We start from the raw sequence: 115343 nt of genomic DNA on the forward strand, positions 1-115343 counted from the left end.
TGCCGCCACTTCGGTTCTCGGTTCGCACTGTGGTTGGTGATGCTCCGCAAGGTTCGGACCAGCGGCCCGTACGCCCGCAGCAGGCCAGACGAGAAGCTGCCGCCGGGCGGCTCATCCATGAACGGCATGAACTTGTCCGGGAATCCCGGCATCGTGCAGCCGATGCAGATCCCGCCCACGTTGGGGCAGCCGCCGATGCCGTCCATCCAGCCTCGTTTGGTGACGTTGCAGTTGACCACCGGTCCCCAGCAGCCGATCTTCACCTGGCACTTCGGCGAGTTGTAGTCGAGAGCGAAGTCGGCCTGCTCGTAGTAGCCGGCGCGGTCGCAGCCCTCGTGGACGGTCTTGCCGAACAGCCACGTCGGACGCAGTTGCTCGTCCAGCGGGATGGTCGGCGCCAGCCCGGCGGCCTGGTGCAGCAACCACAGCAAGGTCTCCATGAAGTTGTCCGGTTGCACCGGGCAGCCGGGCACGTTGACGATCGGCAGCCCACCGGCGGAGCGAAAGTCCGCCCCGAGGTAGTCGGCCAGGCCCATGCACCCAGTCGGATTGCCGGCCATGGCGTGGATACCGCCGTAGGTCGCGCAGGTGCCCGCCGCCAGCACCGCCCACGCCTTGGGCGCGAGCCGGTCGAGCCACTCGTTGAGGGTGCGCGGCTCCCCGGTCTCGGGGTCGTTTCCCATGGACGTCCAGTAACCGTCGCCGTTGATCCGCTCGTTGGGGATGGAGCCCTCCACGACCAGGATGAACGGGCCAAGCTCGTCGCGGTCGGCCTGGTGGAACGCGGCCATGAAGTCCGCGCCGGTCTCGTAGGCCAGCACCTTGTTGTGCAGGTGCACCTTCGGTATTCCCGGGACCGTGCCCAGCACCACGTCCTCGATGCTGGGCAGCGTCGCGTTGGTCACCGACACGGTGTCGCCATCGCAGCTCATGCCCTCGGAGGTCCACAGGATGTGGACCTCGTCTATGTTCGACGGCGTCGACACAGCACTCATATGCCACTCCGGATCTCCGGTTTCCGCCAACCACTTCGCAACGTCGGCTCCCCCTGACGGCCGACCGTGGCGGCGAGGCCCGCCGCCACCGTAAGTCCATCTGCCCGGCGCAGCACCAGGATCATGCGTTACCCGCTGGTTCGGGTTCCGGCGTCGATCGCGTCGGCGACCAGGTTCCGCACGGTTCTCTCGGCTGATCCGACGGATTCGGCCACCCGTTCGGTGAGTCCCCACCGGCACGAGCAGTCCGCGGGTTCGCACCCGACGACCAGGACGCGGCCCAGCGGCACGCCGAAGCCCTTGCAGCAGGCGAGGACCGCATCCGGGTTCATGCCGTGGCTGTCCACGCCGGCGGCGGGCTCGATCGCCGCCAGGTCCGGTTCGATGACCGAGACGGTTCCGGGTTCCTCGCCGCGCGCCACCGCGTCGACGAGGATCAGCAGGTCGTACCGGTCCATGAGTTCGTACGCCAGGTGCATGCCGCGGATTCCGAAGTCCGCGACCCGAGCGCCCTCCGGTGGTTCGCTGGCCAGCCGGTCGGCGACCGCGACGCCGAAACCGTCGTCGCCGAGGAACACGTTTCCCACCCCTGCGATCAGGATCCGCGGCCCCGTCATCGACGGCCGTCCGGGTAGCGCATGGTGCCGTGCAACCGGGAGAGCTGCTCCGCGGAGAGCCGCTCCGCGCGATCGATGATCTCCGCGGCCTTGGGATCGGTTTCCCGGGCCTCGCGCTTCTCGTCGTCGGTGAGCGTCATCGTGCGCAGCATGAGGATTTCGTCGATCTCCGTGGCATCGAACAGATCTCCCGGGCTCTGCGGAGCGATCGCCGGGTAGTCGTAGAGGATGATCGGCGCGGACAACACCACGTCTCGTCGCCCCTGCTCCCCGACGAGCACCGGCCAGGTGTGCTCGTTGCGGCACGCTTGCGCGGCCTCGCGAACGCCTTCGGGTGGATCCAGCAGCGAGATGAAATGCCCGCCGCGCACCGCAAGCACGGTGTGCGCCGAAACCAGCGAGCTCCGCAGCATGCCTTCGCGCTGCGAACGGGGGTTCCGCTGCGTCCGGTTCTCGACCACGACCGCCAGGCGTTGCAAACCTCCCCCGATCGAAGTCGTGCGGATGCCGATCGTCCCGCGCAGGGGCAGCCAGCGTTCGCGCTCGTTCTCGCCGCCCGGCAGTTCGAACGGGATATCCGCTGCGACGTCGTGTCGATCGAGTTCGACCGTCGCAACGATCTCGCGCAGGCCGCCTTCGTCCCAATCGGGTTCAGCCTTGCGAGTGCGCAATTGCAGGCAGCGCACCAGCACTTCGAGTTCCGCGCCCGGCTGCGCGACGAGCAAGCACTCCGTGCGGGCGAACGATGGTTCGGATTCCTCGCCGTGCGGTGCCAGCACGCCGAACTGCCAGCGCATCCGGTTCTTCAATGCCGAAGCCCGGTAGGGGTACAGCAGATATCCTTCGAACAGAACGGCGTCGGCCACCGCGCGTGCGTCGTCTAGGCTCACTGGTCCACTCCGTCGGTCGGGAATTCGGAACTGGACCGGAGTGTCAACCGAGATGGGCGGCGAAGCACCTCCGGAGCACCACGACCGCGTCATGCGTCCCGTCGTCCAGCGCCTGCAGAGCTCGCCGTCGATCCGGCGCCACAGGCGAACTGGGCACCCGACTCCGTCTTGCACGTCCTGTTCATCGCCTACCTCGCGCGGGCTAACGGCTGGTTGCTGTCAAATCGCTCAGGGCTGGTCGGTGAGGTTCAGCGAGGCAAGCGTGTTCTCACGGTCGCGGATGAGGTCGGCGACCGTGGCCGGGCGGAACCAGTTCAGCAACTCGGCCAGAGCCTGCTGTTCATGCGGCGTCACCGAGATCTCATCCTTGACCAGGCTGGCGCAGAGATTGTTGAGCATGATCGCTTGCTCCCCGGCGAAGCCCAGGGTGCGGTTGCTTTCGAGATCGTGTGGTGACAGCCGGCCTGCGAAGCGCTCAAGCAGCTGCTGAGATTTAGTGTTGAGCCAGTTCAGGTCGGCGGTGGTGACCCTCGTGGTTGATCGGCAACCTGGAGCGAAGCCAATGTCTGATCGCGGTTGTTGATGTAGTCGTAATCGCTGGCGTCGGTTGGCACCATGCCGAGGAGCTGGGTGCAACGTGTCTTTCTCCGCAGGTGTCACTTCGGTGTGGCGGTTGACCAGCATCTTGCAGATCTCGTTGAGCAACGAGGTCGACTCGCCCGCTTCGCCCAGCGCCCGGTACGAGGGCAGCCGACGCTTCGGGAGCCGGTCGGTGAGTTGTTCCAGCAGCTCGCGTGCACCCTCGTTCAGCTTGGCGGCATCCATCGTCGTCCTGTCTCCGCTCCCTTGCTAGCGGCAGTCGTGATCACCCCGACGTGCACCGCGATGGCCTTTCGCTGCTGCGATGTCGTGCGCCCTCATGCAAATGTCGCAGCCGGCGGTTCGTCGGTGGGGGGTGGCGATTTCGCGCGAAATCGCCATTTTCCACGCCTGGCGGGTGGCGATTTCGCGCGAAATCGCCACCTGGCGCCCAACCGGGCATCGCGGGCCGCCTTCATCTGCACAGATCAAGTGTGGGGCGGCGGGGTGCTTCTGGCGTTCGGCTTCTGCTTCGGCCCGCTTGGTGAGGTACTGGCCGGTCGCCTCGCGGACCTTGCCCCGCGCATCCCGCCTCGTGCCACCAGGCTGTCCGCCGCCGTTGAGCACGCCGATATGGAGCGGGGTGCGCGCTCACATCGTGATCGATTTGATTTACCCCCTGACGCGCGGGCCGTTGCTCTGTGTGAGCTTGCTGTTCTCGTGATACGCAGCGTGCATGTCTACGGATATCGGCTGCGAAACGTTGCCGCTGACGGCTGCCCAGACGGGTGTGTGGTTCGCCCAGGAGTTCGATCCGGCCAACCCGATCTACCGGGCCGCGGAGGCGCTGGAGATCGACGGCCCGGTGGATGTCGCGCTGCTCGAGGTCGCATTGCGCCAGGCTGTTGACGAGGCGGAAGCACTGCGGGCCCGATTCGGTGACGACGGCCACGGGCGGATTTGGCAGGCGATCGAACCGTTGCCGGACTGGAAGCTGCCGGTGGTCGATCTGCGCGGGGCCGCCGATCCAGTTGCGGCGGCCGAGGCGTGGATGTGGGCCGATCTGGGCAGGCCGGCGGACCTCCGCCGCTCGCCGCTGTTCTCGTTCGCCTTGCTGCGGACGGGGCAGCAGCGGTTCACCGTCTACCTCGGACTGCACCACATCATCTTGGACGGCTTCGGCCTCTCGCTGTTCATCCAGCGGGTCGCGGAACTCTACACGGCGGCCGAGGAGAGGCGTCCCGCTCCGCCGTGCCCGTTCGGCTCCCTGGCGCAGATCCTGGCCGATGAGGCCGAATACGAGGCGTCCGAGCGGTACGCCCGCGATCAGCAGTACTGGACGGAACAACTGGCCGACTGGCCTGCGTCGCGCGGGTCGCAGCGACCGTCGTCGATCGTGCCGCACACCTTCCTCCGCGAGACCGGTTACGTGACCCCGGCGGACACCGAAGCCCTGCGGGCGCTGGCGCGGCAGGTGCGCACGAGCCTGCCATCGGTCGCGATGTCCGCCCTGGCGCTGTACGTGCATCGGTTGGCGGGAAACGACGAGGTCACGCTGGACCTGACGGTGAACGGCCGGGCGGGCAGCGTCGCGCGCGGCGTGCCGTCGATGGTGGCCAACGTGCTGCCGCTGCGGACCCGGATGACGCCGTCGACCACCGTGGCGGAGCTGGTGCGCACCACCGCGAACAGCGCGAAGAATCTGCTGCGTCACCAGCGCTACTCCTCGACGCACCTGGTGCGCGATTTGGGGATCGCCCATCACCGCGGCGGATACCTCGGCGACTGGGGCATCAACGTCATGACCCACGACGTCCAGCTCCGGTTCGGCCGCCACCCCGCAGTGCTGCGCAACCTCTCGAACGGCCCGGTGACCGGCCTCGGCGTCAACGTCTACGACAGGCCCGCCGATGGATCACTGCGGATCGACTTCAACTCGGATCCTGCCAAGTACGACGCGGCGACCACGGCGGCGCACCACCGCCGTTTCCTCGCGCTGTTGCACGCACTGGCGACCGCAGACCCCGAGCAGCAGGTGGGCACTATCGACATGCTGTCCGCGGATGAGCGCGAACTCGTTCTGAACACGTGGAACGACACCAGGCGGGAGACGCCGGCCACGACGTTGCCGGAACTGTTCGAGGCCCGAGTCCGCGCGGCGCCCGATGCCACCGCGCTGGTCTGCGGCTCGACGACGTTGTCCGCCGCCGAACTCAACACCCGAGCCAATCGCCTGGCGCACCTGTTGATCGCACGTGGCGCCGGTCCGGAAACGCGCATTGCGCTGGCGTTGCCACGCACTGCCGACTACATCGTCGCGGTGCTGGCGGTGCTCAAGGCCGGCGCGGTGTGCGTGCCGCTCGACGCGAGCCATCCACCCGCCCGCATCGAGGCGCTGCTCTCGGACACCCGGCCGCTCCACGTGCTCACCACCGCGACGACCAGCGCGACTCTTCCGGTCGAGCAGCCGCTCCTGGTGCTCGACGACGTCGGCATCGACCGGCATCCCGGCACCGATCCGACCGGCACCCACCGGCCGGACCACGCGGCGTACGTCTGCTTCACCTCCGGCTCGACGGGCAGGCCGAAGGGAGTGGTCGTCGAGCACCGCCACCTCGCCAACCTTTTCCACGACCACCAGCGCGAGCTGATCGCGTCGGCGGGGCGGCGACTGCGTGCGGCGTTGACCGCGTCGTTCTCGTTCGACACCGCATGGGAGGGCGTGCTGTTCCTGGCCGCGGGGCAGGAGGTCCACCTCGTCGAGGACGCGGTGCGCCTCGCCCCGGCCGCGCTCGTGCGCTACTTCTCCCGGCACCGGATCGACTTCGCCGACCTCACCCCGTCCTTCCTCCGGCTTCTGCTGGCCGAGGGCCTGCTGTCCGGTCCGGAGAAGTTCCCGTGGCTGCTGATGGTCGGCGGCGAAGCGGTCGATCCCGCGTTGTGGTCGACGCTGCGCGACTGCCCCGGTGTCGAGGCCTGGAACTACTACGGGCCTACGGAGTCCACAGTGGATGCTGTGTACTGCCGGATCGAGGGCGATCGGCCAGTCATCGGCCGTCCGGGGCACAATGTCCGCGCCTACGTCCTCGACTGGGCGATGCGACCCCAGCCGCCGCTAGTGCCCGGCGAGCTGTACCTGGCCGGCGACCAGGTCGCCCGCGAGTACCTCGACCAGGAGGCGCTGACCGCGCAGCGCTTCCTGCCCGATCCGTTCGGGCCGCCCGGCACGCGCATGTACCGCACCGGCGACGTGGCCCGGTGGACGGAGAACGGCGTGCTGGAGTACCTCGGCCGCACCGACGAGCAGGTCAAGATCCGTGGCGTCCGCATCGAGCCGCGCGAGATCGAGGCGGTGCTAACCGCGCATCCACGAGCCGCCGAGGCGGTGGTGACGACGACAACGTCCGCCGAGCCCGAGCTGATCGCTTACGTGGTTCCGGGTCCAGGGCCGGTCGACCCAGCGGAACTCCGGTCGTGGACGGCGAAACGACTGCCCACTTCGATGGTGCCCGCATCATTCGTCCTGCTCGACGAGCTGCCCCTGACGGTGCACGGCAAGCTCGACCACTCGGCCTTGCCTGCCGCCGAAATTCGCGCCGGTCGTGCCGCCCGCACACCTCGCGAAGAGCAGCTGTGCGCCCTGTTCGCCGAGGTGCTCGGCGTTGGCGAAGTCACCATTGACGACGATTTCTTCGAGCTGGGCGGGCAATCGCTGCTCGCTGCCGAACTCGTCACCCGCCTCCGCGCTGACCTGGGTGCCGAGGTGCCCCTGGGCGTCGTCTACGAGGCTCCGACCGTGGCCGACCTGGTGCGCGTGCTGGAGCGGGAAACGTCGTCGAACGCCTTCGAGGCGCTGCTTCCGCTGCGTGCCAGCGGTTCGCGACCGCCGCTGTTCTGCGTGCATCCGGTGGGCGGCCTGAGCTGGTGCTACGCCGGCCTGCCGCGCCACCTGCCCGAGGACGTGCCGGTCTACGGCCTGCAGTCCAGCGGATTGACCGGGAACGACGAGCTGCCCTCGTCGTTTCGCGAGATGATCGACGGCTACGTGCGCCAGATCCGCTCGGTGCAACAGGCCGGGCCCTACCATCTGCTGGGCTGGTCGCTCGGCGGCGCATTGGCGCACGCGATCGCCACCCGCCTGCAGGCCGACGGCGAGCGCGTGGCGCTGCTCGCCCTGCTCGATGCCAGGCCGGTCGACCCGCAGGCACAGCGAGCCGCGCCCAAGCGCGAGGACGTCCGGTCGATGTTGCTTCAGGCGGCGGGCCTGCCACCTGAAGCCGAGGTGCACCCTGCGTTGGGGGAGAAGCACCTCGCGGCGCTCACCACGGTTCTCATCAACGCCGCCGCGCTGCTGCCGACCTACACCGAGTCCACCTTCGACGGGGATCTGCTGCACTTCAGCGCGACGCAGGCCGACCACATCACCGATGGTGGCGAGTGGCGGTCGCGGATCACGGGTGAGGTGATCTCCCACGACATCGCGTGCACCCACCACACCATCACGCAGGCGGAACCGATGGCCGTCATCGGCAGGCTGATCGCAGACCACCTGCAATGGCAGCCGGCGGCCGCTGCCACGTCGCGGTAACGGCCGCGAAGTCAGTCGTAGGAGCCCGCAGATCCATCACCGGCGGAAACCAGCCCGAGCGTGCGGGGTTCGCGGACGAGCCCCGCAGGGTTCACGGCAATCGTGCAGCGGGTCCAGCGGTGGATGCGACGCGGCATTCCTCCGGAGACCATTGGGATCGCCTCGCGCACCAGGCGGTTCGGCGCGCGCGTGGAAGAGGCGCTGAAAGCTGCGGGGGGGGGGGGGCTTACTCGACTCGCGTGACCTGGGTTTGCTCGCCGTCCTCGGGCAGGCGGACGTCTTCGACGGTGATGTTGACCGCCACGACCTCAAGGCCGGTCATGCGCTGGACGGCCTTGATGACGTTGCGGCGCACCATCCGTGCCACCTCTACCTGCGCGACCCCGTACTCAGCGGTGATCGCCAAGTCGATCGCGGCCTGCCGTTCGCCGACTTCGACGGCCACCCCGGTCGTCTGCGAGGCGCTGGCACCGGGAATGCGTTCCCGCAACGCCCCGAACGCCCGCGCTATGCCGGCACCGAGCGCGGCGACACCGGTGACTTCCAGGGTCGCGATCGCGGCGATCTTCTGCACCACCAGCGCCGCGACGGTGGTACGTCCCATCGAGGGCTGCACGACTTCGCCGGTCGATGCCGGTTTGCTGGGCGTGGTTGTCCAGCTCGACCCCGTGCTCGCGGCTTCCTGCTCCCCGCGCCGTCCAGGTCCCTTCTCGGCCATCGCGACCGCCTCCTCGTCAGCTCGTACACATCTCGACAACGCGGGCCGCACAGATTCGAGTCGTCCTGCCAGTGTCGATCCGCGCTGCGCAGACCGCTACTCCGCGCATGAGCACAACGTGACGTTGGGGAATTGCCATTGAACCTGCGTGCTGCTGCCGTCGTACTTGGTTGCGAGACGCAACAATGGAGAGGGAGCCCTGGGCAATCGGCCGGACCCGGCGACGACTGTGCGCTGTGGACACCGCGTCAGCCGCCGTTCGCGGTCAGCGATCGCATGCCTCTCATGAACTCGCGGAGGCAGCGCGTGGCCAGCGCCGTCGGCGAGCCCGGTCCCTCGGTCTTCGCCTCCGCCTGCGCCCACGTTTCGAGGAGATGCGGATGGCATCGGTCGCGGCCGCGGCGATCAGGCGTACCTCCACGGAGTCGGCCTCGGCCCCGGTCAGCGCCGCGAGCACGGGTCGCAGCTTCTCCTCGGATTCCTGGTTGACGACGTACCAGGCGGCTCGCAGCGCCGGGTCGTGAGCCGCGACCCGCAGCAGCCCGTGCGTCCAGCGGAGCCTTTCGAGCGCTTCGTCGTCAGGTGCCGAGAGGGCCTGCTCAATCGCGGATTCCAGCGCGGTGGGCAGGTCGGAGCCGGGTTCGGCGTCGGCCAGCAGAGCGCGCCAGCGGTCCGCGCCGCCCGCGAGGAGTGGGGCGACGGAGTCCTGCTTGGTGCGGAAGTAGCAGTAGAAGGTGCGGGGCGCGACACCTGCTCGCTGGGCGATCTCCTCGGCGGTGGTGCCCTCCAACCCGCGCTCGGCGAACAGTTCGGCGGCGGCGCGCGCGATGTCGAGCCGGGTGGCCGCCTTGCGGCGCTCGGTCAGTGACAGGGGCTGAGGTGACTGAGTGTGGCGCACCGGTCAACCTTAGTGGTCCGTTTCAGAATTCCTTCGGGGGTTGACTTCAGGTCCGGTGTTGTGCGTGTCGGCCGGTCAGATGTCAGGTGCGGCGAGGTGGAGCTGGCAGGCGCAGTCGAGGGCGTTTTCGGGGGTGCCGGTGATGCCGCCGGTGGGCAGGAGGGAGTCCTCGTAGCGGTCGCTGCTGGCGTAGTAGAGGGCGAAGCCCCACCTGCTGGCGGTTCCGCCGTAGCGCAGACGCATCAGCTTGACCTGTTCGCCGTCTGCCAGCTCCGCTTCCACGTAGGCGAAGGCTCCGCGGTGGCGGACGTGCAGCCGCCTGATCTGCGGCCAGGCAGTGCGGGCGTGCTCGCCAAGACGCTGTTCGAGCGAGAGCCTGGTGGACTCCGGGGGTGTGGGCATGACAGCCATCCTGCCCGATGGGCAGCAGGGCCGGGACACGGCAGGATACGGGCTGTCATGATCCACTTCTTCTCGATTGGCCCCCATCTGATGCCCGTTGCCCTGGCCCGTCCGATAAGCCTGACCGCCGCCGAGGGCAAGCGGCTGAAGAAGATGGCCCAGGGCCACAAGACCGAGTACCGGCTGCGGCTGCGCGCGCAGATCATCCGGCATGCGGCGCGCGGACGCTGCAATGCGCGCATTGCCCGCGAGACGGGGCTGCATCTCGACACGGTCCGGACCTGGCGGAGCCGGTTCGCCGAACACGGCTTGCCTGGGCTGTCCGACCGCAAACGCACCGGCCGCCCGCCGTCGTTTACCGCGTTGCAAGTCGCCGAGACCAAAGCCCTGGCCTGCCAACTGCCCGCCGAAACCGGCACGCCGTTATCGCGCTGGTCATGTCCGGAACTGGCCCGCGAGGTAGTCGCCCGGGCCATCGCCGGATCGGTTTCCGTCTCCACCGTGCGTCGCTGGCTGGCCGACGACGCGCTCAAGCCCTGGCAGTACCGGTCGTGGATCTTCATCCGTGACCCGGACTTCCGCGCCAAGGCCGGCCGCATCATGGACCTGTACGCCCGCACCTGGGGCGAGGTCCCGCTGGGCGAGGACGAGTACGTGATCTCAGCGGACGAGAAGACCTCCATCCAGGCCCGCTGCCGCTGCCACCCCACCCTGGCCCCCGGCCAGGCCAGGGCGATGCGCGTCAACCATGAATACGACCGCGGTGGCGCCCTGGCCTACCTGGCCGCCTACGACGTCCACCAGGCCAAGGTGTTCGGCCGTACCGAACCCACCACCGGCATCGTGCCCTTCATGAACCTGGTCGCCCAGGTCATGAGCCAAGAGCCGTACGCCAGTGCCAAGCGTGTCTTCTGGATCGTCGACAACGGCTCCTCTCACCGAGGGCAGAAGGCCATCGACCGCCTGACCAAGGCTTTTCCGAACGCCGTCATGGTCCACACCCCCGTGCACGCCTCGTGGACGAACCAGATCGAGATCTTCTTCTCGATCGTCCAGCGCAAGGTCGTCTCACCCAACGACTTCACCGACCTCGACGAGATCCGGGATCGGCTTCGAGCCTTCGAAAACCGCTACAACGCCACAGCACAGCCGTTCCAGTGGAAGTTCACCACCTCCGACCTGGACGATCTGCTGGCCAGACTCGATCGGCACACCGCCGATCATCAGACAGAATCCTCCACCGCACTGGCAGCATGATCAACCCCCGAAGGACTTACGAACTCGACCACTTAGGTTTCGCGCCAGCCTGGCGCGAATTGCATACGTGACACAATCCGCCACTGAGATCGGAACGCTTGACGGTCTCGCGGGACATGCCGCACGGAACAGGCGTGGCGTCGGTGATCCACAGGTCGTCGAACCAGGACGGACAGCACGCGGCCAGTGTGATAATCGCTTTGCATAGCAATGGTTCCGTGTTCCTCACACGCTTGTTGTATCCGGACTGCTGTGGCAGATACGGGACCAGGGCACGCCATTGCTGATCACTGTGTGTATGCCGAATCCAGCGACGCTCATCGTGATATCGCACCAGCACTTGGGCAATCGCCAAGGTCAGCAGCTCACTATCAGTGAGTAAGGGCGGCGGCCGCGTCCCGTGCGGGGCGGGACAACGCGGTGTCCACATCGGATGGTTGGTGTGCGTGGTGCAGGACCGAGGACCGTGAGCGTTTTTGGGTGCTATGGCGCCCAAAATTACTCACGGCCAGGTGGCGACCTTCGCCGCGGCGGCGCCGCAACGGGTCGCGGGTCTGCTTCTCGTCGACACCAGGGCTGTCGCCGACAACGACGAGCAGCGTGCCAACCGGTCGCCGCAGCGGGAGCGGCCTGGTTCCGCCTCGCCAACCGGTGTGAAGCGAACGGACTGTTCACTTCAATAGGCGAGGCGAATGGTCCGTACGCTCCGTACATAGGTCTCGTTCATGGTCTTCCCTGTTCGGTATCGGACTGGTGGCTGGGGATTCAGGCCATCGCGACGACGCCCTCGACCTCGAGGAGCAGATCACTGCGGCAGAGGTCGACATTGAGCACGCGGATCTCGGTGTTCTCGCCGAAGGCGCTCCGGAATTTCCCGGCCACATAAGGGATGTCGGGCGCTTGCCGGACGTAGATCTTGGCGAAGCGGAAATCCGGCAGACCGGGGGAGGTGCCGGTCTGCTGTCCGACGTGCTTGAGCAGGTGCTCGAGGTTTTCCTCGGTGGTGTCGCATTGCTCGGCAACGTCGTCCGGGTGCGTGGTCGCGTGGCCGACGACGCTGGCCGTGCCGGAGACGAAGAGCTGGCCGCCCGCCGGGCCGGTGTCTCCGGGCAGCAGCGTGGCTCGTGCGAAGCTCGGGGACCGGGGTCCGTACTTCGGCGGGTAATGGTAGGCCGGGACCTGGTGGGGGTTCTCGAAGTGAAGTGGCCGTCGTGACCGTGTGGCCAGGCAGTACAGCACCGCGCCACCGGCGAGAGCGCCGACGCAACTGGCCGCTGGCAGGTGGACGCGCCATTCCCCGGTGAGGTCTTCCAGCGCTTCGGCCCGGCCTTGACAGAAGTCCCGGTACCGCTCGAGGCCGTCGGCGTTGCCCGCGTTGATGTTCCCGACGTGATTCCAGACCCGGAGCAGGCGGTAGCCGAGCCGGCGAGTCAGCTCTACCACCGCTTGATAAGTCGCGCGGACAGCATTGCGCAACCGGGCCGCATCGGGGATTTCGGCCGCACAGAAGAACGTTTCGCCGTCGTGGCGGTAACTCAGGTTCTTGTATTGCCCGCCGAAGGCGGTTCGGCTGCTCGTCCAGACCTCATGAAAGGCCTGGTCGTGGTCGGCGGCCGAGCGTACCGCCACCGATGGCCAGGGCGCCGCTGGAGGCGATCCCGCAGTGGTGGGCAGGTGCCGCACCACGCCGAGAATGTGCTCGGGTGGTGTTGTCGGCGCCAGAGTGCTGTAGGTCATTGCTGTCACGTGCGGTTCCTTCGAGTATCGATGGGGAAAGTGGCTTCGTTACCGGGTTTCCCAGGCACGGATGGCCGCGACGGTGGTGGCGGCGTGTTCTTCGACTATGGAGAAGTGGTCCCCTGGCACGCGGACTAGGTCGTGCGACACAGGCCAGTCCTCGTCCGCCACCGCGTCGGCCGCGCGCAGGAGCAGCGTCGGCGCGGTGACCTTTTCCGGTTGCCAGCCCCGGAATATCGAGGTGTAGGCACCCATCGCGACCACTGCGCTGTCAGGCAGGGCGTCGAAGCCCGCGCCGAGGGCGAGCGCGCTGCGCGCGGGCAGAGCGAGCAACCATTCGGCGTCCTCGTTGTGCTTGGTGACGTGGAAGGTGTCGATCAGCACCACGCCGCCGGGCGCGGCGCCCGCACGTTCCAGTTCGGTGGCCACGGCGTGCGCCACGCAACCCCCGCTCGATCGGCCGACCAGTAGGAACGGCCGGTCTCCGGTGAGTTCCACGACCGCGTTCGCGTGCAACCGGATCAGCGTCTCGCGATCGGCGGGAACTGCACTCCCGACGTAGCTGGGGTGGGGCAGCACGTGCACGTCGCGCTCACCGTCGAACAACGCCGCGAGCCGCGTGTACTCGCCCGGAACGGGGCTGAATGACGGCAGGCAGATCAGTGCGGGTGCCCGCTCGCCACGAGCGAGAGTGGCCGGCGTGATCCGGTGATCGCCGAGGTCAGCCAGGCCGAAACTCGGCGTGACGACGGCGGCACTGACCAGCAGGTGCATCCCGAGCACCACTTCGCCCCTTTCGCAGATCCTCCGGTACAGCGAGGCCAGCCCGCTGGTGGTGGGTGCGGTGGGCGCGGGGGTGCCCACCAAGGATGCGAGGTGCCCGGCCAGCGCGGCGGGCGTCGGGTGGTCGAACACCACGGTCGCGGGCAGGCGCGTACCGACCGTTCCGGCGAGTTCGTTGCGCAGTTCCATGGAGGTCAGCGAGTCGAAGCCGATCGCCGCGAAGGACTCCTCCGGTGCGATGGCACTGGCATCGCGGTGGCCGAGGACGTTCGCGACCGCCCGCAGGACCAGGCCGAGCGGGTCACGGTCGCCGGTTTGGGCGGACGGCCCGGTGCGTACGGCGGCCGGCAGAACCGGCTGGAGCAGTCCACGCAGCATCGGCGGGATCGGCTGCCCGGGCCGTACGCCGCGCTGGTCGAGTGCGATCGGAGCGAGCACCGGTTCGTCCCCGGCCAGTGCGGCGTCGAACATCGCCAGACCCCGTTCCGCCGAGACAGGGGCGACCAGGGACGGGGAACGGGCGGCCTGCGCGGCCATGCCGTGGTCGGTGTCCCACAGGCCCCAGGCGAGGGACAGAGCGGGCATGCCGAGGGCGCGCCGGTGGTTGGCGAGGCCATCGAGGAAGGCGTTGGCCGCGGCGTAGTTGCCCTGTCCTGCGTTGCCCAGCAGGCCCGTGGCCGAGGAGAACAGGACGAGCATCGCAGAGTCGCCGACGAGTTCGTGCAGCCACCACGCGGCGTCCGCTTTGGCCCGCAGTACGGCGGTCATCCGGTCAGGGGTCAACGCGGTCAGAATGCCGTCGTCGATCACTCCGGCGGCGTGCACGACCATGCTCAGCGGACCGAGTTCGGCCAGCAGCCGTGCCAGGTCGGCACGGTCGCCGACATTGCAGGAGACGACCTCCGCGTCCAGTTCGCCGGCCCCCGGAGCTTCCGGGCCGCGCCGGCTGGCAAGCACGATCCGCCGTATCCCGTGCTTTGCCTGCAAATGTCGGGCGAGCACGCTGCCGAGCGCACCGGTGCCGCCGGTGATCAGGACAGTGCCGTCCGGATCGAAGGAGTACCGGCTCCGTGACGCGGGCGCGACGGTGAGCCGCGGTACCCGGAGTTGTGCGTCGACAGTGGAAACTTCCGGTTCACCGGTGGCCACGGCGTCGGCGAGCGAGGCACGATCGGCCGCGTTGCCGTGGACGAGGACGAACCGGCCGGGATGCTCGTGCTGCGCCACCCGGATCAGGCCGCACGCCGCCATAGTCGCCGGATCACTGTCCTCGGCGACCAGCACCAGCGGCCGGTCCCCATCGACCGATTCGTGTAACCAGTGCAAGGTGCGGGTGACCAGCGAGTGCGTCCGGTCCACTACGTGTGGCGCCGGATCGGTGAGCTCCCGCACGTCGAAGTCACGACGTGCCGAACCGGGGGCGACCGGCTGCCAGGCCGGCCGGAGCAACGGGAGATCGGCCCTGGGTATCGCGTCCGCCGGCAGTGGCCGGACTACCAGTGCGTCGACGCGGGCGACCGGGTTGCCGTGGTAGTCGTCGATGGCAACGGCCACCGTGTCAGGCCCGGTTGGGGTGAGCTTGGCCCGCACGGCGGTCGCCCCGGTGGCGTAGAGGCGTACGCCGGTCCAGGCGAACGGCAGCCGGACCGGTCCGTCGACCTCGTCGACGAACAGTGTCGAGTGCGCCACAGCGTCGAGTAGCGCCGGGTGCAGTGCGAACCGGCCGGTGTCGGGGACCCGGGCCTCGGTGTAAATGGTGTCCCCGGCCCGGTGGACGGATCGTACGCACTGGAACGCCGGGCCGTAGTGGTAGCCGCGGCGGGCGAGTACTTCGTAGGCCACGTCGACACTGTCCACATTCGACTCGAAAGCCGGCCACTCGTCGCTCTCCGGCGGTACCTCTCGATGAGCAACGCGGCCGGTGGCGTGGAGCACCCAGGGCGCCGTGTCGTCGTGGCGGGCGTGCAGGGTGAGCTCACCGCTCTCGTCGAGCAGTACCTGCACCGTCAGTGTCCCGGTTTCAGGCAGCACCATTGGTGTGCGCAGGAGAAACTCCGCCAGGTCGGCTTCAGTGGCCCGCATCGTCATCTCGATTAACACCGCCGCGGGCACCACCAGGGTGCCGGCGATCCGATGGTCGGCCAGCCAGGGATGGGCCGACACCGACAACGTGCGGGTGAACAGCCGCTGCCCGGTTCCGGCGATGGCGAGCTGGTCCTCCCGGTAGTCCTCCAGCCAGAACCGCGAGTGTTGGAAGGCGTAGGTGGGCAGGGCTGCGATCGGCGAGCCGCTGAACATCGCAGCCCGGTCCAGCTCGGCACCGTGCACCCACAACTTGGCCACGGCCGCGGTCACCGAAGGCGCCATCGGGGCGACCACGCGATCGGTGGTTTCCTGCGCGGGCGCGGAAAGCACCGAGGAGGGCCCCAGCTCGGCGAAGAGGCTGACGCCCGCATCGGCCAGCGTCCGGACCGAATCGGCGAAACGGACCGGCTGCCGGACGTGCCGCACCCAGTACTCGGCATTGCTCAACGTGCCAGGTTCGGCGATCCGCCCGGTCAGCCCGGACACTACCGGGATTTGCGGGTCCTGATAGGACAGCCGAGCCGCAACCGCCCGGAACTCGTCCAGCATCGGTTCGACCAGCGGAGAGTGAGTCGCCAGGCGCAGGCCGAGACGTTTGGTCCGCCGGCCCCGCGCGGCGAAGTGCGCCGCGACCGCGAGTACTTCCGGTTCGGCACCGGACAGCACGACCGATCGCCGCGCGTTCACCGCCGCCACGCCGAGCCGGTCCTCCAGGCCCGCGATGCTCGCCAGCACCTCGCCCTCGTCGGCCTCGACCGACACCATCGCACCGCCGGACGGGAGATCCCGCATCAGCGCGCCGCGAGCGGCGACGAGTTCGGCGGCGTCCCGGATGGTCAGCACTCCGGCCACGTGCGCGGCGGCGAGTTCGCCGAACGAGTGCCCGGCCAGGTAGGCCGGTCGCATGCCCCACGACTCCAGCAGCCGGAACAACGCGACCTCGAAGGCGAACAGGGCCGCCTGGGTGAAGTCCGCCCGGTCCAGCAGCGACTGGTCGGTGCCGGTGATCACTGCACGCACCGGGCGGTCCAGTAACGGATCGAGGAAGCGGCAGACGTGGTCGAACGCGTCGGCGAAAACCGGGAAGACACGCAGGGACTCACCCATGTCCGGGCGTTGCGCGCCCTGCCCGCTGAACAGAAAGGCGAGCTTCCCCCGGGCAGCGGCGACGCCGGTGATCACTCGAGGATCGGATTCGCCCGCGGCGAGGGCAGGCAGGGCGGCCGGGGACAGCACCGCGGCGCGCTGGGTGAACGCGGGTCGACGGGCCAACGCGTGGCCGACCGCCGAGGCCGGTAGCTCTGGCACCACTTCGACGAGCTCGGCGGCCTGCGCGCGAACATCGGTAGCGCTGGAGAGCAACCAGGGCAGTTCGACGTCGGCTCGGACGGATGATTCGACGAGGGCGGGTTCGCCGGCTTGTTCGAGGATGACGTGGGCATTGGTGCCGCTGATGCCGAACGAGGACACCGCCGCCAGCCGGGGGCCACCAGTATCGGGCCACGGACGGGTGCGGTCGGTGATTTCGATCGTGGCCGGCCAGTCCACTTCCGGCGTGGGAACCCCGACGTTCAGGGTCGCGGGCAGCACGCCGTACCGCATCGCCTCGACCATCTTGATCACGCCGGCGACTCCGGCCGCAGCCTGGGTGTGCCCGAGGTTGGCCTTGATCGAGCCCAGCTGAAGCGGCCGGTCCGCGGGCCGACCCGGCGTGTACGCGGCGATCAGCGCCCGGGCTTCGATCGAGTCACCAAGTGGGGTGCCCGTGCCGTGCGCCTCCACCACGTCCACGTCACCTGGCTGCAGGCGGGCGGCCGCGAGCGCGCGCTCGATCACTCGCTGCTGGGCCGAGCAGCTGGGTGCGGTGAGCCCGTTCGAGGCGCCGTCGGAGTTGACGGCCGAGCCGCGTAAGACGGCCAGTACCGGGTGACCGTCGCGGCGGGCGTCGGAGAGTCGCTGCAACACCAGCAACCCGGCACCCTCGCTCCACACGGCACCGTCGGAGTTCGCGGAGAACGGTTTGCACCGGCCGTCCGGGGCCAGCGCGCGGCTACGGCTGAATTGGACGAACGAATTCGGCGTGCACATCACTGTCGCGCCACCGGCCAGTGCCAGTGAGCACTCTCCGGCACGCAACGCCGCTGCGGCCCAGTGCATGGCCACCAGTGACGACGAGCAGGCGGTGTCGACGGTGATCGCCGGGCCGCGCAGACCGAAGGTGTAGGCGATCCGCCCGGAGGCGACACTGGCCGCCGAGCCCAGGCCCAGCTGTGCCTCCACCTCAGCTGACGAGTGCTGTATGCGGGAGGCGTAGTCGTTGTACATCACCCCCGCGAACACACCTGTGTCGCTCTCCCGCAGCGACGCGGGATCGATTCCGGCCCGTTCGAACGCCTCCAGCGCGGTCTCCAGCAGCAACCGTTGCTGGGGGTCCATCGCCAGCGCGGCCCGCGGGGTGATGCCGAACGGAGCCGGGTCGAACTCGGCGGCGTCGTGCAGGAACCCGCCGCGACGAAGGTAGGTGTGCCCGGCCCGGTCGGGATCGTCGTCGAACAGCCCGGCGAGATCCCAGCCACGATCGGCCGGAAACTCCGAGGTGGCGTCGACCTCGTCGACGAGCAATTGCCACAGGTCCGCAGGCGAATGCACTCCGCCGGGATAGCGGCAGGCCATCCCGATGATCGCGATCGGCTCGGCCGCAGTGGTGGGGACCGGCGGCCGTTGTGCCGGTCCGGCCTGGCGTAAGTGCTGTGCCAGCTGCCCGGGCGTCGGGAATTCGAACAGCAGCGTCGCAGGCAGTTTCCGGCCGGCGTGCCCGCTGAGCCGGGCGCACAACTCCACCGCAAGCAGCGACGTGACCCCCAGCTCGGTGAACGGCCGGTCGGAGGCCAACGCGTCCTGCTCGGTTAGCCCGGCCACCGCCGCGGTCTCCCGCAGCACCACGTCGAGCAGGTCGAGTTCGGCCACCGCCAGCTGTCGGCGCAGTGCCTTGCCGGACGCGGTCCGCGGTATGTGGCCGATCCGGTGGAACTCGACGGGAACCTTCGACGCGGTGAGCGCGCGGCGGCACGCAGCACGCAACCGGTCCGGCTCGAACGGCGCCGCGACCACGTAGGCGACCGGGACCTCGCCGAGCAGTTCGTCGGCCCGTCCGGTCACCGCGACGTCGGTGACCTCGGGCAGCTCGGCCAGCACCTGCTCCACCTCAGCCGGGTGGAACTTCTCGCCGCCACAGTTGATCACCTCGTTGCGCCGCCCGGTGATCTCCAGCCGCCCGTAGCCGGTGAACCGGCCCACGTCCCCGGTGTGGTGCCACTCGCCTGGTTCGAGTGCGGGCCGGCCGTGGTAGCCGAGCATCAGGTTCGGACCGCGCAGCCACACCTCACCCTCGTCCCCGAGTGGCACATCCTCTCCGGTGTCCGGATCGACGACCCGGACCTGCTGACCGGGTATCACCGGGCTGCCGGCCGAGGGTGGACTGCCGGGTGCGGCCATCGTGACCCCGCCGCAGGTTTCGGTGGATCCGTAGAAATCGAGCAACGGTGTGCCGAAGGCCTGCTCGAAGGCCCTGCGCAGTTCGACACCGCTCGGTGCGCCCGCGGTCAGGCAGATGCGAGGTCCGGGCACGGTTCCGTCCGTACCGGCTGCGAGCTGCCGGTAGATGGTGGGGACACCACCGAGCACGGTGTAGCTGCCCGCGCGCAGGGTCGCGAGGACCTGCTCGGCGACGAAGCCGGGCAGGATACGGGCACTGGCGCCGACCGCGATCACACCGAGAATGCAAAAGGAGTGCGCGAACGAGTGGTACAGCGGAAGTGGCCACAGCAGGGTGTCGTGCGGACCGAGGCCGAGCACTGATTCGTAACCGGCTTCGACGCTCCACAGTGCCGCTCGCTGGTTGGAGACCACACCTCGCGCTCGTCCGGAAGTGCCTGACGTGTATAGGATCCACGCTGGATCGTCCAGCGGCAGGTCATCGGGTGGTGCGGCGGTGGCAGTAGTGGCGAGTTGTTCGAAAGCCGGGCCGGTGACCAGCACCGGCAGGTCGCAGATCCGACGGACCTGCGGTTCGTGGACGGGGTCCGTGATCACCAGCACCGGATCGCAGTCGTGCAGCTGGAACCCGAGTTCGGCGTCGGAACCGCGCGGGTTCAGCGGCACACCGACCGCGGCGGCCCGCGTGATCGCCAGCAGACCCTCGATTGCCTCGATCGAGTTCCCCAGCAGGAGCGCGACGCGCATATTGCGCCCGACGCCGCGTCCGGCCAGGTTCCCGGCCAACCGCTCGGTGCGCGCGGCCAATTCCGTGTAGGTCACCGAGCGGTGCTCGTCGCGGTACGCGATTTTGTCCGCGAACCGACGAGCGTTGTCCTTCAGAATTCCGGAGATCGTCCGGCTCTGGAGGCACTGGGTCATGCATTCCTCCTGATGAACTGTCTACATGCCGATCGGGCCGACCTTTTCGCAGTGATGCGTTTGTTCGCGTCGGCGAAAATAAAATTGCGCATTTCTGCCAACCAGCCCGCTGGCGGGTCGGCCTTCGGATCGACGTGCCCGTGCGGTGCACGGTCGAATGGTGATCCCGCGCTACCCGGTCAAATGGTGCGCAACCTCGTCGACAACGCCTGGTGGTAGGACGTTCCCGGCGGTGAGGCACTCATGGGGCACTGAGCACCGAGATCGACCTGATGCGTGACAGCCGCCCCTCGGCGCCACGGTCCCGCTCAACAGTCGGAGACGCGTTCGGGAGAGCGTCTCGGTACGTCAGCAGGTACGCGACCTGGACATTCGTCCAGATCGCGTGACTGGTCACCACGCGCCTTGGCCGTGTACCGGGCGTACCCGGTCTCCCCGGCCTTCGCTGCTGTCATGTGGATCACCGTAGCAGTGAGTTAACGGCCATCGACAGCGAGTTCCGTACCGGCAGAAACGAGTTTCCCTGATGCATGCTCACTTGGTCTTCGTCACGAAGTACCGGCACCCGTGTCCACCGACCACGTGCGCTTCTTCCCCGCCCTCAAGACGGAGCATCCGCGCTTCTTTCTTCGGTGACCACCGTGGGGGACCAACGGCTCTATGCTGCCGTTCCCAATGAGGTTCACGCTCGTGGCCGGGCCACTGACGAGTGCGCGCGCGACCATTGCCTGAGATCCGTAACAGCCTTGGGATCGATATCGTTCCGCGGGGGCAACGGTCGAGCTGGGACCGCCGGAAGGGCGCCGTCCCGGCCAAGGAGAGGGCATGATGACTCGTTCGACTCGAGACCGCAGTACTGGGCGGAGAAGCATCTGCCCGCGCTTCCGCTGGGACGGGCTCGCTTGTGGTGCAATGGCTTTGGTCGCGGTCGCATGCTCACCCGGCGAGTACCCGGACGGTGTCGGAAGTGGACTGCCGCCACCACCGACGACGGCCCCACCGGTCACGGACGAGGTCATCGCGCTGCAGACCCTTGAGGTGCCGAACCTGGGCACCGTGCTCGCCGGCCCCAGCGGTCGCACCTTGTACCTGTTCAGCAACGACCGGGACTCGCAGCCGACCTGCGTCGGCGGGTGCACCTCGGCCTGGGCGCCGCTCACGACGACCGGCCCGCCCACTGCCGGTGCAGGCGTGAACCCCGCTCTGCTCGGCGTCGTCACACGTCCGGACGGCCGCGCCCAGGTCGTCTACAACGGACATCCGCTGTACTACTACGAAGGTGACGACGTTCCGGGCGAAGCCAACGGTGACACCGTGTACTCCAACGGCGGCACCTGGTACGTGGTCTCGCCCGCTGGGAACAAGATCGAGCAGAACGGCGGTTAGCCGGACCGTCACGCCGGGACGCACGCGCCGGTCTCCGTGAGGTGGCTGGTCGCGGTCGCCCACTCGCCGCGGGCCACCGCGAGCGACCCCAGCCTACGGGCTGCGCGGCCCCGGCGGTGGTGGGGGATTCTTGGCGCGAAGCGCAATGCGGCTCCCCCTCCTGGTCCGGAGGGGGAGCCGCATCGAGGCTCAGCCGGGGTTCCGATCGGTCGGGTCGGCGAAGAGCGGAAGGCTCAGAGCGGGCGCACGCCGCTGGCCTGCGGGCCCTTCGCGCCCTGGGTGACCTCGTACTCCACCGCCTGGTTCTCTTCGAGGCTGCGGAACCCGTTGGTGTCGATGGAGGAGTAGTGGACGAAAACGTCCGGGCCACCGTCGTTCGGGGCGATGAAGCCGAAGCCCTTTTCCGCGTTGAACCACTTCACGGTTCCCTGTGCCACGCTGTTTCTCCTTCTTCGAGCGCTGGATGACGGAACACCACACCGCGTGGCGAACCGGGCCTTCAGATGGCGGTTTTCTCCAGATCGATTTGAAGACAACAACACATCCGCACAAGATCCTGCGAACATGCGGGAACACGTACCCAGAAACTAACGACCGCTGACGATCCTAGCACGATCTGCGACGCCGAGGTCCAGTGATCACATCGTGGGCCCGTCGTGGCCGGTGCCGGTGCGCTGCGGAGATCGAAAAGCGGTCGTCACCACGGCCGGGCGCTGCTAGCTTGGCGCCGTGGATCTCTTCTCGAGCTCTTGGGCGGCGTTGCGCGCGGCCGTCGCCGAACTCCGGGACCAGGACTTCGAGCGGCCGTCCGGCTGCACCGGCTGGCTCGTGCGGGACCTGGTGTGCCACCTCATCATCGACGCCCAGGACGTCCTGATCACTCTCGTGACCCCCGCCGATGCGGAGCCGACCCGGAACGCGGTGACCTACTGGAACGTCGCCGGAACGCCGCCGACCGGCGACGACCCGCTCGACGCGCTGATCGTCCGGCTGGCCGCCGCGTACGAGCAGCCGTGGCTGCTGAAGTTCCACCTCGACGACGTCGGCTCGGCCGCCGGTCGCGCCGCCGAGCTCGCGGATCCGGGCGTCCGGGTCAGCACCCAGGACCAGGTGCTCACCGCGGGCGACTACCTCTCCGCGTACGTCCTGGAATGGACCTTGCACCACCTCGACCTGATCGCGCACCTCCAGGACGCTGCCGAACCGCCCACCGAAAGCCTGTCTCGCACCCGGGAGATGCTGGAAGAGATCGCCGGGGAGCCGTTTCCCGCGTCGTGGTCCGACAAGGACGCGCTGCTGGTGGGCACCGGACGCCGGGCCCCGACGGACGCGGAGAAGACCGAGCTCGGCGAATTGGCCGCGAAACTCCCGTTCGTCCTCGGATGACCGCCTGGCGGAACGGACCGAGGCGCTGGCCTGGCCGCGCCGTTCGGTCACCATCCGTTGACGCGCGTAGCAGTACCGCCGCCGAAGTCGCGGCAAAGATCGCCGGGCAGGCTGACGCGGGTGAAGCGGGGCGCCGTGTCTCACCCGTCAGCGGAGTCGGCGCAGCTTCGGATCATGATTCGGGCCTGGGGAGCGAGTTATTGTGGGCTCGGCAGAATCGAACGGCTCACCGTCCTGACCAGTCGTCGGGTGGTGACGGGCCACCGGTGGAAGGAGCGTCCGAAGTGGATGCTGCACGCGAGGATGCGGAGTTCAGCCCGACGGACTGGGTGCGCAACCAGACGAAGAAGGTGCTCGAGACCGGGACCACCGAGGGCATCGAGATCCTCGGGTCGCCCATCGTGCTGCTGACGCTGCGCGGCGCGCGGACCGGCAAGTTGCGCTACACCCCGGTGATGCGCGTGGAACAGGGCGGAAGCTATGCCGTGGTTGCGTCGAAGGGCGGCGCACCGGAGCACCCCACCTGGTACTACAACATCAAGGCGCACCCCGAGATCTCGCTGCAGGACGGGACCGCGAACAGGAAGTACGTCGCTCGCGAGGTCGAGGGTGCCGAGCGGGCCGGGTGGTGGGAGCGTGCGGTCGCGGCTTACCCGTCGTACGCCGAGTACCAGGGGAAGACCGACCGGCAGATCCCCGTGTTCGTGCTCGACCCCAGGTGACGGCCCGATGAGGTCGACCGCCAGCAGCGCGATGTGGCGCGAACCCGGCGTTGCGCTAGAGCCGCGCTAGAGCCTCGTGTACGTGTCGATATCCTGCTCGAACTCGGCGATGACCTCGGCTGTCAGCGTCGGGCGTGCGTCTGCGATCGCTTTCAGGTATTCGTCGGTCGTCGCGAGTTCTCGGTCCTCGTGCAGCACGTCGCGCTCGAACGCGGCCTGGGCGCCCTGGCGCGCGGCGAACTCGATGTCCGCCGGGGTGAACAGTTCGGTTCGCTGCACAAGCAGGTCGAGATCCACGTTGTCGCGCGCCGGGCCGAGGTAGCGCGACCAGATCGCCCGCCGCGCGGGTGGGTCCGGCGGCCCCACCGGGATGATGTAGTCGAACCGGCCCGGGCGCAGGAAGGCCGGGTCCAGCGAGCCCACCGCGTTGGTGGCGCAGACCAGCAGGCGATGGTCGTGTTCGCGGAAGCTCGGGATCAGCTTCAGCAGTTCGTTGGTCACCCCGTGCGCAGGGCCCGCCGCGGGTGTGGAACGGGTTCCGGCGATCTCTTCGACCTCGTCGATGAACAGGACCAGGTCGTCCAGTTCCTCCAACTCCGAGAACACCTCGCGCAGGGAGGCCGCCAGCCCGCCCGGCGAAGACGCGGCGAGCCGGGAAGGGAAGAGTTCGACGAACGGCCAGTTCACCCTGGAGGCGATGGCCTTGGCGAAGCTGGTCTTGCCGGTGCCCGGCGGCCCGAACAGCACGATCGCCTTGGGCGGCAGCACGCCGTGGCGTTCGGCCCGATCGGGGTGGGAGATCGGCAGCACGACCCGGCGATCGATGATGTCCTTCTCCTGCCGCATGCCCGCCAGCGCGTCCCACCTCCCGGGCGGCAGGAGCGCGCCGCCGAGATGTTCGAGCACGTCGAACTCGGCGGGGTCGAGTTCTTCCACCTTCTCGAAGTAGGTCAGGTCGGTGCGCGGCCGGTAGCCGGAGTTGACCATCGCCCGGAAACCCGCGGCCCCCTCGGACAACAGGCTGGTGATGCGGTGCACGCCCAGGCCTCGCAGCTTCTTCTCCAACTCGGCCAGTAGCGCGCTGCCGATGCCCCGGTTGCGCCACCGGGCGTCGAGGGCGAACAGCGCCAGCCAGGCCCTGTCACCCTCGACCTTGGCTGCCGCCATGCCGACGACGTCCTGCTGCACCACCGCGACCAGGGCCGGATGCCCGGCCCGCGCGATCGACACCACCTCGGCGGCGGAGAACACCGGCTCCCCGCCTGCCCTGCTCTGGTCCCAGATGTGGATCACCTGGTCCAGGTCGTCGTCGTGGAAATCGCGCACTCGCCAAGCTGGCATGGCACACCTCCTGGTTCTTCCCCGCGCTGCGGTGCACCGAACATGAGGCCAAGCTCGTTCCTCGGCAGCGGAGTCCGGAGTCGGGACAAGAGCGGTTTCCGCGCCGCAGCAGCAGGATCTTCAATTTGGTTGGATTCTCCGCCGGAATTCCGGTGTGCGGCAATGTGATGTTTCCGAAATGCGGATAAGCCGCACCTATCAGGCGCCGGTCGCGTCGTCGGCGGTCTTGCACCGCAGCGGGAGGGCGACCTGGCCGCGATGCGACGGATCTGCGTCAATTGCCACGGGAGGTTGTCGTGAGATTGCCGAACGACCACGAGAACCGCTGGGCGAGAGCTCGCTTCCACCTGCGGGAAGCGTCCTCAGCAGCGTCGGCGGCCGCTGGGGTCCTTCCGCGACAGGCGTGGACCCGATGCGGGTGCTGACCTTCGGGCACGGCACCGCCGACGCGGCGACCATGACCGGCCTGCTGTGCGGCGCCGACGTCCACCTGCTGGTCGACGTGCGCACCGCACCCGGCAGCCGGTACAACCCCGATGCGACGCGGTCGGCGATGTCGCAGTGGTTGCCGGCGGCCCACATCGGTTACCGATGGGACGCCCGGCTCGGTGGGTGGCGCCAGGCGCACCCGGACAGCCCCGACACCGCGCTGCGCAACCGGTCTTTCAGCGGTTACGCCGAGTACATGCGCTCCGGCGGTTTCCGGGTCGCCATCGACGACCTGCTGGCCGACGCGGCCGCGGAACCGACCGCGGTGATGTGCGCCGAGTCGGTGTGGTGGCGTTGCCACCGCAAGATGATCGCCGACTTCCTGACCCTGGTCCGCGGGGTGGAGGTCGCCCACCTGATGCACGACGGGGCGGTGCGACCGCACCGCCCCAGCCCCGAGGCGCGCCTGGTCTCCGACCGGGGCGTGCTGGTCTACGACGCAGGCCAGCCCCCGCTTGGCCCGGACTGATGTCGGTGCCAGTCCGTATCGCTAGCGGTAGATGATCCGACGACGACGGCGGCGTCGGTGAACCGGGCCGAAAGTATGAGGTGCCAAGTCGTTGTCTCGGTCGATCGGTTGATCCACGACGACATCATCGACAACGATGAACTGCGACGCGGTCAGCCGGCCGTGTGGAAGCAGTACGGGGTTCCGGCGGCGATCCTGATCGGCGACGCGCTGCACTCCGAGGCGTTCGGGATCCTGCTCAGCGGAGGCGGCCCCAACGCCGCTGCGGCAGCTGCGCGCCTTGCCACCGCCATGCGGGAGGTCGTCGTCGGGCAGGTCGAGGACATTCGGTTCACCGAGCGGCCGTGGACGGGCGAGCAGGCGGTGAGCATCGCCGAGTACCAGGCGATGGCCGAAGCCAAAACCGGTGCGCTGCTGGCCTTTTCCGCCTCGGCCGGCGCCTTGCTGGGCGGTGCCGACGCTGCGGCTGCGGACTGCTTTGACCGGCTCGGGCGCGATCTGGGCCTCGCCTTCCAGTGCACCGATGACGTGCTTGGCATCTGGGGCGATCCAGCGAACACCGGCAAGCCGGTGTTCGGGGACCTGCGCGAGGCCAAGCGGACGCTGCCGGTGATCGCTGCGCTGACCGCCGAGGTGCCCGCGAGCTCGCGGCTGGGGGCTCTGCTCGGGCGCGGCGTGCGCACCGACTCCGACCTGCGACTAGCGGCGGAGCTCATCGAAGAGGCTGGTGGGCGTGCGTTCGCCGAGCGGGAAGCTGCCAGGCATCTTGCCGGGGTTGACGACTGCCTCGCCTTGCTGTCGATGTCCGTTGAGATCCGCGCTTCCTTCGATGCCCTGGCCCATTCGCTGATCGGGAGGCTCAAGCAGGAAGCTGCCGGAAAAATCCTAAAAGGACGATGATCGCGATGTAGGTCGCGCCAGCGGCGGATCGTCTCGGTCGATTGCGTTCTCCGATCGACATCCGGCGGGCGATTTCCGAAAATGGCGGTGTTTTGCCTGGTCACCGGCGCTTTCGGGGCTCGCCCGGTCCGGCGGGTGGCAGCGGTCGTTCACCTGCCGTATACGAACGCCTGTTGCACTAAGCCGCGTTCGGCGGGAGCCCGTCGAGAGAGGCGAAAGGTGCGCAGTGAGCCGTATTGAACTGCAGGGTCTGAGCCGCCGATTCGGTTCGGTCACCGCCGTGAACGACGTCTGGCTGGATGTGGCCGACGGGGAGTTCGTGGTGCTGCTGGGCCCGAGCGGCTGCGGCAAGTCCACGCTGTTGCGGATGATCGCCGGGCTGCTCCCGCCGACTGGGGGACGGCTGCGGCTCGCGGGCGCCGACATCACCGACGTCCCACCGCAGCAGCGCGACCTCGCCATGGTCTTCCAGAGCTACGCGCTCTACCCGCACCTGTCCGTGGCCCGCAACATCGGCTTCCCGCTGCGGGCCCGGCGCTGGTCCCGGGCCGACATCCGGGCGAAGGTCGCCGAGGTGGCCGCCACCCTCGACCTAGTGGAGCTGCTCGACCGCAAGCCGCGTGAACTCTCCGGTGGCCAGCGGCAACGGGTGGCGTTGGGCCGGGCGTTGGTCCGCGACCCAGGCGCGTTCCTGATGGACGAGCCGCTGTCCAATTTGGATGCCAAGCTGCGGGCGAGCACCCGTGCGGAGATCTCCGCACTGCACCGGCGGTTGGGCGCGACGATGGTCTACGTCACCCACGACCAGGTCGAGGCGATGACCATGGCAACCCGGATCGCCTTGCTCGACGGGGGAAAGCTGGAACAGGTCGGCACCCCTGAGGAGGTCTACGACGAGCCGGCCTCGGTGTTCGTCGCCCGGTTCCTGGGCTCGCCTGCCATGAACCTGCTGGACGTCACCGTGCGTGCCGAAGGCGGCGCTCTCACGGCTCGGGCAAACGGCGTCGAGCTCGGGTTGGGCATCGAGGGCGAAATGCCCGAGCGCGAGGTGGTGCTCGGTGTGCGGCCCGAGCACCTCCGCCCGGCCGGGTTGGAGGAAGCCGGCATCCGCGCAGCGGTCACCGCGGTGGAGAACCTCGGCAGCGAGGAAGTCGCCCTCTGCGAGGCCGGCGCCAGCCCTATCTGCGTGCGCGGACCCCGTCCGCTCGGCCTGCGGCCTGGCGACCGGGTGAACCTGGCCACCCGCCCCCAACACCTGCACCTCTTCGACCCCGGCAGCGGCCGCAGGCTGGCCTGGCGGCCTGCTCCGGTCGCCGCAGGCGTTTGATTTCCTATCAGAACAAGGAGAATCCGATGAAGAAGTCCCTCGTCGCGGCGTGCGCGGCGACGGCTCTCACGCTGGTCGCCGCTGGCTGCGGGCTCGGCACCACTGACACCCCGGCGGCGGTGGGCCGGGTTCCGGAGCTGGCCCCCGACCAGAAGGTTTCGATCGTCTTCGAGAGCTACAACTTCGGCCAGGCCGGCGCCTGGACCGACACCTTCAACGAGCTGATCGACGAGTTCGAAAAGACCCATCCGAACATCACGGTGACCGCGCAGAAACCGCAGGGCAACAGCTCGAACCCGGCCACGGACACGATTCCCAGCCTGCAGAGCCAGCTGACCGCGGGCAATCCGCCGGACGTGGCGCAGCTCGGCTTCAGCGACCTGGACTTCGCCGTCAACCAGCTCGGTGCCGCGCCGCTGGACGACCTGGTCGGAAAGGACGAGGTGCAGCGGAACTTCGACGGATCGCGACACCCGTACGCCCCGACCGCGCGGACACTCGGCGACTGGAACGGCAAGACCTACGGCGTTCCGTTCGTCTTCTCCACCCCGACGCTCTACATCAACCAGGACCTCTTCGCCGCCGCCGGGCTGGACCCGGCAAGACCGCCGGCGACCTGGGACGAGGTGCAGCGGGCGGCACTGGCGGTCAAGGAGCGCACCGGCAAGGACGGTGCCTACGTCGACTGCATGACCAAGGCGTCCAAGGACTGGTGCTTCCAGGCGCTCGTGCGTTCCAACGGCGGTCGGGTGATCGCCCAGGACCGGCGTTCCCTCTCCTTCGCCGAGGCGCCCGCGGTCGAGGCCGTGCAGAGCATGCAGGACATGGTGCGCTCCGGCGCGATGCCCAACCGCACCCAGACGCAGGCGGTGGACGCCTTCGCCCGCGGAGAGTTGGGCATGATCCTCGAATCCAGCGCCACGCAGGGCAACTTCCTCAAGGGCGCCGCTGGGAAGTGGCGGCTGGGAGCGGCCCCGATGCCGGGGTTCCAGGGCGAGCCGACGGTACCGACGAACTCGGGCGCGGCGCTGTTCGTGTTCTCGCACTCGCCCGAGAAGCAGCGGGCCAGCTGGGAGCTGATGAAGTTCCTGACCAGCGAGCAGGCCTATACCAAGATCGCGAGCAAGATCGGTTACCTGCCGCTGCGCACCGGACTGGTCGACGATCCGAACGGGCTCAAGTCGTGGGCCGACAAGAACCCGTACCTGAAGCCGAACCTGACGCAGCTGGCCCATATGGAGCCGTGGGTGTCCATGCCCGGGCCCAACTACTTGCAGATCCGCGACGGCATGATGGAGGCAGTCGAGAGCTCGGTGTTCCAAGGCGCGGACGCCGCGACAACGCTGCAAGCCAAGCAGGCCGAGGTGTCCAAGCTGCTGCCGGGCGGTGGCAGGTGACCCGACCAGACCTCACGCTCGTGCAGCTCAGCGACACCCACCTGCGGCCGGCGGACGGCTTGATGCACGGTGTCGTCGACACGACGGCGAACCTGACCACGGCCGTCGGGATGGTCGAGAACTCCGAGGCCGACGTGGCGGCGCTGCTGTTCACGGGTGACCTCGCCGACGACGGAGACCCGGCGGCCTACCGCAGGCTGCGCAGCATCGTCGCACCTGCCGCACGCCGGCTCGGCGCCGAAGTCGTCTATGCGATGGGAAACCACGACGAGCGCGCGGCGTTCCGCGCCGAGCTGCTCGACGAGCAACCTGGGACGGGCGAGTGCGACTCGGTGTCGACGGTGGACGGCCTTCGGGTGGTGACGATGGACAGCACTGAGCCCGGCTACCACGACGGTCACCTGTCGGACGCGCAACTGGACTGGCTGGCCCGCGTGCTGGCCACCTCGGCCCCCCGGGGCACCGTCCTGATCAGCCACCACCCGCCATTGCCCTCGCCAGTGCCGACGGTGCACTTGCTCCGGCTACGCGGCGCGGACCGGCTTGCCGAGCTGCTCAGGGGCACCGACGTGAGGCTGATCGTGAGCGGGCACGCGCACCACACCGGGTGCGGTGCGCTGGCCGGAATCCCGGTTTGGGTGGGACCAGCACTCGCCTACGGCGTGGCCGCGGTCCCGCCAAAGGGCCGGCTGCGCGCCGGAGCGGACGCCGGGTTCAGCCGCATCGACGTGTTCGGCGACCAGATCGTGGCCACCGCGGTCCCGCTGTCCACGGCCGACCAGGTCTACGACGTGGACGCGGCCGAGCGCCTGCGGATGGTCCACGAAGTGGTGGGGGCCTGGTGACCGGCACTTTCGTGGAGATCCCCTCCCCGAGTGCGGCGGGCACGGAGGTTGTGCCCGCCGCACGCCGGTCGGCGTGGAGCCGGGTGCGGCGGATCGCACCGCCGTACCTCTACTTGGCGCCTGCCGTCGCGCTGCTCGTCTTGTGGACCTACCAGCCGCTCGCGCAGACGGCGTACCTGTCGGTTCACTCCTGGAACCTCGTGCCGACCTCGCCCATGCGGGAAGTCGGGTTCGCGAACTACATTCGCCTGCTGACCACGCCGGAACTGGGCGAGTCGGTGCTGCGCACTTTCGCGGTGATCGCCGGGATGCTGCCGTTCACCGTGCTGATCCCGACCGTCGTGGGGCTACTGACCCGCCATGTGCGCGGCCGCGCCGCGGCTGTCTACCGCGGCCTGGTGTTCGCGCCGATGCTCGTCGCGCCGGTCGCCGGGGCCGCGGTCTGGCAGTGGTTGCTCGATCCGACCGCCGGTGTGGTCAACCGGCTGCTCGGAACCGAGCTGAACTGGATCAACACCACCGGGACCGCGCAGTTGGTCATCATCGTGATCACCGGGTGGCACTTGGTCGGGTTCGCCGCGCTCGTCGTCTCCGCCGGGCTGACCGGGATCAACCCGGACTACGCGGCGGCCGCGCAGGTCGACGGAGCCTCGCGCGGCCAGATCACGCGGTGGGTCACACTGCCGCTGCTCTCGCCGACGCTGGCCTTCCTGGTGCTGATGACGGTGTTGCTGTCCGCGCAGTGGACCTTCCCGCTGATCGACACCCTCACCCAAGGAGGCCCGGTCGGCTCCACCACCAACGTCTACTACCTGTTGTGGGAATACGGGTTCCGCAGCCACGACGCGGGGTTGGCCGCAGCGGCCGGGATCGTCTTCTTCCTGGGATTCATCGTGCTCGCCGCATTGCTGGCGAGCCTGGCGGATCGGTTGAGCCATCATGACGACTGAACACAGCGCGAACGACGAGCCGGTCGGCGCGCGCAGCCCGGCGCAGCGGGCCCTGGGCCATTCCGCCCTCGGGTTGCTCGGCCTGTTCTGCGTGTTCCCGATCTACTGGCTCTATGCCACGTCATTGCGCGCGCCCGGTGATGTCTACCAGCTGTCGGTGTTGCCGTGGCCGCTGTCCACCGGCAATTACGCCGACGCGCTCGGCAAGATCGACCTCGCCGGGATGCTGCTGAACACCGCGATCGTGGCCGTGCTCAGCGCGCTGGGGCAGCTGCTGATCGCGCTGCTCGCCGCTTATGCCTTCGCGGCCTGGTCGTTCCCGTTCCAGCGGTTGCTGCATCTGATGTTCGTGGGCACCTGGCTGGTGCCGTTCCAGGCGACCATGCTGCCCAACTACGTGCTGCTGGCCCGGTTGGGCCTGTTGGAGACGCTGGCCGGGGTGATCATCCCGACGCTGTGCTCGGCATTGGGCGTGCTGCTGCTGCGGGAGCACCTCAAGAACTTCCCGAAGGAGCTGCTCGACGCGGCCCGGATGGACGGCCGGTCATCTTGGAGTTCACTGTGGACGGTTGTGGTGCCCTCGCTGCGCCCGGTGCTTGCGGCATTGGGCATCCTGCTGGTCATCACGGCGTGGAACGAGTACTTCTGGCCGGCCATGGTGCTGCAGCGCAGCAACGCGGTGGTGCAGCTCGGCCTGCGTAGCTTCCTCGGTACCGAGGGCAACGAGTGGGGGCCGCTGATGGCCACCGCGGGACTGACCTGCCTTCCGGTGTTCGCGCTCTACCTGGTGCTGCAACGGCACATCGTGAACGCGTTCGTGAGATCCGGCCTGAAATGACGCTGCGAAAAGGACGCAGCAGCCGGTTCCGCCATCGGGCCGCCAGCCGTAGAGCACGCCGCCTGCAGGTGAATCCTCACTCCAGCGCACCGGGAGGAAGGCATTCCAGGAACGCGTTCACGAGCGGGCCATGCTCGGTGGGCCAGACGGCGTGGAGCTCGAGGATGGGTACGGGGTCGACCAGCGGGACGGTGGTGGTGCGCGCGCCGGGGGAGCGGACGTCGGTGAGCCCGCCCCGCAGTGCCGAGGCGAAGCCGACAACCGGCTTGACCGCGGCGAGGATGGCCGTCGCACCCGGGTCGTCGACCTCTTCGGCGACGGTGAGCTGGATTCCGCTGGTCCGGGCGGCGGAGAAGATCGTGTCGTACATGGCCGACGACTGGGCCCGGTTGAACAGCACGCAGGGTTCCCCGGCGAGCTCGCCGAAAGGCACCCGGTCGAGACCGGCCCAGCGGTGTTCCCGGCCGACCACGGCGACCAGCGGTACGCGCAGCAGCAGGCGGCTGGTGAGGTTGGTCGCCGTCGGCTTGCCGTACACCATCGCGACGTCCAGTCGCCCGTCGGCGAGAGCCGCCAGCTGCGGGCCGGTCCGCATCTCGAACATGGTCACGTCGATCGCCGGGTGGCGGCTGTGCAACGCGCTCAGCGTGGCGGGCAGGATCCGTTGCCCGGCGGGGAAGTTGTACCCGACCCGGACCGTGCCGGCCCGCCCGGCAGCGGCCGCACGCGCGGCCTGCCCCGCCCGCTCCGCCCTGGCAACAATGTCCTGTGCGAGCTCGCGGAAGGTTTCCCCGGCGGGGGTGAGCCGGACCTCGTGCGAGTTCCGGGCTACCAGCGCCGCCCCGACCGAGCGTTCGAGCCGCTGCAGGTGCTGGCTCAGCGAGGGCTGAGCCAGGTGCAGCCGCGCCGCGGCCCGGCCGAAGTGCAGTTCTTCGGCAATAGCTAGAAATGAGACGAGATGCCGCAGTTCCACGCCTGACCTCCCTGGGTGTCGCCACGCTACCGGGCGCTGGAGAGCGACGGATGAACAGCGGGCGACGGGCAGTGGTGGATTGGCGCCGATCGCCATCTCCGGCCCCGTCGGCCGAGGTCGGCGAGCTTGCGCTCCAGCACCGCCCTTTCGCGCTCGTTGCCGCACAGCCGCACTGCGAGCTCCAGTTCGGTGCGTGCCTCGTCGGCGCGTCCCAGGCGGGTGAGCAGTTCTCCGCGAACGCCAGCCCCCGGCCGATCTGCGCCGCGCGGGCCAGGGCGGCTCGTCCCCGGCGGATCGCGGCGCGGTCCCAGCGGCGGCGGTCCTGCTCGGCTGGTGCGGGACGAGCGCCGACCCACTCTTGATTAATTCAAGAAAATGGACCAGACTGCTGCGCGTGCCAACGACTGCCGACCTCGAGCGCATGCTGCGCGGGGTTGCACTGCGCGTGACCCGCCCTCGGGTGGCAGTGCTGTCTGCGGTGCATGATCGCCCGCACGCTGACACGGAATCGATCATCGGTGCCGTGCGCAAAGATCTTCCCAAGGTGTCCCACCAGGCCGTCTACGACGTGCTGCGCGCGCTGACCGCCGCGGGCTTGCTGCGTCGCATCCAGCCGATGGGGTCCTTGGCCCGCTATGAGGCGCGGATCGGGGACAACCACCACCACCTCGCATGCCGGTCGTGCGGCGTCATCGTCGACGTCGATTGCGCTGTGGGTGCCGCACCTTGCTTGGCTGCCTCCGATGCCCACGGCTTCACGATCGACGAGGCCGAGGTCATCTACTGGGGACTGTGCCCGGCCTGTTCCCCCGAGCCAGTTCCGGAAAAAACCCGCTGAAGAGAGCCCGAAAGGATTCCCGTGACTGACAGCACTGACGCCGTTGTTGGCGAGGCGCAGGAGGGGAGCGCAGGCCAGTGCCCGGTCGCGCACGGACGCGCCCCGCACCCGACCGAGGGCGGCGGAAACCGCCAGTGGTGGCCGAACCGGCTCAACGTGAAGATCCTCGCGAAAAACCCGCCGGTGGCCAACCCGCTGGGCGAGGAGTTCAACTACGCCGAGGCGTTCAAGGCCCTCGACCTGCCCGCCGTCAAGCGGGACATCGAAGCGGTGCTGACGACCTCGCAGGACTGGTGGCCGGCCGACTTCGGGCACTACGGTCCGTTGATCATCCGGATGGCGTGGCACAGCGCGGGCACGTACCGCATCAGCGACGGCCGCGGTGGCGCCGGCGCCGGTCAGCAGCGCTTCGCTCCCCTGAACAGCTGGCCGGACAACGTCAACCTCGACAAGGCGCGCCGCCTGCTGTGGCCGGTCAAGAAGAAGTACGGCCAGAACATCTCGTGGGCCGACTTGCTGATCCTGGCCGGTAACGTCGCCCTGGAGTCGATGGGCTTCAAGACCTTCGGCTTCGCCGGTGGTCGCGAGGACGTCTGGGAGCCCGACGAGGACGTGTACTGGGGCCCCGAGACCACGTGGCTCGGCGACAAGCGCTACACCGGTGACCGGGACCTCGAAAAGCCGCTGGCGGCGGTCCAGATGGGCCTCATCTACGTCAACCCGGAGGGCCCGAACGGCAACCCGGACCCGATCGCCGCGGCCCGCGACATTCGCGAGACGTTCGGCCGCATGGCGATGAACGACGAGGAAACGGTCGCGCTGATCGCCGGTGGTCACACCTTCGGTAAGACCCACGGCGCGGCGCCCGACAGCAACCTCGCGGCCGACCCCGAGGCCGCCCCGCTGGAGGAGCAGGGCCTGGGCTGGAAGAACTCCTTCGGCACCGGCAGCGGAGCGGACACCATCACCAGCGGTCTCGAGGTCACCTGGACCTCGACGCCGACGAGGTGGAGCACCAACTTCCTCTGGAACCTCTTCAGCTTCGAGTGGGAGCTGACCGAAAGCCCGGCCGGCGCGAAGCAGTGGAAGCCGAAGGGCGGTGCGGGTGAAGGCACGGTGCCGCACGCCCACGACTCGTCGAAGCGGATCGCGCCGAACATGCTGACGACCGACCTCGCGCTCCGGTACGACCCGATCTACGAGCCGATCGCGCGGCGGTTCATGGAGAACCCCGACGAGTTCGCGGACGCCTTCGCCCGGGCGTGGTTCAAGCTGACCCACCGCGACCTGGGGCCGAAGTCGCTCTACCTCGGCCCGGAGGTGCCGGAGGAGACCCTGCTGTGGCAGGACCCGCTCCCGGCGATCGTCGACGAGCTCGTCGGTGCCGAGGACATCGCCGACCTGAAGGCCAAGATCCTCGACTCGGGTCTGGACGTCTCGCAGCTGGTCTCCGCGGCGTGGGCGTCGGCCTCGACGTTCCGCGGCAGCGACAAGCGCGGTGGCGCCAACGGCGCGCGGATCCGCCTGGAGCCGCAGAAGAATTGGGAAGTCAACAACCCCGACCAGCTGGCGAGGGTGCTGAGCACCCTGGAGGGCATCCAGGAGTCCTTCAACGCCGCCCAGACCGGGGGCAAGAAGGTCTCGCTTGCCGACCTGATCGTGCTCGGCGGGTGCGCGGCCGTCGAGCAGGCCGCCAAGGCCGCCGGCCACGAGGTCGAGGTGCCGTTCACGCCGGGCCGCGTAGACGCCTCGTCGGAGCAGACCGACGCGGAGTCCTTCGCCGCGCTGGAGCCCGCCGCGGACGGGTTCCGCAACTACCTGGGCAAGGGCAGCCGGCTCCCGGCCGAGTACCTGCTGCTGGACAAGGCGAACCTGCTCACGCTGAGCGCGCCGGAGACGACCGTCCTCGTCGGTGGTCTGCGGGTCCTCGGCGCGAACTACGATTCCTCGGAGCTCGGCGTCCTCACCGACACCCCGGGGAAGCTGACCAACGACTTCTTCGTGAACCTGCTCGACCTGGGCACCACGTGGAAATCGACGTCGGAGGACGCGCAGACCTTCGAGGCACGCGACGCCTCGGGCGAGGTCAAGTGGACCGGCAGCCGCGCCGACCTCGTCTTCGGCTCGAACTCGGAGCTGCGGGCGCTCGCCGAGGTTTATGCGAGCGACGACGCGAAGGAGAAGTTCGTGCGCGACTTCGTCGCGGCATGGGACAAGGTGATGAACCTCGACCGGTTCGACCTCGTCTGATCCCGACGTGCAGGTCGGCCCGCACCGAGCGGGCCGCGCGCAATCAGCCGTGAGGGCTGGCGAGACCCCGTCCGGTGACTTATCCGAGGGCGGGGTCTCGCCATTTTGGTATTTCCGTTCGCCAGTTCCGCTGAATGCTGCCGTTTCACAATTCGGGCAGGACTCGGATGTTGTCCAGGAGGTCTGAATGAGCGACGCGGTCGTTTCCCGCGAACGTTTGCCGATTCCAGATGCGGTTGGCACCCCGGCCACGTCCGTGGACGTGCGCGATCAGGAGCCTCAGTTCGAACCCATTCAGCCGGTGTGACCTCCGGAAACAGCGCCGAACGTGGTGGTCGTGCTCATCGACGACATGGGTTTCGGCGCTCCCAGCGCGTTCGGCGGGCCATGCCGGATGCCGACCGCCGAACGGCTCGCCGACGGCGGGTTGCGCTACAGCCGCTTCCACGTCACCACGATCTGCTCGCCGACTCGGCAGGCGCTGCTGACCGGGCGCAACCACCATTCGGTGGGCATGGGGGTCACCACCGAGATGGCGTCAAGAACCGCTCGCACAGCGTGACCGCCCAGGTCGAGACCGGCGACAGCGCTGCGGCGGACGTGATCATCGCGCAAGCTGGCCGTTTCGGCGGCTGGTCGGTGTACTTCCACGAGGGGCGGCTCTGCTACGCCTACAACTACTTCGGCTTGGAGGTGCACGCGGCGCGGGCACGCGTTCCGCCGGCGGGCGGGCGCCACGAGATCCGGATGGAGTTCTCGTACCACGGCGGCGGCGTCGGCAGGGCGGTGACGTGGCGCTGCACGTTGACGGTGAACAGGTCGGCGAGGTCGTGGTCCCGAAAACGATCCCGTACTACTTCGCTTTCGACGAGACCTTCGACATCGGCGTCGACCGTGCCACACCGGTCACCGACGACTACCCGGTGGGGGATAACGCGTTCACCGGCAAGCTGCACTGGGTCCGCGTCGATCTGGGCGACGACCTGCACAACGACGCGGACGCGGACCACGACCGCGCTCGGTTCAAGGCCAGCCACGACTGAGCGGACCTGCTGCGCGCCGTCGGCGGCAGTCGTCAGTTGCCGGTCGAGCACCGATCGCTGACTTCCTCGCCTGCTGGGGAGTCATTCTTCGTCGAGGAGGCGGAGGACGAGACCGGGGTGCGGCTTGGGGCCGAACGAGGTCGACTTGCGCGGCAGCCTCAAGCCCGCCCCGGCGGCGTTCTGGAGATCCGCCTGCCGTGGTGGCGCGACCAGCACGGCGATGCCACCGAACTCCTGGACCTGGCGCGCGGCCTTGGTGGGGCTGGCCTCGTAGAGGATGTCCTCGGGCGAGTCCGGTACGCGCCAAAGCGTTTCGATCACAGCTGCGTGCAGGACGGTGAGCTGCATCCGGCGAAGTGCCTCTGGAACCCGGCGCAGTTCTTCGGCCACGAACGCCTGGTGCGGGTCGGTCAGCAGGAACGCCTCGTGCCCGGTCACCACCACGAAGGCGATTGCGTGCTGGGCGTTCTGCCGGAGCACGCGCAACCATTCGGTGAGGCCGCCCCGCAACCTGGCTACCCGGAATCGGGTCGCCGCCGAGTTCAGGGCTGCTGTCGGATTGACGTGCGGCAGGACGCGGTGGACCGGGGAAAGCGCCATCGGGCTGCGCTGGACGTCGACGAGCAAACCGGAGATGTAGTCCCACGGGCCCGTGCCGCGACCTTCGGCGTGGAGGTAGCGGCGGAGCTGCCGGGCCGCGACCCAACGATGGTGCCCGTCGGCGAGGAAGGCCGGGATGCGGCTGAGCTCGGCCGTGATGTCAGCGTGCGCCGCTTGGTCGGTCATGCGCCACAACCGGTGCCGTTGTCCGTCCGAGGCGAGGACTTCCGACGCCGGCGTGCGCCGGGTCGCTGCATCGAGGTGGGCTGCGGTGCGCCCACCGCCCGAGTAGCCCAGCAGCAAGGGCTCGAGGTTCAGCCGACCGACCTCCAGGACCCGGCCAATACCGTTGGCGCGACTGGCAATGACATCCTCGTGCGGCAACAGGCGGCTGTCCAGGTGGACGGCAGCGAGCAGCCCGCGCTGGGACCCGCGCGGGCCGGTCTGTTCGTAGGCGTACAGAGCGCGGGCGGGCTCGCGCACCAGCGCGCCGCTTCGCTGCCAGGACCGCAGGACGCTCGCTGCTTCCTCAGCCGACCCGTCCCAGGCGCCGGCATGTTGATCCCAGGGCGTGGCGTAGCGCCCGGCCAGATCACGCAGGCGCTCGGGCGCGACGCGCCAACCGCGGAAGGGTGCTAAGCCGACCCCGCTGATGCTGGGGCTGGCAGGGTCGATCGCGGCTACTTGCAACTGGGTCGTCTCCTCGGCGTCCGCTTCTTCGTCGAGCTCGGCATCGTCAGCGGAATTCTCCCTATGCGCCGGGAAGAACGCGAACAGGCCCGCGATCCCGCAGGCGGCGGCCATTCACCCGCCAGCCGGGTGAGACCCGGAGGGCGCAGAAGGCCGCTGGTGCAGGGCGTCGACGAGCCGGTCGTTGTGGACGAAGCGGGCCATCGGCCCCGTGCTGGACACACTGGTCCGGGGATGGCGGGCCGTGCTGAGCGCAGAGCCCCGGCCCCAGTCGGCAGGCGAGGAGCCGCACACCAGAGCCGACTGGCCTGCTGCGCCGACCGCGTCCTGAGCTCGACCGGGTCTTCGCGAATGGCAAACCCCGACCGAAGAAGCAGCAACCCCGGAGCCGATTCCTGCCGGTTTGTCCGTACAGGCCGAACCGGACGCAGTTCGGGGCTCCGGGGTCGGGTAGCTGCCTGGTATTCGCCGACCGCATGCCCGCGCCGAATCCCGCAGGATCAGACGACACGGGTCGGCTGGAGTGCCGTGGGCGGTCCTAGCGGACAGCCACCTCACAAGTCCTGTTGGTATTCAACGTTGGACCACCTCCCTTCCTGTGTACCGAGGAGGCTAGGGTGCGGCGTGCCATTCGGGCAACTGGTTTTCTTCGCAACGGATTCACCTCCGACCAAGTCCCCAGCGCCCATCGCGCTGGCCCTGGCCATCGCGCTCGCGCTGTCGCACGGAGCGGTTTTCGCGCTGTCTGATCTGTCGGGACTCAACCGGAGCCGACCGTATCGTCTGTCCACTCGTCCAGGCGCGATCCGACGTGGCCGGGGAAGTCCTCGAGGGCGTCCAGGCGCCGACGGATTTCCGCTCGGACGACGAGCAGTTCGCGGTGGTGCCGCGACACGAGGTCCCAGCACTGCTGTTCGAGCGCGTGGTTCATGCAGAGCTCGGCGAGTTTGGCGCGACGATCAAGTTCGTCTAGGAGGCAGGAAGCCAGTGATGCGGTGTGGGAGCGCTGGGTGAGCTGGGACATGGTCACACCCCGATTCGTCGGCGGATGCCTGGTGGGTCGAACTGCTTCGGTCGCGCTATCCACTGTGACGTCCGGCACCGGAGCCAGGTACGGGGTGAACTACTCATGCTGCCCTCGCATTTGGCCTGAGTAGTGCGCGGAGCTAGCGGACGGACGGCGGCCGGATGTGACCGTGAGCTCGCACCAGGTAGCACGAGGGTCTGGATCGGGCCAGGAGGTGTCCCGCTTCAGGGGGAGAGGCCGCCGGTGCAATTGCGGAGCACGCTGCAACAGCGGGTGCGATCACGACGTCGCCATCGGGGCCCTGGTCCTCGCCGCGGTCGTGGTGGACCGCGTGGTGAGGAGGAAGAGCTGATGGTACCCACGCTTTGCGCCTGCGGCCTGGTCAAGTGCTACGGCTGGGTGACCGCTATCGACGGCGCCGACTTCGAGGTCGTCCCCGGCGAGGTGCTGGCCGTCGTCGGCGACAACGGCGTCGGCAAACGGGGGCGGGGGGAGTGGCGGTGAGTGTCGCTTTCTCGGTTGGGCTTTTTGCGTTGCGGGCTGGTGCCGGGGTTGGGGCTTGTGGGGGTTTGGTTGTGGGTGGCCATCCCCGTGGCGGGTGGCGTGTGGGGGGTTCGGGGTTCGTCTCGGTCGGGCATTCGCCTTGGGGTATGGGTGGTGGTGATCGCTGCGTTCCGAGGTGGCCCGTGCGCGGTTTTCGGGGCTATAGCGCCCGAAACCGCTCACGACACTCGTGCTGGTGGTCTGGTGGTCTGGTGGTCTGGTGGTCTGGTGGTCTGGTGGTCTGGTGGTGGGTGGCGCCTCGGCGCCTCGGCGTGCCCTGGTTTTCGTTGCAGTGTCGTGGCTTCCGGTGTTTTCGCTTCTGCGCGGGTTGGGTTTATGGGTTTCGGGCCGGGTGTTTCACCTGATCAAGCGACCATAAAAGGCGTGCGAACGGGTGTTCTATTGCGGGAGAATATTTGGTATCGGGTTGGAGCGCGCGCGGGTGATCGTCGACGGGGTCCGTCGCCTGCCGGAGTATGCCCGCTGCCATCAGGTCGGTGAGGTCGAATCGACCCTGGCCGGGTATGCGCGGATGATGACGCCTCGTGAGCTGGAGAAACTTGCCGGGCGCATCCGCTATCTGCTGGACCAGGACGGCGCCTACGACGACGAGGAAGACCAGCATGTGTAGCGGGAGCTGCACTACACCGTTGCCCGGGACGGGATGACGGTCATCAAAGCCCGCCTCGACCGCGAGACCGGGGCGAAGTTCGCCGCGCTGATGCAGCTCCTGGCCGCTCCCCGTCCGGAGACCGGCGCCTTCACCGGCGAGCCGCTGCCGGTGGACCCGGCAGCGAACGCCGAAAGCTTGGGCATGCAGCTGCTGCGGACCTCCACAGTGGACCAGCTGCGCAACGCACGTCCACCCGCTGGCGCCAGGGTCCGGTGGTTACCTTGTGGTTGCCGACCGGCCGACCGCATTCCCGTGGGAAGATCGCCGAAAACTTTAGGTCCGGAATCGGGGCGGCGTGATGATGTATGCGATGCCGCCGGAAGCGTCGACCACCGCTCCGGTGGCGTCCCGGCGCTTCGTGCGCAGCCAGACGTTCTCGAACTGGGCGCGAGGGTAGATGTTGCGCACGGCCGCGTCGTCGGACGAAGCCGGATCGTTGGCGATGACGTCCCCGTTCGTGGTGAAGCCGACGATGACCATGAGGTGGCCGTCGGTGTCGTATCCCGCGCCGTTGAGTTCGTTGGCGGCGAACGACTGCGATGTGATCAAGGGGATTCCGCTGCGGAGGTAGCGTTCCGCGTCGGCCAGCGAGTTCAGGCGGGTGATGTGCGCTTCCAAGCCGTGGGTGGCGGCGTAGGCGGCGTTGAACGACCAGTTCCCGGTGCCGTCGTAGGCGTAGTCGAACGTCTGGCGTGCGGCGTGATCGACGGCGGGATCCGGGTGTGGTGGACCGATCCAGGCCAGGTCCTGCTCGGGTGGCCGTTTTCCCCAGTACTCGACGACCATTTCCGTCGATGTGGGGCTGCACCAGGCCTCACCGCCGCCGCCGTACTGCGGGAAGTGTCCGCTGTGGACGTTCTGGGAGTATCGCGGTACTGGGAGTTCGATACCCCATGCCCCGCCGGGGCCGGAGGTGGGAACTCCGAACCGGTCCGGGATCCTCGAGGTCATCGCGCCCAGCATCGACAGCGAGGGCGACGCCGGTGTGCCAACGGCGCGGTAGAGGGTGGCGCGGAGCTGATAGCCGGACAGCGTCGTTCCGGGACTTGTGGTGAAGGTGTCCACGTTGACGGTTCCGTGGATATCGGCTTGCCCGGCGACGCTCGTGCGGTGGATGTCGGCATCGCCTGACGCCCATTCGCCCATGGCGTACCAGCGGGTTCGAGCGCCGGTGTTGGTTCGCCCCCGCATTTCGAGACGCAGCCAGGTGCCGGGCGGTGTCGCCGCGTTCCACGAGGCGACCAACTGGGTGGCCCCGAACCCCGTCGCCTGCAGCGGCGACGTCCACCGCGCGTAGTCGTAGTCGCGCTCCCGCCCATCGGGTGCGGGATATGCAACGGTGCCGATCGGTTCGCCGATCTGGATGCCCGTTCCGCCACTACGCACGCCCTCGGCGGTGCCCGACTGGAAATCGTCGGCGGAGTGCCATTGGTGGTAGTCGATGGCGGACTGTGCCGGAGGATGTGCTGGTTGAGCGCAGGCAGCCATCGTCAGCGCCAGTGCGCCGATGATTCCGGTGAGGGCGCTACGGTGAATCGATCTGGAAGTGCGCATGCCGACCTCTCATCGGCCTCGCCGCCGGACGGCGGTCCTTCTCGATTGGTTCGGAGTATAGGTTTCCGCGGCTTCACCGGCGATTTGACGCCCCCGCGTGCACCGAGAATAGGGCTACGAGCGCGGATCGCCGCCCCGTCGCGACCGGTCTGACAGGGACACGGTGTGGCGGTGGTCAGGCGGTGATCTGCTGGGTTGGGGCGTCCGGGGCGGTCAGGCTCGCGCTGATGGTCCGCCGCAGGTTCCGGTGCGCGTTGTTGATCTCGTGGCGCAGACCCAAGATCTGCTTGGTCAGCGCGTCGCCGTCGGAGAGCGTGTTCGTTTCGACGGCGCGCAGGAGCACGCCGAGGTGGCCGTGCAGGCGTTGGTGCACGTCGACGAACGTGACGAACTGCTGCTGCACTTCCAGGGGTGGAGATGTGCGTGCGACCGCCTTGATCATCGTTTCCTGCCAACGCCGGGCGGTTTGCCGGTAGTACCGTTCGGCGGCAACGCGGTGGTGCGGGGCCACGTGGGGGTCCAGGGCGCTGCGGATCAGCTCCTGGCTGGTGTCGACGAGCTCTCTGGCAGCCGTAGTCACCGAGTACGCCCATTCCCACTGTTCCGTCTGCGTGGTGGCCCGGCGCTCCTGCCGCGCCTCGTCGAGCTGGCCGCTGGCCAGCTTGACCTGTTCCCAAGCGCGTTCGGCCTGTGCTTGTGCGGTTCGGGCCGCCCCTGCGGCCTTCGCGGCGTGGCTTTCGGCGGCGTCCGCCAAGCGGCGGAGAGTTTCCGCTCGTTCTATTGCTTGGCGGGCCGCGAGGCGGGCCAGCCAGAGCTGCCAGCCGGCGAGCCCGACGGCCACGATCGCCAGGCCCGCGCAGATCCACGTGGCCAGCTCAGCTATCCGCATGAGCCCAGACCCTGGCACACCTGCGCCGACCGCTGAGCCCGCTGAGTGAAATCTCACGGTAGTTCACGCGGTGTGCGGCTTGACTTGCCCAGCGTGCTATGTCCGCTGCGGCCGTCCAGTCGACCGCCCACCTGATCGCGAGAAAAAAAGGGGGGCACGCGCTCTTTTTTTGGGGGGATCATTCCAGTGCGGACCCGGTGTTGATCGCGACGATCTTGGGTTCGGTGAGTTGCTCCACCGCTGACTCGATGCCCTCCCTGCCGATGCCCGAGCGTTTGAAACCGCCGAAGGGCATGGCGTCGATGCGGAAGTCGGGGCTGGAATTGATCATTACGGCACCGACGGTCAGCGCGTTGGCGATCGTCATGGCGCGCCGGATGTCGTGAGTGAAGACACCGGCGTGCAGTCCGGTGTCCACGCCGTTCGCGGAGTTGATCGCCGCCGTCAGGTCGGAGAAGGGTTCAAGCAGGACGACCGGGCCGAAGATCTCTTCGTTCCGGAGCGCGGCATCCGCCGGGACGTCGGTGAGGACGGCGGGCGTCACGAAGGTGCCGCGTCGTCGTCCACCGGTGTGCAGGATCGCTCCGGCCGCCACGGCCTCGCCGATCCAGCGCTCGACGCGCTTGGCCTCGGTTTTGCTGACGAGGGGACCGATGTTCGTGGCTCGATCTTTCTTGCTGCCGACCACCAGCGCCTCCGCTGCGTCGACGACGCGCCGGAGAATCTCGCCGTAGCGGATGGCGTCGACGAAAACACGTTGCACTGAAAGGCAACCGGCGTGGCGACGGCACTCGTGGTGTCGCTCGTTGTCGTGGTCATCGAGTCCCGGCCCCCTCGGCTGCGAGCGCGCTGCGCGCTTCGTTCCAGCGGTGGCACCGCACTTGGTGGCCTGGCCCGATTTCCCGGGGTTCGGGAGCTTGTGAGCGGCATCGGTCGGTCGCGATCGGACATCGGGGGTGGAAGCGGCATCCCGCCGGGACGTGGACGGACGAGGGTGGCTCGCCCATCGCCGCGGCGGTGGCCTCCACCAGCGTGGATTCCCCCGCGGACGCGAGCAGCGCCAGCGTGTACGGGTGGCAGGACTTCCGGAAGAGGTCTTCGCGGCCGGCGACTTCGACGATCTGGCCGAGGTACATGACCGCTACGCGGTTGCCGATGAACCGCACGACGCGCAGGTCGTGCGAGATCATCACCATCGTGAGCTGGTGTTCGCGGTGCAGGCGGTGCAGCAGGTTCAGGATCCTCGCCTGCACCGAAGCGTCGAGCGCCGAGGTCGGCTCGTCGCAGATGAGCAGCTTCGGTCGCAGCAGCAACGCGCGGGCGATGACCACGCGCTGCAACTGCCCACCGGAGCACTCGCGCGGATAGCGGTTCAGGTAGCCGTCGTCCAGTCCGACCTCGGCGAGGGCTTCGGAAACCGCCTGAACGCGCTGGTGCTTGGTCCCGATCCCGTGTTGCGCGAGCACGGCCGTGAGGCTTTCGCCGATGGTCATGCGCGGGTCCATCGCGGCATGCGGGTCTTGGAAGACCAACTGCGCGGTGCGCGTCAGCAGCTTGCGTTCCGCGCGGCGCAACTGGCTGATCTCCATGCCGTCGACTGGAAGAGCGCTCCGATGCGGCCGCCGCGGATGGAGTTCATCTCCTTGTCCGTGGCGCGCAGCAGGTCCTGGCCGGCCAGCGCCATGCCGTCGGCGCTGGCGGTCAGCGGCGTCGGGAGCAGGCGGATGAGCGACATCGCGGTCATGCTCTTGCCGGAGCCCGATTCGCCGACGACGGCCAGGACTTCACCTTCCCCGATGGACAGCGAAACGCCATCGAGGATCCGCGCGCCCGAAGGGGATTCGACCGAGAGGTTGTCCACTGTGAGCAGTTCAGTCATGTCCGCCTCCCCGGTTCGGGCGGCAACTGGGTGTCGATGTGGTGGCGCAAGGTGATCATCGCGTCGCCGAAGTGCCTGTCCAAGGCGTCCAGCAGCGCCTGGCGGTCGCCGGAGCTGAGCAGCTTGAGGAGTTCCCGGTGCTCGTCGACCAGGTCGGTGTGCCCCTTGTAGGTGCCGAGCATCAGGTTGAGGCCGAGCCGGGTCTGGTCGGCCAGCGAGGCGTACATCAGGGAGAGACGTTCGCTCCTCGCGGCGTTGACGAGGTGCTGGTGGAACCGGAGGTCGGCGGCCGACACGTGATCCCAGTCCTCGTTGTCCACCGCCTGCGCGAGCTGTTCCACCGCCTGTTCCAGGTTCGCGATGAGCGTGGCGGGCGCCCCGCGCGCGGTCAACCGCTGCAGCGCGGCGCGTTCGACGGCTGCGCGGGCGAAGTACAGGTCGTCCAGATCGTCGGCGATCAGCACCCGCACGGCGATGCCCTTGTGCGGTGTGCTGGTCAGCAGCCCTTCCTGCACCAGCCGTTGCAGCGCCTCGCGAACGGGTCCGCGGCTGGTTGCGAAGCGCGCGGCCAGCTCGCCCTCGTTGAACTGCGTTCCGGGCGGGTAGGCGCCCGCGACGATCCGCTCCCGGATCTGCGACGTGACTACGGCGGCCAGCGTGGGTTTCGGGACACGCGGCTCGGGTTTGCGTTTGGGCGAGCTCACGGCTGCTCCTCGGGTCTGTTGCGGCTGCTCCGCCGGGCGTTGATGCCCTGACCTATCAATGTGATGCTCAGCGCGGTCACGAAGATGGCCAGGCCTGGGTAGATCACCAGCCAGGAAGCGCGGGTCAGGTAGGGCTGCCCGTCTGCGAGCATGGAACCCCAGTCGGCATCCGGGGGCTGCACGCCGAGGCCGAGGAAGGACAGCGCGCCCACGGTGATCAGCTTGTGGCCGAAGCGGCTCGCGGCGTGTGCCAGCAGCGGGCCGAGCACGTTCGGCAGCACGTGGCGGAACATGATGAACGGTTTCGAGCAACCGAGCGCCCGCGCCGCCTCTACGAAGTCCCGCGCGGACACCTCCACGGCAAGCCCGCGGGCGAGCCGGGCGAACGGGGTCCAGCCGCTGATCACCAGCGCAAGCACCAGGGTCAGGTAGTTGGTCCCCAGCACCGACACCAGGAACATCGCGACGATGACCTCGGGGAAGGCCAGCAGCACGTCCGTGACGCGCATGACGAACTCGTCGAGCACGCCGCCGCGCCGCGCGCACACGATACCGATCAACGTGCCGGTCACCGCCGAGATGGCGAGCGTGATCGCCGCGATCGACACCGAGAACCGGCCGCCGTCCAGCAGCCGGCTGGGGTACGGATGTGCATCGGGCAGTTGGACGGCAGTGCCGCTGTGTTGACCGGGGGTCTAGGCACGGCTGCTGCGGTCGTCGCGGCCGTCATGGGCGGTCTGCTCGTGGCGGTGGTGACGGTGAGCGTCGCGCGGACGCTGGTCATCACACGTGCGCGCCCCGGCGGTCTCACCTCGCCCAACGCACCGAACGCGGAATCGCCCTTGAAGCACTCGGCGGTATCCGCGAGCGGGTCACGGTTCGACGCGACCAGCGGGCCACGCAATCCTCCTGGCCGTTTGCCCGGCTCGGGGGACTACGTCGCCTACAGAGCCCGGCGTGTAGGTGTTCCCGTGATCGAGGTGGACGCGCACTACAGCTCGCAGCACTGCCCGCTGTGTGGTCACACCGATCGGGCCAACAGGCCCGCACACCGATCGGGCCAACAGGCCCGATCGGGACTTTTTCTCGTGTCGTCGGTGTGGTCTCGCTGGACCCGCTGACGTCGTCGCCGGGGTCAACGTGCGCGACCGCGCACGCTCGGCGTGGGTATTTGTCAACATGCCCGATCCCACCGGTTAGATGCTTGATTCCGTGAAGATCACGTGAAGGGAGGGGTCGGTGAGTGGGTAGCGGAGAAGGGTGTTTCAAGATCAATGTGTGAATAAAGAACTAAACACCCTCCTGACCGCACTCTACGTGCTCGTCGACGACCACGTTGTTCCCGCCCGCACAGGGACTCGGACGCTGGCGACGACCGGAGCCGCCCATCGAGCATCCGCCCAGGACGACCTGCGGCAGCTCCAACCGGTCCAGCAGGGCCAGGATGTCGGCGGCCGGACTTTCCGCTACCAATCCCACGCGCCGCCGCGGCGAAGGTCGCCACCTGGCCGTGAGTGGTTTTGGGTGCCATAGCACCGAAAACCGCTCACGGACCTTTGTCCTGCACCACGCACACCCAACCATCCGATGTGGACACCGCACGACCAGCTGCCCAAGACGTCGCGACCGCTTCCGTGGAGATCATGTGAAGTGGCCCCGAGTCGAGGGCATGAGCGGAGGACCCGTCTCATCACAGCCAGCGGTGAGACGGGAGCGCAAGCAAAGCCCCTACGGACCGAGCCGCTAAAAAGCTCGGTCCTTACCGGCCGAGTTGTTTACCAGCTCCTGGTTGAACTCGCCGCCCATCTGGTGGTGGGGCCTGCGACCCGGGACGGGCCTCAGCCCCCGGGAGTCGGTTGGAGCCGGCGGCGGGTCGGAGCGCGCCCGGCGGGCTGGCGGGGCGGTGGGTTTTCCGGCGGCGGTGGTATCGGCAAGGTGATTGGCTGGTCTTTTGTGAGCAGGATCGATTGGCCGTGGTGCGAAGTCCGCACCGGCTCACCGTGGCGCAGCGCGTAGATCGCCTCGTCGTGGTGGATGGTGACGCAGATCCGGCTGTCGGCGAAGCACAGCCGGAACGAGATGCGGCTGAGCGCGGGCGGCAGCCGGGGCGCGAAGCTCAGCTCGCCGCCGTGGTCCCGCAACCCGCCGAACCCGGCGACCGCGGCGATCCACGCACCGGCCAGCGCGGCGATGTGCAGTCCCTGGCGCACGTTCTGGTAGATGTCGTGCAAATCCGCCAGGGCCGCCTCGGCGAAGTAGTCATAGGCCAGTTCGAGGTGGCCGACCTCGGCGTTGAGCACCGCCTGCACGGACGAAGACAGCGATGAGTCCCGCACCGTCAGCGCCTCGTAATACGCCACATTCCTTGCCTTCTCTTCCGGGGTGAAGGCGTCCCCGCGCAGAAACATGGCCAGCACCAGGTCCGCTTGCTTGACCACTTGCTTGCGGTAGAGGTCGAAGTACGGGTAGTGCAGCAGCAGCGGGTAGTCCTCCGGGGGTGTGTTCGCGAAGTCCCAGTGGGCGTGCTTGGTGAACCCCTCGGACTGCGAGTGCACCTCGAGCGCGTCGTCGTAAGGCACGACCACCCGGTCGGCGGCGTCCCGCCAGCGGGCCGTCTCCTCCTCGTCCACGCCCAGCCTGCTGGCCAGTTCCGGGTGCAGCTCGCAGTGGGCGGCCGCCTCGTGCAGGTTCCGCTGCGCCATCAGATTGGTGTAGACGTTGTTGTCGACGACGGCCGTGTACTCGTCGGGACCGGTGACCCCGTCGATGCGGAACCGGCCGTGCGCGTCGTGATGTCCCAAGGACGTCCACAGCCGTGCCGTCTCCACCAGCAGTTCCAGCCCGGCGGAGGCCTCGAAGTCCTCGTCCCCGGTGGCCGCGAGGTAGCGGGCCGTGGCGTCGGCGACGTCCGCGTTGATGTGGAACGCCGCCGTACCGGCCGGCCAGTAGCCGGAGCACTCGTCGCCGTTGATCGAGCGCCACGGGAACGCGGCGCCGGCCTGGCCGAGCTGAGCAGCTCGGGTCCGCGCCTTGTCCAATGTGGAGTGACGCCATTGCAGTGCGTTGCAGGCGGCCTCCGGGACGGTGTAGGTCAGCAGCGGCAGCACGAACGACTCGGTGTCCCAGAACGCGTGCCCGTCGTAGCCGGGTCCGGTGAGCCCCTTCGCCGGGATCGCCCTGGTCTCCCCGCGGGCACCGGCCTGCAACACGTGGAACAGCGCGAACCGGACCGCCTGCTGCAGCTCCGCGTCGCCGTCGATCTCCACGTCCGCGGCTTCCCAGAAGTCGTCCAGGTAGGCGCGTTGCTCGTCGAGCAGACCCTGCCAGCCGCTCTGCCGGGCGCCGGCCAGCGCCGCCTCCACCTGGGCTCGCAGGGCCTGCGGGGACCGCTGGCTGGACCAGCCGTACGCGACGTACTTGGTCAGCGCGAGTTTCTGCCCCTGCGGCACCTCGGCGGCCGCGGTCAGCCGGGCCAGGTCGCTCTCGATCCGGTCCTCCGTCCACATCGGACCGGGTGCGTCCACCTCGTGGTCCATCGCCGCGGCCATGCGCAGGCCGGACCGGCGGGTGTGGTGGCCCAGCACGGCGAAGCTGCCCTCGCCCACGGCGAAGTCCGAGATCAGCGTGCCCTCCAGGACGGCGGCCACCCGAGGATCGTCGACGTCCCGTTCGATCGGTTCGTTGGCCAGCAGTTCGGACTGCACCACCAGCGGCGCAGGCCCGTCCAACGGCTCAACCTCGTAGTGGATCGCGGCGATGGCGCGCTGGGTGAACGAGACCAGGCGCTCCGAGGTGATGCGCACGTGCCGGCCGGTGGGCGAGACCCACTCGGTGTTGCGGCGCAGCGTCCCCGACCGGAAGTCGAGCACGCGCTCGTGGTGCGGGGCCGAGCCGTAGCGCATGTCCACCGGTTCGTCCTCGACCAGCAACCGGATGATCTTGCCGTCCGTCACGTTGACCACGGTCTGCCCGTCCTCCGGGTAGCCGTACCCGGCTTCGGCGTACGGCAGCGGTCGTCGCTCGTAGAAGCCGTTGAGGTACGTACCGGGCAGGCCGCGCGGCTCGCCTTCCTCGAACGAGCCGCGGAAACCGATGTGGCCGTTGGACAGGGCGAAGGTGGATTCGGTGCGGCGCAGGGCGTCCAGGTCCAGCCACCGCCACCGCAGCTCCCACGGGGCCACCTCGTAACCCGGTAGCCGAGGAGTCGTCACGTCGTCCACCACCTCGTGCTTCAACGATCCACGATCAGGAGGCCGGCCAGGTCTGACACCACGACGTCGGCGCCATGCGCCCGCAACTCGTCCGCGTGGTGGGTGCGATCCACGCCGACCACCCACCCGAACCCGCCGGCCCGGCCGGCCTGCACACCCGCCAGCGCGTCCTCGAAGACCGCCGCCGCGGCCGGCGCGACGCCGAGCGAGCGAGCCCCGGCCAGGAAGGAGTCCGGCTCCGGCTTGCCGCGCAGCTTTTGCTCGGTGATCACCAGGCCGTCGATCCGGGCTTGCACGAAGCGGCTCAGGCCCGCCGCCTCCAGCACCGACGCGCCGTTCTCCGAGGAAGTGACCACCCCGATGGCGAGGCCGGCGTCCCGCGCCGCCTCCAGATAGCGCACCGACCCCGGATACGGAGTCACCCCGCGTTCTCGGATGATCGCTTGCAGGGTCTCGTTCTTCCGGTTGCCCAGGCCGTGGATCGTTTCCGAAGTCGGGGGGTCGTCGTGACGCCCTTCGGGCAGCGAGATGCCTCGGGAAGCGAGGAACTGGCGCACGCCGTCCGCCCGCGGCCGCCCGTCCACGTGCTCCAGGTACTCACGTTCTGTGAACGGCGAGAAGCGCTCGCCCTCCCGCTCCCGCAGGAACGCGTCGAAGGTCTGCTGCCAGGCCGCCATATGCTGCGCGGCGGTGCTGGTCAGCACGCCGTCGAGGTCGAAGAGGCAGGCGGTGATCCTTTCCGGCGCCACGCGGATACGCTGCGTGGCGTGGTCCCGCCCAGGCTGGTCCATGCTCGAAGGTTTTTCCGGACGCGCAGGACTCCAAACGTCGACCGGTCCGCGCCCGGTGCTCTGCGCGGCCGTGGTCACGCCCGTGACGTGGCGGGGCGCCGGGTGTGGCAGCTGGTCGGGGCAGCCACCGCACCCGGCGTTCTCATCGGGTGGCCGGGCTGTGCCGTACTCGGCGACCACGGCTGCTTGTTCGGCGTCGAGAGTGCTCGTCAGGGCGTGCTTCGAGGTGCTCCTGCGCGTAGCCGATGTTGGATCGGTTGAGCTGGTTGCACAGCATCATGATCGCGAAGATTGGCACGATGCGGCGGAAGATCTTCGCGACGGCGCTGTCCAGCGCCGAAGTTGTTCCGAGGGCTCTGTGGTCGGTGGTGGTGGTTTTCATGGAGGCGGCTACTTTCGTCGGCGTTGACTTGGAAACTGGGCCGGGATTCCACGAGCGGCTGCGGCGACCTCGCGCACCCTCCCCGGGAAGGTGCGGGGAACGCGGTGTTGCGTCATCGCGGTCACCGGCAGAAGAGGTCACCAGCGGGGGCTGGCAGGTGCGACCCAGGACGGGTCGGCGGCGCGCATGGCGGCCACGTCGTCGCGGGTTCGGACATCGCTGTTCAACCAGCGCTGGTGAAACTCCTTCAGCGCCGTGCGATCCAGTTCGACGCCGAGCCCGGGTGCGTCGGAGACGACCACGGCTCCGTCGGTGAAGCGGTGCGGTTCGATGATCACGTCCCTCGGTATGCCACGGGCGGTGCGTGTCGCAGGCGTGCAGCGGCTCTGGAACCGCAGCGGCGGTGTGCGTCATCGCGGCGAGGCTGATGCCGAGGTGGGTGTTGGAATGCATGGACAACGTGACGTCGTGGGAATGAGACTGCTTCCCTTTGTCTGGCTATTGGGGGCAGGTTTCGGTCGTGCGGAAGCATGCTGTTGGGTTCCAAGCCCGGTCGATGGAGCGCCGTGCGTGTCCGCAGCGGGACGATGCTTCGGGCGTCCCACTCGTCGGTATTCGATCTCGATGGGCGCGGCTCTTCGGGTACCTGCCCTCGTGGTGTCGGCGCTAGTTCCTGGGGTAGTCTCATTAATTGGGAACGAGACTTTGGAGGCAAGATGGGCGAGTTCGAGGGCGGATCTCCGGGCGCGCCGGCCAAGGCGCGGGAACCCGGTCCCGGTGCGTTGGATCGCGGGCTGGCGATCCTCGACCACCTCGCGCAGGCGCGGAACTCCAGCACGGCCGAGCTGGCCGAAGCGCTCGGCCTGACCCGCAGCACCGCCTACCGCCTGGTGGATCGCCTCCGCACCCTGGGCTGGCTCAGCCAGGTGCCCGCCACCGGGCATTGGCGGCTCGGCCCGGCCGCGGTGCGGTTGGCCAACGCCGCGGTCGACTCCACCAGCCTGCTCGATGCCGCCGCGCCGACGCTGCGCGAACTGGTGGAGTCGACGCAGGAGACCGTCAGCCTGGCCGTGCCCAACGGCATGACGATGGTGTTCATCCACCGGGAGCGAGGCCCGCGACCAGCCGCGGTGACAGCCGAGCTTGGGGCCGCGCGCCCGATGCACAACACCTCTCTCGGCCGTGCGTACCTCGCCGCGCTTCCCGATCCCAAGCTCGAGGAGCTGCTGGTCGAACTGGTCCGCTCGCCGGAGTCACCGGTCTCGGCGGCGACAGTGTCCGCGCTGCACACCGAGGTGGTTCGCACGCGGGAGCGGGGTTGGTCGGAGGATCGGCGCGACTTCGATGCCTCGAGCTGTTGCTGCGGCGCGGCGGTGTACGACCACACCGGGCTGCCGGTGGCGAGCATCAGCGTCGCGGGGGTGGCCGAGCGCATCGAACCGATGCTGGCCGAGTACGGACCGTTCGTCGCGAAGTGCTGCGCCGAGCTCTCCACCGCTCTCGGCTACGTCGCTCCCACGACCTGATTCGTCCGGTCCGGCGCCACGACCGGGTTCACGAGCCGGCCGATTCCCTCCACTTCGGACTCGAGCCGGTCGCCGGGGCGCAAGGCGAGCCGAGGGGTCCGGAAGTCGCCGCAGCCGGCGGGTGTTCCGGTCAGGATGACGTCGCCGGGCTCCAGGGTGAAGAACGAGCTCAGGTAGGCGATGAGAGCGCGCACGTCGAAGATCATGTCGGCGGTGCTGCCGTCCTGCACCTGCTCGCCGTTGACCCAGGTCCGCACGCCGAGCGCCTGCGGGTCGGGGACCTCGTCGGCGGTAACGACCACGGGACCGAGCGGGCAGAACGTGTCCAGGCCCTTGCCCCGGACCCACTGCCCGTCCTCGGCCTGCAGGTCGCGGGCCGAGATGTCGTTTGCGACCGTGTAGCCGAAGACGACGTCGAGCGCTTTCTCGGCGGGTACATGCCGGGCTCGGCGGCCGATGATCACGGCGAGTTCGGTTTCCCAGTCCACCCTGGTGGACAGCGTGGTGTCCACGACCACGGCCTCGCCGTCGCCGATCGCGCTGGAGGAGAGTTTCGGGAAGAGGTACGGGACTTCGGGCGTCTGCCAGCCCATTTCCGCGACGGTGTCGTGGTAGTTCAGCCCGATGCCGAAGATCGTCCGCGGCCGGAACGGCAGGCGCGGTGCGGGTTCCAGGTCGTCGACCGGTGCACCGCAGGTCATCGGTGCACCACCGGTGAGCTCCGCCAGGCCCGGACTCGCGGTGCACCACGGGGCGCCGGGTTCGGCTTGGTAGAGCAGGGATTCTCCTCCACCTACGTGGAACGTGCCAAGACGCACGGGATTCCTCCGATGTCGTTCAGCGTGCGGGGTGGAGCCGGATGCGCACGGTGAATTCGGCTGCTTCTCCGGGCGCGAGGGTGGTCAGGTCGGGGCGGCTCGCGAAGTCGCTGCTGGCACCGATTCTGGCGGGCAGTCCCCGCCACGGCTCGACGCAGAGCAGGTCGCCGTCGGGCGGGGACCAGATGGCCAGCGCGTCGAAACCCGTCCAGTCCATCTCCACCGCCCGCCCCGATGGGGATTCGTAGCGGATGCCGCGACTTGCTGCCTGCTCGAGAATGACCGCCCCGTCGGCGAAGTGCGCGCGGTCTAGTGCGAGCGACCCGTTCGGGGCGGCGGGCTCGAAGAGCTCCTCGCGGAGCAGGTTGTCGGTGACGCGCCGGGTCGGTGCCACTTCCGGCCGCTCGAATGCGATCGCGTGCGGCCCTGGTGCGGTGTCAAGCGGCCACGCGAAGGCCGGGTGGAAGCCGAGGCTGAACGGCATCGACCGACGGTCCCGGTTGGCGGCCGTGAGGTGGACCAGCACGGCGGTGCCGACGAGCTCGTACCGGATGCTCAGCGAGAACCGGCAGGGGTAGTGCCGGTGGGTGCGGGGGCTGTCGTGCAACGACAGCACGGCGGAACGTGCATCGAGTTCGTCGACGCGGAAGTCGAGATCCCGGGCGAAACCGTGGCCCGGCATGGGCCAGCTCCGCCCGGCGACCTCGATCCGGTCCTCCGGGACGCGGCAGATCGCGGGGAACAGCCAGGGCGCATGCCGGGGCCATTCCGGACCGGCCTGCCAGAGGTGTTCGTGCCCGTCGGCGAGCGAGCGCAGCGACTGCAGCTCGGCGCCGCGGGTGGCCACGGCCACGCGCAGCGCCGAGCTCTCCAACCTGATCACCTCGGCAGGACCAGTCGGCCGTCGATGCGCCGCGGGATCAGCGGGTAGTCCTCCCGCAGTTCTTCCGGGAGCACTTCGGTGGGCGCGTCCTGCCAGGTCACCGGACGCAGCCACCGCCGGATCGCGGTGGTGCCCACCGAGGTGTGCAGGGTGTTCGTCGACGGCCACGGTCCGCCGTGGTGCTGTGCCCAGGACACCAGGACGCCGGTGGGAAAACCGTTGTACAGCAGCCGCCCGGCCTTCTCTTTGAGCAATGTGGACAGATGCCGGATCCGGTCGGTCTCGGATGGTTCCGCGTGCACCGTGCCGGTCAGCGAGGCCGGTAGTCCGCTGAGCGCGGTTTCGGGCTGATCCGCGCCGTAGCGGGCGATCAGCGTGGTCGGGCCGAAGCACTCGGCCAACTCCTGGTCGTGCAGCCTTGATGCGTCGACCTGCAACAGCCTTGGCGTGACGGTGAAACCAGCCGCGGTTGACCGGCCGCCTTCGGCGAGGACCTCGATGTCGGGGTAGGCGTCCAGCGCGGCGTTGGTGCTCCGGTAGGACTCGCTGATCCGCGCGTTGAGCAGTGTCGCGGCCGGTGCGGCTGAAACCAGCCGCGCGGCCTCGGCGACGAGCGCGTCTCCGGCGGGACCGCGCGGGACGAAGACCAGGCCGGGCTTGGTACAGAGCTGCCCGCCGGAACCGATGACGGAGTTCACCAACCCCGCGGCGATGGTTTCGCCGCGGGCTGCCGCCGCGCCTTCGGTGACGACGATCGGATTGAGACCGGCCAATTCGCCGTAGAACGGGATCGGCTCTTCCCGGTTATTGATGATCCCCATAAGCGCTTTGCCGCCCGCCAGGGAGCCGGTGAAACCGACGGCCTTGATGCCGGGGTGCGCGACCAGCGCCGCGCCCGGTTCGGTGCCGAACACGATGCCCAGCAGGCCGGTGGGGGCGTTCAGCCGGTCGGCGGCTGCCGCCATCGCCCGGAAGGTGAGCAGCGAGAGCCCCGGGTGTGAGCTGTGCGCTTTGACGACCACCGGGCAGCCCCCGGCCAGTGCCGACACGGTGTCGCCACCGGGAACTGAGAACGCCAGCGGGAAGTTGCTCGCGCCGAACACCGCCACGGGTCCGATCGGCGTCAGCATCCGGCGCAGGTCCGGGCCGGGGCCCATCGGGGTCTCCCCGGCGTGGTCGATGGTCGCCTCGAGGTAGCTGCCTTCGTCGAGGACGTCGGCGAACAGGTTGGCCTGGTAGACGGTGCGGGTGAGCTCGGCATTGAGCCGGGGCTCGGGGAGTGCTGTTTCGCGCATGCCGAGCGCGACGATCTCGGCGCGAAGTCGTTCGAGCTCGTCGCCGATGGCGCGCAGCAGTCCGGCGCGGAATCCGCGCCCCAGTGCTTCGAACGGTGCAGCTGCTGCCGCGGCGGCCGCGACGATCTCGGCGACCTGCCCGGGCGCGGTCGCTTCGGCGACGGCTTCCACGACGTGCCCGGTGCTCGGGTCGATGCTGTCGATGGTGTTCACGGAGGATCCCTTTGTCACGAGGTCGCGTATTGGGCGTCGGGGTGCGGGCGGGCGACCGGCGGTGCGAGGCAGTAGCCCTCGGCGGCGTAGTCGAAGCCCTCAATGGTGACCTCGTCCCGACCGTCCGAGGAGGCCGCGTAGAACGCGCGGATCTCGGTGATGAGCCCGGTTTCCGGGTCGAACTTGTACCACTCGTCGCCGCGCAGGTAGCCGTTCATCCTGGTCTTCCAGTGGGTCCACTCGATGACGCCCTGCAGCGAATCCGGTTCGAGGATCATCCGCTCGATCGACCACGCGGAGCCGACGGTGAGCACCAGGCGGCGCCAGTTCTCGCCGATGGTGTGGTTGCCCACCCATGGTCCCTCGAGCCCGGGCGGGAAGTAGTGCACGGCGTTCTCGGTGAACTGCGCGGCCATCTTGTCCACGTCGGCTTCGTTGCAGCCGTCGAAGTAGACGCGAATCCGCTCTTCCATGAGGGTGCGTTGCGCTGCGGGGTCGAGATCGGCGAAGCGGGTCACCGCGGTGCTCCATTCGTGGTCGCGTGCTGATTTGCTTTCCAGGCCCGGAATTCGGCCCGGACGGCGTCGTCGGGCGGGTAGGTGCCCCACAGGGAAGCGCCCGCGCGCACCTTGGCGTGCAGCCATTGCTCCAGCTCTTCCTGCTCGGCCGCGGGCTCGGCGATCTCGGCGGCCAGGGCGCGGGGGACTACGACGACGCCGTCGAGGTCGCCGACGATCACGTCTCCGGGGTAGACCGCGACTCCGGCACAGCCGATCGGTGTGTTGAGGTCGGCCACGTGGAACGAGGCCGGCCGGGTGGTCGCGGTGATCGCCCGCGAATACACGGGAAAGCCGAGCTCGGCGATCGCACGACCGTCGCGGAATGCGCCGTCGGTGATGAACCCGGCAGCGCCGCGCTTCATGGCCCGCGTGATCAGCATGTCTCCGGCGGAGGCGGCTGTGGTGTCGTTGCGGCTGTCGACCACGAGCACCTGGTTCTCGCCGATCGTCTCCACCGCCTCCCACTGCAGAACGTTGCCAGTGCGGTACGGGTCGCCGATCGGGTCGACGTCTTCGCGGGCGGGGATGAAGCGCATGGTGAACGCCTCGCCGGCGAACGGTTCGAACTTGTCGCCCACCGACGACAACCCCACCAGGAACGGTTGGCGGATGCCGCGCCTGTACAGCTGGGTGGCCAGGGTCGCGGTGCTGGCCAGTCTCAGCTGGTCGAACACGCCGGCGTCCAGGCGGATCTCTTCTTCGGTCACGAGTTGCCTCTTCCTTGCTCAGCCGCGGAGACGGGAGGGGACGTCGGTGAGGGTGCCGGGGGTGGCCGGCGGTTGCGGCTCGACCTGCGGTGCACGGGCCTGGACGGCCATGCCGCCGTCCACGTTGAAGATCTGACCGGTCACATAGGACGATTCGGCAGAAGTCAGATAGAGCACCGAGGCCGCGACGTCGGACGGGCTCGCCGGGCGTCCGAGCGGGATCTGGGCGGAGCGAAGATCGCCCTCCTCGCCCCAGTCGAGTTTCTCGTCCTCGACGGCGACCGCGCCCGGCCGGACGCAGTTGCAACGGATGCCCCAAGGAGCGAGGTCGACGGCCACCGCCCGGGTGAAGGACTCCATGGCGCCCTTCACCGAGTCGTACGGGATGTGCTCGCGGTGCGCGCGTGCCGCGCCGTGGGAGCTGATGTTGACGATGCTGCCCGGCGCCCCTAGCGATGCCAACCGGCGCGCCATCCGCTGCGCGGGAGCGAAGAACATCGTCGTGTTGGCCGCCACGAACGCCTGCCAGTCCTCGACCGCGACCTTCAGGAACGGGGCGAAGCAGGTGGCACCTACCCGGGCGTAGGCGTTGTTCACCAGGGCGTCGACGGGGCCGAGCTCTCGTTCGATCTCGTCGAAGAGCTGGTCCACGGCATCGACGTCGGCCAGGTCGCCCACCGCGGCGACCGCGGTTCCACCGGCGTCCCGGATCGCGCGGACCACCTGCTCGGCAGAGCGGATGTCGATGTCGCCCACGGCCACGGCCATGCCCTCCGCCGCCAGTCGGCGAGCGATTGCAGCACCGATGTTGCGTCCGGCCCCGGTCACCAGGCCGACCCGGCCCTCGAGCTGTCCATGTCCCGTCGTGACGGCCGGTGCCAGCCATCGGGAGGGTGCGTTCGACATGATTGGCACGTTAACACGTATGTCCTGATTAATGGAAAGCATTCCCGATGAATGCAACATTGAGATGGCTGGATCGACGGGTTCCGCCGTTGGTCGGCGCGACCCTGAGGCTAGCCTCTCGTTGTCGTTGATCTGAGACAGGTTCGTCTCCAGGTCGAGCTGGCGAGTGTTGTCAAGGCCGTCGCGGTGCCTTACAGTCCCCGTCTAACCCGTCTTGCTCAATGATCCAAAGTCCCATTTAATGGGACTAGATGGCCTGGATGGCGCGAGAAGGCGCCATGGCTGCCGGGAATTTCCACTTCGACAGAAGGACGTGCTGATGACTGCGTCAACGACGACGATGACGCCGCCGAAGTCCAGGATCAAGAAGTACCGCACGACGATCCTGGTCCTGCTCGCCACGGCGATGGTGATCAACTACCTGGATCGCTCGGCGCTCGCCGTCGCGATGCCGTTCATCGCCAACGACTTCCACCTGACCCCGTCGGAGAAGGGGATCATCTTCAGCAGCTTCTTCCTCGGTTACGCGCTGTTCAACTTCTTGGGTGGAGTGCTGGCCGACAAGATCGGCCCCAAGAAGGTCATGGCCTGGTCGATGATCCTTTGGTCCACGATGTGCGGACTCGTGGCCGGTGCCTTCAACTTCTGGAGCCTGCTGGTCCTGCGGGTGCTGTTCGGCGTGGGCGAAGGCCCGATCTCCACGACTGCGAACAAGGTGGTCAACAACTGGTTCCCGCTCAAGGAACGCGCACGCTCGGTCGGGATCAACCAGGCCGGAGGTCCGCTGGGAGGCGCGCTGTCCGGTCCCGTCGTCGGTGTTCTGGCGGTCCACTTCGGCTGGCGGGTCGCCTTCGTGGTCATCGCGCTGATCGGGCTGACATGGGCGCTGATCTGGTACTTCGTCGCCACGGACACCGCCCGCCAGAACTCCCGCGTCACGCCCGCCGAGCTGGCTGAGATCGAGGCCGGTACCCAGGTCGAGCAGGCCGAGGACGAGGCGGTCGATCGGGATGCGCCATCCATGTGGAAAGCCATCCTCCAGCCCGCCATTCTGGCCACCGCGCTTTCCCTGTTCTGCTACAACTACATCCTCTTCTTCTTCCTCACCTGGTTCCCGAGCTTTCTCGTCGACGCGCAGGGCGTGAGCCTCGCCGGGATGTCCGTTGTGAGTGCCTTGCCGTGGATCGCCGGAACATTCGGCTACATGGGCGGGGGCTACTTGATCGACTACATCTTCAGGCGCACCGGAAAGCAGTTCTTCTCCCGCAAGGTCGTGCTCGTGACCTGCCTGCTGATCTGCTCCGTGTGCGTGGGACTCACCGGCATGGTCGCCAGTGCCACCAGCGCCGTCACCCTCATGACCGTGGCCGTCGGGTTCCTCATGCTCGCGGCCCCCGCCTACTGGACGCTCATCAACGACGCCGCTCCGAAGGAGTACGTCGGCAGTGCCGGCGGATTGATGCACGGACTGAGCAACGTCTCCGGCATCGTCGCTCCGTCCATCACAGGTGCCATCGTCGCCACCAGTACCTACACAGGTGCCTTCGTCCTCGCCGGAGGTTTCGGCGTGGTCGGCGCTCTGGTGATCTGGGCAGGGGTCCGCCAGCGCCAGGACGTCCGGCCGGAGGCGCCCGTCGCCTGACCGGCACGCGCGCAAGGACCCCGGAAGCCGCTTGCGGCGTCCGAAAACCATCGCAGAGAAAGAAAGATCGCCATGCCCTCCCGTCCCGTCGTCACCGAGATCGAAACCTTCCCCCTGGAGTTCGTGCTCCCGGACGGGGGCTATGGCGCCTCGAAGGTCATCAACTCCGCGCGGGTGGCGACCATCGTGAAGATCACCACCTCGGAGGGGGTGGTCGGCTGGGGCGAATCGTTCGGGCCGCCGCGCCAGAACGCGCCGTTCCTCGCCGAACAGGCGCGGCAACTGGCCGGACGACCTGCCGACATCCGCGAGGACCGCATCCTCGACCGGCTCTCGGTCGGATACCACTTTTCCGGAGGGGGCCTGCACATCGCGGCCGCAAGCGGGATCGACGTCGCGCTCTGGGACGCCCAGGCCCGCATGTTCGACGTTCCCGTCGGAAGCCTGCTCGGCGGCCGCATCCGGAACCGGGTCGACGCCTACGCCTCGTCGGGGTACGTCACGGCAACCCGCGATCTCGGCGAGTTCCGCGACCGGATGGCCGCCCACACAGACGAGGGCTTCACCGCGGCGAAGATCAAGATCGGCATCTCCCCGGAAGAGGACCGGTCGCGCACCGCGATCACCCGCGAGCTCATGGGCGAGGACGGGCTGGTTATCGTCGACTACAACGCCAACAACACCAGGGCCACCCTCCGCCGCTCGCTCGAGCGCATCCGCGACCTCGACCCGTACTGGGTGGAGGAGCCGCTGCCGCCGGAAGACGCGGTGGGATGGCGATCACTGCACGACCTGGGCGTGCCGCTGTCCGGGGGCGAGGCGCTGTACACGAGGTACGGCTTCCGCGACCCCATCGCCGAGCAGCGGTTCGACATCGTGCAGCCGGACATCGCCAAGTGCGGCGGTTTCACCGAAGCCCAGGCGATCCGCCAACTCGCGGCCACATGGAACCTGCACCTGTCCCCGCACTGCTGGGGCACGGGTGTTGCCCAGGCCGCCACCCTGCAACTACTGTCGGCGGTCCCGCGGGCCCCGTTCGGCATGGCCGGCGGCCAGCCGCTGATCTTCGAGTTCGACCGCGGGGTCAACCCACTGCGCGAAGGTGTGCTCGCCACGCCGATCAAGCCCGAGAACGGCACGGTCGCCATCCCGGACGGCGCCGGTCTCGGCGTGACGGTCGACGAGGACTGGCTGCGCGCGCACCGGCTGGAGGACCACAGCGTACTGGTGCGGTCGGGAGGCGGGGACGGCTAAGAGGACCTGCGGGTGCTCGTGGCCGCGCGGAGTTGCCCGCCGCCGTGGTGCCAGTGCAGGCGGCGGGCAAGGCGTCCATCATGGCGGGTCAGCGCTGCGCGCCCGCCGTGAGGATGTGGTCGGAAATGGCTTTGACGATGACGGACTTGTGCTCTTTGAGGTAGAAGTGCCCGCCGGGGAAGATCCGGAGGAAGAACTCGCCGGTCGTGTGCCCGGCCCACGCCTGGGCTTCCGAGGAGGTCACCTTCGGGTCCGCATCCCCGATGAACGCGATCACCGGGCAGGTCAAGTCGGAGCCCGGTTCGTACCGGTAGGTCTCCACGGCCCGGTAGTCGTTGCGGAGGGCGGGAAGGATCATGCGTGCCACCTCGTCGTCGATCAGCTGCGGTTCGGTGCCGCCGAGCTCCACGACTTCGCGGAGCAGCTCCTGGTCGCTGCTGCGGTGCATCGCTTCCTCGCGGTGGCAGGTGGGCGCGCGCCTGCCCGAGGCGAACAGCCCTGCCGGAACCACGCCGATCCGCTCCAACCGCCGCGCCACCTCGAACGCGAGGGTCGCGCCCATACTGTGCCCGAAGAAGGTCAGCGGCCGATCAGCGCAGTCCAGCAGCACCGTCGTGACGGTGTCGGCCAACACGGCAAGGTCATCGACCAACGGGTCCTGGTGGCGGTCCTGCCGGCCGGGGTACTGGATGGCGAGCACTTCGACCGAAGGCGGCATCGCCGCCGAGAGCGGGTAGAAGTAGGTCGCCGACCCGCCCGCGTGCGGGAAGCACACCAGTCGGTTCCCGGCGGTCGGCCGCGGGTGGAACCGCCGGATCCACGTGCCCTCTCGGTTGGTCATGATCTCCCTCGTCACGGAATGGTCGTCAAGAGCCGGAACGCCGCGAACCCCCGACGGCATCACGCGCGCACGTCCGGAGTGAGATGTTGCCAGCCATCGGCCGAACAGTGAACACCAACCTGCCGACATCGATCGCCCGGCCCACACCGATCAACAGAGATTGGCCGGGGGTGTGCCGAAGCTTCTGGGGGTCAGCGGCGTTTCCAGGGGATTTCATTGGTAGCGCAGGGCGCTGGCTTGGTCGGCATCTTGTATGTCTCGCTGATTTGCTTTGCCTCGGTCATTGCAACACTGTCAAAGATGCCCACGCGTCGGATGTGGCGCCGCCGCCTCAAATGACTGGGCGGGGTCAAACTAGCGGGATGCTGATCGCCCAAGCCATCGCATGCGCTAGCCTGCTCGCATTGCAGGTCGGATCAGACCGGTGGCTGGCCGCATCGCTGCGGGCGCCTGGGAGAGGTCTGGTGGTAGGGCGACCGTGCCAACCTGACGGCACAGTCGTGCCGCGCGTTCGATCGCAACACCTGGGGATCATCTAGATGATTGTTTCCGGGCTCCGCGCCGCCCGAGCCGCCGGCGGAAGCGGTCGCGACGTCTTGGGCAGCTGGTCGTGCGGTGTCCATATCGGATGGTTGGGTGTGCGTGGTGCAGGACCGAGGACCGTGAGCGTTTTTCGGTGCTATGGCGCCCAAAATCACTCACGGCCAGGTGGCGACCTTCGCCGCGGCGGCGCCGCAACGGGTCGCGGGTCTGCTTCTCGTGGACACCAGGGCTGTCGCCGACAACGACGAGCTAGAGTGCAGTCAGGTGCGAGAAGCCGCCAGCCGTGAGTACGATCCGCAGGTCAGGGCGGGGGACAAGGACCGCCGCACCAGACTCCGACTGGTTGGTCACAATCAGCCTCATTTCACGTCTACTGTGCGGGTGCGCACCCGCAAAGCGGCGGCCGGAGAGCCAGACGGGGCGCCGTGGGCAAAGCTGACGCCTCGGGATCGTCTGGTGCTGGAACTGGTTGCTGAACATCATGTTCTGACCACGGAGCAGCTTCGTGCGTTGGTGTTTCCGTCGATCTCGCGGGCACAGCATCGCTGGCTGCACTTGGCTGGTTTGGGCGTGTTGTGGCGCACGAAGAAGGAGTCGACCTGCGTCTGGAAGTGCTCCGGATCGAGACCGCCGACGCCGTCCGGGAGGGCGGCCACGATCGGCACTCCGGTGACGCGGGGTAGCTCGGCGAGGTTGCACTCCTCGGCCAGGCCGAGCGCTTTCGGCACCGCGCCGAGCACCAGTCCCGCCGGTTCCAGGCCTCGTGAACGCAGGGTGTTCACGGTGAGCTCGGTGTGGTTGAGGGTTCCGAGTCCGACGCGGGTCACGACGTACACCTGCACCGGGTGATCCCGGGCGAGTTCGACGGCGAGGTCAGGCAGGGTGCCTCCGTCGGCGTCGAGGCGGACCAGGATGCCGCCGGCGCCCTCGACGATCACGGGGTCGTGGGTCCGGGCGAGTTCGCGAACGCGGGCGGTGTGTTCGCTGATCGGTGGGATCTCGATGCCGCGCAGTCGGGCGGCCGTGTCCGGCGCGAGCGGGTCTTCGAGCCGGGTGAACTCGGCGACCTCGCAGCCGGTCAGGCGTGCCACGACGGAGATGTCGGGTTCTTCGGTGCCGATGCCGGTTTGCACGGGCTTCACGACGATCGTTCCCGGTCCGGAGCGGGCCGCGAGCGCCGCGGTGGCCACAGTCTTGCCGACACCGGTGTCGGTGCCCGTGACGATGATGATCATGGTTGCCGTCCGTGGTCGTCGATGACGCGGGTCAGCACGTCCACCGCGTGTGCCCAGCGCTTGTCGTCGAGGCCGACGTGGGTGGTGATCCGCAGCCGGGAGATCCCGTCCGGCACCGACGGCGGCCGGAAGCACCCCACCCGGACCCCGGCCGAGAGGGCTGCGGCCTGCGCGGCGACGGCGACCTGCGGGGACCGCATCGGCACCGAGAGCACAGCGCCCGCCGACCGCTGCACGCCGAGTCGGTCGGCCAGCTCACCACCACGCTCGTGGATCAGCGACGGGAAATCCGGTTGCCGGCGCAGCCGGCGGAGGGAGGTCAGCGCGCCAGCGGTGGGAGCCGGTGCCAGCCCGGTGTCGAAGATGAACGGGCGGGCCCGGTTGGTGAGGTGGTCGATCAGCGCAGCGGAGCCGAGCACCGCACCACCCATCGCGCCGAGCGATTTCGACAGCGTCGCGGTCATCACCACGTTCGGGTGGTCGGCCATGCCGTGGGCGTGCACCAGTCCTCGGCCGCCGTCGCCGACTACGCCGAGCCCGTGCGCCTCGTCGACGATGAGGAGCGCGTCGTGGTCGGCGCAGGCCGAGGCCAAGTCCGCGAGCGGGGCGGCGTCGCCGAGCACGGAGAAGATCGACTCGGTCAGCACGATCGCTCGCCTGCCGCCGGCCCCGGCCAACGCGGCCCGGACTGCGGTAACGTCGTTGTGCGGGACCACCTCGATCGCCGCGCGAGACAGCCGCGCGGCGTCGATCAGCGAGGCGTGCACGTGCGCGTCGGAGACGATCATTGACTGCTTGTCCGCGAGCACGGTCACTGCGGACAGGTTGGCGTGGTATCCGGTCGAGAAGACCAGCGCCGCCTCGCGGCCGGTGAACTCGGCGAGTTCGCGCTCCAGGTCGGCGTGCAGGGTAGTGGTGCCGGTCACCAGCCGGGAGGCACCCGCCCCGGCGCCCCAGGTGAGGGCGGCGTCGGCGGCCGCTCGTCGTACCTCGGGGTGGCCGCTCAACCCCAGGTAGTCGTTGTTGGCGAGGTCGATGACGTCGTCGCCGGCCGCCCGCGGCCGCAGCGTGCGCTGCAAGCCGGAATCCTCGCGTACGACCCGCTGTTCGGCGAACCACTCCGCCCAGGTGTTCATCCGACCTCCGCAGCGGCCGCGATCCCGGCGCAGATGGCGGCGATGTCATCGTCGGTGCACACGTAGGGCGGCATGGTGTAGATCAGGTCGCGGAACGGACGCAGCCACACGCCTTGTGCCAGCGCGGCTTCGGTCGCCTTGACCACGTCTACCGCGTGGTCGAGCTGGACCACGCCGACTGCACCGAGGGTGCGCACCTCGACGGCGTCGATCGTGTGCAGCGCCTGCAACCCGGTGTTGATCCGTCGCACGTCTCGCGCCCAGCCGCCGCTGGCCAGCAGGTCAAGGCTGGCCGAGGCGACCGCGCAGGCCAGCGGGTTTCCCATGAAGGTGGGGCCGTGCATGAGAACGCCGGAATCGCTGACGGACAGGCCACGGGCGACCTCCGCCGTGCAAACTGCGGCGGCCAGCGACAGGTAGCCGCCGGTGAGCGCCTTGCCGACGCACAACACGTCCGGCGTCACGCCAGCGGCCTCGGCGGCGAAAAGTGTGCCAGTGCGGCCGAATCCGGTGGCGATCTCGTCGAAGACCAGTATCAGCCCGTGCTCGTCGGCGATCTCGCGGAAGACCGTCAGGCAGTCCGCGGGGTAGGGGTGCATGCCGCCGGCGCCCTGCAGGAGCGGTTCCACGATCAGCCCGGCGAGCCGGTCTTCGTGTTCTGCCGCGAGCGACCGCAAGCCCGCAGCCCAACTGTCGACGTCGCTGTCGAGTCGGGGTGGACGTTCGCCGAACACCTGCTCCGGCAGCACGCCGGACCACATCGCGTGCATCCCGCCGTCGGGGTCGCACACGCTCATGCAGTCGAAGGTGTCGCCGTGGTAGCCGCCGCGGACGGTGAGGAACCGGGTCCGCTCCGGCCGGCCGACACCGCGCTGGTACTGCAGCGCCATCTTCATCGCCACCTCGACGCTCACCGACCCGGAGTCGGCCAGGAAGACGCGGTCGAGACCGGCGGGCGTGAGGTCGATCAGGCGCCGGGCCAGCTCGACCGCAGGCTCATGGGTGAGCCCGCCGAACATCACGTGCGACATCTGGTCGAGCTGGCGGCGCACCGCCTCGTCGAGCACGGGGTGCCGGTAGCCGTGGATGGCCGACCACCACGACGCCATCCCGTCGACGACCTCGCCGACGCCGTCGAGGGTGATCCGGCTGCCCGAGGCGCCGGTGACCAGACGGGTCGGCGTCGGGTCGGTCATCGATGTGTACGGGTGCCACAGGTGCTCGCGGTCGAAGGCGAGTAGTGCTTCCGGGGTCATGTCAGGCGTTGGGGAGGACGTCCGTGCCCGCGCCGCGGCGTCGGATGGCTGGATCGATCGGCTCCACCCGCTCCGCCCGCTCGGCCTGCTGGGCGAGGTCCTCTTCGGAGCCCAGGACGACGAAGCCGTTGTCCCGGATCATCTCGAGGTCCGCCTTGGCGTCCTGGCCCTCCGAGGTGAGGTAGTCGCCGAGGAAGATCGAGTTGGCGACCTGCAGCGCGATCGACTGCAGCGAACGCAGGTGCATCTCGCGGCCGCCGGCGATCCGGATCTCCTTGTCCGGGCAGACGAAGCGCGCCGTCGCCAGGATCTTCACGCAGCGAGTGGGGGAGAGCTCCCAGGTGTTCTCGAACGGGGTGCCGTCGAACGGCATCAGGAAGTTGACCGGGATCGAGTCGGAGCCCAGTTCCCTGAGCGCGAACAGCGCCTCGACCAGCTGATCATCGGTTTCACCCAGGCCGGCGATCAGGCCAGAGCAGGGGGAGATCCCCGCACCTTTCGCCTTCTCCACGGTGTTCACCCGGTCGGCGTAGGTGTGGGTCTGGACGATGTTGGCGTGGTTGCTCTCGGCGGTGTTGATGTTGTGGTTGTAGGCGTCCACACCGGCGTCCTTGAGGCGCTCGGCCTGGCCGTTCTCGAGCAGGCCCAGGCAGGCGCAGACCTCGACGCCTGGGTACTCCTCCTTCAGCGCCACGACCATTTCGGAGACCTTGTCGATGTCCCGAGTGGACGGTCCGCGGCCGGAGGAGACCAGGCACACCCGGCTGGCGCCGCCCCTGAGCCCGGCACCGGCCTGCTTGAGGGTCTCGTCCTTGGACAGCCACGAGTACTTGAGGATGGGGGCGTTGGAGCCGAGCGCCTGCGAACAGTAGTTGCAGTTCTCCGGGCACAGGCCCGACTTGAGGTTCACCAGGTAGTTGACCTTCACCGTGTTGCCGAAGTGCGCGCGGCGCAGCCGGCCGGCGGCGGCTACGACGGACATCAGCTCGGCGTCGTCGGCGCGCAGCACCGAGCGGGCGTCTTCTGGCGTGGCCGGGTTTCCGGCGAGGATCGCATCGGCGAGGTGCTGGAAGGTGGCGCTCATCGTTGTTTCTCCGGTGTCGGCTGGTGAAGCAACCTGAACAGCGTTCACCTGAACTCTGTTCAGGCTAGACTGGGCGGGTAGATCGGTCAACGGGAGGGATTCGCGTGCGCTATCACCGGGGCGACGTCGTGGACCGCGCGATCGCGGTCCTCGACGAGTACGGGCTGGAGTCGCTGACGATGCGCCGACTGGCCGCCGAGCTCGGTTTGCAACCGAGCGCGCTCTACCACCACGTGCCGAACAAGCAGACGCTGCTGGCGGCGGTCGCCGACGAAATCCTGACCCGGGGCCGGCGACCTCGGCGGGCCCGGAAGTGGGACCGGCGCGTGGTCGAGGTCTGCGCCGAGCTCCGGGACGCGATGCTCGCCTACCGGGACGGTGCCGAGGTGGTCGTCACGGCATACACCTTCGGCCTCGGCGCCGGCGAGCCCGCCAGCCAGTTGCAGGAAGCACTGCGGGACGGCGGCCTGCCCGACGACCTCGTCGACGTCGGCACCCGCGCCCTCCTGCACCTCGTCTTCGGCCACACCGTGGAGGAGCAGATGGCGCTGCAAGCTGCGAGCGCCGGCGCGATCGATCGGGCGCCCGGGGGACCGGCCGACTTCGAGCGGGGACTCGAATTGGTGCTGGACGGCCTCCGGTCCAAGGTCAACGGCTAACCACGCCGCGAGGCGAAAGCGGAAACGCACCTCGGGTGCGCACCTCCGCTTCTGCGTTGGATGTGGGGGCTCCGTTCGTGCCGCGGAGCACTACTACTCGCAGATCACGATGATCCGGACCATCGAGCAGATCCTCGGGGTCCACCCGATGAACCAGAAGGACAGTGCGGCCACCCCGATGCGTGGGGCGTTCACCCCGGCGCCCGACTACACGCCGTTCACCGCTTTGCCCAACCGGACCTCGCTGACCGCGGGCCTGAAGGCCCAGCCTGCCTGTGGTGCGGACACCCCCGCGCCGCAGAACGTCGCGGCCGCGGCCGTGCCGTCGGACACGGTGCCGGCGGAAAAGCAGCAGGTGGCGGCGCAGTGGGACGAATGGCTGACGCAGCAGCGCCTGTCCGGGCCCGACGCCAAGCCCGACTTCGCGAACCCCGCGCAGATGAACCACTTCACGTGGTATCAGGCGCACGGGTGGACGCAGCCCTACCCGGGTGAGGACAAGGTCTACGCGCCGGCCGACGTGCCGGGCGCCTACATCCCGTCGTCGGAGTCCGACGGCTGACGTGGGCTGATCGCCAAGAAGGCCCTGGCCGGCTACACCGCCGGTCAGGGCCTTCTGCTTGAGGCGCCGCTGCCGGTCGCCCGCGTGGCCACGCGGTGTTCCTCACCTGGCGGCTGGGGACTTGCGGGCCAGCAGCCCCAGGACGGTCGATGCCAGCACCGCCACCATGGCGGCGAGGATCAGCCCGGCCACTTGCACACCTCGCAGTTGTGTGATGAGGCCGCAGGCCACGACCGGTACGGAGATCGCCACGTACGCCACGACGAAGAAGCTGGAGGCGACCTCGGCCCGCTGCCTCGGCGGCGCGGCCTGGTTGACCGCCGCCAGCCCGGTGCGGAAGCTCAGCCCCTGGCCGAGTCCGGCCACCACGGCCCCGGCGATCACCAAGACCAGCGAAGGCAGCGCGAGGCCGAGAGCGAGCAGGCCCATACCCGCGATCAAACCCACGCAGCCGATGACGAGCGGGCCTGCCCTGAAGACCGCCACCAGCGCGGTCTGACCGGCTGTCGATGCCGCGAACACGGCGAATACGACCAGACCGACTATTGCGTGGTCGTCGATGCCGAGCACCTCACCGAGGAAATCCGGTGCCACCGCCGTGAACAGGCCAAGCACGGCGAAACCGGCGAAAGCCGCCAAGCCGGCCCGCACGAAGGCCGGTCGTGCCTGCGGAGGAACCCGCAGACGTTGCAGGCACAGGCGAACGCGGCCTTCGGCCTGCACCGGCTCCGGGATGAACCACACGAGCACCATCGCGGGGATGACCAGAGCGAGATCCACCCCGAACGGCAGCCGCAGCGGCGCGACGGCGAACTGCGCGAGCAGGCCGGCCATCAGCGGGCCGCAGCCCAAGCCCCCGATGTTGGCCGATGTGGCGACCACGGTCGCGCGCCCGGCCGAGCTCCGCGGCACCAGGTCGGCGAGGGTCGCCGTCGCCGTGCCCGTGAAGATTCCCGCCGACAAGCCCGAGAGTATGCGGCCCACCAGCAGCAGCCAGAGGCCGTTGGCGACGAGGAACACCACGGCGCTCAACGCGGACAGCGCAAGCCCTGCCAGCAGCACACGGCGCCGACCGATCTGGTCGGACAGGTGACCGAAGAGCAGGAGCGCGGCGATGACCCCGACCGCGTACGTCGCGAAGATCACGGTGACCATCAGCTCGGAGAAACCGAACTCGCTTCGGTAGATCGGGTACAGCGGTGTCGGCAGGGTAGTCCCGATCATGGTTAACGTGAACGCGTAGGCTACCACGGCGAAACCACCGCGCCGGCCGAATCGCGGTGAGCCACTCCTGAACAGGAGCCGGGCTATCGGGCGTGCGAACGTCATCGCTGGATACCATCCTTCGGTGGCGCCGGCAGCCCCAGGTTGGCGTCGATGGCAACCTGGGCCAAGCCCGCTGCATCCCACCTCTCCAGGGTGGGGGAAGAAGCAGATGCCCGCGAGGTCGACCGCGGGTGCGGCGCGAATGGGTTCGCTGGCGCAGTACGGCGGCGAACTGCTTGGACATTCAGCGGGCTGGGCGTGATCGGCTCGTTCCGGGTCGGCATATGCTGCACGGCGTGCCACGCAGGGCGTGTGCAAGGTTGATCTGAGGGCTGCGGCGGGTTTCTGTTCAGGTGGGACGCGAGACGAGGGCGCGGTTTCGGGTGGGAGATCATCGGGTTGTCCAAGCCGTGACGGTCTATCCAGGAGCCGCACTCTTGTGTTCTTGGCTTCCCTGGTTCGGGTTGTGCTTGACCGGCCCACCCTCACAGTCGAGTCCTGGCGGGGTCGTGTGGATGGACTCTGGCGGGCTCTGGAGGCGGTGGGCGATCCCCGCGGTGGGCGGGGAATCCTGTATGGGTTGCCGTTGCTGCCGGCCCTGGCGGTGCTGGCGGTGACCGCCGGTGCGAAGATGTTCATCGAGTCCGCCTCGGCGGAGAGAACCCGCAAGTTCCATTGAAATCGAACCTTCGATTTCAATGGAACTTGCGGACCGTCGGCGTGTCGCACCCCGACACGCCGATGCCTGTGGACAACCTCCGCAATTTCAATGGAAATCGTGGACAGGTACGGACGTGCCAGGACCCGCAGCCTGAAAGGTCCTTGTTCTGGACGGAAACCTGCGAACCGATCTGCTCGGGCCCGGCAGGGCATCCGAATATGGCGCTGGCCCGAACGGCAAAGTCGCCGGTATCGAAACGGTCCACCACCTGGCCAGCCTGCCACCCACCTCCCTACCCGATTACCTGAACCGGACAGGTCAACCTTGCACACGCCCTGGCGTGCCACGGTTGGTCCTACTCCGGGTCGATTGACTGCTCCCCGCCTGAAGGACTCTGTTGCCCAATTCGGGGGTGTATTGATCGTGAATTGGCTGGTGCGGATTGATCGTCTCGGTGGACGATGGTCCAGTGCGGCTGGTCCTGGACCGCTGACCGGCGACACCGGCGCCAACACCCGTTACCTACCACATCGGAGGACCGATGACTGCTCCGTCCAACAAAGAACTCCGGGTCGGCGGCAACGCCGTCGTCGTGGGCGGCGCCCGTGGCATCGGCCTGGCCGCGGTCGGTCTCGCTGCCGACCGCGTCGACTCGATGACGGTGCTCGACCTTCCCGAGCATGCCCCGGAGGTGGCCGAGGCGTTCCCGGGCGCGGCCTACCACAAGGCCGACGTCCTCGACCGGGAGTCGCTTGATAAGGGGTTCGCCGCCGCTGCTGAGAACGGCCCGGTCACGGGTGTCTTCGTCCCAGCCGGCATTGTGCTACAGACCCCGCTACTTGAGGTCAGCTTCGAAGAAGCCGAGCGGTGTCTGCTGGTCAACGTGCTCGGTTCGGTCAACACGATCCAGGCCGCCGCACCTCATCTCGCGCCCGGCGCCTCGATCGTCCTCTGCGCCTCGGTGGCCGCCTACACCGGCGGTGGGTACGTCGGGGGTCCCGTGTACGGGGCCTCCAAAGGCGCGGTGATCAGCCTGACGAAGGGCGCGGCGCGCGAACTGGCGTCCCGGCAGATCCGGGTGAACTGCGTCGCTCCCGGCTGCACCACGACGGCGATGCTCGGCGACGACCCCGCGCTCCACGCCGAGCTCGCCGAGCGGGCACTCGTCGGGCGTTTGGCGCGGCCTGAGGAGATCGCCAACGCCGTCCTCTACCTGTGGTCGTCCGCGTCGTCGTTCATGACCGGCGCGGTCCTCGACGTGAACGGCGGGATCCGGCTCTGACGCGGACCGCGCACACGTAAAAGGGAGCACCTACGGAGCCGCAGCGCGGACGATCCCCTCGTCGGACCGACCTTCCCGCGCGATGGACCCGTCGCACCCCTGCCTGGGCCGTGTGCACAGTGACCACCGGGCGCTCACCTCCGGTCGATCGCTGCTCACGGGGTTTCGTCGACGTGGTGGTCGAAGATGAACATGTGGCCTGCGTAGTGGGTGATCACGTACTCGGCACCGGAGTTGGGCAGCACCAGCTGTGGGGTGACTCCGCATGCCCAGAACATCGGGACGGTGCCGGGTTCGAGTCGTGGTGGTGGTCCGAAGTCCGGTGTGGACAGGTCCGCGATGCCGAGGCCTGCTGGGTCTCCGATGTGCACTGGGGCTCCGTGACCGGTGGGGTAACGGGAGGTCACCTCCACCGCGCGCGCCACCAGATGGCTCGGGAGCGCCCGCATGCTCACCACGAGCGGACCCGACAGGCGGCCGGCCGGGTGGGTGGGCCGGTCGGTCACGTACACCGGTGGTGCCATCGAATCCGCCGCGTGTGGCACCGGGGCTCCTGCGGTGCGCAACGGCCCCTCCCAGGTGTGGCTGCAGCCCAGGAGGAAGCCGACGGAGTCGTCCCGCCAGTATGCGGTGATGTCAGTCGGTTCGGCGACGAGTTCGCCACGTTGCCACACCCGGTAGCGTGGCAGCGTGGCGCGCAGGTCGGCTTCGGTCCGGCCGAGCCGGATGACCGGGTCTCCCGGGTCGGTCACCGCGATCAACGGACAAGGCTTGGGATTCCGGTTGCAGTACAACAGGAAGTCGAAGGCCAGCTCCCGTGGGACGACGGCGAGGTTGGCCTGCTGGTAGCCGTCGAGGACTCCGGCGGTGGGGCCGGTCCAGCTGCCGGCGGCGATCAACCGACGGAGCTCCCGCGGGCTGGCGGGGGCACTCATGCGGCGAGCTCCGATCGTGCGGTTTCGCGGACCGCGAGCAGGGACAGCAGCGCGATGGCGCACGCGCCGATGAGCAGCCAGCCGGGGGCGAGGAGGTTGTCGGTGGTCGAGATCAGCCAGGTGGCGGCGTAGGGCATCAGGCCGCCGCCGAGGATGGTGCCGATGTTGAAGCTCAGCGACAGACCGGTGTAGCGCACGCGGGTGGGGAACTGCTCGGCGTAGGTGGGGTAGCCGACGGACTGGACGATGGGGAAGGGGATCGCGGCTACCACCATCGCGAGGAACGCGAGCCAGATGTTGTTGTGGTTCATCACCAGCATCATCGGCGTCACCAGGACCATGTAACCGACGAATCCGATGGTGAGGACGAACTTTCGGCCCTTGCGGTCGGACAGGCCGCCGTAGAGGGGCATCAGCAGTCCCATGCTGAGGTTGACGGCCATGATGATCCAGAAGACCGCGGTCTGGTTGTAGCCGAGGTTCTTGGTGAGGTAGATGTTCATGAACACCAGGCCGACCCAGTAGCCGGCGTTCTGTCCGAACGACAGCCCGACGACCTTGGCCACCGCCGGCAAGTGTCCGGTCAGGACTTCCCGCAGCGGTGCCTTGACAAGTTCCTGGTTCTCCTTGGCGGATTCGAACGCGTGGGTGTCTTCGATCTTCTTCCGCAGCACCAGCGAAAGCACGATCAGCGGGATCGAGCACAGGAACGGGATTCGCCAGCCCCAGGCCGACATCTGTTCTGGCGTCAGCACACTCGACACCACACCCGCGACGGTGGCTGCTGCTGCACCGCCCATTGCGACGCCCATCGGGGTGAAGCCGCCGAAGAAGCCACGTCGGCCGGTCGGTGCGGATTCGGCGACGTATGCGGCTGCGCCGGTGACCTCGCCGCCGGCGAAGAATCCTTGCAGCAGGCGGACGACGAGCAATGCGATCGGTGCGAGCAACCCGGCGGAGGCGTGCGTGGGCAGCAGGCCGGTGATTGCGGTGGCGCTGCCCATGCCGATGACGGTGAGCAGCAGGACTGCCTTGCGGCCGATCCGGTCACCGAGCCGTCCGAGGAGGATTCCGCCGAGCGGGCGGACCAGGAACGAGCTGCCGAAGACGGCCAGGGTGGACAGCAGCGCCGCCGTCGGGTTGTTGCTGGGGAAGAACAGTGGGCTGATGGTGACCGCGAGGTATCCGTAGACCCCGAACTCGTAGTACTCGATTGCGGTTCCGGTCATCGCGGCGATCGCGGCTTTGCGCGTGGTCTGTCGGCTGCTGCCGATTTGTGGGGTGTGGACTCCGGCGGAGGTGGACATCGATCACTCCAGCGTTTTCAGGGGATGCTCGGGCAGATCGGGAACTGATTCGGCGAGCTGTGCCGGTGCCGTGAGCGGAGATGGCCACCGCTCGACGACCGGGGAAGGGCTGGTTGGATACTTTCGTGCCCTAGCGATGTGCTTCGATCCTGGCAGCCGCGCGTCGCGGCGCCTGCGGGATCAAGATCTGGTTGTAATTCGTCGCCGGGAAGCCAATTTCATGGTGCGACCTCCGCTGGAAATGGGTTGGAAGCGCAACCCGATACCTGGTGGAGCCTGCGCCACCAGGTCCAGATCGCGCTCGACGACCGCGCCGATCACCGGATATCCGCCGGTGACCGGATGGTCTGCCAGGAACACGATGGGCTCGCCTGAGGGCGGCACCTGGATCGCGCCGCGCACCATGCCCTCGCTGGCCAGGTGGATCTTGCCGATTTGCAGGGGATCGCCCTGCAGCCGGACCCCGACCCGATTCGAATCCGCGGAGACCCGCCACCGGGTGGTGGTGAGCCGTTGTCGATCGGACCGGTCGAAGAGTTCGTGTCGCGGACCCCACCGGAATCGCACGATCGTGGTGGCCTGTGGGAGTCGGCTGATCGCCAACTCGACGGGGACCTGCGGGCACGGGTTGGCCGCACCGACGGCGAACTCATCACCAGCGCGAAGCGGGTGCGGTCCGTGTCCGGCCAGCACGTCGTGCCCGGCACCGCCGAGCACGGGTTCGACCAGCAGACCACCGGAGATCGCGAGGTAGGTGCGCAGGCCGACGTTGGGGCGTCCCAGCGACAGCACGTCTCCGGCGGTGAGCCGGAAGCGCGTCGGATCCGCCACCGGGCGGCCGTTGACCAGAGCGGGCACCGGCGCGCCCGTCAGCGCGACCACCCGGGCCGCGTCGAGCCGGATGCTCAACCCGCCGAGGGTGCATTCCAGGGCGGGGGATGCGGGGGAATTGCCGACCAACCGGTTGACCAGTGCGAAGCTGGTCCGGTCGGCGGCACCGGATGGGCTCACCCCGAGATGCGCGTAACCGGTCCGTCCCTGGTCCTGCACGGTGGTGAGGGGGCCTGGCGAGATGACGGACAACCGTGCGGTGTCGTTCTTGGGCGGGGCCGGCGTGGATCGGGCAGCTGTCAACACCTCGTCACCACCCGGAAGGCCACTCGATCGCCGACTTCCAGCCGGTTCGGCGGGTTGTTGCCGGGGTTCCACAACCGCCGTTCGGTGTGACCGATCAGGTGCCAGCCACCCGGCGTACCGCCCGGGTACACGACGGTCTGGTTGCCGGCGATCGCCACGTACCCGGCCTCGATCCGGGTGCGCGGGCTGGTTCGGCGCGGTAGCGCCAGGACATCTGGGCAGCCGTCGATGTAGGCGAATCCCGGTGCGAATCCGAAGAAACCGACGACGTGTTCGGCGGCGGCGTGTTCGCGAGCGACGTCAGCGACGCCGAGGCCGAGAGCATCGGCGACCTCGGTGAGGTCCGGGCCGTCGTAGTGCACCGGGATCTCGATCGTCCGGGGACGCCGGCCGGGCCCCGGGCGATCGAGAGCCTCTTCCAGCAGTGAAACCAAAGCGCTGCCCAGCGCGTCTGTCCAGGCGCAGTCGATCGCGGTGACCAGGACGGTCTTCGCGGCCGGGACGACCTCGGCGACCTGTGCCGCCCACGGCTGATCGTGGATGGCCGCGGCGATCGAGGTGGCGCCGCCGGAGGGCAGTTCCACCAGCCAGCCGCGGTCGCCGGCGCGCAGCAGGCGGGCCGTGGTCGGCGCGGGGATGCGCTGGAGCATTTTCACCTCATCGAATCGGGACCAGTGAAACGTCTGCGGCGCGCAGCGCGGCGGTGACCGCGGCGGCGATTTCCACGGCACCTGCGGTGTCGCTGTGGAGGCACAGCGTGCCCGGGGACAGCTCGACGTCCTCCCCGGTCACTGCGGTCACCTTGCCTTCCGTGGCCATCCGCACCGCACGTGTGGCGGCTTCCCCGGGATCGGTCACCAGCGCGCCAGGTTGGCCGCGCGGCACCAGTAGCCCTTCGGCTGTGTAGCCGCGGTCGATGAAGCCTTCGGCCAGCGGCCGGATCCCGGCTTCCGCCGCCAGTCGCCATGTCTCCGTGCCGGGCTGGCACAACAGCGGGATCGATCGGTCGAATGAGGCGACTGCCTCCACGATCGCGGCCGCGTGCTCGCGGTGACGAGCCGAGGCGTTGTACAAGGCTCCGTGCGCCTTGACGTAGCCGACTCGACCGCCTGCGAGTTCGGCGAATGCCCGCAGCGCGCCCATCTGGTACAGCAGATCGTTGACCAGGCTCGCTCGCGGCACGTCCAGGAACCGCCGGCCGAAACCGGCGAGGTCCCGGTAGGACACCTGGGCGCCGATGGCCACACCGCGCCGCACCGCCAGTTCGCAGGTGCGGCGCAGGATGTCGGGGTCGCCGGCGTGGAAACCGCAGGCCACGTTGGCCGCGTTGACCAGCCCGAGGAGTGCTTCGTCGTCGGTGAACTGCCAGACGCCGAAGCCTTCCCCGATGTCGGTGTTGACCGCGATCTCGGTCATGCCGCGATTCGGTCGGTCAGCCAGCGGCGGAAGCGGTCGGCGTGGACGACGGGATCGATGAGCAGCAGTGGTGTGCCCGGTTCGTTGCCCGGCTCGATGCGCACGTGCACGAACCACGGGCCCGGCTCGGCCAGCGCTCGCTGCAGCGCGTTGCCCAGTTCGGTGGTGTCCGCGGCCCGCAGGACCTGCAGCCGCACCGACTCCGCGATCGCGCCCAGGTCCAGCTTCTCCGCCTGGGTGGGGATACCGGCCGTCGACGCGTAGACCCCGTTGTCCAGCAACAGGATCACGAGGTTGTCCGGGGCGAGGTAGCCGGCGGTGGCCGCCGCGCCGAGGTTCATCAGTAGCGACCCGTCCCCGTCGATCACCACGCTGCGCGACACCTTGGTACCGGCGATTCCCAGCGCGACGCCGGTGCCCACGGACACCGTGAGTCCCATGGCGTCCAGCAGGTAGAGGTGGTTGTCCCGGTCGGCCACGGCGGCCAGTTCCCGGCTGGTGGCCGCGCAGGTCGCGGTCACCGGGAGGTCGGGGGTCCGGTCGGTGATCACGCGCAGGGCTTCGATGCGCTTCATGCGCGGCTCTCCTTGTCGTTGAAGTCGAAGAATTCCATCAGGACCACGACGGGGCGGTAGGTCATCCGGGCGTGCTTGCCGGCCTCGGTCACGGTCGCCTGCCAGTCCTCCGGGGAGTTGCGCCGGTCGAGCCCGAAGACGGGGATGTTCGCGGCGCGCAGCATGTCGGGCACTGGAGCGGAGATCGAGTGGATCATCGAGTTGTACTCGCCGAGCCCGCCGCGGGTGTTGGCCAGGATGAGCACCGGCAGGTGGTAGGACGTGGCGAAGGTGGTCAGCGCGGTGAGCGCGTTGCCGAACCCGTTGTCCTGCATCACGATCACGCCGAACTTGCCGGCCAGCGGGAGCGCGCCGATGACGCCGACGGCCTCTTCCTCCCGCGACACGGGGAAAACACGCGTGTCCGGGCCGGCGTTGTCGATGAGCCCGTTGATGATTCCGGCGATGCTGTTGCTGGGCACGTAGGCCACGGCGTCGGGGTCCATCCCGAGCACCGCTTCGACCACGTTCTTGTGGCGTTGTTGCGTCGTCGTACTCATGCGGCTGCTTTCTCTCGAGGTCGGGGGTGGGCGTGGCGGACCGGCGACCGCGGAACTGGTGCGACCTGCGCCGGGTCGGCCGCCGTTACAGTGCGGCGATGATGCGCCGGAGGCCTTCGGCCAGGTCTTCCAGCGGGCACGCGTAGGACACGCGGAACGAGTGCGTCCCGCCGTGCGGGTCGAAGGCGGTCCCGGGAACCACGGCGACGTGGTGTTCTTCGAGCAGGCGCACCGCGAGTTCTTCGGCCGGTTCGGCGGTTTCCGGGTCGTAGCTGAGGTAGAGGTAGAAGGCGCCGTCGGGGGAGGCCACGCGCAACTTGTCGGTACCGGAGATCACCCGCAGCGCCGCGTTGCGCCGGGCCTCGAAGGACTGGCGCATGGATTCGGCCTCGTCGCGGGCCAAGCGCAGCGCCGCAGCGCCGCCGTCCTGGATGAACGTGGTGGAGCAGACGGTGGTGTACTGCCGGACCCGCAGGGCGGGTTCGATCAGCTCGGCCGGGCCGGCCAGCCAGCCCAACCGCCAGCCGTCCATCGCGAACGCCTTGGCGAACCCGCCGACCGACAGCGTGCGCGGGCGGAGTTGTTCGTAGGACGCGGGGGAGGTGTGGCCGACATCGTAGGTGAGGTCGGCGTAGATCTCGTCGGACAGCAGCAGGGCGTCGGTGGGACGCAGCATCTCAGCGATGGCGTCCACATCGGACTTGCTGGCCACGGTTCCGGTCGGGTTGTTCGGCGTGCACAGCACGACCATGCGGGTACGGTCGCCGATCGCGGCGCTCAGCGCTTCCAGGTCGAGCTGGTAACCGTTGGCGGCGTCGAGCGGCACCTCGACCGGTGTGGCAGCGGCCAACCGGATGCAGGACTGGTAGTGCGCCCAGGCCGGTACGGGCACCACGACCTCATCACCGGGCCCGCAGAACGCCATGATCGCAAGGAACACCGCCTCGTTGGCGCCTACGGTGACGATGATCTCGCCGTTGGGCTGGTACTGGGTGTGGCGTTTGTCCGCGAGGTATTCGGAGATCGCGGCGCGCAGGTCCGCGGTGCCGGCGTTCGGCGCGTAATGCACCTTGCCGCTCTCCAACGCGTCGATCGTCGCCTGCTTGGCCACGGCCGGGCTGTCGAAGTCGGGGCGGCCGATCTCGAAGTGGTAGATCTTGTGCCCGTCGGCTTCCAGCTTCGCGGCGCGGTCGAAGATCGCCCTGATCGGCGAAGGCTTGATGGCCGCCAAGCGCTCTGCCGGGCGGGCGAATGCGTGGGTCATTGGTGTTGCTCCAGGACGGATTGGGAGTGTTCGGCCCGGTCGTGCCAGGCGCTGCGCAGGCCCTGCTGGCCGCCGTCGATGTGGGCGTGGATCTGGCCGGCGAGCGCGGTGGCGTCGCCGTCGGCGAGCGCGGCGACCATCGCGTTGTGCTCGGCCTGCACGCGGTCGAGAGCGTGGGTGCTGTGCACGTAGAAGCGGGAGTAGGGCTCCAGCTGGTGGTAGAGCCGGGAGATCACTTCGTAGCGCATCGGCAATCCGGCCAGCCTGTACATGTCGAGGTGGAACGCGAAGTTCACCCTCGACCAGCCTTCGCTGCCGAGCTCGTCGATGCGGTCCATCTGCTCGGTCATCGACCGCAGCCGGTCGACGTCTGCGCGCGAGCAGCGCTGCACCACGTGCTCGGCGAAGCTGGGCTCGACGAGCTTTCGCAGGTCGTAGATCTCGTCGATCTCGGCGAGGTCCAGTTCGGTGACGAAGGTGCCGCGCCCGGGCGGGCTCTGCACCAGGCCCTCGCCGACCAGGGTCCGGATGGCTTCCCGCAGCGGGATCCGGCTGACCCCGAAGCGGGCCGCGAGCTCCTCGTGGACCAGCCGGTGTCCGGGCGGGAAGACACCGTTGACGATGGCTGCGCGCAGCTCGTCGGCTATGTCGTTGGGGTTGCGCGGGGAACCTCTCCGCAGGGTGTGGTCAGCAGCCATGCGGACTGTATACAGTGAATACGCGATCGGGGACAAGGGTCAGCGCCCGGTTTTCCCGTTGTTTACGTGTCGAGGATTGGGAGAAGCGCGCATGGTCGACATCGACCTGGCACGGCTGCTGCAGGCCGTGCCGACTGAGCTGTTCATCGGTGGCAAGTGGGTCTCGTCGCGCAGCGGCGCGACCTTCGAGGTGGTCGATCCGGCCAGCGAGGAACTCCTGCTCCGGGTCGCTGACGCGGGCCCAGCGGACGGAATCGCGGCACTGGACGCGGCCGTCGACGTCGCCGCGGACTGGGCCGCCACGCCACCTCAGGCCCGCGCCGATGTCCTGCGCGCCGCCTACGACGCGCTGATCGAGCGCCGGGAAGAGATCGCCGCGCTGATCACCCTGGAGATGGGCAAGCCGCTGGCCGAAGCCCGCGGCGAGGTGGACTACGGGGCGGGCTTCTTCCGCTGGTTCTCCGAAAGCGCGACCCGCCTGCACCTCGACGGCGGCTACGGCGTCGAGCCGGGTGGCCAGTACCGGATCGTCACGACGAAGCGACCGGTCGGCCCGACGTTGCTCGTCACGCCCTGGAACTTCCCGCTGGCCATGGGCACACGCAAGATCGGTGCCGCCCTCGCCGCGGGCTGCACCGTGGTCATCAAACCCGCCGAGCAGACCCCGCTGACGACGTTGCTGCTGGTGGAGGTGCTGCGCAAGGCCGGGCTGCCCGACGGAGTGGTCAACGTGGTCACCACGACCGACGCGGCCGGACTCGTGCAGCCGGTGATGGCAGATCCCCGGCTGCGCAAGATCTCCTTCACCGGCTCCACCCGGGTCGGCAAGCTGCTGCTCGGCCAGGCCGCCGACCACGTCCTGCGGAGCTCGATGGAGCTCGGCGGCAACGCTCCGCTGCTGGTCTTCGACGACGCCGACGTCGACACCGCGGTGGAGGGTGCCGTGGTGGCCAAGCTCCGCAACGGCGGCGAATCTTGCGTCGCTGCGAACAGGATCCACGTGCAGTCCGGGGTGGTCGAGGAGTTCACCCGCAAGCTCACCGAGCACATGGCGTCGTTCCGCCCCGGGCCTGGACTAAACCCGGCGAGCACGCTGGGCCCGCTGATCGACGACCGGCAGCGGGCCAAGGTCGCCGGACTCGTCGACGACGCGGTCGCCAAGGGCGCCGAACTGCTGCTTGGCGGCGAAGTGCCAACGGGGAAGGGCTACTTCTACCCGCCGACGGTGTTGCGAGGCGTTCCGCACGAAGCGGAGCTGCGCACCGAGGAGATCTTCGGGCCCGTGGCGGCGATCTACCCGTTCGACACCGAGGACGAGGCGATTGCTGCCGCCAACGACACTCCGTTCGGTCTGGCGTCGTACCTGTTCAGCCAGAACCTGTCCCGTGCGATGCGGGTCGCCGAAGCGCTGGACAGCGGGATGACCGGGATCAACCGAGGAGTGATCAGCAACCCGGCGGCGCCGTTCGGCGGCATCAAGGAATCCGGCTTGGGGCGCGAAGGCAGCAGCCACGGCATTGAGGAGTACCTCGAAACCAAGTACATCGGCCTCGGTATCTGAAAAGGCGGGTTGCGTCGCGAAGCGAACGGCCTGTTCGCCTCGGTAGACGGCACTGTCCGTTCGCTTCATTCACCTCGGCATCGGGCGGCCGCCGCGAGTGGGTGGCAGGCCATCGTGCGGCGGCACTGCCATCAGTAACTCAGTAACTGCCACTACGGAGTGCAGTCTTGGTCGGTGTCGGCACTCTAGTGCTCCCCCGATCGAGGTTCACCGAACGCCTCGGAGGTGCACCGGAAAGGTGGGGACTAGACGGTCGCTTGGGGCGTGAGTATCCGGTTCTGCACGGGGTCTTGGTATGGCAACCGGCGGTGTGGTTGTGGGCAGGACGCGCCGCTCAGCTATGGCGCCGACTTCCTCAGCCAGCACGGTGCAGTACGCGGCCGCATACGTCTCCCGCACGTGAAGTGATGCCGCCGGGTTGATATCCGTTCCTGGTGCGTCAATGTCGACCAAGGCCGTGCCCGCGTCGGAGCGAGTGGCTCGCCGTGTGCACAGGAGCCAGGCTGCCAAGGGACTTCCGGGCGGGCCCACTTCGACTTCAACCCGGCATCGGTGTTCTGGTTCGTTCGTGTGGCGTAGAAGTGCGAGTTCCTGCGCGGCGACGCCGCCCGCCGCCTCCGCTTTGAGGACGATGTCCTCCCAATTGCCGTCGAACAGGACGCAGTCGTCCGATTGAGTGCGCGGCAACACGGCTCTCACCGCCAAAGATTGAAAACTATTCGGTCTATGACTACCCCGTCTGGGGCACAGTGACTCACCTGTCAGCGCGAGGAGTCTTCGCTCAAGGGGCGTTCCTGGCGGAATTCGAGGAGACGGCCCCGCCCGCGGCCCAGAGCGATCAGCGCCTCGACGGCCGAAGCCGGTTTGAGATGCGGCTGAGGGCGTCGGTCGTAGAGTGGAGACGTGGGCAAGTCGTCGCCCGGAACGCCGTGTGGCCATCCGGCGGATGTCGCGAGTTTCGTCGGGCGTCGGCAGGAGATCGCTCAGGTCAGGGGTGTGTTGATGGCGTCGCGGCTTCCGACGCTGACCGGCGTGGGCGGAGTGGGCAAGTCCCGGTTGGCCTTGCGAGTGACCAGGGGAGTGCAACGGGCGTTCCGTGACGGGGTGTGCCTGGTCGAGTCGGCCAAATTGCAATCGTCCACGGCTATCACGGTCGCGGTGGAGTTGGGGTTGCATGAGCAGCCCGTGCGCGGCCCCGAGGCCGTTTTTGGACGACCGCTCGCGCTGGCCCACGGACTGCAGGAGACCCTTGGCGATTTCGGGGGTGAGGAGCATGCGTGCCGGGCGGCAGGCGGGAAACTTGCCGGGTGAGAGCAGCAGCTTCGTCGGACGCCAACACGAGGTGGCCGGGGGCAAACGGACACTGTCCAGGGCACGGTTGGTGACCATCACGGGGCCTCCCGGGGTGGGCAAGTCGCGCGTGGGCCTGCGCGTTGCCGCACAGGTGCGCCGAAGATTTCCTGACGGGGTGTGGCTGGTGAGACTGGCGGAGCTGGACGACGGCGCACTCCTGCCACACACCGTGATGAGCATCCTCGGAGTCGGCGACTGGTCGTTGGGACGGCCGATCGACGCATTGTCGGAGTACTTGGCGTCTCGACGGTTACTGCTCGTTCTGGACAACTGCGAGCATCTCGTTCAGGACTGCGCGGATCTGGCGAACGCGCTGCTCAGGAAGGCACCCAGGCTGCGCATCCTGATCACCAGCCGCCAGGTGCTGGGCACCGACGGCGAGCACGTGGTAACGATCCCGCCGTTGCCGGTTCCGGATAGCGCCGCAGATAGGTTCTCGATGGAGCCGGCCCAGGACTGCGCATCGGTGAAATTGTTCGCCGAGCGTGCTGCGGAAATTGCCCCGGGCTTCACCGTGGACGTTGCCAACTGCGACGCGGTGGCCGAGATTTGCGGTCGGTTGGAGGGGCTACCGCTGGCGATCGAACTGGTAGCGAAATGGCTCCGGACGATGTCGGTCGAAGAGATCCTCGCAGCGTTGGACGAATGGCCCGAGACTGGCGCGGCCGGGTTACCTGGGCCTGGCGTCCAACCGGGGCGCCACCACGAGACGTTGCCGGCGATCTTCGACTGGAGCTTCGAGCTGTGCAGCCCGGCCGAGCGGAGGCTATGGGCGCGGTCCTCGGTGTTCGCGGATTTCGACCTGGAGACGGCGGAAGCAGTTTGCTCCGACGAGGTGCTGCTGCCAGCGGACGTGCTGGAGCTGGTCGTCGGGCTGGTGGACAAGTCCATCCTCAGCCGGCAGGACCGTCCCGGGCGCACCCGTTACCGGTTGCTCGACCCGACCCGTCAGTACGGGAGGCAGCGGCTTCGCGAGTCAGGGGAGGGAGACCTCCTGCGGCGGCGGCATCGGGACCACTACAGCTGGTTGGCCGAGCGGGCCGAGGCGAAGTGGTTCGGTCCCGAGCAGGTGGCCTGGAATGAACGCATGTACTCCGAGCATGCGAACCTGCGAATCGCACTGGAGTTCTGCCTCACCGAGCCCGGAGAGGTGCGGACCGGCTTGAGGTTGGCCGGGGCGCTGTGGTTCTGCTGGGTCGGCGGCGGTCGGGTCGCGGAGGGTCGCTACTGGCTGGATCACCTGCTTGCGCGAGCGACGGAACCGAGCGAGGAGAGGGCGAAGGCGTTGTGGACCAACGCCTGGATCGCCACCTTGCAGGGGGATGTCGGCCCTGCGCTGATCATGCTCGACGAATGTCGTGAGCTGGCACGCAGCATTGGAGACGACGTGGAGCTGACCTCCGCATTGTGCGTGTCCGGCTACGCCGAGCACGTGCGCGGCAACCAGCGACGTGCGGTGGCGTATCTGGAAGAAGCCCTGGCGAGGGAGCACGCCGGGGGACAGCCCAGCGCAGTGACCGTGGTGAGCCGCCCAATTCTGGCCAGTACTGTGCTGCTTCTCGGTGACTGCGAGCGGGCTCGTGCTCTCTGCGAAGAGTGCCTGGCGATGCGTGACTCGTACAGCGTTCCCTGGTCGAGCTCCTGGGCGCTGTGGGTGCTGGGCGTCGCGGCCTGGATGGAAGGCAACGCACAGCAAGCCAGCTCATACGCTCGAGAATGCCTGCGGCTCAAGCAGCAGCTCAACGACCTGGTCGGAATGGCCATAGCAATCGAGCTGCTCGCCTGGTCCGCGGTCAACCAGGACGCTGAATGCGCCGCTCGGTTGCTGGGGGCTAGCCACACCTTGTGGCGAGAGATAGGCAGGCCGCTGTTCGGCTTCGCGCCGTACGTGGCCCGGCATCGGGCAAGCGAGGAACAGGCCCGCAGAGTTCTCGGCCCGCAGGCGTTCGACGCTGCTTTCGAGGACGGGAACAACCTCACCCACCACCAGGCCATATCCTATGCGCTCGGGGAAAGCAGTGATCGCGTGTCCTGACGGAACCATCATCGCCCGCCCTGCAAGGGGTTTCCCGAATCAAATGTCATTCCCCGGCTGATTGGGGAAATCCCGGCACCCTCGGGCGGCCATCGGTCAGGCCCCGGCGCGCGAGGCACTGACCCACGGACACCCACGGTCACCGGGCTGACATGCACCTATGTAGGCGCGCATTGCGCCATTAAGACTCTTGCCGTCCCGCCCGGCAACCCCACACCGTGGCTTACTGATATGCACTGGGGTGACACACGCAAATCCGCCCTTCACTAGCTAAGTGCTGGTCACCGTATGCTTCAAGGACGGCGGTCATGCTCGCTTCCTCCTGCCTCGCGCGGCGGTCCCGGCGCTCGCCGGTCTGATCCTTTCGGCGTTTCTGCCTGCCGATGAGGGCTGCCGTGACCAGCCAGACCGACTTCGACGACCGCGTCCGCCCGAATGTACACGTATTGATGACCATACGGGCAGAGCCATGATCAAACGCTGTCGTCCCTGGCGGCAAAAGAGTCAGAATTTTGCCACGAAAATTGCGATTAAGGACATTTGCTCCGATTGGCGGCGGAATCTGAAACCCAGCTGCAACATCCAGGATGGACCGATTTCCGCAAGCCGAAACGGACAATGTTACCGGACGCGGAGGGTGAGGAGTACCTAATACCATTCTCTGCATGTCGTGCAGGCCCGCCTTGTGGCCCCGTTGCTTGCGTGTGAATCGGCGATCAATGGCACTCATTTTCTCTGAAGAATAATTGCGCGCAGCAGCGTGCTGTCGTCGCCGCAGCTTTCCCCGGAGCAACTCGTGCGCCGCCGCGAAGATCCCCGCCTCCGCCCAGCCCCGCAACCGCCGTCAGCAGGTCACCACGGAACACCCGGCGACCGCGCACGGCGACCTTCCACCGTGATCCCAAAATTCGATCAATCACTTAAAATTAGACACGCCAATCATCCTGAAACGAGTTGCAACACCTCCTGGTCAATTTGACGCAAGGGGTTACGCCTATGCTTGTCAGCCCTCCGGGGACGTCGTGAACACCAACGGTAGTTCACTACTGTTGGAGACTAGGTCGCAGGAGTCCAGATGGAATTCGAATATTCGGCACGCCTTGCGGAGCTCAAGCGGCGCGCCGGGGAGCTGACGAAGCAATTAATGTCCTACGAGGACGAATGCGAGCGGAACGGCAGTCTCTCGGAAGAGAGTCGGTACCGCGTCAAGGCTCTCGTACTGGACAGCGGCCTCGGGGCGATGAACGCCCCGGTCGACTTAGATGGCGCCGGCCTGTCCTGGCTGGAGCAGATCGTTGTGGAAGAGGAGCTGGGCCAGCTGACCAACGGGCTATGGGCGGCAGTCTGGCGTCCCACGGCGGCCGCACTGCTCGCGGGCACAGCGGCCCAGCGCGAGCAGTACCCGATTCCGGAAGTCCGTGGGCTCAGGTTCGGCGGTCGCGCCATCACCGAGCCTGCGGGCGGCTCTGATCTGCGCCGGATCGCGACCACCGCCGTCCGAACCACCAAGGGTTACCGGATCAATGGTGAGAAGTGGTTCGTCACACTCGGAGACGTCGCCGACTACTTCGTGCTGCTCGCCGTGGCCCAGCCGGACAACGCACCAACCATGTTCCTGGTGGACAAGGACCTCCCTGGTGTGGAGTGCGTCGAGGTGCCCCGCTACACGCACCAGTTCGCGTTTGCGCACCCGCACTTCAGGTTCACCGACGTGGAAGTCGGTGAGGACGCAGTGCTCGGAGCCGTTGGCGAGGGTCTCAGGCTCAGCCAGGCCACGTTCTCCGAAGAGCGCATCGTCTTGGCAGCCCACGCGGTGGGTGCCGCTGAACGGGCACTGGCTCTCGCGTCGGACTGGGCCCGTGAACGCGTTCAGGGTGGTGACCGGATCATTCGGCACCAGCTCGTCCAGAGCATGCTGGCCGACTCCGCCATCGACGTCGCTGTCAATCGCACCTTCGTCCACCGCCTGGCGTGGGACGTCGACCGCCGGAGCGACCTGAAGACCCTCAACGCCAAGATCGCGATGGCGAAGATCGCCGCAACCGAAGCAGCGGGCAGGGTCGCCGACCGAGCGGTCCAGATCTTCGGAGGGCGCGGCTACCTGAGGGAGAACCCGGTAGAGCGCATCTACCGCGATGTGCGGCTGGACCGGATCTGGATGGGCACGTCCGAGGTGCAGCGACTGGTCGTTGCCAACGAGATCGACAAGCGCGGCATCTCCACGCTCGTGCACTTCTCCGGGGAGGACCGCTCATGAACACCAAGTTGGTGGATCTGCCACCGACCCGCGAAGCACACCAGGTGCTCGATCCGTTCCACGGCGTGACCTACCTGGCCACCCAGTCCGTCCAAGCGTTCCACGCGATCGGTCTGACGGGCCCTTGGGACGGCTACTTCGGTGGCCGGGCAGCACCGCTGGGCCCGGTCGGACCGGCAGTGGTGAGCGCCGTCTTCTACCACTTCAAGCCATCGATGGTGGCGGCCGAGATGACCGGCTTGTGGGAGAAGGCAACCCCGACACAGGCCCTCCACGCACGTCTGACCGGTGTGGACGCCGCTCTCCGCGCGCTGCTGGACGGTGTGCTGACGGAACGGCGGGTGGCGGAGGCGGCAGAACTGGCGGTGGCGGGAGCAACGGCGTGCTCCGTGCCGGCTCGCCCGCTCGGTGCCGCGAACCAGGCACTGGACCTGCCCGATGAGCCGCACCTGGCACTGTGGCAGGCGGTGACGACGCTTCGCGAGTTTCGCGGCGACGGTCATGCGGCCGCGCTGGCCGAAGCCAGGCTCGGTGGTGTCGAGGCGCTGATCACCGCGACGGCCTCTGGGATCGAACGACGTGCCAGCATCCAGGCGAGCCGGGGATGGACCGACACGGAATGGGCTGCCGGCGAGCACCGGCTGACCCAACAGGGACTTCTCGCCGCCGACGGATCGCTGACGAAACTGGGTAGCGAGACCAGACAGGCTGTGGAGCAACGCACGGACCAGCTCGCGGAGGTTCCGTGGCGAGCGCTCGGCGTCACGGCAACCAACCGATTGCTGGAACTGATGCGCCCGCTCACGGCCCAGGTGGTGTCCGGGCTGCGCTCGGCCAGCAAGAGAGCTGGCAGAAATGGTTGACCTGACCAGGAAGCGCCCCAGCGCGAGCGAAGTCTCTGATCGGATCGCTCTGCGCGAACTCGTCGACAGCTACGCATACGTTCTGGACAACCGGCTCCAGAAGCAGTTCGGAACCTTGTTCTGCGCGGACGGCCGACTCGTGGTGCCGCACCCGGCCGGCGCCGATCGCCCCAAGCTCGTGTTCGACGGCGGCGACGGGTGGGCGAGGGCGTTCGCGCTCCTGGCACCCTTCACCGCCACCGTCCACTTCGTCGGCAACCACCTGGTGTCGATCGGTGGCGACGACGCGACCGGGGAGACCTACTGCCTCGCACACGAACTCTTCGACCACGACGGAGTGGCCAGGATGATCGTGCGCTGCGTCCGGTACACGGACACTTACCTGCGGGTCGCGGGTAAGTGGTTCTTCCACATCCGTGAGTTGACCATCGCCTGGATCAGCGACCAGGCACTGATCCCTCCGCCGTCCGTACTGGTCCGGAGGGAGTGATGGCCACGACAGCCGTCGCCGTGCTTCCGGTGGTCCGGCTTATGGCGTCGGCGCCCGTCCACACCTCGCACCTGGCATCCGCAACGAAAGAAGGACACGATGCTCTGGAACGACATGTTCGTCAGCGGCACTGGCCGGTACCTGCCGCCCCGCGCCAGCGCCACCGACCTAGTTGCTGACGGCACGATCGACCGCCAAGCGCTCGAGATGTCCGACTTCGAGTCCTTTACCGCCTCGGACGGGTTCACCGCCGCGGAGATGGCCGCAAGTGCGGCGACCGACGCCCTCCGCCGCTCCGGGCACGAGGGCGCCGACATCGCCACGGTGATCCACGCCGTCTTCGATGACCAGGAGCACTACGCTCCCGCCTGTTATTGATCCGGGTGGCAAATGTATGATGTCAGGCGGCGTAGCGAACTTCGGGTTTGCCGAAGTAGGAGCGAACTCGGTCGGGCAGCTTCTGGAGGCGGTGAAGGAAGGAGCGGACCGCTTGTTTCAACTCGGCGCGGGTTTTCGGGGCTGTGCTGGTGGAAACGGTGCGTTTGAGGTCGGCACCCCGGATCTCGTCGGGGTTGAGTTCGGGGCTGTATCCGGGCAGGAAGTGCATCTCGATCGCCTCAGCGTGTTTGGTGATCCATTGCTGGATGGTCTTGCGGCGGTGGACGGGGTGTCCGTCAACGATCAGGTGGACCTTGCGGTCCAGATGGCGGGTCAGCCGGTCCAGGAACCGCAGGAACACCTTGCCGTTGAACGAGCCGGTGTAGACGGTGAAGTACAGCTCGCCTTTGTTCCCGATCGCGCACATCGCGTTCACGCTGAATCGTTTGCCCGTTTTGCCCACCACCGGTGTCTGGCCCGCCGGTGCCCAGGTGCGGGCTACGGTGGCGTCGGAACGGATCCCGGTCTGGTCCAGCCACAGGATCAGTGCGCCCTCGCGGCGGGCGCGGGCGGCGATGGCCGGGTAGTCCTCCTCCAGCCATCGGCGCACCGACTCGGGGTCCTGTTCGTAGGCCTTGCGGATCGGTTTCTGCGGCGACAATCCCCAGGAACGCAGGTAGTTGCCGACGGTGCGCAGGTTCAACACGATGCCGTGGCGCACCCGGATCAGCTCGGCCACCGTCTTGCGGGTCCACACCAGGCCGGTCAGCCCGAACGTGGCCGGGGTGTGCTCGGCCACCGCATACCGCAGCTTGCGCTGCCGGCGGGCACTCAACGCTTTCTGCTCGCCGGGCTTGCGACCCCGGCGACGCCCGGTGAGACCCTTCGAGCCACGTTTCCGCCACGCCTGCACCCATCTGGACACCGACTGCGGGGCCACCGCGAACACCCGGGCCGCCTCGACCTGCGTCATCCCACCATGAACAGCAGCGACCACCCTGCGCCGCAGATCCTCCTGCGCCTCAGGCGACAACCTCCGCGCGTCCCGCACACCAGCGATCATGCCAGAACAACGAAGATCACACCTATAAGTTCCCGATCAATACGTGCAGCGGGTTGTGGGTGCCTCCCGGGCCCTCGCGGTCGAGGTGGGCGCGGGCAGCTGCGGTGGTGCTGCGGAACTCGTGCTGGCCGCCTCGCACCTAGCCGCCGATCCCTCCGCCACCTCCGCGCTGGTTACGGCGGCGGGCCGGTTCGTCGCGCCGCGCTGGCCGAGGTGGCTGCCCGGGCTGGGGCATTTCCTGGCCGATGGTGCCGCTGCCGCGGTGCTGAGCAGGGGAGCCGGGCGGGCCCGGCTGGTCGCCACCTCCTGCACGGCGGTGCCCGAACTCGAAGACCTGGCCACGCCCACCATTCCCGCGGAGGACGGAAGCCGCATGATGACGCTGGCGGAGACGGTCGGCGTCATGCCCCACCTCGACACGCTTCAAGCAGCCGCCCGCACCGCGGTCGAGCAGGTCCTCCAGGAAGCCGGCGTGTCGCTCGACAAGGTCTCCCGGTTCGCGGTCACCGGATTGGGGTTGGCGCAGCTGACCGTTCTCCTCCTCGAGCCCCTGGGCATACCCAGCGACCGGACCAGTTGGCCGCTGCACCGGACACTGGGCCATGTCGGCCCGTGCGACCAGCTACTCGGCCTGGACCACTTCCTCCGGGAAGAGTCCCTCGAGCCGTCTGACACCGTCCTCGTGATCGGGATCGGTGCCGGCTTCCGCTTCATCTGCGCGCTTCTGGAGATCACGCGATGACGGGCGTCTTCACCGACGAAAGGGACACATGATGCTGGAACCGGATCTCACCGAACTGGTCGACTTCGCCCGCCGCAATTCGCCCTACTATCGGGCCCTCTACACCGGTGTTGCCACCGGCGGGCCGATCCGGGCGGAGGACTTGCCGATTATCGACCACGCCGGCTTCTGGAAAGCGAATACGGTGAAGGACAACCGGGTGCTGACGGCTCGCCACGACGACGGTGTCGTGTTCAAAACCGGTGGGACCGTCAACAGCCCCAAACTGACCGTGTACACCAGGGCGGAACTGCACGCCATGGCCCGGCTGCAGGGAGACGGGTACGCGGCGGCAGGACTGCGGACCGGCGACCGGGTTGCCAACCTCTTCTACGCCGGGGAGTTGTACGCCAGTTTCCTGTTCAACGTCCTTTGCCTGCAGGAGACGTGCGTCCCCGTGGTGCACCTGCCGATCGCGGGAAGCCCGTCGCCTGAGGTGATGGCGGATCTGATCATCGAGCAGGAAGCGACCGTGCTGCTGGCCACGCCCACCACGGCCGGCCAGGTCGCGTCGCGGCTGACCGCGCGAGGCGACTCGGCGCCCGCGGTACACCTCTTCCTCTTCGGCGGGGAGGCGTTCTACGACGATCAGCGCAGACTGATTGCCGACGCGTTCCCCAACGCCGTTGTCCGCTCGCTGGGGTACGCGTCGGTCGATGCCGGTGTGCTGGCCGCGCCCGTCCAGGACGAGCCGGACGCGCGCGTGCATCGCGTCCACCGGCTCCAAAAACTGATGGAGATCGTCGACGACGAAACCGGCGATCCGATCAGGGAACCAGGTCGCCCAGGCAGGCTGCTGGCCACGGACCTCGTCCGGCGGCTGATGCCGCTCATCCGGTATCCGGTCGGTGACCGCGCCGCATGGATCGACTACGACGATCGCCGGTTCCGCCTGCTGGGCCGTTCCGGCGATGGAGCCAGGGTCGGTCCGGTCACCGTCTACCTGGAGGACCTGCGTTTGGTGATCGAGGAACTGGCCGGCGATCAGCCCACCGCGGGATTCCAGGCGGTGCAACGTCGACGGGACTCCAAGGACGAACTGGTGCTGCGGATCGGTGGAGAGATCAACGATCCGCAGCCGCTTGCCGAGGCGATATCCGCGCGGTTCGACGAGTTGCGCCCGATGTTCGGCGAACACGTGCGCGCCGGACTGATCAACCCTCTGGTGGTCGAGTTCGTACCGGCAGACATGATCAAGGTGAATCCCCGCAGCGGCAAGATTGTCCGGCTGCTCGACGAGCGGGTGGACCCATAAGACGAGCCCCCTGGACGGGCAGTTTCCTGCTCGTCGGCGAAGAAAAACTCGACACGGTGAAAATGAATAAGACAAGGAAAAAAATGGCCAGGACGACCCTCTTCGACTGCGGCGAGGACCAGTACTACCTTCCCGACCTCAAGACACGGCTTCCCCTGCGGCAGCACTCAGGCGTTGCGCGCACCCTGGGCGAGACGAGGACATGGATCAAAGGGTTCCCGGAAATCCGGAATTGGGCCCCTTTCTGTGCGCCGCGAGGGGATATCGACTTGTGGCTGGCGCAGGGCTTCGCAGATGTGTGGATTTCTCACCAATTCACGTGCGGAAACGTAGATACATTCAGAATCATCTGTGACCTGGGCGGCTGGATGGTGATGACCGACGATGTTCACAGCGCGCCAGGGCCGTTCCGGGACGCGGATGACGCCACGCGTAATCGGGCATTGGACCGGGCCATTGAAATCCTGAACGGAGACGGGCAGGAGTTCGACAGGAACCAGCCATCGTCCGACACAGCCGATGTGCTTGTCCTGGGACGCTGCCTGTCAGACGTCTGGTACCGCCTGTGCCGTTTGGCACCGCCCTCGATCCGCGCGCGCATCGCCCGTGCACTGCAAGGGACCATGGAATCTTGGAAGGCCGAGGCGTCTGACAGGGCCAGCGGCAGACGTCTGACTCTGGATGAGACTCTCGAGCGCAGGGATGTCAACGTAGGGATCGACGTCGACTTCCCCGTCCTTGAGTTCATGCTGGGAATAGATCTCCACAGTGAACTCGAAGCCCACGCCGATGCCTTCTCCAAAATATGTCGAATCCTTCGCCGATATACCTCCCTCGTGAACGACTTGTACTCCTTCCGGAAGGAGTATATGGCAGGCAAGGATCTCACCAACTCCATCGCGGCGCAGTGCAACATGGAGCATGTGCGGATCAGTGACGCGGTCCGCAAGGTAGTGGGTCTGGTGGAATCGGCAGAAGAAGAGTTCATCGCCTGCCGCGAACAGTTCATCGCAACACATCCGGAGCTCACGAGTGGCCTGCTGCGCTACCTGGAGTGCCTGGGAGACATCGCATCCGGAACCGCTTTCTATACGCGATGCTCCCCGCGGTACCACGGCGTTGACCACGACTGGTCTGAGATCGGTGGTGGCCTGGTCACCATTGACACGGAACGCACGATCATCCATCCGTGGGTGGAAGAGGCCGCCCGATGAACACCGAGCATGTACTGCGTTACCCGTTCGAGGCACCCCCCGCGCTCGCAATCCCACCCCAGTACGCGTCGCTGCGATCCACGCAGCCCGTGGTCGAGGTGCAGATGCCTTACGGAGGAAGGGGATGGCTGGTCACCCGCTATGAGGACGCGAAACTGGTCTTCTGTGATCCCCGGTTCAGTCGTGCGGCCGCCGCAGGCAAAGACGTACCCCGCATGCGACCGCAGCCTGCCAAAGAGACCTCGATCATCGCTATGGACCCGCCCGAGCACACTCGACTGAGGCGACTGATCGCCCCCAGTCTCACCAAGCGACGTACCGAGCAACTCCGCGCGCATACGAAGAAAATCGCTCAAGAACTCGTGGCCGCCATGGTGGCCAACGGCCCGCCCTGCGACATCGTCGCAGACTTCGCTGTCCCCCTCCCCATCAACGTCCTGCTGAAACTACTCGGTGTCACCATCGAAGACACCCACCGCCTAGTAGCCGCTTCCGGCGTGGTGATGACCAGCACCTCCCATACAGCCGAGGACGTAACCCGGGCGCGTCAGGACCTGGCTCAAGTCATCAATCAGCACATCGCCGCCCGCCGCGAAAACCCAACCGACGATCTCCTGGGCACGCTCGTCAGCGCGCACGAAGCCGGCGAGCGACTCACCGACGCCGAGCTACTCGACATCACAACGGCCCTCCTGGTCGTGGGCTGGGAGACGACGACGTGCCAGATCGCCAACTTCGTCTACCTCCTCATTACCTACCCCGAGCACATGCACTGGCTCTTGGCACACCCAGAAGCCATCCCGAAAGCGGTCGAAGAACTACTGCGATACACCCCCCTCAATAACGGAGCCGATTTCGCCCGCGTCGCCACGGAAGACGTCTCGCTGGGCGGCGTGCTCATCCGCAAGGGCGACGCCGTGCTGGTCTCCATTCCGTCGGCCAACCGCGACGAAGCGGTTTTCGCCGCCCCGGAGACCCTCAATGTCACGAGGCCAGACAACCACCATCTCGCGTTTGGCCACGGGCCACACCATTGCGTCGGTGCCAGCCTGGCACGCATGGTAATCCAGGTCGCTCTCAAAACGCTCATCGAGGGCATACCGGGCCTCCAAAAGGCAGTCCCGGATCAAGAAGTGACCTGGCGCTCCGGATCGATCCTACGCGCCCCCACCTCACTACCCGTCACCTGGTAACACCACGCCCACTCTCAAGGAGCCCCATATAGCACGCTGTGGCGTCATCTCCCCTATCCCATGCTGCTATGACGGAGTGAACAACCGATGCTGCAACACCCATCCGACAGGCCTCCACAATCCGAGCACAGAAACCTTTTTCCTGCAGGGTTCCCCCAGGGCCTCACACAACTCCGTGACCCCCACCAGTTGCTGTCCGAAATACGCAGCACAGGCGCTGTGAACCGGATCTCCGACAGTACCTGGTTTGTAGCCCGGTATCGAGAAACCGTACAGGCCCTCACAGACACTCGGCTCAGCAGCGACCCATCCAAGGGCAGGTGCCCAGCCGACCCCGACCTACAGCAGCACATTTCCCGCGTCGCGTTCCCCCAGAGTCTGTTCACAACGGATCCGCCCAAGCACACTCGCCTGCGCAAGAGCGTCGCCCGCTACTTGACCCACCGCCAAGCCGAACTCATGCGCCCGTTCATCGACCACACAACGCGCTCACTGATCAGCACCGTCACGAAGCGCGGGGTGGTCGATGCCGTAGCGGAGATCGCGGAACCGATCTCCGCCTTGACTATCGGCAAACTTCTCGGCGTGCCCAAGGCCGATCTAGACAAGATCGTGCGTTGGTCCCATGACCTCATGACCGAGCAACTGGACGATAACGCGCGCTGCGTCAGCGCCAATGGCCATAAAGCGCTGCGCGAATACACCGCCTGGCTCCTGCAGAACCCCGAACAAGCAACGACCGACGGACTAATCGGCAAACTCCTGGCCGCCGATACCAACCGGCTACACGCGACCGAGATCCTGACCATGGTGATGCTGCTTCTTGTTGCAGGCCTTGATACCAGCATCAGTCTGATCTCCAGCACCCTCCTGCATCTTCTGTGTCACGCAGACCGCCGCCGACTCCTCTACGAATCTCCGGGCACGATACCCAAAGCGATAGAGGAAATACTGCGCTACGAGGGCCCGGCCTTCGCCCCCGTCCACCGTGTGGCAACCGAAGAACTCACCTTGGGAGACAACACCATCAAAGAGGGCGATCACGTCTTTCTGTGCCTGGCCAGCGCCAACCGGGACGAGCGACGCTTCACACAACCCGACACTGTCCTTATAGACAGACACCCCAACCACCACCTCGGGTTCGGCCACGGAATCCACCGGTGTCCCGGCGCCCCGCTCGCCACATTGTTGACACAGACCGTCGTGACTGCGCTGCTACACGCACCGATCAACATCGAACTTGCAGTCCACCCCCGCGAGTTGCAATGGCGTCAGGGGAAAGTGCGCTGCCTCAGGAGCCTCCCGGTGCGCTTCAAGAGCGCGACCACAGCGGGTAGCGGACTCCGTCCGTAACTGCCTGCTGTCGTACCGATCTTGGGACAATTTGCAGAAAATGATGCCACACCCCTCGGCCTGGCGAACCTGACGATCCTCGTCCTCGGCGCGCTCGGATAACCGAAGCCACCGCAGCTCAAGCCACCCCCATCCTATTCAACGAGACCGTCCAGACCAGCAAAGCTACCGCTACGTAACGGCGAAACTTCAGGAAATACGGAAGGTGAACTTCCGGCGACCGTTGGAGAAAATCGTGCATTCGGATTTCAGGTGTCCATTCATGGCTTGGGTTGAGCTGGGGTTGGTGGGGTGTGTCTGGCTTGATCTTGTTGGCTTGATCGTCGATCATTGTGGCCGTGTCCGTACCGCCCGAGCAGCCTGCGCCGTCGTATGAGCAGCTTGCGGAATTGGTGACGGCGCTGTCGGCCGAGGTGGCGGCACTGCGGGCGGAGAACGCGGAGCTGAGGCGCAGGTTGGGGATGGATTCGACGAATTCCTCAACGCCGCCATCGCAGGACTCGCTGGCAGCGAAGGGGAAACGCCGCGCGCAGCGCTCGCAGCGGGTGCGGTCGAAGGACCGCAAGCCCGGTGGCCAGTAAGGACATCCAGGGTCGGGTTTGGTGCCGGTGGTCAACCCGGATCGCAGCGAGACCGCGCCCGAACCGACGCGATGTTCGGGGTGTAGTGCGGATCTGGCCGAGGGCCGGGATGCGGGGATGTCCTGGACGCAGGTCTGGGACACCCCGCCGATCCGGCTGCAGCGGGTGCAGTACCGGCTGCCGAAGCGGCAGTGTGGCGGTTGCGGGAAGACCACGACCGCGGCGGTTCCTTTCGGGCAGGCCGGGGCGGTGTGCTACGGGCCGAACGTTAACGCCGCGGCGGTCCTGCTGTCCTCGACCGGGAATGTGCCGGTGGAGCGCACCGCGAGTCTGATGGAAGCGTTGCTTTCCGCTCCGGTGTCGACCGGGTTCGTCGCCCGCGCGCACGAACGCGTCGCCGAGCGGCTGGATCAGGCAGGCTTCGATGACGCGATGCGTGCCGCACTGGCCGCCGAACCGGTGCTGTGCGCGGACGAAACACCGGTCAACATCGCACACCCCGACACCGGCGAGGACGGCCAACCGGTCCCCGGCGCCCCGCACGTGGTCTGTGTGCGCACCCCGGATGAACGGCTGGTGTGGTACCGGGAACTGCCGGCACGCACCAAAAAAGCACTGCGCACCCTCGGGCTTTTCAACGATTACACCGGGTATCTCGTGCGCGATGATTACACCGCCTGGCATCAGTTCGACGCCCGGCTGGCCGGGGTCCAGCAGTGTGTGGCGCACCTGTTCCGCCACCTGCAAGGCGTTCTCGACCTGCACCCCACCCAGCAAGGATGGGCCGCCACCGTCCGCAAGGTGCTGCGCGAAGCGCACACCGCCGTCGCCGACGCCCACGCCACCGGGGCCGATCGCCTCGACCCCGACCTGCGCGCCCGCTACGACAAGGCCGTCGCTTGGGGAATCGCCACCAACCGCCACCGCGACTGGGACAAAGGCAACCACCCCGGCTACAACCTCGCCACCCGACTGGCCGGCAAAGCCAACCAAGTCTGGCTGTTCACCAGGGTGTTCGCGGTGCCCTGGACCAACAACGCCTCCGAGCAAGCGCTGAAAAGCCCGAAACTGCATCAGAAAGTCTCCGGCTACTGGCACACCCTGGCCACCCTGGCCCGGTTCTGCCGAGTCCGTTCCTACCTGACCAGCGCCACCAACCACGGGCGACGCGCCATCGACGCCATCCATGCCGCCCTCACCGGCAACCCCTGGATGCCACCAGTCACAGCCTGACCACAAAGATCAAACCGCCCAGCGTCCTGTCCAGCCCTGAATGGACACGATTTCAGAGGTCCTGATCCGCTCTCAACGGGGACGGCGAGTTTCGGTGCGGAGGCCGTGAGCCGCAACCTGGACATTCTTACCGAGCGTGAGCAAGCGGTACTCCGGGCCGCGACTGTGCTGGTGGCCGGCTGCGGCAGCGTGGGTGGTGCCGTGGTCGAACCGCTGGCGCGAATGGGCGTCACCCGTTTCCGGCTCGCCGACCCGGACAGATTCGACGTGTCGAACCTCAACCGGCAGGCGTGCGTGGTCGCTGATGTCGGCCTGCCGAAACCCGAGGTGCTCGCCCGCCGGGTAGTCGCGATCAGTCCCACCGCCGAGGTGCGCACCTACCCGGGCGGTCTCACCCTGGAAAACCTCGACGAGGCGCTCGACGGCGCACACGTCGCCTTCGACGCGATCGATCCCGCGATGTCCGCGTGGGTCAAGTACCAGCTGCACGAACGCGCCGCCCGTCGCGGCATTCCCGTCGTCGCCGGAGTCGACTGGGGCGGAAAACCGGCCCTGTTCGTCTTCGACTACCGCCGCAACCCGCTGCCGTTCCACGGGAAGGCGACCGCGGAAGCGCACCGGGACAACCGTCTGTGGGACTCCGTGCGCTGGTTCGGCAGGACGCACTTCCCCAGCGACTACCTCCCCGTCATGTCCGACCGGCTGGCCAACGGCGGTACCTGGCCGCAGATTTCCTACTGCGTGATGGGTCTCGGCGCGCTCGGCAGCAGGGTTGTGCTCAACTTGCTGATGAACCGACGGGTCAAATCCGTAGTGACGGTGGACCTCCATGCTGCGGCCATGCCGAGAGCCGCGGCGTTAGCACACCGGGCGCGTATGCCGCTGGAACTCGCCCGAACTCTGTGGACCATTCGCCAGGTGACGAGAAAGGGCGGTTCCCGGCCAGTGCGGAGCGGGCAACGGGAGCGCGAACTGCCCCCGGAACTCACCGCCGTGCTGGGCGGCGCCCGTCTCGCTCCCTCCGCGTACAACTCCCAGCCGTGGCGTTTCGAAATCGTCGGCAACCACACCGTCCAGCTCGCGCTCAACGGGGCACGCTGGCCGACAGCGCATCCGGACCGGCTGGGCTGGGCCGAGAACCTCGGATGCACGCTGGGAGCTCTTTCGTACCTCGCGTACGGCGAATGGGAGGCGCACGAAGGTGCGCTCACGGACCAGAACTGGTCCGCAGGCCGATTCCGCCTCGATCGCCTGCGTGACGACTTCTTGACCCGCCAGGGCGTATTGGGGGCACGTTCGACGTACCGAGGCGACATGCTGTCCACCCCGATCGACCGCACGACCCTGAAGCAGGTCGAAAAACTGTGTACCGACCGAAATGTCAGCCTGGAGACGATGAAAGGTTCGCAAGCTCGAAGCAGTCTCCTCGGCCGGACCGCACGCGATAGGTCCACGTTGATCGGCAACGAGGACGAACTGTGGGCGTGGGTGCGCAAGCGCGCCGATACCGAGTTCGGCCGCAGTTGGTTCGGCAAGCCTCACGACCTGCTCGGAATCTCCGGTTTCGCCGGACGTCTTGCATCGGCTCTGGCGGGATCTGCGATCCCGGTCGTGGCCAAACGCCACGTACTGGCAGGGGTCGTCGAGCACGGGCGTGCCCGGCAGTTGCGCAATTGCGGCGCGGTACTCGTGCTGCGTGGCCCTCGTCAGACCGTAGCTGACCGCATCAGCGCGGGCGAGACGTTGATGCAACTGTGGCTGTCCCTGGTTGAGCAGGGATACGCGGCTCAACCGTTGCTGGGAGAATTCGGCGGACTCGGGACCCCTTCGACCAGAGACGCCTCCGGAGACAACGCCGTACTGGCGGTCCTGCGTGTCGGCAAGGGAACCAGACCACCGACCACGCGGGTGGCGCGCTGTCCGCTGGCGACGTCGGTGAAATGGGCCGAATAGCTGAGTGCCACGCCGGCGTGTCGGGAGCAGGAGCGTATTAACCGAATGCCACGGTCACGATTGCGTCATGCTGGAGGCTGGGATTGTGCCGCCGAGACGTCAGCCTGGTCGAGAAGCCACGACACTGTCACGTCGATGACCTCGCGCTCCACGTCCCGGAAGCCGTGTCCGCCGCCTCGTACGCGGTGCCAGTCCGTGCGCGGCCGCCGGGCTGCCACCTCATGGGCCACCTCGTAGGAGACGTGCTCATCCACGTCGCCATGCACGACGAGCGCGGGGATGTCGCTGGCGAGAAAGGCAGCTCGCGGGTCGAGCTCCGCGAATTCTTCGAAGAGCCGCGCGCCCAGTTCGAACCGTCCCTCGATATCGAGAAAACCCCGCTGTCGCAAGGAACTCAGGTCGCAGTAGAGCTGCCGCCCGCGCGGCAGCTCCGGTTCCAGGAAGGTCCGCCGTAGGTCGAGCACTGGCTGCCACAGCGCCACCGAGTCGATGGGCAACTCGCCCAAGGAGAGCGTGGTGCTCACTGCACCGAAGCTCGACGCCACCACCGAAACCGGGCGTCCCACGGACTCCACGGCCGCCCGCAAGTCCAACCGTTCTCCCGCGATCGTCATGTCGCGTGGCCTGCCCTCGCTGCGGCCGTGCCCGCGGAAAGAGAACCGCAGCACCGAGAATCCCGCGGCCGCAAGCCGATCCGCCAGGACCGGGAACAGTCCTTGCTCTGCGAGGTCAGCGGTGATGCCGTGGGCCAGCACCACAGCATCCGCACCGCCCTGATGCCAGGCGGTCTCAAGGCGGACACCATCAGACGTGACGATCACAGGTGAACCTCGGTCCGGAGTCGACAGATTGCCGCAACCACCCTCTTGCAGGCAAGCATGGAGAAGTCTCCTGTGGTAGCGATTCCGGCGATGCCCGCCGGTCGCATGCTGAGCCCCGCTGCCACTGCAGTAACCTCCTCGTCGAGAACGCGGATCAGACACCGAGACTGAACGGCGTATCCCCCGGGGATCAAGCCCCTGGCCGAATTTTGTCCTGCAGGACTAATATGTATTAGCACCTTGACAGAAGCGCGTTGATGGGACGGGTCACCGACTCGCGTGCATCATCGAAGCTGACATCCGTGCTGAGGACTGGGTTCCGATTGAGGTGCAGTGGTGCGAACGCGTTCGTCCAGCACAGGTAGACGGAGTGGTTCACCGAAGGAATGTAGTGCGGGGAGCCCACAATGGCCGTGGTCTGTCGTGATGCGGACAGGGGTTGGTACGTGACGTTCCAGGTCGACACCGCCGACCCTGAACCCATGCCGAAAACCCGGCATGCCGTCGGGGTGGGCCTTGGTGTGAAGGACCTCGCTGTCACCAGTCATGGTGAGCGGATCGCCAACGTCGCCTGGGGTGAGCAGAATTGCTGGGGCGACAAGTGGCGACGTCGCCCACGCAGGAGGCCGACGAACGGCCGAGCTTGCGCGAGCGGTGGTGCTCGGCGGCACGAGCTTGTTCGGTGGCCGAGGACCGGTGCTCGGGGCGCTGATGGAAGCGCTGATCGCCGCGGTCCGGGGTGGCCCGTGCGTGGTTTTCGGGGCGATAGCGCTCGAAACCGCTCACGACACTCGTGCTGGTGGGGTGGTGGTGGTCGGGTGTCGCCTTCATCGTGCCCTGGTTCTCATTGCTGCGTAGTGGATTCCGGTGGTTTCGCTTCCGTGCGTCTTGGGTTTTTGGTTTTCGGGCCGGGTGTTGCACCTGATCAAGCGACCATAAAAAACGTGCGAACTGGATTCCCTCTCCTCGGCTTTCCGTGGGTGTAAATCGGCGAGGAGTAGACGGAAGTCATTGCTTGGTAACGGAATGCGCAGGTGTGACCTGCGGGAATAAGGGCGCACGTGAGCGGCTAGGGCCGTAGCCAGGGGCACGGCCCCAACTCCCTGTCGGCGTGACCGGACCGCGGCACCGCGATCACCCCCGGCAGCCCGTCATCGACCGGCGGTCTCGGCTAGGGCGGTGTCAAGGATCGCCAGGCCGCGATCGATCTCGGCGTCGGTGGCGGTCAGCGGCGGGGCGATGCGGAACGTCCCGCCCATGCCGGGCAGCTGCACGATGTTCATGTGCAGGCCGAGCTCAGCGCAACGCCTGGTGACGGCGGCGCCGAGCTTGTCGGCGTCCTCGCCACCCGGCCCGTCGACCAGCTCCATCCCGATCAGCAGACCGCGCCCGCGCACGTCGCCGATCACCGGATACCGCCCGGCGAGCTCCGCCAGACCGCCGCGTAACCGCATGCCCAGCTCGTGGGCGCGCGCGTCGAGGCGGTCGCGGCTCAGCACGTCCAAGACGGTGTTGCCAACGGCCGCTGGAAGCGGGTCGTTGACGTGCGTGGTGAAGAACAAGAACCCGCGGTCGTGGGCTTCCTGCTCGATCTCGGTGCTAGTCAGCACGGCCGCGAGGGGCAATCCGGCGCCGAGGGTCTTGGACAGGGTGAGGATGTCCGGGACGACGCCGTCGCGCTCGAAGGCGTACCAGTCACCGGTGCGGCACAGTCCGGTCTGGGCCTCGTCCAGGATCAGCAGCATGCCCCGCTCCCGGCACTTGTCCCGCAGCGCCGCCAGGTAGCCAGGCGGGAGGTCGACGACGCCACCCGAGCTCAGCACGGGCTCGACAAGGCAGGCCGCGAGGCTGCCGACCGACTGGGCGTCGATCAAGTCGAAGCCGAGGTCGAGCTGCCGTTGCCAGTCCAGGTTCCCGTCGGCGTCGACGATGCCGGGCCGGAACCGGTCGGGCACCGGCAGGGCGAAGTTCCCGGGGGCGGCGGGCCCGTACCCGACCCGCCCGGCGCTGTAGGTGGCGTTCGCCGCTGCCTGGGTCATGCCGTGCCAGGACCGGGCGAACGAGACGACCTCGTGCCCGCCGGTGACGAGCTTGGCCATCCGCAACGCGGCCTCGTTCGCCTCGGCACCGGTGGTCAAGAACATGGCCTTGTCCAGAGGCTCCGGCAACGTCCCCGCTAGCCGCTGGGCGAGGTCGAGCACCGGGCGGCTCAGCATCCCGCTGTAGAGGTGATCGAGCCGGGCGACCTGCTCGCGAACGGTCGCGACGATCTCCGGGTGGGCGTGTCCGAGGATCGCGCTCATCTGCCCCGAGGTGAAGTCGAGCAGCTCGCGCCCGTCCTCGGTGAACGCCGAACTGCCCTCGGCGCGGGGGTGGCGATGCTGCCCGCACTGGCCGTCCCACCCGGAATCCCGGTCGTCACCCGCGAGCTCAGCGCGCCGGTGCACCGCAACGTCGCGATCGTGCGGCGCCGGGTGGCAGCGCAGCGCGCGGCCGTGGACGCCGTCGTCGAGACGCTGCTCGACCACCCGGACATCCCGGCCCTGTCCGCACCCGGCTCCGCCGGACACCGGTGATGCCCGCTTCGGCCCAGGTGGCTGCTGCGATCGCGGCTCCGGCGTCGAGCAGGCCCTTGACGTCGGTCTGCATAACGTCGCGCACACGATGCGTCGATCGTGTCGGCGAAGCGGGGACCCGGCGTGGGCCCCGGATCCCGCTGTCCGATCGTCCTTTGAGGACAGTGAGTCTTTCCCTTGCTTGTCGAAGAAGTTAGTCGGCGCGCCGTAATCCGGCATGACCGGCCGGTCATCGAGGCCGCCAGTGACGGTGACCGACCGTCGTGGTGTTACGGCACCTTTGGCATCGCCCGCCCCGGCGGCGTCATCAGCGGGGTCGGCGTCCCGCAGTACGAGGACGCACCGATCGGATTGTCACAGCCCGCTGATTACCGCTTCTTGGCCGACGCGGCATTCCTCTCGGTGGCTATCGCGGTGGACACCCGTTCCTGCGCGGAGGGCACCCGATCCAGCTCGATTCCGAAGTACTCGCGGTATGTCTTCAGCAGTGCCTCGTCGGTGTCGAGCCGCCGCAGGGTGCGCCGCCCGTCGTACTCCTCCATCAGCTCGTTCCCTCGCAGCGTCTGCTTCCCCCGCTCGGTGCGTGCGATGGAAATCGGCACTGCCGCGAACGGTGAGTGCGGGGACGTGCGATACCACCACAGAAACGGCTGCCAGTACTCCACGTCGCGGTGCCTGGTTTCCAGCCGGTACAGCAAATTACCGTTTATCGATACGTCGATGTCGCCGTCGGGCGCGGTGGTCAGCAGGTAGGTGCCGTGCGGATCGGCTTGCGGTTCGCGCAGGTCGATCCGCAGCGGGTGCCTGCTGTTGTTTCCCTCGCCGACGTCGACGAGCCAGGACACCTCATCCTGCCCGGACTGCGGAAATGTGACCCTCAGTGCCATGTGGCTGCTGCTCTTGGCGAGCACCGAGTTCCGGTAGATCTGGCCGTGCAGCAGCTCCACCTGGTAACCGAACGTACCCAACAACATGCCGAACGCGGAGTTGAGTTCCAGGCAGCCCCCGCCCCGCTGGTGTTCCACGATCTTCCGCACGGCGCCGAGCGTATGCGGCACCGGTTCCCCGGTGTATAACGCGATTGTCTCGAACGGGATCGACAGCACGTGGCGTTCCTGGAGGTGCCGTAGCGTCGCCAGGTCCGGGCGTTCCGGGCGGTCAGCGCCGATTCGCGCCAGGTAGGCGTCGACGTAGTGGTCAGCGAGGGCTGGCAGCATTTCGTGGTGTCCTCTGTGCTCGGCGGTCATCTCGGCAGTCGTCACAGTGCCTCCGCGTCGTGGTCGAAAAGCCAGTCGAGGGTGTCGCCGATCGGCTGGGCATCGGGACGCTGCCGGGATTCGGAGGCATCCCGGTGGAGGTTGCGCCCCATGTCACCGGAGAGCTGCTGGACCTTCATCGCCCGCGGGCGGCGCACCTGCTCGTAGGTCCGCAACGCCACCGAGACGTCGTCTCTGTGGCGTGCCAGTGCACCGGCCAGGGCAACGGCGTCTTCGATGCCCTGGCCCGCGCCCTGAGCCGTGAAGGGCAGTACGAGGACGCACCGTTCTGTTGACTGCACCAAGTTCTGCCGGTGATCAGTAGTAGGAGCTGATCAAGAGAGATAAGGAGCTTGGTGTGACGGTTTGATCGTGGCCGGCTTATGCCCTACGGCCTGCTGCGATGGTCGTGCCGTTCGAGGATTATTGCAAGACTGTCCTTTTATCTTTCCCGAAAAACCCTTTTTTATGCCCAAAAGATCCTCTTTCTTATGCGCAAGATTTTTTGTGCATAAGATCGACTAGTTTCTTGAGCACACACACTGGTCAGCGTCGAGCGGATCTCCAGTCCGGCGCCTACCGGCTCAACACCGAGCAGACATTCGGGAGGATGTGTGACTGGTCTCGTGAGGACAGGTGATGTCATGCACGTAGATGTATCCGGCGCAACCATCGCTGACGGCGATATGGGCACCATCGCCAGTCTGCTGGTCCGCGCCGCCAGCACCTGGCCCAGTGCTGGGCTGCGCTACTGTCACGGAACCGCGCTCGTGCCTCACTCCTTCCAGTCCTACCCCGAATTGCTCGACGAGGCCTGTCGACTGCTGTCCGGGCTGCGCGCGCAGGGCGCCGAGCCCGGCGACAAGGTCGCGTTGCTGGTGGAGCGCCCGCGCGAATTCATCGAACTGTTCTGGGCTTGCCTGCTCGGCGGCCTCGTGCCGTGCCCGTTGGTGCCGTTACGGGGCGACCCGGAGCGCTGGTCGGCGCAACTCGCCTATGTCGACCAGCTGCTGAGCAAGCCGCTGCTGATCGCGGACGAGACGCTTGCGGCCGAATTGCCGGCGGGCGCCGCGCTGACCGCGGTGCCACTGGACGAACTGCGCGACCTCTCGCCTGCCGACGACCTGCACGACGCCGAGCCCGACGACCTCGCCCTGCTGGTGCTCACCTCCGGGTCCACCGGCAACTCCAAGGCCGTGATGCTCAGCCACGCCAACCTGCTGGCCTCGATGGCCGGCAAGAACGGCTACCACCGGCTGACCGCCGACGACACCACCCTGAACTGGGTTTCCTTCGACCACGTCGCGGCCCTGTTGGAGTGCCACCTGCTCCCGCTGTACGCCGGGGCGCAGCAGGTCCATGTCGAGCCACAGGTGGTGCTCGGTGAGCCACTGGAGTTCCCGCGGCTGATCAGTCACCACCAGGTCACCGTGACTTTCACCCCGAACTTCCTACTCGGCCTGGTCAACACCGCCGTCTCCGCGCTGCCAGACCCCGCCGCCGAGCAACTGGACCTGTCCCGGCTGCGGCACATCATCAGCGGCGGCGAGGCCGTGGTCCGTACCACCGGCGAGGCGTTCCTGGATCTGCTCGCCCCCTATGGCCTGGCCCCCACTGCGCTGTGGCCGGCCTTCGGGATGACCGAGACCTGCGCTGGCAGCATCTACTCCACCGGCTTCCCGTCCACCGACGCGGGCCAGGAGTTCGCCAACCTCGGCGAGCCTGTCGCGGGCCTGGCCATGCGGGTGGCCGACGACAACAACCAGGCGCTGCCGGAAGGCGCGACCGGCGAGCTTCAGCTGTCTGGGCCGATGATCACCTCCGGCTACTACAACAACCCGCAGGCCACCACCGACGCTTTCACTTCCGACGGTTGGTTCCGTAGCGGCGACCTCGGCCGGATCGACAAAGGCCGGCTCACCCTGGTCGGGCGCAGCAAGGACAGCGTCATCGTCAACGGCGTCAACTACTACAGCCACGACATCGAGACCGCCCTTGAACAGCTCGACGGCGTGGCCGCGTCCTACGTCGCGGCGTTCCCGACCCGCGCCGAGGGCGCCGACACCGAGCAGTTGGTGATCGCCTTTCACCCCGAGGTGCTGGCCGACGACGAACCCGGCCTGTTCCGGTTGCTGACCGCGGTCCGCAGCACTGTCGTCATGCACTGGGGTTTCCGGCCCGCGCTGGTGCTGCCACTGCCGCGAGAGTCCTTCCCCAAGACCAGCCTTGGCAAGATCCAGCGCGCTCTGATGCGCAAGAGCCTGGAGGCCGGCGACTTCAACGTACAGGTCGCCGCCGTGCAGCAGCTGACGTTGCGTCAACTCGGCGGCTACACCGCGCCGCGGACCGACACTGAGTGGCAGCTCGCCGCGATCTACGCGGAGATGTTCGACACCGAGGTCGACAAGATCTCCGTCACCGCGAGTTTCTTCGACCTTGGCGGCACCTCGCTGGACATCCTGCGGCTGCGACTGAACGTCGCCCAGACCTTTGGCGCCGATCTGCAGATCATCACGGTGCTGACCGCACCGAGCGTGTGCGCGCTGGCCGCCCACATTGACGCCGAGCGGGTCGGCGCACGCGACGAGCTCCCTTACGACCCGATCGTGCCGATGCAGACCAGCGGCACCAAGACCCCGCTGTTCTGCGTGCACCCAGGCGTCGGCGAGGTGCTGGTCTTCGTCAACCTCGCCAAGTACTTCGTCGGCGACCGGCCCTTCTACGCCCTGCGCGCCCGCGGCTTCAACCGCGGAGAGAAGCCCTTCACCAGCTTCGCCGAGATGGTGGACAGCTATGTGACCGCCATCCGGGCCAAGCAGCCGCACGGACCGTACGCGGTAGCCGGCTACTCCTACGGCGGCGCGGTCGCCTTTGAGATCGCCAAAGTGCTGGAGTCCCAGGGCGAACGAGTGGATTTCGTCGGCAGCTTTAACCTGCCCCCGCACATCAAATACCGGATGGACGAACTCGACTTCGTCGAGACCGCCGCCAACCTCGCCTTCTTCCTGGCGCTGATTAACAAGAAGCAGTCGCTGGAACTGCCCACCCGGCTGCGCGGGCTCAGCCGCGAGGAGCAACTCCAGTACTTCATCGACATCGCCCCCGCTGACCGGCTGGCCGAACTCGACCTGACCGCCGAGAAGTTCGCGGCATGGGCGGAGCTCGCCGACGGCCTCACCGACCTCGGCCGCAGCTACCAACCCAGCGGTGCCGTCCGCTCCATGACGGTCTTCTACGCGGTTCCGCTGCGCGGCACCAAGGAGGATTGGCTCGCCAACGAGCTGCGTCGGTGGGACGACTACACCACCGAGCCCACCCGCTACATCGACGTCCCTGGCGAGCACTACACCCTCATGGGCCCGCAACATGTGGCCACCTTCCAGGCGATCCTGCGCCGGGAACTGGACCGGGCCATGGGCGAGGGAGCCGGTGCAAGAGACGCAACCCCCATGGAGGCGAAGAAGTAATGCAGGGCAAAAAGATCCTGGTCACCGGCGGTACCGGGCAGGTCGCCCGACCGGTCGCCGAAGCGCTCGCTGCGGACAACGAGGTCTGGTGCCTCGGCCGCTTTGGCACCCTCGGCGTCGCCGACGAACTCGCCGCCCGCGGGATCAAGACCTTCCGCTGGGACATGGACGACCTCGGCGCGGACACTCTTAAGGGCCTGCCCGAGGACTTCACCCATGTCATCCACTCGGCCGTCCGCCGCGGCGAGGACGGTGACTTCACCGCCGCCGTCACCGTCAACTCGGTCGCCGCGGGCCGGCTGATGACCCACTGCCGCACCGCCGAGGCGTTCTTGTACGTTTCCACCGGTGCGATCTACGCCCGGCAGACCCTCGACCACCTCTACACTGAGACCGACCCGATCGACGGCAAGGCTGAGTGGCTGCCCGCTTACCCGGTCGGCAAGATCGCCACCGAGGGCACCGTACGCGCCTTCGGCCGGGTGCTCGGCCTGCCCACCACGGTCGCCCGACTCAACATCGCCTACGGCCCTGGCAGTTACGGGGGCGTGCCGATGTTGTACTTCAAGCGGATGCTCGCCGGCGAGCCGATCCCGGTGCCCGTCGAGGGCCAGAACTGGTGCTCGCTGCTTTACACCGACGACCTGGTGCGCCAGGTGCCGAAGCTGTGGGACGCCGCCACGGTGGAGACCACTCTGGTCAACTGGGGCGGTGACGAGTCGGTGGGCATCACCGACTGCATCCGGCACATGCAGGAACTGACCGGCGTCACCGCGCAGTTGGTGCCCAGCGAGGTCACCCGCGAGACCTACCGGTTCGACCCGACCCTGCGCTGTCAGCTGACCGGGCCATGCGAAATCGGCTGGCGCGACGGCATCCGCCGCACCCTCCAGGTGATGTACCCCGAACTGGTCCAGGCAGGCTCCGATGGCTGAACAGGTGTCCGCCACCTTGCGGGCACCGCAACCGCGGTTTCGGCCCCGCTTACCGACAGCGGCACCAGCCGCGTACCCGACTGCTTAAGAGGAGCTCACCGACCATGGTCACCAGCCCTACCAACGTGGAGACTGTTCAGGCCGCCTACCGGGCCTTCCACGACCACGACGTTGAAGCACTGCTGGCCACCCTCGCCCCCGACGTCGCCTGGGTACACCCCGACGGGATGGACACCTACGGTCTTGGCGGCACCAAGAAAGGCCACGCGGGTGTCAAGGAGTTCCTGGCGCACGTGCCCACCGTGCTCAGCGGGATGCGGCTGGAGCCAATCGAAATCATTGAGTCCGGCGACCGGATCGTGGTCTTCGGCGTCCGCCACATCACCTCCCGTGGCGGCCGCACCGAGACGCACCAGTTCGTGCACTCCTGGACGCTGCGCGAGGGCAAGGCCACCAGCATGGAGGACATCTTCGACACTGTCCTCTTGCACCGCCTGATCGAGAGTTAAGGCGGGCTGCCCGATGAAGTAGCCGTATCTGGTGCCGCAGGGCACCTTCCGAGACCGCGCTGCGTACGGCGCTCGCGCACCAGTCGGTCAGCCGCGTGGTCGCCGCCTGCCCGGCCGCGCCCCTCACAGCACTGCACACCCCCACGGAAGGACACCTTGTGAGCACAGAGCGCCAGCTGACGAACGGCACCGCGCAGGACCGGATCGTGCAGCTCGGCCTCGGTTTCTGGCCAGCCAAGGTGCTGCTGACCGCGGTGGAGCTGGGGGTGTACTCCGTGTTGGCCGCGGACGGGCCCACGGACGCCACCACGTTGGCCGCACGTCTCGGCCTGCACCCGCGCGGGGCCCGCGACTTCTTCGACAGCCAGGTCGCCCTTGGTCTGCTAGAGCGCACAGACGGCGTCTATGCCAACACACCCGACACCGACCGCTACCTCGATCAGGCCAAGGACACCTACATCGGTGGCCTGCTGGAGATGGCCCAGGAACAGTGGTACCAGTCCTGGAGCAACCTCACCGAGGCCCTGCGCACCGGCGAGCCACAGAACAACCTCAGCGCCGACGACGGCGACCCCTTCGACGTCCTCTACGCCGACGCCGAACTCGCGAGCCGCTTCCAGAAGGCGATGACCGGCGGGTCGCTGGCCGCCTCCCAGGCCCTGGCCAGGGCCTTCCCGTGGCAGAAATACGGCTCGGTGGCCGACATCGGCTGCGCCGAGGGCATCCTGCTCAACACGGTCCTCACCGCGCATCCACACCTGTCCGGCACCGGTTTCGACCGCCCGGCCGTCCAGCCGAACTTCGACCGCACCGTGGAGCGCACCGGCTTGTCCGGGCGGATGCGCTTCGTGCCCGGCAGCTTCTTCACCGACCCGCTGCCGTCTGCGGAGGTCATCGTCTTCGGCCGCGTGCTGCACGACTGGGACCTCGCCACCAAGCGCATGCTGCTAAAGAAGGCATACGCGGCGCTACCCCCCGGCGGCGCGGTGGTGGTGTATGAGTCGATGATCGACGACGACCGGCGCACCAACACATTCGGCCTGCTGACCAGCCTGCACATGCTGCTAGAGAGCCCGGGCGGCTTCGACTACACCGGCGCGGACTGTGTGGACTGGATGTCCGACGTCGGCTTCACGAATTGCTCCGCAGAGCCGCTGGACGGCCCGGTCTCGGTGGTCGTCGGCCACCGCTGTGACGTGCGGTGAGCACGCCGATGTCAGAAAACCAATGAGGCGGCCAACCAACGCTTCCCGCCCCGGACCTCGTCCTGCGGCACCAGCTGCGCTTCATCTTTCCCGCAGGTGCAAGACCGTTGACGGGACAACTCGTCAGCTCATAAGGGCTCATAAGGCGCTCATAAGGCCATCCGGCCAATAGCCAGGCTCCGGCCCGGAATTACTCACGACCGCTGACAATTCCTCGTCTGGCGCATTCGCGTATTGCGGCTATGTCCGGCCGAGTCCGGTTTTCCGGTGTCCAGGCCAGCGCGGCACTGCACAGCGGGAGGTCGACTACTTCGATGTAGGCGACACCTGCTCTGGGAAAAAGTTTTTCCGTTGAAGCCGGTACGAACATCATGGCTTCGCCGAGGGCAATTGTCGCGAGGAGCGCCTCGACGTCCGTGACCGTCGGCCCATATCGGACGGGTGTGCCGTCCGGCCGGGGGTTGATGGTCCAGTGGTCCCACCAGTTGCGCGGTACCTCGGGCGGCGCGTCCGCAACCGCGCGGTCGGCGAGTTGGGCCAGGGTGATCTGCTTCTCGGCGGCCAGCGGGTCGTCGGCGGGTAGGCAGGCCACTCGCGGTTCGGTCGCGAGGTCCATGGTCTGGATTCCGGGCAGGACCGGCGGGCGCACGAACGCGACGTCGACCTCTCCCCGGTTGAGCGCGCTGATCTGACCAGCGAAGTTCAGGCTGCGGACCTCAACGGAGATCCCGGGGTGCCGGCGACGCAGCCCGGCCAGCGCGGTCCGGGCGAAGGGCAGCGCGGCATCGGCTCCGCACTGGCCGACCACCAGGTGCCCGGTCACCATGCGGGCGTGCAGTCGAGCTCGCTGCAGGACACCGGACATCGCCGCAGTGACCGCGTGCGCCTCGGGCAGCAGGGCCTCGCCCGCGGTGGTGAGGACGACGGCCCGGCTGGTGCGCTCGAACAACTTCACGCCCAGCCGGGTTTCCAACGCGCGAAGCTGTCGGCTCAAAGCCGACTGACTGATGAACAGGCGGGCCGCAACTCTCCCGAAGTGCAGTTCCTCGGCCAGCGCCAGGAAAAGTCTGAGCTGATGAATGCTGGGCTCTCGGGTCTGGCGTGCCAGCCCGCTGGTCGCCTCTTCGTTCGAGCGATTTCCAGCCATGCACATTAGGTTATCGGTTCGGCACATCTTGTAATAGCGGTTTGGCTTCCCCACATCGGCTGGTCGTCGGCATAATTCTGGCTAGTGATCCAGACCAGAATCGTTGGCCTGGTGTCAACTGGGGGTCCTTGGAACATGGTGCGCGTACTCGTCGCCGACGATCAGGCCGTCGTGCGCAAGGGGATTAGGGTTGTTCTCGACCCGGTGTCCGACTTCGAGGTCGTCGGCGAGGCCGAAGACGGTGACCACGCGGTGCGGCAGGTGATCGCGCTGCGGCCAGACGTGGTGCTGATGGACATTCAGATGCCGGGCAGTGGGATAGCGGCCACCAGACGACTCACCGAGCATTCCGAACTGGACGTGCGGGTGCTCATGCTGACCACCTTCGACGTCGAGGAATACGTCCTCGACAGCCTGCGGGCGGGCGCCAGCGGGTTCCTGCTCAAGGACGTGGAACCGGAAAACCTGATCCATGCGGTGCGGTCGGTGTACGCGGGGCGCACCGTGCTGGATCCCGCGGTGACCGGCCGGGTCGTCGACCGGTTGCTGCGCCGCGACACCGATCCGGTGCGCGAGGAGTCCTGGCCGGACCGGGCGGAACCGGGGCATTTCGACGTCATCGAGCTGACCCCGAGGGAGCGCGAGGTCGTGGGGCTGATCGCGTGCGGCCGGAGCAACGCCGAGATCGCATCGATCCTGCAGCTGTCGAGGGCGACGGTGAAGACGCATGTGGCGAGCGCGCTGAACAAGTGGAACCTGCGGGATCGCGTGCAACTCGTGGTGCGCGCCTTCGAAACGGGGCTGGCGCAGGTGAACGGCAACGAGAACTGCCGGGCGTCGTGACCGTCCTACCGACGCAGCGGACGAACGGGCCGGAACCACCCGCGACCCGTCCCGCGCGTCGGTTGCACCGGATGTTGCCGGACGGGTCGCCCGCCGACTGGTGGCTGGTGGCCGGGCTGCTCGCGCACGCCGGACTGGTGACCATGCTGCTGATCCCGATGCGAGACTGGCCACTGGCGACGGGACTGGCGCTGGCCGAGGCGCTGCCGGTGCTGTGGCGGCGAATCACTCCGGCCGGTGCGCTTGCGGTGCATCTGCTGGTCAAGCCGCTGACGTACCTGGCGGACATTCCCGTGGGCGAGCTGGCCTGGCTGGTCCTGATGCACGCGGTGGGGCGGTACCTGCGCTGGCGGGTCGGCCTGATGCTGCTCGTGGCCGCCTGCGCACTCGTTCCCGTGCTGCTACTGGCGATCTCGCCAGCGGCGGCGCGCAGTCCCGGGATGCCGATCGGTGTGCTGCAGCTGGCCATTTCCTGGGGTCTGGGCTGCGCCGGGCGAGCTGCGGCGCGCAACAGACTGCTGATGCGGAGGCGCCACGAACGGGAACGGTTGCGCGTACTGATCGACGCGCAGCGCGGGCGGATCGGCAGTGAGCTGCACGAGGTGGTCACACGGCGGCTGCGTGCTATCGCGGCCACGGCCGGTTGTCTCGGAGAACGCTCGACAGTGCCCGTGGCGGACTTACGTGCGTTGCGGGAGGAATGCAGGGACACGCTTACCGTGCTGCGGCGCATGCTCGGGCTGTTGCGCACGACCGAGTCAGAAACCTCGGCCGGGCCGAAAACCTCGACCGAGTCAGAAACCTCGGCCGGGCCGAAAACCTCGGCCGGGCCAGAAACCGGCGCCGACGAGGCGCGGCGGAGCGGGTCACGGCCCCGGTGGCACCGCCTGCTGCCGGCGCCCGCGGATGCGGTGCTGGTGGTCGCCCTGTTCCTCGGCGCGGTCGCGGTGCACGCGTGGTCGTCCGGCTTCGCGGTCACGGGCGGCAGCGAGGCGATCTCCCTGCTGTACCTGCCGTCCACGCTGAGCCTGCCGGGCACCACGACGACGCTGGCGCTCCTGCTGCTCGTCTATTCAGCGGGGGCTTGGGGGAGGTCGCTCCACTCCGCACTTTGCATCCCGGTCGCGCTGGTCATCTGGGCGTTCGGGGCGAAGGGCGCGGCCGACGCGCCAGCTCCGGCGCCGAACACCGAGATGTACACCGCCTTGCTGTTCTGCGGCCTGTATGTCGCCGGGCGGGTACGCGGGCGCTTCCGCATGCTGACGGACAGCGCGGCGCGGTACGCGGAGGACCGCCGGATCAGGGAGCGGCTGCGGCAGGAACGCAACCGGGTGGCACGGCAACTGCACGACCACGTTTCCCATCATGTGTCCGCAATGGTGGTGCAGGCCGGGGCGGTCCGGTTGCTGGCGCGGCAACGGCCGGAGCTGATCGGCGAAACCCTGCGGGATATCCGGGAAAGTGCGCATGCCGCACTCGCCGCGCTGCCACGACTGCTGCGCGCCCTGGATCCCTCCGGGGCGCGACCGGAGGGTGTCTCCGAGCGGCTGCGCGAGGGCGAACTGGGGGAGTTGGTCGCCCCGCTGCGCCAAGCCGGTGCGGAGGTGTCGGTGCGGTTGTGCGGGGACCCCGGGAACGCCTCCCGGGAGCAGGCCGCGCTGGCCGCGCGGCTCATCCGGGAGTCGGTGCGCAACGTGCTTCGACATGCCGGGCCGAGCGCGACCCGGGTATTGGTGGAATGCCAACCCAACCACACCGTGGTCGAAATCGTCGATTCCGGACCGGAGCGCGGATTCGTCGGGGACCGGGGTTGCGGTCACGGGATCGTGGGGATGAACGAACGAGTGGCGTTGGTGGGTGGTCGGTTGAACGTCGGCCCTTACGGGTCGGGCTGGCGGGTGCACGCGCTGCTGCCCAGGTGGCAGGCGCCGGAGGCAGATCTTTCGGTGTGATCTGTCCATCTTGGACGCGGCATGGCGGGATTGGGTTGGCGTAGCGGAACAAAGCATTCGCGAGAGAGCCAGTCGGGGATCTCGGAGTCCAGCAGCGAGTCCGGCTTCACCTACCGCCTGAGTGTCTCCGAATGGCCTCGTCCTCGGGGCGGAGGAAAACCCAGATCCCCTGCCGTGAACAGGGCTTTCGGCTCGGGTGGAAATCGTTCGCGCGGCCGAGGCGGGATCCGCTTTCCCGAGGATAACGTTGAGAACGAACCGGCTGGTAGTCAAACCGGTTCCCCGGAAACACCAAAACCGAGGAGGTTCGAACATGCTCTCCGAGAACGTTCAGGAAATCGACCTCAACATCGACATGGAGACCCTGTCCGCGCCGGGCGCTGGCAATCTCGGCAACAACGTTCGCGTGCAGGCCGGCCCGATCACCGTGGGCACGACCTGTTGGGGCACCCCGTGCCCGAGCGCGAACACCGTCTCCTGCTGAGCAAACAGGCGGTTTCAGAGCAGTGCCGAGATGCGCCGGTCCACCCCGGAAAGGATGCCGGAGCGGCGGCATCTCGGTCGTAGCCGGAAGTGCGGCGGCCGGCCGTCCCGGTCGCCGCATCCTCCCCAGTCACCGGAGGGCGTGATGAGCAGCGGCATAGCGAACCTCGCGGCATCCGGCGCGCCGACCACGGCCGCCACCGAGGCCGCCACCGAGGATCCCCGGCCACCGCTGGGGCTGCTGGAGTACCTCGACCCCGCCGAGGGCAAGACGGTCCGGGAGAAGCGCGAGTCCGCCTTCGCCGCTGCGCTGCTGGCCGATCGGCTGGGATACCGGCGGCTCTGGCTGCCCGAACACCACGCGCGGGGCACCCCGAGCACCAATCCGGCCCAGTTGGCTGCCGTGCTCGGCAGCCACACCGGCCAGATCAGGATCGGCACCGCCGTGACTCTGGTGCGCGTGCGCGACCCATACCAGGCCGCCGAGGATCTGGTGACCGCCGGATCCTTCTGTGGCGAGCGGCTCGACGTCGGATTCGGCCGCGGCGACGTGGTCGGTCCGTGTGCCGAGGCCCTGGATCATCTGCGCAAGGACGACGTGGGAACCGACGCGGCGATCGGTGCGGTGGTCTCGTTGCTGGATTACGGGTGCGAGTGGATCGACCCGCTGGAGACCCCGTACCAGCGCTGGATGCACGGCTCGGCCACGCGGTCGGCGGAGCTGGCCGGACGGGCCGGCTTCTACTACTGCCACGCCCTGTTCTTCAACCCGGACCTGGACGCCTGCACGCGGACCCTCGACGCCTACCGCGCGGCGTTCCCGGCCGGCCGCACCGCGGTCGCGATCGCCGTGGTCGCCAACGATGATCCGCGGCGGGCCAAAGAAGACAGCCTGCGGTTCGGGCTCCGGATCAACTGCGTGGGCAGCGCCGAGCAGTGCGCCGACGCGATCCACCGGCTGCGCGCGATGACCGGCGCGGACGAGGTGATCATCACCGAGCAGTCCAGCGATCCGGAGGACCACCGTGGCGCGCTGACCGACATCTTCGCGGCGGTGGCGGACGGGCCGCGGGTGAAGTGGGGGAGGGCAGATCGCTGAGCGGGGAATCCTTCGCCCTGGCCAGGATCGCGCTGCTGAGCGTGGAGCGGTCCGCGCGTCTGATGGCCGAACAGAACCTTGACGATCCGATTGCGAGCATGGCGATTTCGCTGGCATCCGGGCCGCATGTGTTGCGGGAGAGCGCGACGAAGGAGCGGGCGCGAGAGTCGTTGATCCGCTACGTGGCCAGGATGGGCGGTCGGGCCACGCCGTACGGGTTGTTCG

Annotated in this window: 101 protein-coding genes and 4 pseudogenes (2 of these 105 cut by a window edge); 50 read left to right on the forward strand and 55 right to left on the reverse strand. The window is 67.9% G+C overall.

All coding sequences use genetic code 11. The features are described 5' to 3' along the window. From ACRXBZ_RS36940 to ACRXBZ_RS36955, 4 genes are all read right to left on the reverse strand, one after another. Window positions 1-995, reverse strand: the 5' portion of a protein-coding gene (locus tag ACRXBZ_RS36940) for an NADH-quinone oxidoreductase subunit B family protein (RefSeq protein WP_168588116.1). It extends 40 nt beyond the left edge of the window; only the first 995 of its 1035 coding nucleotides appear in the window; it begins with the start codon at window positions 993-995; its stop codon lies off the left edge, out of view. A 128-nt stretch (window positions 996-1123) separates the two neighbouring features. Beyond that, window positions 1124-1612 (reverse strand): hydrogenase maturation protease, encoded by a 489-nt coding sequence (locus tag ACRXBZ_RS36945; protein ID WP_168588117.1) that lies wholly within the window; start codon window positions 1610-1612, stop codon window positions 1124-1126. Continuing rightward, window positions 1609-2502: a hypothetical protein gene (locus tag ACRXBZ_RS36950; RefSeq protein ID WP_433883026.1), complete on the reverse strand. Its 894-nt coding sequence runs from the start codon at window positions 2500-2502 to the stop codon at window positions 1609-1611. The genes ACRXBZ_RS36945 and ACRXBZ_RS36950 overlap by 4 nt, the downstream gene beginning before the upstream one ends. A 228-nt stretch (window positions 2503-2730) precedes the next feature. Next, window positions 2731-3327, reverse strand: coding sequence for a hypothetical protein (locus tag ACRXBZ_RS36955; protein ID WP_433883027.1), 597 nt, complete (start codon window positions 3325-3327; stop codon window positions 2731-2733). Window positions 3328-3817: 490 nt separating this feature from the next. On the opposite strand from ACRXBZ_RS36955, the gene ACRXBZ_RS36960 reads away from it, so the two are divergent. After that, window positions 3818-7669, forward strand: a complete 3852-nt coding sequence (locus tag ACRXBZ_RS36960) for an amino acid adenylation domain-containing protein (protein ID WP_433883028.1) — start codon at window positions 3818-3820, stop codon at window positions 7667-7669. A 226-nt stretch (window positions 7670-7895) separates the two neighbouring features. Here ACRXBZ_RS36960 and ACRXBZ_RS36965 read toward each other — a convergent pair whose 3' ends face one another. The 3 genes from ACRXBZ_RS36965 to ACRXBZ_RS36975 all read right to left on the reverse strand — a co-directional run bounded on the left by ACRXBZ_RS36965 (window position 7896) and on the right by ACRXBZ_RS36975 (window position 9687). After that, window positions 7896-8387, reverse strand: a complete 492-nt coding sequence (locus ACRXBZ_RS36965) for an Asp23/Gls24 family envelope stress response protein (RefSeq protein ID WP_433883029.1) — start codon at window positions 8385-8387, stop codon at window positions 7896-7898. Between the two features lie 283 nt (window positions 8388-8670). Further along, a complete protein-coding gene (locus ACRXBZ_RS36970; RefSeq protein WP_433883030.1) occupies window positions 8671-9285 on the reverse strand; it encodes a TetR/AcrR family transcriptional regulator in 615 nt (204 codons plus the stop codon). A 75-nt stretch (window positions 9286-9360) separates the two neighbouring features. Continuing rightward, window positions 9361-9687 (reverse strand): hypothetical protein, encoded by a 327-nt coding sequence (locus ACRXBZ_RS36975; protein WP_433879296.1) that lies wholly within the window; start codon window positions 9685-9687, stop codon window positions 9361-9363. Window positions 9688-9744: 57 nt separating this feature from the next. Between ACRXBZ_RS36975 and ACRXBZ_RS36980 the strand changes: the two genes are divergently transcribed. Beyond that, complete coding sequence (locus ACRXBZ_RS36980; protein ID WP_433879703.1) at window positions 9745-10944, forward strand: IS630 family transposase; 1200 nt, start codon at window positions 9745-9747, stop codon at window positions 10942-10944. A 79-nt stretch (window positions 10945-11023) separates the two neighbouring features. Here ACRXBZ_RS36980 and ACRXBZ_RS36985 read toward each other — a convergent pair. The 3 genes and pseudogenes from ACRXBZ_RS36985 to ACRXBZ_RS36995 all read right to left on the reverse strand — a co-directional run. Further along, window positions 11024-11379, reverse strand: a pseudogene (locus ACRXBZ_RS36985) (IS982 family transposase); the annotation flags it as partial. 330 nt (window positions 11380-11709) lie between these two features. After that, window positions 11710-12681 (reverse strand): FkbO/Hyg5 family chorismatase, encoded by a 972-nt coding sequence (locus tag ACRXBZ_RS36990; protein WP_433884089.1) that lies wholly within the window; start codon window positions 12679-12681, stop codon window positions 11710-11712. A gap of 48 nt (window positions 12682-12729) precedes the next feature. Continuing rightward, entirely contained in the window at window positions 12730-19965 is a 7236-nt protein-coding gene (locus ACRXBZ_RS36995; RefSeq protein WP_433883031.1) for an SDR family NAD(P)-dependent oxidoreductase, read from the reverse strand. Between the two features lie 912 nt (window positions 19966-20877). On the opposite strand from ACRXBZ_RS36995, the gene ACRXBZ_RS37000 reads away from it, so the two are divergent. After that, window positions 20878-21351 carry a COG4315 family predicted lipoprotein gene (locus ACRXBZ_RS37000; protein ID WP_433883032.1) on the forward strand — a complete coding sequence of 158 codons (474 nt, stop codon included), beginning with the start codon at window positions 20878-20880 and terminating at the stop codon, window positions 21349-21351. Window positions 21352-21584: 233 nt separating this feature from the next. Here the strand turns inward: ACRXBZ_RS37000 and ACRXBZ_RS37005 are convergent, their stop codons facing one another. Next, on the reverse strand, window positions 21585-21788 hold the full coding sequence (locus tag ACRXBZ_RS37005) for a cold-shock protein (protein ID WP_168588124.1): 204 nt from the start codon (window positions 21786-21788) through the stop codon (window positions 21585-21587). Window positions 21789-22080: 292 nt separating this feature from the next. On the opposite strand from ACRXBZ_RS37005, the gene ACRXBZ_RS37010 reads away from it, so the two are divergent. Then, entirely contained in the window at window positions 22081-22737 is a 657-nt protein-coding gene (locus ACRXBZ_RS37010) for a maleylpyruvate isomerase N-terminal domain-containing protein (RefSeq protein ID WP_433883033.1), read from the forward strand. 284 nt (window positions 22738-23021) lie between these two features. Further along, complete coding sequence (locus tag ACRXBZ_RS37015) at window positions 23022-23459, forward strand: nitroreductase family deazaflavin-dependent oxidoreductase (RefSeq protein ID WP_433883034.1); 438 nt, start codon at window positions 23022-23024, stop codon at window positions 23457-23459. A gap of 66 nt (window positions 23460-23525) precedes the next feature. Here ACRXBZ_RS37015 and ACRXBZ_RS37020 read toward each other — a convergent pair whose 3' ends face one another. After that, entirely contained in the window at window positions 23526-24800 is a 1275-nt protein-coding gene (locus tag ACRXBZ_RS37020; RefSeq protein WP_433883035.1) for an ATP-binding protein, read from the reverse strand. 412 nt (window positions 24801-25212) lie between these two features. Here ACRXBZ_RS37020 and ACRXBZ_RS37025 point away from each other — a divergent pair, with 412 nt between their 5' ends. The 7 genes from ACRXBZ_RS37025 to ACRXBZ_RS37055 all read left to right on the forward strand — a co-directional run bounded on the left by ACRXBZ_RS37025 (window position 25213) and on the right by ACRXBZ_RS37055 (window position 32015). Next, on the forward strand, window positions 25213-25758 hold the full coding sequence (locus tag ACRXBZ_RS37025) for a DUF488 domain-containing protein (protein ID WP_433883036.1): 546 nt from the start codon (window positions 25213-25215) through the stop codon (window positions 25756-25758). Between the two features lie 108 nt (window positions 25759-25866). After that, window positions 25867-26658, forward strand: a complete 792-nt coding sequence (locus tag ACRXBZ_RS37030; RefSeq protein WP_433883037.1) for a polyprenyl synthetase family protein — start codon at window positions 25867-25869, stop codon at window positions 26656-26658. Window positions 26659-26884: 226 nt separating this feature from the next. Further along, window positions 26885-27985, forward strand: a complete 1101-nt coding sequence (locus ACRXBZ_RS37035) for an ABC transporter ATP-binding protein (RefSeq protein WP_433883038.1) — start codon at window positions 26885-26887, stop codon at window positions 27983-27985. 26 nt (window positions 27986-28011) lie between these two features. Next, entirely contained in the window at window positions 28012-29382 is a 1371-nt protein-coding gene (locus ACRXBZ_RS37040; RefSeq protein WP_433883039.1) for an ABC transporter substrate-binding protein, read from the forward strand. After that, entirely contained in the window at window positions 29379-30227 is an 849-nt protein-coding gene (locus tag ACRXBZ_RS37045) for a metallophosphoesterase (RefSeq protein ID WP_433883040.1), read from the forward strand. The genes ACRXBZ_RS37040 and ACRXBZ_RS37045 overlap by 4 nt, the downstream gene beginning before the upstream one ends. Next, window positions 30224-31177: a carbohydrate ABC transporter permease gene (locus ACRXBZ_RS37050; protein WP_433883041.1), complete on the forward strand. Its 954-nt coding sequence runs from the start codon at window positions 30224-30226 to the stop codon at window positions 31175-31177. The genes ACRXBZ_RS37045 and ACRXBZ_RS37050 overlap by 4 nt, the downstream gene beginning before the upstream one ends. Beyond that, a complete protein-coding gene (locus ACRXBZ_RS37055) occupies window positions 31167-32015 on the forward strand; it encodes a carbohydrate ABC transporter permease (protein WP_168588134.1) in 849 nt (282 codons plus the stop codon). The genes ACRXBZ_RS37050 and ACRXBZ_RS37055 overlap by 11 nt, the downstream gene beginning before the upstream one ends. Window positions 32016-32091: 76 nt before the next feature. Here the strand turns inward: ACRXBZ_RS37055 and ACRXBZ_RS37060 are convergent, their stop codons facing one another. Both ACRXBZ_RS37060 and ACRXBZ_RS37065 read right to left on the reverse strand, forming a co-directional pair. After that, window positions 32092-32988, reverse strand: coding sequence for a LysR family transcriptional regulator (locus ACRXBZ_RS37060; RefSeq protein ID WP_433883042.1), 897 nt, complete (start codon window positions 32986-32988; stop codon window positions 32092-32094). 110 nt (window positions 32989-33098) lie between these two features. After that, window positions 33099-33331: pseudogene (locus ACRXBZ_RS37065) on the reverse strand (RNA polymerase subunit sigma-24); the annotation flags it as partial. A 78-nt stretch (window positions 33332-33409) separates the two neighbouring features. Between ACRXBZ_RS37065 and ACRXBZ_RS37070 the strand changes: the two are divergent. From ACRXBZ_RS37070 to ACRXBZ_RS37085, 4 genes are all read left to right on the forward strand, one after another. After that, entirely contained in the window at window positions 33410-33826 is a 417-nt protein-coding gene (locus ACRXBZ_RS37070; RefSeq protein WP_168590377.1) for a Fur family transcriptional regulator, read from the forward strand. Between the two features lie 21 nt (window positions 33827-33847). Beyond that, window positions 33848-36076, forward strand: a complete 2229-nt coding sequence (katG, locus tag ACRXBZ_RS37075) for a catalase/peroxidase HPI (protein ID WP_433883043.1) — start codon at window positions 33848-33850, stop codon at window positions 36074-36076. A 337-nt stretch (window positions 36077-36413) separates the two neighbouring features. After that, window positions 36414-36638, forward strand: coding sequence for a sulfatase-like hydrolase/transferase (locus ACRXBZ_RS37080; RefSeq protein WP_433883044.1), 225 nt, complete (start codon window positions 36414-36416; stop codon window positions 36636-36638). Window positions 36639-36867: 229 nt separating this feature from the next. After that, entirely contained in the window at window positions 36868-37119 is a 252-nt protein-coding gene (locus ACRXBZ_RS37085; protein ID WP_433883045.1) for a hypothetical protein, read from the forward strand. 81 nt (window positions 37120-37200) lie between these two features. Here the strand turns inward: ACRXBZ_RS37085 and ACRXBZ_RS37090 are convergent, their stop codons facing one another. Both ACRXBZ_RS37090 and ACRXBZ_RS37095 read right to left on the reverse strand, forming a co-directional pair. Then, the gene (locus ACRXBZ_RS37090) at window positions 37201-38523 is read right to left on the reverse strand and encodes a DUF1015 family protein (protein ID WP_433883046.1); all 1323 of its coding nucleotides are present in this window, start codon (window positions 38521-38523) and stop codon (window positions 37201-37203) included. Between the two features lie 646 nt (window positions 38524-39169). After that, window positions 39170-39433: a hypothetical protein gene (locus ACRXBZ_RS37095; protein WP_168588139.1), complete on the reverse strand. Its 264-nt coding sequence runs from the start codon at window positions 39431-39433 to the stop codon at window positions 39170-39172. A 354-nt stretch (window positions 39434-39787) separates the two neighbouring features. Between ACRXBZ_RS37095 and ACRXBZ_RS37100 the strand changes: the two are divergent. Both ACRXBZ_RS37100 and ACRXBZ_RS37105 read left to right on the forward strand, forming a co-directional pair. Next, window positions 39788-39916 (forward strand): annotated as a pseudogene (locus ACRXBZ_RS37100) (sugar ABC transporter ATP-binding protein); the annotation flags it as partial. Window positions 39917-40373: 457 nt separating this feature from the next. Then, the gene (locus tag ACRXBZ_RS37105) at window positions 40374-40610 is read left to right on the forward strand and encodes a DUF222 domain-containing protein (RefSeq protein WP_433883047.1); all 237 of its coding nucleotides are present in this window, start codon (window positions 40374-40376) and stop codon (window positions 40608-40610) included. Window positions 40611-40925: 315 nt separating this feature from the next. On the opposite strand, the gene ACRXBZ_RS37110 is transcribed toward ACRXBZ_RS37105, so the two are convergent. From ACRXBZ_RS37110 to ACRXBZ_RS37140, 7 genes are all read right to left on the reverse strand, one after another. Continuing rightward, window positions 40926-42206 (reverse strand): C39 family peptidase, encoded by a 1281-nt coding sequence (locus ACRXBZ_RS37110; RefSeq protein ID WP_433883048.1) that lies wholly within the window; start codon window positions 42204-42206, stop codon window positions 40926-40928. Window positions 42207-42381: 175 nt separating this feature from the next. Beyond that, window positions 42382-43095, reverse strand: a complete 714-nt coding sequence (locus ACRXBZ_RS37115; RefSeq protein WP_168588142.1) for a hypothetical protein — start codon at window positions 43093-43095, stop codon at window positions 42382-42384. A 178-nt stretch (window positions 43096-43273) separates the two neighbouring features. Beyond that, window positions 43274-43858, reverse strand: coding sequence for an aldehyde dehydrogenase family protein (locus ACRXBZ_RS37120; protein WP_433883049.1), 585 nt, complete (start codon window positions 43856-43858; stop codon window positions 43274-43276). Between the two features lie 52 nt (window positions 43859-43910). Then, a complete protein-coding gene (locus tag ACRXBZ_RS37125; RefSeq protein WP_433883050.1) occupies window positions 43911-44669 on the reverse strand; it encodes an oligopeptide/dipeptide ABC transporter ATP-binding protein in 759 nt (252 codons plus the stop codon). After that, window positions 44642-44974 (reverse strand): ATP-binding cassette domain-containing protein, encoded by a 333-nt coding sequence (locus tag ACRXBZ_RS37130; protein WP_433883051.1) that lies wholly within the window; start codon window positions 44972-44974, stop codon window positions 44642-44644. The genes ACRXBZ_RS37125 and ACRXBZ_RS37130 overlap by 28 nt, the downstream gene beginning before the upstream one ends. Then, on the reverse strand, window positions 44971-45678 hold the full coding sequence (locus ACRXBZ_RS37135) for a GntR family transcriptional regulator (protein ID WP_433883052.1): 708 nt from the start codon (window positions 45676-45678) through the stop codon (window positions 44971-44973). Before ACRXBZ_RS37135 ends, ACRXBZ_RS37130 begins: the two co-directional genes overlap by 4 nt. Then, window positions 45675-46286 carry an ABC transporter permease gene (locus tag ACRXBZ_RS37140; protein WP_433883053.1) on the reverse strand — a complete coding sequence of 204 codons (612 nt, stop codon included), beginning with the start codon at window positions 46284-46286 and terminating at the stop codon, window positions 45675-45677. The genes ACRXBZ_RS37135 and ACRXBZ_RS37140 overlap by 4 nt, the downstream gene beginning before the upstream one ends. Window positions 46287-46406: 120 nt before the next feature. On the opposite strand from ACRXBZ_RS37140, the gene ACRXBZ_RS37145 reads away from it, so the two are divergent. Next, complete coding sequence (locus ACRXBZ_RS37145; RefSeq protein ID WP_433884090.1) at window positions 46407-46799, forward strand: zinc ribbon domain-containing protein; 393 nt, start codon at window positions 46407-46409, stop codon at window positions 46797-46799. 169 nt (window positions 46800-46968) lie between these two features. On the opposite strand, the gene ACRXBZ_RS37150 is transcribed toward ACRXBZ_RS37145, so the two are convergent. The 5 genes from ACRXBZ_RS37150 to ACRXBZ_RS37170 all read right to left on the reverse strand — a co-directional run bounded on the left by ACRXBZ_RS37150 (window position 46969) and on the right by ACRXBZ_RS37170 (window position 51400). Further along, window positions 46969-47157 (reverse strand): alpha/beta fold hydrolase, encoded by a 189-nt coding sequence (locus ACRXBZ_RS37150; protein ID WP_433884178.1) that lies wholly within the window; start codon window positions 47155-47157, stop codon window positions 46969-46971. Window positions 47158-47516: 359 nt separating this feature from the next. Continuing rightward, complete coding sequence (locus tag ACRXBZ_RS37155) at window positions 47517-49889, reverse strand: glycoside hydrolase family 65 protein (protein WP_433883054.1); 2373 nt, start codon at window positions 49887-49889, stop codon at window positions 47517-47519. 20 nt (window positions 49890-49909) lie between these two features. Continuing rightward, window positions 49910-50680 carry an HAD family hydrolase gene (locus ACRXBZ_RS37160; RefSeq protein ID WP_433883055.1) on the reverse strand — a complete coding sequence of 257 codons (771 nt, stop codon included), beginning with the start codon at window positions 50678-50680 and terminating at the stop codon, window positions 49910-49912. Between the two features lie 142 nt (window positions 50681-50822). Then, window positions 50823-51062 carry a hypothetical protein gene (locus ACRXBZ_RS37165; protein ID WP_433883056.1) on the reverse strand — a complete coding sequence of 80 codons (240 nt, stop codon included), beginning with the start codon at window positions 51060-51062 and terminating at the stop codon, window positions 50823-50825. Window positions 51063-51199: 137 nt separating this feature from the next. Further along, on the reverse strand, window positions 51200-51400 hold the full coding sequence (locus ACRXBZ_RS37170; RefSeq protein ID WP_433883057.1) for a hypothetical protein: 201 nt from the start codon (window positions 51398-51400) through the stop codon (window positions 51200-51202). Between the two features lie 378 nt (window positions 51401-51778). Here ACRXBZ_RS37170 and ACRXBZ_RS37175 point away from each other — a divergent pair, with 378 nt between their 5' ends. After that, window positions 51779-52588, forward strand: coding sequence for an IclR family transcriptional regulator (locus ACRXBZ_RS37175; RefSeq protein ID WP_433883058.1), 810 nt, complete (start codon window positions 51779-51781; stop codon window positions 52586-52588). Here ACRXBZ_RS37175 and ACRXBZ_RS37180 read toward each other — a convergent pair. Genes ACRXBZ_RS37180 through ACRXBZ_RS37205 form a run of 6 tightly spaced genes read right to left on the reverse strand, consistent with a single transcriptional unit; the run spans window position 52567 to window position 57970 of the window. Beyond that, a complete protein-coding gene (locus tag ACRXBZ_RS37180) occupies window positions 52567-53406 on the reverse strand; it encodes a fumarylacetoacetate hydrolase family protein (protein ID WP_433883059.1) in 840 nt (279 codons plus the stop codon). The two genes, ACRXBZ_RS37175 and ACRXBZ_RS37180, sit on opposite strands and share 22 nt — an antisense overlap. 19 nt (window positions 53407-53425) lie before the next feature. Further along, window positions 53426-54289: an aldose 1-epimerase family protein gene (locus ACRXBZ_RS37185; protein WP_433883060.1), complete on the reverse strand. Its 864-nt coding sequence runs from the start codon at window positions 54287-54289 to the stop codon at window positions 53426-53428. Then, window positions 54286-55797 carry an aldehyde dehydrogenase (NADP(+)) gene (locus ACRXBZ_RS37190; RefSeq protein WP_433883061.1) on the reverse strand — a complete coding sequence of 504 codons (1512 nt, stop codon included), beginning with the start codon at window positions 55795-55797 and terminating at the stop codon, window positions 54286-54288. Before ACRXBZ_RS37190 ends, ACRXBZ_RS37185 begins: the two co-directional genes overlap by 4 nt. 14 nt (window positions 55798-55811) lie before the next feature. Beyond that, entirely contained in the window at window positions 55812-56315 is a 504-nt protein-coding gene (locus tag ACRXBZ_RS37195) for a nuclear transport factor 2 family protein (protein ID WP_433883062.1), read from the reverse strand. Further along, window positions 56312-57064, reverse strand: coding sequence for an RraA family protein (locus tag ACRXBZ_RS37200; RefSeq protein WP_433883063.1), 753 nt, complete (start codon window positions 57062-57064; stop codon window positions 56312-56314). The genes ACRXBZ_RS37195 and ACRXBZ_RS37200 overlap by 4 nt, the downstream gene beginning before the upstream one ends. An 18-nt stretch (window positions 57065-57082) precedes the next feature. Then, window positions 57083-57970 carry an SDR family NAD(P)-dependent oxidoreductase gene (locus ACRXBZ_RS37205; RefSeq protein WP_433883064.1) on the reverse strand — a complete coding sequence of 296 codons (888 nt, stop codon included), beginning with the start codon at window positions 57968-57970 and terminating at the stop codon, window positions 57083-57085. A gap of 319 nt (window positions 57971-58289) precedes the next feature. Here ACRXBZ_RS37205 and ACRXBZ_RS37210 point away from each other — a divergent pair, with 319 nt between their 5' ends. Next, window positions 58290-59612: an MFS transporter gene (locus tag ACRXBZ_RS37210; RefSeq protein WP_433883065.1), complete on the forward strand. Its 1323-nt coding sequence runs from the start codon at window positions 58290-58292 to the stop codon at window positions 59610-59612. Window positions 59613-59684: 72 nt separating this feature from the next. Beyond that, entirely contained in the window at window positions 59685-60866 is a 1182-nt protein-coding gene (locus ACRXBZ_RS37215) for a mandelate racemase/muconate lactonizing enzyme family protein (RefSeq protein WP_433883066.1), read from the forward strand. A gap of 88 nt (window positions 60867-60954) precedes the next feature. On the opposite strand, the gene ACRXBZ_RS37220 is transcribed toward ACRXBZ_RS37215, so the two are convergent. The 5 genes from ACRXBZ_RS37220 to bioB form a co-directional block, all read right to left on the reverse strand. Next, on the reverse strand, window positions 60955-61707 hold the full coding sequence (locus ACRXBZ_RS37220; protein ID WP_433883067.1) for a thioesterase II family protein: 753 nt from the start codon (window positions 61705-61707) through the stop codon (window positions 60955-60957). Between the two features lie 1022 nt (window positions 61708-62729). After that, a complete protein-coding gene (gene bioD, locus ACRXBZ_RS37225; RefSeq protein WP_433883068.1) occupies window positions 62730-63485 on the reverse strand; it encodes a dethiobiotin synthase in 756 nt (251 codons plus the stop codon). Beyond that, window positions 63482-64621, reverse strand: a complete 1140-nt coding sequence (locus ACRXBZ_RS37230) for an 8-amino-7-oxononanoate synthase (RefSeq protein ID WP_433883069.1) — start codon at window positions 64619-64621, stop codon at window positions 63482-63484. The genes bioD and ACRXBZ_RS37230 overlap by 4 nt, the downstream gene beginning before the upstream one ends. Next, entirely contained in the window at window positions 64618-65877 is a 1260-nt protein-coding gene (locus ACRXBZ_RS37235; protein ID WP_433883070.1) for an adenosylmethionine--8-amino-7-oxononanoate transaminase, read from the reverse strand. The genes ACRXBZ_RS37230 and ACRXBZ_RS37235 overlap by 4 nt, the downstream gene beginning before the upstream one ends. Before the next feature lies 1 nt (window position 65878). Continuing rightward, window positions 65879-66961, reverse strand: a complete 1083-nt coding sequence (gene bioB / locus ACRXBZ_RS37240; protein ID WP_433883071.1) for a biotin synthase BioB — start codon at window positions 66959-66961, stop codon at window positions 65879-65881. 104 nt (window positions 66962-67065) lie between these two features. On the opposite strand from bioB, the gene ACRXBZ_RS37245 reads away from it, so the two are divergent. After that, window positions 67066-67620, forward strand: coding sequence for a TetR/AcrR family transcriptional regulator C-terminal domain-containing protein (locus ACRXBZ_RS37245; protein ID WP_433883072.1), 555 nt, complete (start codon window positions 67066-67068; stop codon window positions 67618-67620). A gap of 109 nt (window positions 67621-67729) precedes the next feature. Next, a complete protein-coding gene (locus tag ACRXBZ_RS37250; RefSeq protein ID WP_433883073.1) occupies window positions 67730-68182 on the forward strand; it encodes a hypothetical protein in 453 nt (150 codons plus the stop codon). A 102-nt stretch (window positions 68183-68284) separates the two neighbouring features. Here ACRXBZ_RS37250 and ACRXBZ_RS37255 read toward each other — a convergent pair whose 3' ends face one another. Then, window positions 68285-69433 carry an MFS transporter gene (locus ACRXBZ_RS37255; protein WP_433883074.1) on the reverse strand — a complete coding sequence of 383 codons (1149 nt, stop codon included), beginning with the start codon at window positions 69431-69433 and terminating at the stop codon, window positions 68285-68287. Window positions 69434-69914: 481 nt separating this feature from the next. On the opposite strand from ACRXBZ_RS37255, the gene ACRXBZ_RS37260 reads away from it, so the two are divergent. Next, the gene (locus tag ACRXBZ_RS37260; RefSeq protein ID WP_433883075.1) at window positions 69915-70127 is read left to right on the forward strand and encodes a hypothetical protein; all 213 of its coding nucleotides are present in this window, start codon (window positions 69915-69917) and stop codon (window positions 70125-70127) included. Between the two features lie 523 nt (window positions 70128-70650). After that, window positions 70651-71391: an SDR family NAD(P)-dependent oxidoreductase gene (locus tag ACRXBZ_RS37265; RefSeq protein ID WP_168588165.1), complete on the forward strand. Its 741-nt coding sequence runs from the start codon at window positions 70651-70653 to the stop codon at window positions 71389-71391. A 155-nt stretch (window positions 71392-71546) separates the two neighbouring features. Here ACRXBZ_RS37265 and ACRXBZ_RS37270 read toward each other — a convergent pair whose 3' ends face one another. The 9 genes from ACRXBZ_RS37270 to ACRXBZ_RS37310 all read right to left on the reverse strand — a co-directional run bounded on the left by ACRXBZ_RS37270 (window position 71547) and on the right by ACRXBZ_RS37310 (window position 79262). Beyond that, a complete protein-coding gene (locus tag ACRXBZ_RS37270) occupies window positions 71547-72326 on the reverse strand; it encodes a putative hydro-lyase (protein WP_433883076.1) in 780 nt (259 codons plus the stop codon). Next, on the reverse strand, window positions 72323-73633 hold the full coding sequence (locus ACRXBZ_RS37275) for an MFS transporter (protein WP_433883077.1): 1311 nt from the start codon (window positions 73631-73633) through the stop codon (window positions 72323-72325). Before ACRXBZ_RS37275 ends, ACRXBZ_RS37270 begins: the two co-directional genes overlap by 4 nt. Before the next feature lie 180 nt (window positions 73634-73813). After that, a complete protein-coding gene (locus ACRXBZ_RS37280; protein WP_433883078.1) occupies window positions 73814-74770 on the reverse strand; it encodes a 5-oxoprolinase subunit C family protein in 957 nt (318 codons plus the stop codon). Continuing rightward, window positions 74764-75420 carry a 5-oxoprolinase subunit B family protein gene (locus ACRXBZ_RS37285; RefSeq protein WP_433883079.1) on the reverse strand — a complete coding sequence of 219 codons (657 nt, stop codon included), beginning with the start codon at window positions 75418-75420 and terminating at the stop codon, window positions 74764-74766. The genes ACRXBZ_RS37280 and ACRXBZ_RS37285 overlap by 7 nt, the downstream gene beginning before the upstream one ends. Before the next feature lie 7 nt (window positions 75421-75427). Then, complete coding sequence (locus ACRXBZ_RS37290) at window positions 75428-76186, reverse strand: LamB/YcsF family protein (protein WP_433883080.1); 759 nt, start codon at window positions 76184-76186, stop codon at window positions 75428-75430. Beyond that, the gene (locus ACRXBZ_RS37295; RefSeq protein ID WP_433883081.1) at window positions 76183-76761 is read right to left on the reverse strand and encodes a thiamine pyrophosphate-dependent enzyme; all 579 of its coding nucleotides are present in this window, start codon (window positions 76759-76761) and stop codon (window positions 76183-76185) included. The genes ACRXBZ_RS37290 and ACRXBZ_RS37295 overlap by 4 nt, the downstream gene beginning before the upstream one ends. Beyond that, the gene (locus ACRXBZ_RS37300; protein WP_433883082.1) at window positions 76758-77300 is read right to left on the reverse strand and encodes a thiamine pyrophosphate-binding protein; all 543 of its coding nucleotides are present in this window, start codon (window positions 77298-77300) and stop codon (window positions 76758-76760) included. The genes ACRXBZ_RS37295 and ACRXBZ_RS37300 overlap by 4 nt, the downstream gene beginning before the upstream one ends. Before the next feature lie 85 nt (window positions 77301-77385). Beyond that, complete coding sequence (locus tag ACRXBZ_RS37305; protein WP_433883083.1) at window positions 77386-78564, reverse strand: pyridoxal phosphate-dependent aminotransferase; 1179 nt, start codon at window positions 78562-78564, stop codon at window positions 77386-77388. Beyond that, window positions 78561-79262, reverse strand: a complete 702-nt coding sequence (locus tag ACRXBZ_RS37310; protein WP_433883084.1) for a GntR family transcriptional regulator — start codon at window positions 79260-79262, stop codon at window positions 78561-78563. The genes ACRXBZ_RS37305 and ACRXBZ_RS37310 overlap by 4 nt, the downstream gene beginning before the upstream one ends. A 91-nt stretch (window positions 79263-79353) precedes the next feature. Here ACRXBZ_RS37310 and ACRXBZ_RS37315 point away from each other — a divergent pair, with 91 nt between their 5' ends. The 7 genes from ACRXBZ_RS37315 to ACRXBZ_RS37345 all read left to right on the forward strand — a co-directional run bounded on the left by ACRXBZ_RS37315 (window position 79354) and on the right by ACRXBZ_RS37345 (window position 88199). Then, window positions 79354-80823 (forward strand): NAD-dependent succinate-semialdehyde dehydrogenase, encoded by a 1470-nt coding sequence (locus ACRXBZ_RS37315; protein WP_433883085.1) that lies wholly within the window; start codon window positions 79354-79356, stop codon window positions 80821-80823. 1002 nt (window positions 80824-81825) lie between these two features. Further along, window positions 81826-82134 carry a hypothetical protein gene (locus ACRXBZ_RS37320; RefSeq protein WP_433883086.1) on the forward strand — a complete coding sequence of 103 codons (309 nt, stop codon included), beginning with the start codon at window positions 81826-81828 and terminating at the stop codon, window positions 82132-82134. Beyond that, window positions 82097-84211, forward strand: coding sequence for an ATP-binding protein (locus ACRXBZ_RS37325; RefSeq protein WP_433883087.1), 2115 nt, complete (start codon window positions 82097-82099; stop codon window positions 84209-84211). Before ACRXBZ_RS37320 ends, ACRXBZ_RS37325 begins: the two co-directional genes overlap by 38 nt. Window positions 84212-85286: 1075 nt before the next feature. Beyond that, entirely contained in the window at window positions 85287-86468 is a 1182-nt protein-coding gene (locus tag ACRXBZ_RS37330; protein WP_433883088.1) for an acyl-CoA dehydrogenase family protein, read from the forward strand. Beyond that, window positions 86465-87331 carry an SCO6745 family protein gene (locus ACRXBZ_RS37335; protein WP_433883089.1) on the forward strand — a complete coding sequence of 289 codons (867 nt, stop codon included), beginning with the start codon at window positions 86465-86467 and terminating at the stop codon, window positions 87329-87331. The genes ACRXBZ_RS37330 and ACRXBZ_RS37335 overlap by 4 nt, the downstream gene beginning before the upstream one ends. After that, window positions 87324-87821 (forward strand): nuclear transport factor 2 family protein, encoded by a 498-nt coding sequence (locus ACRXBZ_RS37340; protein ID WP_433883090.1) that lies wholly within the window; start codon window positions 87324-87326, stop codon window positions 87819-87821. Before ACRXBZ_RS37335 ends, ACRXBZ_RS37340 begins: the two co-directional genes overlap by 8 nt. 99 nt (window positions 87822-87920) lie before the next feature. Next, a complete protein-coding gene (locus ACRXBZ_RS37345) occupies window positions 87921-88199 on the forward strand; it encodes a hypothetical protein (RefSeq protein ID WP_433883091.1) in 279 nt (92 codons plus the stop codon). Between the two features lie 22 nt (window positions 88200-88221). On the opposite strand, the gene ACRXBZ_RS37350 is transcribed toward ACRXBZ_RS37345, so the two are convergent. Continuing rightward, the gene (locus ACRXBZ_RS37350; protein ID WP_433883092.1) at window positions 88222-89262 is read right to left on the reverse strand and encodes an IS630 family transposase; all 1041 of its coding nucleotides are present in this window, start codon (window positions 89260-89262) and stop codon (window positions 88222-88224) included. A gap of 55 nt (window positions 89263-89317) precedes the next feature. Here ACRXBZ_RS37350 and ACRXBZ_RS37355 point away from each other — a divergent pair, with 55 nt between their 5' ends. The 8 genes and pseudogenes from ACRXBZ_RS37355 (at window position 89318) to ACRXBZ_RS37390 (ending at window position 98825) form a co-directional block, all read left to right on the forward strand. Further along, the gene (locus tag ACRXBZ_RS37355) at window positions 89318-90004 is read left to right on the forward strand and encodes a 3-oxoacyl-[acyl-carrier-protein] synthase III C-terminal domain-containing protein (protein WP_433883093.1); all 687 of its coding nucleotides are present in this window, start codon (window positions 89318-89320) and stop codon (window positions 90002-90004) included. A gap of 31 nt (window positions 90005-90035) precedes the next feature. Continuing rightward, window positions 90036-91298, forward strand: a complete 1263-nt coding sequence (locus tag ACRXBZ_RS37360; RefSeq protein ID WP_433883094.1) for a phenylacetate--CoA ligase family protein — start codon at window positions 90036-90038, stop codon at window positions 91296-91298. An 83-nt stretch (window positions 91299-91381) separates the two neighbouring features. Then, window positions 91382-92512: a terpene synthase family protein gene (locus tag ACRXBZ_RS37365; protein ID WP_433883095.1), complete on the forward strand. Its 1131-nt coding sequence runs from the start codon at window positions 91382-91384 to the stop codon at window positions 92510-92512. Continuing rightward, window positions 92509-93705, forward strand: coding sequence for a cytochrome P450 (locus ACRXBZ_RS37370; RefSeq protein WP_433883096.1), 1197 nt, complete (start codon window positions 92509-92511; stop codon window positions 93703-93705). Before ACRXBZ_RS37365 ends, ACRXBZ_RS37370 begins: the two co-directional genes overlap by 4 nt. Window positions 93706-94164: 459 nt before the next feature. Further along, entirely contained in the window at window positions 94165-95058 is an 894-nt protein-coding gene (locus ACRXBZ_RS37375) for a cytochrome P450 (protein ID WP_433883097.1), read from the forward strand. A 338-nt stretch (window positions 95059-95396) separates the two neighbouring features. Continuing rightward, entirely contained in the window at window positions 95397-95639 is a 243-nt protein-coding gene (locus ACRXBZ_RS37380) for a DUF6444 domain-containing protein (protein WP_433883098.1), read from the forward strand. A gap of 12 nt (window positions 95640-95651) precedes the next feature. Next, a pseudogene (tnpC, locus tag ACRXBZ_RS37385) lies at window positions 95652-96872 on the forward strand (IS66 family transposase); the annotation flags it as partial. A gap of 105 nt (window positions 96873-96977) precedes the next feature. Then, entirely contained in the window at window positions 96978-98825 is a 1848-nt protein-coding gene (locus ACRXBZ_RS37390) for a ThiF family adenylyltransferase (protein WP_433883099.1), read from the forward strand. Window positions 98826-98890: 65 nt separating this feature from the next. On the opposite strand, the gene ACRXBZ_RS37395 is transcribed toward ACRXBZ_RS37390, so the two are convergent. The 4 genes from ACRXBZ_RS37395 to ACRXBZ_RS37410 form a co-directional block, all read right to left on the reverse strand. Beyond that, window positions 98891-99646: an alpha/beta hydrolase gene (locus tag ACRXBZ_RS37395; protein WP_433883100.1), complete on the reverse strand. Its 756-nt coding sequence runs from the start codon at window positions 99644-99646 to the stop codon at window positions 98891-98893. Between the two features lie 1151 nt (window positions 99647-100797). Beyond that, window positions 100798-102174 carry an aspartate aminotransferase family protein gene (locus ACRXBZ_RS37400; RefSeq protein ID WP_433883101.1) on the reverse strand — a complete coding sequence of 459 codons (1377 nt, stop codon included), beginning with the start codon at window positions 102172-102174 and terminating at the stop codon, window positions 100798-100800. A 416-nt stretch (window positions 102175-102590) separates the two neighbouring features. Further along, the gene (locus tag ACRXBZ_RS37405) at window positions 102591-103484 is read right to left on the reverse strand and encodes an arylamine N-acetyltransferase family protein (RefSeq protein ID WP_433883102.1); all 894 of its coding nucleotides are present in this window, start codon (window positions 103482-103484) and stop codon (window positions 102591-102593) included. Next, the gene (locus ACRXBZ_RS37410; RefSeq protein WP_433883103.1) at window positions 103481-103780 is read right to left on the reverse strand and encodes an FAD-dependent monooxygenase; all 300 of its coding nucleotides are present in this window, start codon (window positions 103778-103780) and stop codon (window positions 103481-103483) included. Before ACRXBZ_RS37410 ends, ACRXBZ_RS37405 begins: the two co-directional genes overlap by 4 nt. Before the next feature lie 342 nt (window positions 103781-104122). Here ACRXBZ_RS37410 and ACRXBZ_RS37415 point away from each other — a divergent pair, with 342 nt between their 5' ends. The 4 genes from ACRXBZ_RS37415 (at window position 104123) to ACRXBZ_RS37430 (ending at window position 109594) form a co-directional block, all read left to right on the forward strand. Next, on the forward strand, window positions 104123-106945 hold the full coding sequence (locus ACRXBZ_RS37415; RefSeq protein WP_433883104.1) for an alpha/beta fold hydrolase: 2823 nt from the start codon (window positions 104123-104125) through the stop codon (window positions 106943-106945). After that, window positions 106945-107880 (forward strand): NAD-dependent epimerase/dehydratase family protein, encoded by a 936-nt coding sequence (locus ACRXBZ_RS37420; protein ID WP_433883105.1) that lies wholly within the window; start codon window positions 106945-106947, stop codon window positions 107878-107880. Before ACRXBZ_RS37415 ends, ACRXBZ_RS37420 begins: the two co-directional genes overlap by 1 nt. A 104-nt stretch (window positions 107881-107984) precedes the next feature. Continuing rightward, on the forward strand, window positions 107985-108389 hold the full coding sequence (locus ACRXBZ_RS37425) for a nuclear transport factor 2 family protein (protein ID WP_433883106.1): 405 nt from the start codon (window positions 107985-107987) through the stop codon (window positions 108387-108389). A gap of 158 nt (window positions 108390-108547) precedes the next feature. Then, complete coding sequence (locus ACRXBZ_RS37430) at window positions 108548-109594, forward strand: methyltransferase (protein ID WP_433883107.1); 1047 nt, start codon at window positions 108548-108550, stop codon at window positions 109592-109594. A 190-nt stretch (window positions 109595-109784) separates the two neighbouring features. On the opposite strand, the gene ACRXBZ_RS37435 is transcribed toward ACRXBZ_RS37430, so the two are convergent. After that, window positions 109785-110741 (reverse strand): LysR family transcriptional regulator, encoded by a 957-nt coding sequence (locus ACRXBZ_RS37435; protein ID WP_433883108.1) that lies wholly within the window; start codon window positions 110739-110741, stop codon window positions 109785-109787. Window positions 110742-110876: 135 nt separating this feature from the next. Here ACRXBZ_RS37435 and ACRXBZ_RS37440 point away from each other — a divergent pair, with 135 nt between their 5' ends. The 5 genes from ACRXBZ_RS37440 to ACRXBZ_RS37460 all read left to right on the forward strand — a co-directional run. Then, complete coding sequence (locus ACRXBZ_RS37440) at window positions 110877-111584, forward strand: response regulator (RefSeq protein WP_433883109.1); 708 nt, start codon at window positions 110877-110879, stop codon at window positions 111582-111584. A gap of 71 nt (window positions 111585-111655) precedes the next feature. Further along, window positions 111656-113536 (forward strand): ATP-binding protein, encoded by a 1881-nt coding sequence (locus ACRXBZ_RS37445; RefSeq protein WP_433883110.1) that lies wholly within the window; start codon window positions 111656-111658, stop codon window positions 113534-113536. A 313-nt stretch (window positions 113537-113849) separates the two neighbouring features. Further along, window positions 113850-114020 (forward strand): hypothetical protein, encoded by a 171-nt coding sequence (locus ACRXBZ_RS37450; RefSeq protein ID WP_433883111.1) that lies wholly within the window; start codon window positions 113850-113852, stop codon window positions 114018-114020. A gap of 144 nt (window positions 114021-114164) precedes the next feature. Next, the gene (locus ACRXBZ_RS37455; RefSeq protein WP_433883112.1) at window positions 114165-115118 is read left to right on the forward strand and encodes an LLM class flavin-dependent oxidoreductase; all 954 of its coding nucleotides are present in this window, start codon (window positions 114165-114167) and stop codon (window positions 115116-115118) included. Beyond that, window positions 115097-115343, forward strand: the start of a protein-coding gene (locus ACRXBZ_RS37460; RefSeq protein ID WP_433883113.1) for a lantibiotic dehydratase. It continues 2777 nt past the right edge of the window; 247 of the gene's 3024 nt are visible here — the first part of the coding sequence; the start codon lies at window positions 115097-115099; the stop codon falls past the right edge of the window. Before ACRXBZ_RS37455 ends, ACRXBZ_RS37460 begins: the two co-directional genes overlap by 22 nt.

Source organism: Saccharopolyspora hattusasensis (genome assembly GCF_050972075.1).
GTDB classification, from domain to species: domain Bacteria; phylum Actinomycetota; class Actinomycetes; order Mycobacteriales; family Pseudonocardiaceae; genus Saccharopolyspora; species Saccharopolyspora hattusasensis.

Coding starts and splice junctions, on each gene's coding strand:
- ACRXBZ_RS37265 (WP_168588165.1), top strand. CDS start 70,651: ATGACTGCTCCGTCCAACAAAGAACTCCGGGTCGGCGGCAACGCCGTC.
- ACRXBZ_RS37070 (WP_168590377.1), top strand. CDS start 33,410: ATGCTGCGCGGGGTTGCACTGCGCGTGACCCGCCCTCGGGTGGCAGTG.
- ACRXBZ_RS37375 (WP_433883097.1), top strand. CDS start 94,165: ATGCGCCCGTTCATCGACCACACAACGCGCTCACTGATCAGCACCGTC.
- ACRXBZ_RS37345 (WP_433883091.1), top strand. CDS start 87,921: ATGCTCTGGAACGACATGTTCGTCAGCGGCACTGGCCGGTACCTGCCG.
- ACRXBZ_RS37425 (WP_433883106.1), top strand. CDS start 107,985: ATGGTCACCAGCCCTACCAACGTGGAGACTGTTCAGGCCGCCTACCGG.
- ACRXBZ_RS37230 (WP_433883069.1), bottom strand. CDS start 64,621: ATGAACACCTGGGCGGAGTGGTTCGCCGAACAGCGGGTCGTACGCGAG.
- ACRXBZ_RS37360 (WP_433883094.1), top strand. CDS start 90,036: ATGCTGGAACCGGATCTCACCGAACTGGTCGACTTCGCCCGCCGCAAT.
- ACRXBZ_RS37160 (WP_433883055.1), bottom strand. CDS start 50,680: ATGGACCAGCCTGGGCGGGACCACGCCACGCAGCGTATCCGCGTGGCG.
- bioD (WP_433883068.1), bottom strand. CDS start 63,485: ATGATCATCATCGTCACGGGCACCGACACCGGTGTCGGCAAGACTGTG.
- ACRXBZ_RS37350 (WP_433883092.1), bottom strand. CDS start 89,262: ATGATCGCTGGTGTGCGGGACGCGCGGAGGTTGTCGCCTGAGGCGCAG.
- ACRXBZ_RS37115 (WP_168588142.1), bottom strand. CDS start 43,095: ATGCGGATAGCTGAGCTGGCCACGTGGATCTGCGCGGGCCTGGCGATC.
- ACRXBZ_RS37095 (WP_168588139.1), bottom strand. CDS start 39,433: ATGTCCCAGCTCACCCAGCGCTCCCACACCGCATCACTGGCTTCCTGC.
- ACRXBZ_RS37025 (WP_433883036.1), top strand. CDS start 25,213: ATGCGGGTGCTGACCTTCGGGCACGGCACCGCCGACGCGGCGACCATG.
- ACRXBZ_RS37340 (WP_433883090.1), top strand. CDS start 87,324: ATGGTTGACCTGACCAGGAAGCGCCCCAGCGCGAGCGAAGTCTCTGAT.
- ACRXBZ_RS37220 (WP_433883067.1), bottom strand. CDS start 61,707: ATGACCAACCGAGAGGGCACGTGGATCCGGCGGTTCCACCCGCGGCCG.
- ACRXBZ_RS37445 (WP_433883110.1), top strand. CDS start 111,656: ATGTTGCCGGACGGGTCGCCCGCCGACTGGTGGCTGGTGGCCGGGCTG.
- ACRXBZ_RS37365 (WP_433883095.1), top strand. CDS start 91,382: ATGGCCAGGACGACCCTCTTCGACTGCGGCGAGGACCAGTACTACCTT.
- ACRXBZ_RS36960 (WP_433883028.1), top strand. CDS start 3,818: ATGTCTACGGATATCGGCTGCGAAACGTTGCCGCTGACGGCTGCCCAG.
- ACRXBZ_RS37205 (WP_433883064.1), bottom strand. CDS start 57,970: ATGTCGAACGCACCCTCCCGATGGCTGGCACCGGCCGTCACGACGGGA.
- ACRXBZ_RS37250 (WP_433883073.1), top strand. CDS start 67,730: ATGATCCGGACCATCGAGCAGATCCTCGGGGTCCACCCGATGAACCAG.
- ACRXBZ_RS37370 (WP_433883096.1), top strand. CDS start 92,509: ATGAACACCGAGCATGTACTGCGTTACCCGTTCGAGGCACCCCCCGCG.
- ACRXBZ_RS37290 (WP_433883080.1), bottom strand. CDS start 76,186: ATGACCGAGATCGCGGTCAACACCGACATCGGGGAAGGCTTCGGCGTC.
- ACRXBZ_RS37165 (WP_433883056.1), bottom strand. CDS start 51,062: ATGAAAACCACCACCACCGACCACAGAGCCCTCGGAACAACTTCGGCG.
- ACRXBZ_RS37040 (WP_433883039.1), top strand. CDS start 28,012: ATGAAGAAGTCCCTCGTCGCGGCGTGCGCGGCGACGGCTCTCACGCTG.
- ACRXBZ_RS37320 (WP_433883086.1), top strand. CDS start 81,826: ATGGCGTCGCGGCTTCCGACGCTGACCGGCGTGGGCGGAGTGGGCAAG.
- ACRXBZ_RS36945 (WP_168588117.1), bottom strand. CDS start 1,612: ATGACGGGGCCGCGGATCCTGATCGCAGGGGTGGGAAACGTGTTCCTC.
- ACRXBZ_RS37175 (WP_433883058.1), top strand. CDS start 51,779: ATGGGCGAGTTCGAGGGCGGATCTCCGGGCGCGCCGGCCAAGGCGCGG.
- ACRXBZ_RS37325 (WP_433883087.1), top strand. CDS start 82,097: ATGCGTGCCGGGCGGCAGGCGGGAAACTTGCCGGGTGAGAGCAGCAGC.
- ACRXBZ_RS37110 (WP_433883048.1), bottom strand. CDS start 42,206: ATGCGCACTTCCAGATCGATTCACCGTAGCGCCCTCACCGGAATCATC.
- ACRXBZ_RS37145 (WP_433884090.1), top strand. CDS start 46,407: ATGGGCGGTCTGCTCGTGGCGGTGGTGACGGTGAGCGTCGCGCGGACG.
- ACRXBZ_RS36965 (WP_433883029.1), bottom strand. CDS start 8,387: ATGGCCGAGAAGGGACCTGGACGGCGCGGGGAGCAGGAAGCCGCGAGC.
- ACRXBZ_RS37450 (WP_433883111.1), top strand. CDS start 113,850: ATGCTCTCCGAGAACGTTCAGGAAATCGACCTCAACATCGACATGGAG.
- ACRXBZ_RS37275 (WP_433883077.1), bottom strand. CDS start 73,633: ATGTCCACCTCCGCCGGAGTCCACACCCCACAAATCGGCAGCAGCCGA.
- ACRXBZ_RS37415 (WP_433883104.1), top strand. CDS start 104,123: ATGCACGTAGATGTATCCGGCGCAACCATCGCTGACGGCGATATGGGC.
- ACRXBZ_RS36955 (WP_433883027.1), bottom strand. CDS start 3,327: ATGGATGCCGCCAAGCTGAACGAGGGTGCACGCGAGCTGCTGGAACAA.
- ACRXBZ_RS37420 (WP_433883105.1), top strand. CDS start 106,945: ATGCAGGGCAAAAAGATCCTGGTCACCGGCGGTACCGGGCAGGTCGCC.
- ACRXBZ_RS37330 (WP_433883088.1), top strand. CDS start 85,287: ATGGAATTCGAATATTCGGCACGCCTTGCGGAGCTCAAGCGGCGCGCC.
- ACRXBZ_RS37455 (WP_433883112.1), top strand. CDS start 114,165: ATGAGCAGCGGCATAGCGAACCTCGCGGCATCCGGCGCGCCGACCACG.
- ACRXBZ_RS37295 (WP_433883081.1), bottom strand. CDS start 76,761: ATGAAGCGCATCGAAGCCCTGCGCGTGATCACCGACCGGACCCCCGAC.
- ACRXBZ_RS36980 (WP_433879703.1), top strand. CDS start 9,745: ATGATCCACTTCTTCTCGATTGGCCCCCATCTGATGCCCGTTGCCCTG.
- ACRXBZ_RS37285 (WP_433883079.1), bottom strand. CDS start 75,420: ATGCTCCAGCGCATCCCCGCGCCGACCACGGCCCGCCTGCTGCGCGCC.
- ACRXBZ_RS37310 (WP_433883084.1), bottom strand. CDS start 79,262: ATGGCTGCTGACCACACCCTGCGGAGAGGTTCCCCGCGCAACCCCAAC.
- ACRXBZ_RS37215 (WP_433883066.1), top strand. CDS start 59,685: ATGCCCTCCCGTCCCGTCGTCACCGAGATCGAAACCTTCCCCCTGGAG.
- ACRXBZ_RS37300 (WP_433883082.1), bottom strand. CDS start 77,300: ATGAGTACGACGACGCAACAACGCCACAAGAACGTGGTCGAAGCGGTG.
- ACRXBZ_RS36990 (WP_433884089.1), bottom strand. CDS start 12,681: ATGACCTACAGCACTCTGGCGCCGACAACACCACCCGAGCACATTCTC.
- ACRXBZ_RS37210 (WP_433883065.1), top strand. CDS start 58,290: ATGACTGCGTCAACGACGACGATGACGCCGCCGAAGTCCAGGATCAAG.
- ACRXBZ_RS37440 (WP_433883109.1), top strand. CDS start 110,877: ATGGTGCGCGTACTCGTCGCCGACGATCAGGCCGTCGTGCGCAAGGGG.
- ACRXBZ_RS37000 (WP_433883032.1), top strand. CDS start 20,878: ATGGCTTTGGTCGCGGTCGCATGCTCACCCGGCGAGTACCCGGACGGT.
- ACRXBZ_RS37270 (WP_433883076.1), bottom strand. CDS start 72,326: ATGAGTGCCCCCGCCAGCCCGCGGGAGCTCCGTCGGTTGATCGCCGCC.
- ACRXBZ_RS37055 (WP_168588134.1), top strand. CDS start 31,167: ATGACGACTGAACACAGCGCGAACGACGAGCCGGTCGGCGCGCGCAGC.
- ACRXBZ_RS37130 (WP_433883051.1), bottom strand. CDS start 44,974: ATGACTGAACTGCTCACAGTGGACAACCTCTCGGTCGAATCCCCTTCG.
- ACRXBZ_RS37090 (WP_433883046.1), bottom strand. CDS start 38,523: ATGGCCGCCGCCTGCGGGATCGCGGGCCTGTTCGCGTTCTTCCCGGCG.
- ACRXBZ_RS36975 (WP_433879296.1), bottom strand. CDS start 9,687: ATGCCCACACCCCCGGAGTCCACCAGGCTCTCGCTCGAACAGCGTCTT.
- ACRXBZ_RS37305 (WP_433883083.1), bottom strand. CDS start 78,564: ATGACCCACGCATTCGCCCGCCCGGCAGAGCGCTTGGCGGCCATCAAG.
- ACRXBZ_RS37435 (WP_433883108.1), bottom strand. CDS start 110,741: ATGGCTGGAAATCGCTCGAACGAAGAGGCGACCAGCGGGCTGGCACGC.
- ACRXBZ_RS37020 (WP_433883035.1), bottom strand. CDS start 24,800: ATGCCAGCTTGGCGAGTGCGCGATTTCCACGACGACGACCTGGACCAG.
- ACRXBZ_RS37335 (WP_433883089.1), top strand. CDS start 86,465: ATGAACACCAAGTTGGTGGATCTGCCACCGACCCGCGAAGCACACCAG.
- ACRXBZ_RS36995 (WP_433883031.1), bottom strand. CDS start 19,965: ATGACCCAGTGCCTCCAGAGCCGGACGATCTCCGGAATTCTGAAGGAC.
- bioB (WP_433883071.1), bottom strand. CDS start 66,961: ATGAGCGCCACCTTCCAGCACCTCGCCGATGCGATCCTCGCCGGAAAC.
- ACRXBZ_RS37235 (WP_433883070.1), bottom strand. CDS start 65,877: ATGACCCCGGAAGCACTACTCGCCTTCGACCGCGAGCACCTGTGGCAC.
- ACRXBZ_RS37315 (WP_433883085.1), top strand. CDS start 79,354: ATGGTCGACATCGACCTGGCACGGCTGCTGCAGGCCGTGCCGACTGAG.